General features: G+C 69.3%; 98 protein-coding genes (1 of these 98 cut by a window edge). 42 read left to right on the forward strand and 56 right to left on the reverse strand.

Features of this window, described 5'->3' with window-relative positions; genetic code table 11:
* The 9 genes from ACI2L1_RS01765 to ACI2L1_RS01805 all read right to left on the reverse strand — a co-directional run.
* Positions 1 to 189 carry the 5' portion of a hypothetical protein gene (locus ACI2L1_RS01765; RefSeq protein WP_404737315.1) on the reverse strand. The gene continues 240 nt to the left of window position 1, outside the view, so 189 of the gene's 429 nt are visible here — the first part of the coding sequence; it begins with the start codon at positions 187 to 189; the stop codon falls past the left edge of the window.
* 4 nt (positions 190 to 193) lie between these two features.
* Positions 194 to 580, reverse strand: a complete 387-nt coding sequence (locus tag ACI2L1_RS01770; protein ID WP_404737316.1) for a roadblock/LC7 domain-containing protein — start codon at positions 578 to 580, stop codon at positions 194 to 196.
* A gap of 42 nt (positions 581 to 622) precedes the next feature.
* A complete protein-coding gene (locus ACI2L1_RS01775; protein ID WP_404737317.1) occupies positions 623 to 1453 on the reverse strand; it encodes a MarR family transcriptional regulator in 831 nt (276 codons plus the stop codon).
* A gap of 155 nt (positions 1454 to 1608) precedes the next feature.
* Positions 1609 to 2952 (reverse strand): AI-2E family transporter, encoded by a 1344-nt coding sequence (locus tag ACI2L1_RS01780; RefSeq protein ID WP_404737318.1) that lies wholly within the window; start codon positions 2950 to 2952, stop codon positions 1609 to 1611.
* A 125-nt stretch (positions 2953 to 3077) separates the two neighbouring features.
* On the reverse strand, positions 3078 to 3761 hold the full coding sequence (locus tag ACI2L1_RS01785; protein WP_404737319.1) for a transglycosylase SLT domain-containing protein: 684 nt from the start codon (positions 3759 to 3761) through the stop codon (positions 3078 to 3080).
* Positions 3762 to 4190: 429 nt separating this feature from the next.
* Positions 4191 to 5516, reverse strand: coding sequence for a PhoH family protein (locus tag ACI2L1_RS01790; protein WP_404737320.1), 1326 nt, complete (start codon positions 5514 to 5516; stop codon positions 4191 to 4193).
* Between the two features lie 327 nt (positions 5517 to 5843).
* Complete coding sequence (locus tag ACI2L1_RS01795; protein WP_404737321.1) at positions 5844 to 6617, reverse strand: isoprenyl transferase; 774 nt, start codon at positions 6615 to 6617, stop codon at positions 5844 to 5846.
* A gap of 649 nt (positions 6618 to 7266) precedes the next feature.
* A complete protein-coding gene (locus ACI2L1_RS01800; protein ID WP_404737322.1) occupies positions 7267 to 8052 on the reverse strand; it encodes a class I SAM-dependent methyltransferase in 786 nt (261 codons plus the stop codon).
* Positions 8053 to 8175: 123 nt separating this feature from the next.
* Positions 8176 to 8739 carry a dihydrofolate reductase family protein gene (locus ACI2L1_RS01805; protein WP_404737323.1) on the reverse strand — a complete coding sequence of 188 codons (564 nt, stop codon included), beginning with the start codon at positions 8737 to 8739 and terminating at the stop codon, positions 8176 to 8178.
* Positions 8740 to 8838: 99 nt separating this feature from the next.
* Here ACI2L1_RS01805 and ACI2L1_RS01810 point away from each other — a divergent pair, with 99 nt between their 5' ends.
* Complete coding sequence (locus ACI2L1_RS01810) at positions 8839 to 9189, forward strand: DUF192 domain-containing protein (RefSeq protein ID WP_404737324.1); 351 nt, start codon at positions 8839 to 8841, stop codon at positions 9187 to 9189.
* 10 nt (positions 9190 to 9199) lie between these two features.
* Here ACI2L1_RS01810 and ACI2L1_RS01815 read toward each other — a convergent pair whose 3' ends face one another.
* Genes ACI2L1_RS01815 through ACI2L1_RS01830 form a run of 4 tightly spaced genes read right to left on the reverse strand, consistent with a single transcriptional unit; the run spans position 9200 to position 13321 of the window.
* The gene (locus ACI2L1_RS01815; protein ID WP_404737325.1) at positions 9200 to 10240 is read right to left on the reverse strand and encodes a type VII secretion system-associated protein; all 1041 of its coding nucleotides are present in this window, start codon (positions 10238 to 10240) and stop codon (positions 9200 to 9202) included.
* Positions 10240 to 12258: a putative T7SS-secreted protein gene (locus tag ACI2L1_RS01820; RefSeq protein WP_404737326.1), complete on the reverse strand. Its 2019-nt coding sequence runs from the start codon at positions 12256 to 12258 to the stop codon at positions 10240 to 10242. The genes ACI2L1_RS01815 and ACI2L1_RS01820 overlap by 1 nt, the downstream gene beginning before the upstream one ends.
* Entirely contained in the window at positions 12258 to 12842 is a 585-nt protein-coding gene (locus tag ACI2L1_RS01825; protein ID WP_404737327.1) for a hypothetical protein, read from the reverse strand. Before ACI2L1_RS01825 ends, ACI2L1_RS01820 begins: the two co-directional genes overlap by 1 nt.
* Positions 12839 to 13321, reverse strand: a complete 483-nt coding sequence (locus ACI2L1_RS01830) for a hypothetical protein (RefSeq protein WP_404737328.1) — start codon at positions 13319 to 13321, stop codon at positions 12839 to 12841. Before ACI2L1_RS01830 ends, ACI2L1_RS01825 begins: the two co-directional genes overlap by 4 nt.
* Before the next feature lie 625 nt (positions 13322 to 13946).
* Here ACI2L1_RS01830 and ACI2L1_RS01835 point away from each other — a divergent pair.
* From ACI2L1_RS01835 to ACI2L1_RS01870, 8 genes are all read left to right on the forward strand, one after another.
* Positions 13947 to 14267, forward strand: coding sequence for a hypothetical protein (locus tag ACI2L1_RS01835; RefSeq protein ID WP_404737329.1), 321 nt, complete (start codon positions 13947 to 13949; stop codon positions 14265 to 14267).
* Positions 14268 to 14322: 55 nt separating this feature from the next.
* Positions 14323 to 15711: a hypothetical protein gene (locus tag ACI2L1_RS01840; RefSeq protein ID WP_404737330.1), complete on the forward strand. Its 1389-nt coding sequence runs from the start codon at positions 14323 to 14325 to the stop codon at positions 15709 to 15711.
* A 97-nt stretch (positions 15712 to 15808) separates the two neighbouring features.
* Positions 15809 to 17119 (forward strand): S8 family serine peptidase, encoded by a 1311-nt coding sequence (locus ACI2L1_RS01845; RefSeq protein ID WP_404737331.1) that lies wholly within the window; start codon positions 15809 to 15811, stop codon positions 17117 to 17119.
* A gap of 142 nt (positions 17120 to 17261) precedes the next feature.
* Positions 17262 to 17555, forward strand: coding sequence for a DUF4333 domain-containing protein (locus tag ACI2L1_RS01850; RefSeq protein ID WP_404737332.1), 294 nt, complete (start codon positions 17262 to 17264; stop codon positions 17553 to 17555).
* Positions 17556 to 17947: 392 nt separating this feature from the next.
* Positions 17948 to 18583 carry a transposase gene (locus ACI2L1_RS01855; protein ID WP_404737333.1) on the forward strand — a complete coding sequence of 212 codons (636 nt, stop codon included), beginning with the start codon at positions 17948 to 17950 and terminating at the stop codon, positions 18581 to 18583.
* Positions 18584 to 18755: 172 nt separating this feature from the next.
* A complete protein-coding gene (locus ACI2L1_RS01860; RefSeq protein WP_404737334.1) occupies positions 18756 to 19085 on the forward strand; it encodes a hypothetical protein in 330 nt (109 codons plus the stop codon).
* Positions 19086 to 19141: 56 nt separating this feature from the next.
* Complete coding sequence (locus ACI2L1_RS01865; RefSeq protein ID WP_404737335.1) at positions 19142 to 21427, forward strand: hypothetical protein; 2286 nt, start codon at positions 19142 to 19144, stop codon at positions 21425 to 21427.
* Positions 21402 to 22094, forward strand: a complete 693-nt coding sequence (locus ACI2L1_RS01870) for a hypothetical protein (RefSeq protein WP_404737336.1) — start codon at positions 21402 to 21404, stop codon at positions 22092 to 22094. The genes ACI2L1_RS01865 and ACI2L1_RS01870 overlap by 26 nt, the downstream gene beginning before the upstream one ends.
* A gap of 827 nt (positions 22095 to 22921) precedes the next feature.
* Here ACI2L1_RS01870 and ACI2L1_RS01875 read toward each other — a convergent pair.
* The 13 genes from ACI2L1_RS01875 to cpaB all read right to left on the reverse strand — a co-directional run bounded on the left by ACI2L1_RS01875 (position 22922) and on the right by cpaB (position 33252).
* On the reverse strand, positions 22922 to 23554 hold the full coding sequence (locus tag ACI2L1_RS01875; RefSeq protein ID WP_404737337.1) for an OmpA family protein: 633 nt from the start codon (positions 23552 to 23554) through the stop codon (positions 22922 to 22924).
* A gap of 8 nt (positions 23555 to 23562) precedes the next feature.
* A complete protein-coding gene (locus ACI2L1_RS01880) occupies positions 23563 to 24144 on the reverse strand; it encodes a hypothetical protein (RefSeq protein WP_404737338.1) in 582 nt (193 codons plus the stop codon).
* A 36-nt stretch (positions 24145 to 24180) separates the two neighbouring features.
* On the reverse strand, positions 24181 to 24786 hold the full coding sequence (locus ACI2L1_RS01885; RefSeq protein WP_404737415.1) for a pilus assembly protein TadG-related protein: 606 nt from the start codon (positions 24784 to 24786) through the stop codon (positions 24181 to 24183).
* Positions 24783 to 24944 (reverse strand): Flp family type IVb pilin, encoded by a 162-nt coding sequence (locus tag ACI2L1_RS01890; protein ID WP_280897346.1) that lies wholly within the window; start codon positions 24942 to 24944, stop codon positions 24783 to 24785. Before ACI2L1_RS01890 ends, ACI2L1_RS01885 begins: the two co-directional genes overlap by 4 nt.
* Positions 24945 to 25056: 112 nt before the next feature.
* A complete protein-coding gene (locus tag ACI2L1_RS01895) occupies positions 25057 to 25863 on the reverse strand; it encodes a response regulator (RefSeq protein WP_404737339.1) in 807 nt (268 codons plus the stop codon).
* 20 nt (positions 25864 to 25883) lie between these two features.
* A complete protein-coding gene (locus ACI2L1_RS01900; RefSeq protein WP_404737416.1) occupies positions 25884 to 27308 on the reverse strand; it encodes a sensor histidine kinase in 1425 nt (474 codons plus the stop codon).
* 17 nt (positions 27309 to 27325) lie between these two features.
* Positions 27326 to 28216 (reverse strand): DUF5936 domain-containing protein, encoded by an 891-nt coding sequence (locus ACI2L1_RS01905; protein WP_404737340.1) that lies wholly within the window; start codon positions 28214 to 28216, stop codon positions 27326 to 27328.
* 13 nt (positions 28217 to 28229) lie between these two features.
* Positions 28230 to 29174: a type II secretion system F family protein gene (locus tag ACI2L1_RS01910; RefSeq protein WP_404737341.1), complete on the reverse strand. Its 945-nt coding sequence runs from the start codon at positions 29172 to 29174 to the stop codon at positions 28230 to 28232.
* 12 nt (positions 29175 to 29186) lie between these two features.
* Positions 29187 to 30524, reverse strand: a complete 1338-nt coding sequence (locus ACI2L1_RS01915; RefSeq protein ID WP_404737342.1) for a CpaF family protein — start codon at positions 30522 to 30524, stop codon at positions 29187 to 29189.
* A gap of 13 nt (positions 30525 to 30537) precedes the next feature.
* On the reverse strand, positions 30538 to 30897 hold the full coding sequence (locus tag ACI2L1_RS01920; RefSeq protein WP_404737343.1) for a TadE/TadG family type IV pilus assembly protein: 360 nt from the start codon (positions 30895 to 30897) through the stop codon (positions 30538 to 30540).
* A gap of 1 nt (position 30898) precedes the next feature.
* Positions 30899 to 31288 carry a TadE/TadG family type IV pilus assembly protein gene (locus ACI2L1_RS01925; protein ID WP_404737344.1) on the reverse strand — a complete coding sequence of 130 codons (390 nt, stop codon included), beginning with the start codon at positions 31286 to 31288 and terminating at the stop codon, positions 30899 to 30901.
* On the reverse strand, positions 31285 to 32535 hold the full coding sequence (locus tag ACI2L1_RS01930) for a CpaE family protein (RefSeq protein WP_404737345.1): 1251 nt from the start codon (positions 32533 to 32535) through the stop codon (positions 31285 to 31287). Before ACI2L1_RS01930 ends, ACI2L1_RS01925 begins: the two co-directional genes overlap by 4 nt.
* 9 nt (positions 32536 to 32544) lie before the next feature.
* Positions 32545 to 33252, reverse strand: a complete 708-nt coding sequence (gene cpaB, locus ACI2L1_RS01935; protein WP_404737346.1) for a Flp pilus assembly protein CpaB — start codon at positions 33250 to 33252, stop codon at positions 32545 to 32547.
* Between the two features lie 146 nt (positions 33253 to 33398).
* Here cpaB and ACI2L1_RS01940 point away from each other — a divergent pair, with 146 nt between their 5' ends.
* Positions 33399 to 34601: an RNA-guided endonuclease InsQ/TnpB family protein gene (locus ACI2L1_RS01940; RefSeq protein WP_404737347.1), complete on the forward strand. Its 1203-nt coding sequence runs from the start codon at positions 33399 to 33401 to the stop codon at positions 34599 to 34601.
* Between the two features lie 103 nt (positions 34602 to 34704).
* Here ACI2L1_RS01940 and ACI2L1_RS01945 read toward each other — a convergent pair whose 3' ends face one another.
* Positions 34705 to 35550, reverse strand: coding sequence for a hypothetical protein (locus ACI2L1_RS01945; protein ID WP_404737417.1), 846 nt, complete (start codon positions 35548 to 35550; stop codon positions 34705 to 34707).
* A 297-nt stretch (positions 35551 to 35847) separates the two neighbouring features.
* Between ACI2L1_RS01945 and ACI2L1_RS01950 the strand changes: the two genes are divergently transcribed.
* Positions 35848 to 37530, forward strand: a complete 1683-nt coding sequence (locus tag ACI2L1_RS01950; RefSeq protein WP_404737348.1) for a chitinase — start codon at positions 35848 to 35850, stop codon at positions 37528 to 37530.
* Between the two features lie 60 nt (positions 37531 to 37590).
* Here ACI2L1_RS01950 and ACI2L1_RS01955 read toward each other — a convergent pair whose 3' ends face one another.
* Positions 37591 to 37857, reverse strand: coding sequence for a hypothetical protein (locus tag ACI2L1_RS01955; protein WP_404737349.1), 267 nt, complete (start codon positions 37855 to 37857; stop codon positions 37591 to 37593).
* A gap of 1100 nt (positions 37858 to 38957) precedes the next feature.
* Positions 38958 to 40268, reverse strand: a complete 1311-nt coding sequence (locus tag ACI2L1_RS01960) for an Nramp family divalent metal transporter (protein ID WP_404737350.1) — start codon at positions 40266 to 40268, stop codon at positions 38958 to 38960.
* A gap of 397 nt (positions 40269 to 40665) precedes the next feature.
* Here ACI2L1_RS01960 and ACI2L1_RS01965 point away from each other — a divergent pair, with 397 nt between their 5' ends.
* On the forward strand, positions 40666 to 42000 hold the full coding sequence (locus tag ACI2L1_RS01965; protein ID WP_404737351.1) for a M14 family metallopeptidase: 1335 nt from the start codon (positions 40666 to 40668) through the stop codon (positions 41998 to 42000).
* An 87-nt stretch (positions 42001 to 42087) separates the two neighbouring features.
* Here ACI2L1_RS01965 and ACI2L1_RS01970 read toward each other — a convergent pair whose 3' ends face one another.
* The 5 genes from ACI2L1_RS01970 to ACI2L1_RS01990 form a co-directional block, all read right to left on the reverse strand.
* Positions 42088 to 42570 (reverse strand): hypothetical protein, encoded by a 483-nt coding sequence (locus tag ACI2L1_RS01970; RefSeq protein ID WP_404737352.1) that lies wholly within the window; start codon positions 42568 to 42570, stop codon positions 42088 to 42090.
* An 83-nt stretch (positions 42571 to 42653) separates the two neighbouring features.
* The gene (locus tag ACI2L1_RS01975) at positions 42654 to 44126 is read right to left on the reverse strand and encodes a GntP family permease (RefSeq protein ID WP_404737353.1); all 1473 of its coding nucleotides are present in this window, start codon (positions 44124 to 44126) and stop codon (positions 42654 to 42656) included.
* Between the two features lie 105 nt (positions 44127 to 44231).
* Positions 44232 to 44642: a RidA family protein gene (locus tag ACI2L1_RS01980; protein ID WP_404737354.1), complete on the reverse strand. Its 411-nt coding sequence runs from the start codon at positions 44640 to 44642 to the stop codon at positions 44232 to 44234.
* On the reverse strand, positions 44639 to 45412 hold the full coding sequence (locus tag ACI2L1_RS01985) for an IclR family transcriptional regulator (RefSeq protein ID WP_404737355.1): 774 nt from the start codon (positions 45410 to 45412) through the stop codon (positions 44639 to 44641). The genes ACI2L1_RS01980 and ACI2L1_RS01985 overlap by 4 nt, the downstream gene beginning before the upstream one ends.
* Positions 45409 to 46554: a sugar kinase gene (locus ACI2L1_RS01990; protein WP_404737418.1), complete on the reverse strand. Its 1146-nt coding sequence runs from the start codon at positions 46552 to 46554 to the stop codon at positions 45409 to 45411. Before ACI2L1_RS01990 ends, ACI2L1_RS01985 begins: the two co-directional genes overlap by 4 nt.
* Before the next feature lie 156 nt (positions 46555 to 46710).
* On the opposite strand from ACI2L1_RS01990, the gene ACI2L1_RS01995 reads away from it, so the two are divergent.
* Together ACI2L1_RS01995 and ACI2L1_RS02000 are read left to right on the forward strand one after the other, a co-directional pair.
* Positions 46711 to 47985: an amino acid deaminase gene (locus ACI2L1_RS01995; protein WP_404737356.1), complete on the forward strand. Its 1275-nt coding sequence runs from the start codon at positions 46711 to 46713 to the stop codon at positions 47983 to 47985.
* Positions 47986 to 48002: 17 nt separating this feature from the next.
* Positions 48003 to 49586, forward strand: a complete 1584-nt coding sequence (locus tag ACI2L1_RS02000; protein WP_404737357.1) for an amidohydrolase family protein — start codon at positions 48003 to 48005, stop codon at positions 49584 to 49586.
* Between the two features lie 30 nt (positions 49587 to 49616).
* Here the strand turns inward: ACI2L1_RS02000 and ACI2L1_RS02005 are convergent, their stop codons facing one another.
* Positions 49617 to 50549, reverse strand: coding sequence for a serine protease (locus ACI2L1_RS02005; protein WP_404737358.1), 933 nt, complete (start codon positions 50547 to 50549; stop codon positions 49617 to 49619).
* Positions 50550 to 50761: 212 nt separating this feature from the next.
* Positions 50762 to 51451 carry a hypothetical protein gene (locus tag ACI2L1_RS02010; RefSeq protein ID WP_404737359.1) on the reverse strand — a complete coding sequence of 230 codons (690 nt, stop codon included), beginning with the start codon at positions 51449 to 51451 and terminating at the stop codon, positions 50762 to 50764.
* A gap of 126 nt (positions 51452 to 51577) precedes the next feature.
* Between ACI2L1_RS02010 and ACI2L1_RS02015 the strand changes: the two genes are divergently transcribed.
* The 6 genes from ACI2L1_RS02015 to ACI2L1_RS02040 all read left to right on the forward strand — a co-directional run bounded on the left by ACI2L1_RS02015 (position 51578) and on the right by ACI2L1_RS02040 (position 57938).
* Complete coding sequence (locus tag ACI2L1_RS02015) at positions 51578 to 52789, forward strand: pyridoxal phosphate-dependent aminotransferase (protein WP_404737360.1); 1212 nt, start codon at positions 51578 to 51580, stop codon at positions 52787 to 52789.
* Between the two features lie 84 nt (positions 52790 to 52873).
* Positions 52874 to 53296, forward strand: a complete 423-nt coding sequence (locus ACI2L1_RS02020; RefSeq protein ID WP_404737361.1) for a hypothetical protein — start codon at positions 52874 to 52876, stop codon at positions 53294 to 53296.
* A 232-nt stretch (positions 53297 to 53528) separates the two neighbouring features.
* Positions 53529 to 54593 (forward strand): hypothetical protein, encoded by a 1065-nt coding sequence (locus ACI2L1_RS02025; RefSeq protein ID WP_404737362.1) that lies wholly within the window; start codon positions 53529 to 53531, stop codon positions 54591 to 54593.
* A gap of 15 nt (positions 54594 to 54608) precedes the next feature.
* The gene (locus tag ACI2L1_RS02030) at positions 54609 to 55784 is read left to right on the forward strand and encodes a toxic anion resistance protein (protein ID WP_404737363.1); all 1176 of its coding nucleotides are present in this window, start codon (positions 54609 to 54611) and stop codon (positions 55782 to 55784) included.
* Complete coding sequence (locus ACI2L1_RS02035; protein ID WP_404737364.1) at positions 55781 to 57337, forward strand: substrate-binding domain-containing protein; 1557 nt, start codon at positions 55781 to 55783, stop codon at positions 57335 to 57337. Before ACI2L1_RS02030 ends, ACI2L1_RS02035 begins: the two co-directional genes overlap by 4 nt.
* Positions 57324 to 57938: a hypothetical protein gene (locus ACI2L1_RS02040; RefSeq protein ID WP_404737365.1), complete on the forward strand. Its 615-nt coding sequence runs from the start codon at positions 57324 to 57326 to the stop codon at positions 57936 to 57938. Before ACI2L1_RS02035 ends, ACI2L1_RS02040 begins: the two co-directional genes overlap by 14 nt.
* A gap of 567 nt (positions 57939 to 58505) precedes the next feature.
* Here the strand turns inward: ACI2L1_RS02040 and ACI2L1_RS02045 are convergent.
* Positions 58506 to 60329, reverse strand: a complete 1824-nt coding sequence (locus ACI2L1_RS02045) for a phosphoenolpyruvate carboxykinase (GTP) (protein WP_404737366.1) — start codon at positions 60327 to 60329, stop codon at positions 58506 to 58508.
* 339 nt (positions 60330 to 60668) lie between these two features.
* Between ACI2L1_RS02045 and ACI2L1_RS02050 the strand changes: the two genes are divergently transcribed.
* From ACI2L1_RS02050 to ACI2L1_RS02065, 4 genes are all read left to right on the forward strand, one after another.
* A complete protein-coding gene (locus tag ACI2L1_RS02050; protein ID WP_404737367.1) occupies positions 60669 to 61382 on the forward strand; it encodes a hemolysin III family protein in 714 nt (237 codons plus the stop codon).
* A 141-nt stretch (positions 61383 to 61523) separates the two neighbouring features.
* Positions 61524 to 63062 carry an MFS transporter gene (locus tag ACI2L1_RS02055; protein ID WP_404737368.1) on the forward strand — a complete coding sequence of 513 codons (1539 nt, stop codon included), beginning with the start codon at positions 61524 to 61526 and terminating at the stop codon, positions 63060 to 63062.
* 11 nt (positions 63063 to 63073) lie between these two features.
* Complete coding sequence (locus tag ACI2L1_RS02060; RefSeq protein ID WP_404737369.1) at positions 63074 to 63700, forward strand: TetR/AcrR family transcriptional regulator; 627 nt, start codon at positions 63074 to 63076, stop codon at positions 63698 to 63700.
* 33 nt (positions 63701 to 63733) lie between these two features.
* On the forward strand, positions 63734 to 64465 hold the full coding sequence (locus tag ACI2L1_RS02065) for a Mut7-C RNAse domain-containing protein (RefSeq protein ID WP_404737370.1): 732 nt from the start codon (positions 63734 to 63736) through the stop codon (positions 64463 to 64465).
* 45 nt (positions 64466 to 64510) lie between these two features.
* Here ACI2L1_RS02065 and ACI2L1_RS02070 read toward each other — a convergent pair whose 3' ends face one another.
* Together ACI2L1_RS02070 and ACI2L1_RS02075 are read right to left on the reverse strand one after the other, a co-directional pair.
* The gene (locus ACI2L1_RS02070) at positions 64511 to 66541 is read right to left on the reverse strand and encodes a thioredoxin domain-containing protein (protein ID WP_404737371.1); all 2031 of its coding nucleotides are present in this window, start codon (positions 66539 to 66541) and stop codon (positions 64511 to 64513) included.
* 30 nt (positions 66542 to 66571) lie between these two features.
* Positions 66572 to 67207, reverse strand: coding sequence for a hypothetical protein (locus ACI2L1_RS02075; protein ID WP_404737372.1), 636 nt, complete (start codon positions 67205 to 67207; stop codon positions 66572 to 66574).
* A gap of 171 nt (positions 67208 to 67378) precedes the next feature.
* On the opposite strand from ACI2L1_RS02075, the gene ACI2L1_RS02080 reads away from it, so the two are divergent.
* Entirely contained in the window at positions 67379 to 70579 is a 3201-nt protein-coding gene (locus ACI2L1_RS02080; RefSeq protein WP_404737373.1) for a tetratricopeptide repeat protein, read from the forward strand.
* Positions 70580 to 70718: 139 nt separating this feature from the next.
* Here ACI2L1_RS02080 and ACI2L1_RS02085 read toward each other — a convergent pair whose 3' ends face one another.
* Together ACI2L1_RS02085 and mca are read right to left on the reverse strand one after the other, a co-directional pair.
* Positions 70719 to 70979, reverse strand: a complete 261-nt coding sequence (locus ACI2L1_RS02085; protein WP_404737374.1) for a hypothetical protein — start codon at positions 70977 to 70979, stop codon at positions 70719 to 70721.
* On the reverse strand, positions 70972 to 71832 hold the full coding sequence (gene mca / locus ACI2L1_RS02090; protein ID WP_404737419.1) for a mycothiol conjugate amidase Mca: 861 nt from the start codon (positions 71830 to 71832) through the stop codon (positions 70972 to 70974). Before mca ends, ACI2L1_RS02085 begins: the two co-directional genes overlap by 8 nt.
* 137 nt (positions 71833 to 71969) lie before the next feature.
* Here mca and ACI2L1_RS02095 point away from each other — a divergent pair, with 137 nt between their 5' ends.
* Positions 71970 to 72368: a DUF4307 domain-containing protein gene (locus ACI2L1_RS02095; protein ID WP_404737375.1), complete on the forward strand. Its 399-nt coding sequence runs from the start codon at positions 71970 to 71972 to the stop codon at positions 72366 to 72368.
* Between the two features lie 168 nt (positions 72369 to 72536).
* Positions 72537 to 73037 carry a transcription elongation factor GreA gene (greA, locus tag ACI2L1_RS02100; RefSeq protein ID WP_404737376.1) on the forward strand — a complete coding sequence of 167 codons (501 nt, stop codon included), beginning with the start codon at positions 72537 to 72539 and terminating at the stop codon, positions 73035 to 73037.
* 65 nt (positions 73038 to 73102) lie between these two features.
* On the opposite strand, the gene ACI2L1_RS02105 is transcribed toward greA, so the two are convergent.
* From ACI2L1_RS02105 to ilvA, 3 genes are all read right to left on the reverse strand, one after another.
* On the reverse strand, positions 73103 to 73900 hold the full coding sequence (locus ACI2L1_RS02105) for an ABC transporter permease (RefSeq protein ID WP_404737420.1): 798 nt from the start codon (positions 73898 to 73900) through the stop codon (positions 73103 to 73105).
* A 5-nt stretch (positions 73901 to 73905) separates the two neighbouring features.
* Positions 73906 to 74883 (reverse strand): ATP-binding cassette domain-containing protein, encoded by a 978-nt coding sequence (locus ACI2L1_RS02110; RefSeq protein ID WP_404737377.1) that lies wholly within the window; start codon positions 74881 to 74883, stop codon positions 73906 to 73908.
* Positions 74884 to 75045: 162 nt separating this feature from the next.
* On the reverse strand, positions 75046 to 76275 hold the full coding sequence (gene ilvA, locus ACI2L1_RS02115; RefSeq protein ID WP_404737378.1) for a threonine ammonia-lyase: 1230 nt from the start codon (positions 76273 to 76275) through the stop codon (positions 75046 to 75048).
* A 163-nt stretch (positions 76276 to 76438) separates the two neighbouring features.
* Here ilvA and ACI2L1_RS02120 point away from each other — a divergent pair, with 163 nt between their 5' ends.
* From ACI2L1_RS02120 to ACI2L1_RS02130, 3 genes are all read left to right on the forward strand, one after another.
* The gene (locus tag ACI2L1_RS02120; RefSeq protein WP_209440215.1) at positions 76439 to 76942 is read left to right on the forward strand and encodes a MarR family winged helix-turn-helix transcriptional regulator; all 504 of its coding nucleotides are present in this window, start codon (positions 76439 to 76441) and stop codon (positions 76940 to 76942) included.
* Between the two features lie 121 nt (positions 76943 to 77063).
* Complete coding sequence (locus ACI2L1_RS02125; protein WP_404737379.1) at positions 77064 to 77567, forward strand: sigma factor-like helix-turn-helix DNA-binding protein; 504 nt, start codon at positions 77064 to 77066, stop codon at positions 77565 to 77567.
* A gap of 58 nt (positions 77568 to 77625) precedes the next feature.
* The gene (locus tag ACI2L1_RS02130; protein WP_404737380.1) at positions 77626 to 77874 is read left to right on the forward strand and encodes a hypothetical protein; all 249 of its coding nucleotides are present in this window, start codon (positions 77626 to 77628) and stop codon (positions 77872 to 77874) included.
* Positions 77875 to 77886: 12 nt separating this feature from the next.
* Here ACI2L1_RS02130 and ACI2L1_RS02135 read toward each other — a convergent pair whose 3' ends face one another.
* The gene (locus ACI2L1_RS02135) at positions 77887 to 79044 is read right to left on the reverse strand and encodes a cystathionine gamma-synthase (RefSeq protein ID WP_404737381.1); all 1158 of its coding nucleotides are present in this window, start codon (positions 79042 to 79044) and stop codon (positions 77887 to 77889) included.
* A 225-nt stretch (positions 79045 to 79269) separates the two neighbouring features.
* Here ACI2L1_RS02135 and ACI2L1_RS02140 point away from each other — a divergent pair, with 225 nt between their 5' ends.
* The 5 genes from ACI2L1_RS02140 to ACI2L1_RS02160 all read left to right on the forward strand — a co-directional run bounded on the left by ACI2L1_RS02140 (position 79270) and on the right by ACI2L1_RS02160 (position 85084).
* Positions 79270 to 80388, forward strand: coding sequence for a hypothetical protein (locus ACI2L1_RS02140; protein ID WP_404737382.1), 1119 nt, complete (start codon positions 79270 to 79272; stop codon positions 80386 to 80388).
* Between the two features lie 169 nt (positions 80389 to 80557).
* The gene (locus tag ACI2L1_RS02145; RefSeq protein ID WP_404737383.1) at positions 80558 to 82183 is read left to right on the forward strand and encodes a M48 family metalloprotease; all 1626 of its coding nucleotides are present in this window, start codon (positions 80558 to 80560) and stop codon (positions 82181 to 82183) included.
* Positions 82180 to 83313: a hypothetical protein gene (locus ACI2L1_RS02150; RefSeq protein ID WP_404737384.1), complete on the forward strand. Its 1134-nt coding sequence runs from the start codon at positions 82180 to 82182 to the stop codon at positions 83311 to 83313. Before ACI2L1_RS02145 ends, ACI2L1_RS02150 begins: the two co-directional genes overlap by 4 nt.
* Before the next feature lie 55 nt (positions 83314 to 83368).
* Positions 83369 to 84076 (forward strand): HEAT repeat domain-containing protein, encoded by a 708-nt coding sequence (locus tag ACI2L1_RS02155; RefSeq protein ID WP_404737421.1) that lies wholly within the window; start codon positions 83369 to 83371, stop codon positions 84074 to 84076.
* A 3-nt stretch (positions 84077 to 84079) separates the two neighbouring features.
* Positions 84080 to 85084 carry a MerR family transcriptional regulator gene (locus tag ACI2L1_RS02160; protein ID WP_404737385.1) on the forward strand — a complete coding sequence of 335 codons (1005 nt, stop codon included), beginning with the start codon at positions 84080 to 84082 and terminating at the stop codon, positions 85082 to 85084.
* 28 nt (positions 85085 to 85112) lie between these two features.
* Here the strand turns inward: ACI2L1_RS02160 and msrA are convergent, their stop codons facing one another.
* Positions 85113 to 85625 carry a peptide-methionine (S)-S-oxide reductase MsrA gene (msrA, locus tag ACI2L1_RS02165; protein ID WP_404737386.1) on the reverse strand — a complete coding sequence of 171 codons (513 nt, stop codon included), beginning with the start codon at positions 85623 to 85625 and terminating at the stop codon, positions 85113 to 85115.
* Positions 85626 to 85860: 235 nt separating this feature from the next.
* Between msrA and ACI2L1_RS02170 the strand changes: the two genes are divergently transcribed.
* On the forward strand, positions 85861 to 86337 hold the full coding sequence (locus tag ACI2L1_RS02170) for a hypothetical protein (protein ID WP_404737387.1): 477 nt from the start codon (positions 85861 to 85863) through the stop codon (positions 86335 to 86337).
* A gap of 125 nt (positions 86338 to 86462) precedes the next feature.
* On the opposite strand, the gene ACI2L1_RS02175 is transcribed toward ACI2L1_RS02170, so the two are convergent.
* Positions 86463 to 86846 carry a VOC family protein gene (locus ACI2L1_RS02175; RefSeq protein ID WP_404737388.1) on the reverse strand — a complete coding sequence of 128 codons (384 nt, stop codon included), beginning with the start codon at positions 86844 to 86846 and terminating at the stop codon, positions 86463 to 86465.
* 85 nt (positions 86847 to 86931) lie between these two features.
* Here ACI2L1_RS02175 and ACI2L1_RS02180 point away from each other — a divergent pair, with 85 nt between their 5' ends.
* The 3 genes from ACI2L1_RS02180 (at position 86932) to ACI2L1_RS02190 (ending at position 90171) form a co-directional block, all read left to right on the forward strand.
* Positions 86932 to 87972, forward strand: a complete 1041-nt coding sequence (locus ACI2L1_RS02180; protein ID WP_404737389.1) for an iron-siderophore ABC transporter substrate-binding protein — start codon at positions 86932 to 86934, stop codon at positions 87970 to 87972.
* 4 nt (positions 87973 to 87976) lie between these two features.
* Entirely contained in the window at positions 87977 to 88963 is a 987-nt protein-coding gene (locus tag ACI2L1_RS02185; protein ID WP_404737390.1) for a FecCD family ABC transporter permease, read from the forward strand.
* A 101-nt stretch (positions 88964 to 89064) separates the two neighbouring features.
* Complete coding sequence (locus tag ACI2L1_RS02190; protein WP_404737391.1) at positions 89065 to 90171, forward strand: FecCD family ABC transporter permease; 1107 nt, start codon at positions 89065 to 89067, stop codon at positions 90169 to 90171.
* Between the two features lie 41 nt (positions 90172 to 90212).
* On the opposite strand, the gene ACI2L1_RS02195 is transcribed toward ACI2L1_RS02190, so the two are convergent.
* Positions 90213 to 91253, reverse strand: a complete 1041-nt coding sequence (locus ACI2L1_RS02195; RefSeq protein WP_404737392.1) for an NAD(P)-dependent alcohol dehydrogenase — start codon at positions 91251 to 91253, stop codon at positions 90213 to 90215.
* Positions 91254 to 91435: 182 nt separating this feature from the next.
* Here ACI2L1_RS02195 and ACI2L1_RS02200 point away from each other — a divergent pair, with 182 nt between their 5' ends.
* The gene (locus ACI2L1_RS02200) at positions 91436 to 92332 is read left to right on the forward strand and encodes a helix-turn-helix domain-containing protein (protein WP_404737393.1); all 897 of its coding nucleotides are present in this window, start codon (positions 91436 to 91438) and stop codon (positions 92330 to 92332) included.
* On the opposite strand, the gene ACI2L1_RS02205 is transcribed toward ACI2L1_RS02200, so the two are convergent.
* The 6 genes from ACI2L1_RS02205 to ACI2L1_RS02230 form a co-directional block, all read right to left on the reverse strand.
* Positions 92323 to 93093: a group II truncated hemoglobin gene (locus tag ACI2L1_RS02205; protein ID WP_404737394.1), complete on the reverse strand. Its 771-nt coding sequence runs from the start codon at positions 93091 to 93093 to the stop codon at positions 92323 to 92325. The genes ACI2L1_RS02200 and ACI2L1_RS02205 overlap by 10 nt on opposite strands.
* Before the next feature lie 499 nt (positions 93094 to 93592).
* Complete coding sequence (locus ACI2L1_RS02210; RefSeq protein WP_404737422.1) at positions 93593 to 96910, reverse strand: S8 family serine peptidase; 3318 nt, start codon at positions 96908 to 96910, stop codon at positions 93593 to 93595.
* A 213-nt stretch (positions 96911 to 97123) separates the two neighbouring features.
* Positions 97124 to 97807, reverse strand: coding sequence for an ABC transporter ATP-binding protein (locus ACI2L1_RS02215; RefSeq protein WP_404737395.1), 684 nt, complete (start codon positions 97805 to 97807; stop codon positions 97124 to 97126).
* A gap of 236 nt (positions 97808 to 98043) precedes the next feature.
* Positions 98044 to 99519 (reverse strand): ABC transporter permease, encoded by a 1476-nt coding sequence (locus ACI2L1_RS02220; RefSeq protein ID WP_404737396.1) that lies wholly within the window; start codon positions 99517 to 99519, stop codon positions 98044 to 98046.
* Between the two features lie 192 nt (positions 99520 to 99711).
* Positions 99712 to 100971 carry an Ig-like domain-containing protein gene (locus ACI2L1_RS02225; protein WP_404737397.1) on the reverse strand — a complete coding sequence of 420 codons (1260 nt, stop codon included), beginning with the start codon at positions 100969 to 100971 and terminating at the stop codon, positions 99712 to 99714.
* A gap of 207 nt (positions 100972 to 101178) precedes the next feature.
* Entirely contained in the window at positions 101179 to 101523 is a 345-nt protein-coding gene (locus tag ACI2L1_RS02230) for a hypothetical protein (RefSeq protein WP_404737398.1), read from the reverse strand.
* 130 nt (positions 101524 to 101653) lie between these two features.
* On the opposite strand from ACI2L1_RS02230, the gene ACI2L1_RS02235 reads away from it, so the two are divergent.
* Together ACI2L1_RS02235 and ACI2L1_RS02240 are read left to right on the forward strand one after the other, a co-directional pair.
* Positions 101654 to 101935 (forward strand): LPXTG cell wall anchor domain-containing protein, encoded by a 282-nt coding sequence (locus ACI2L1_RS02235; protein WP_404737423.1) that lies wholly within the window; start codon positions 101654 to 101656, stop codon positions 101933 to 101935.
* A 52-nt stretch (positions 101936 to 101987) separates the two neighbouring features.
* Positions 101988 to 102761: a hypothetical protein gene (locus ACI2L1_RS02240; RefSeq protein ID WP_404737399.1), complete on the forward strand. Its 774-nt coding sequence runs from the start codon at positions 101988 to 101990 to the stop codon at positions 102759 to 102761.
* A gap of 48 nt (positions 102762 to 102809) precedes the next feature.
* Here ACI2L1_RS02240 and hutH read toward each other — a convergent pair whose 3' ends face one another.
* Both hutH and ACI2L1_RS02250 read right to left on the reverse strand, forming a co-directional pair.
* Positions 102810 to 104378, reverse strand: a complete 1569-nt coding sequence (gene hutH, locus ACI2L1_RS02245) for a histidine ammonia-lyase (protein ID WP_404737424.1) — start codon at positions 104376 to 104378, stop codon at positions 102810 to 102812.
* Positions 104379 to 104459: 81 nt separating this feature from the next.
* Entirely contained in the window at positions 104460 to 105608 is a 1149-nt protein-coding gene (locus ACI2L1_RS02250) for a diguanylate cyclase domain-containing protein (RefSeq protein ID WP_404737400.1), read from the reverse strand.
* Positions 105609 to 105893 lie beyond the last annotated feature (285 nt).

Genomic DNA, 105893 nt, shown 5'->3' on the forward strand with positions numbered 1-105893 from the left:
GAGGGTCGCGCCCGCCAGGAGGTCCAGGACCTCCGGCGGGTGGTTCTCGACGGTCTCGTACGACAGCAGCATGCCGGTGGTCATGTCGACCACGCCGGAGGCGACACAGTCGGGGGCGTCGGTACGAAGGGACTTGACCAGGCCCATCACCTGGTCGGAGAAACCTGTGGCCATGCGCTTCGTCGCCATCCCTTCAGACTCCTTCTGATGCTTTCTCGGTGAGGATCGAGCCGATCCGGTTCAGCGTCGGCTGGGTCGCTCGGTGCAGGTGGTCCACGTCCATGCCCTCGTCACCGAGCACGACCATGAGGGCTGTGTCGCCGACGGCGTAGAACGCGGCGCAGCCGTGACTGCCGTAGGTCACCGTGCGGCGCAGCGTGCCGCGGGCGGTCGCCTCGGCGGTGCGCCGGGCGAGGCCCAGTCCGGCCGCGGCGAGCGCGGCCAGGCCCTCCGGGTCGATCGCGTCGGCGGTGTCGGCCGCGATGAGCAGTCCGTCGGCGGCGGCTACCGCCGTGTCCGTGATGCCGGTGACCTGTTCGCGCAGACCGCGCATTTCGAGCGCCAGGGCTTTGTGATCCATATACTCAACTCCCCTATTTCTGTTCACATCTGATCGGCTTCTTCATTTGGGTGTGCCATTCCGGAGGCCGAAGAAGTTTCCTGGTTTACGGCGGGGCAGATCGGTGCGTTCCGGGAGCGGGGCGGGCTCGGCGGGCACCGGCTGCCGTTGCCGTAGTCCCTGGCCGTCCAGGAGCACCCGGACCGGGATCGGGTCGGAGGGCTCCACACATGCCAGGAGCCCCTCGTCGAGCATTCGGGCGACCTCGACGGTGACGGTGTAGACGCCCCGGCCGACCCGGAAGGCGAGATCCCGGGCGGTGCGACGACCGTCGGCGTGGGCGAGCAGATCGCGCCTGAGGACGGTGAGTTCGGCGTCCGCGCCGCCCGGCGCGGGGGCGGGCACGGGCCGTTCGCGGTCGGGGTGGACGGGGTGCGGCAGCGCGGCGAGGGCGGTGAGCCTGCGGGTGGCGTCCTGCAGCAGTCTCAGCGGTGGCTCACCCAGCGGGACCTGCGCGAACGGCTCGGCGGTGGGGACGCGTTCGCACTCCTCCACCCGACCCGCGGCCATCGCGAAGGCGGCGTCATGCAGGGCCAGCGCGCACACCACCCGCAGCTGCGCGGCCCCCGCGTAACCGTGCGCGATGAGTGCGGTGGCCGGCCAGCGCGAGCCGCCCGACTCCCGCACCAGCTGGGCCCACTGCTCGCCGCTGACCCGCCCGGAGCGCAGCAGCAGCGCCTCGGGGCCCGGGGCGCCCGGCGACTCCACGGCGACCACCCGGCCGTCCCCGAAGTGGAAGACGCCACCGGGTGTTCCGGTGATCCGCAGCTCGCCGGTGAAGCCGTCACGCCCACACACGGCCAGGGCCTGTGCCAGGTGTTCGTGGCCCGACATCACACCCCCCGCCGCCTCGCACACACGCCTGACGCGTAGCGCTGAGGAGGGAATGTGTATCAGTCCGGGCGCATATTCCGGGCGGGGGTTTCCCAGCTGCCGCTAGTTGACGGAAGTTGAGTTCGCGGGATGCTCAAAAACAATGCGTTCGGCGCTCATTTGACCGAATCCGAGGCAGGTTTTTCAGAGTCCGAGGGCGGTTCCGCCGGCCCCTCTTCGTCTGCTACGACCTCGTCCTCGATCTCGGGCGGCACGGACTGTTCCTCGGCGTACGCCTTGAGGTAGCTCACCACCGTGTTCGTCACCGCCACCAGCGGTACGGCCACCACCGCGCCGCCGATGCCGGCCACCATGCCGCCCGTGGCGACCGTGAGGACGACCGCGAGCGGGTGCACGCGCACCGCCCGGCCGAGGATGAACGGCTGGAGGATGTGGCCCTCGATCTGCTGGACGGCGAGGACCACCGCGAGCGTCATCACCGCGGCGAACACGCCCTGTGTGACGAGCGCGACGACCACCGCGAGAGCGCCGGAGGCGACCGCGCCCACGAGCGGGATGAAGGAGAACAGGAAGATGAAGACGGCCAGCGGCACGGCCATGGGCACATCGAGGAAGTAGATGCCGATGCCGATGAAGACGGCGTCGATGAGGGCCACCAGGACCGTGCCGCGGACGTAGGCGGTCAGGGTGCGCCAGGCGCGCGGACCGGCGCCGGCCACGGCGGGACGGGCGGCCGCGGGGACCAGCTTCAGCGACCACGCCCAGATCCGCCGGCCGTCGTACAGCAGGAAGAGGGTGGAGAAGAAGGTCAGCAGGATGCCGGTGAGCGCTTCCACGACGACCTGGACGCCCTCCAGGCCCGCGGAGGTGATCTGGTCGGTGTTGGCGCCGACCGCCTCGCGGAGGTTCTTGGCGATCTGGTTGATCTGCTTGTCGGTGACGTGGAAGGGGCTCTTCAGCAGCCAGTTGCGCAGATCGTCGATGCCGTTCTGGATCTGGTCGGAGAGCGTGTCGATGTTCTCCATGACCTGCCAGGTCACGAACCAGCCCATCAGGCCGATGACGACGAAGCCGAGGATCGCGGTGAGGGCGGTGGCGGGACCGCGCGGGACGCCGTGCCTCATGAGGCGGGCCACCGTCGGCTGGAGCAGCGCGGTGATGAGCAGCGCGACGACGAAGGCGAACACGACGAGTTGTACGGCGCTGATGACCCGCATCAGCACCCAGACGGTGCCGGCGAGGACCAGGAGCCGCCAGCCGGCCTCGGCGGCGACCCGTACGCCCCACGGCACGGCCTGCGCCGGATCGGGACGGGGGACCAGCACGACGGGCGGGCGGGAGGCGGCGCGCGACGGCTTCTTCGGCTTGCGCTCAGGCGCTTCGGCCTGGTCGGCCTCGGCCTCCTCGCGGGCCACCTCCGCGCGGCGCTCGTCCAACCGCTCACCCATATCGGTCAGTCGGGTTCCGAGCCGACCGAGCCACCCTGGCACTCGCGACATGATCCGTCCTCTTCCCCCGTCTCTCCCCACCACTCCCCCTGGAGTCCTCGCGTCCGACCGTACATGGCAGAAGCCCCTCCCCCTAGGACGGGGAGGGGCCTCGCGAGGTTGAGAGCCGGGGGCGCTCAGTACCAGTGGTTGGCCTGCCAGAACGACCACGCCTCACAGGGGCTGCCGTAGCGGCTGTCCATGTAGTTGAGGCCCCACTTGATCTGGGTGGCCGGGTTGGTCTGCCAGTCGGATCCGACCGACGACATCTTGGAGCCCGGCAGGGCCTGGAAGAGACCGTAGGCACCGGAGGAGGCGTTGACGGCCTGGTAGTTCCAGCTGGACTCGTGGTCCACGATGTTGCTGAAGCACTGGAACTGCCCGCTCGGCACCATCGAGGCGGCCATCGACTGGATCTGCGCGACGGTGTACGAGCTCTGGACCGGGAAGCTGGAGGAGCTCCTGCTGGCCTTTTCCTTGGCCTCGGCGCGCTCCTTGGCTTCCTTGGCCGCCTTCTCGGCGAGTTCCTTCTTCTCGATCGCGGACTTGGCGGCGGCCTTGCGGGCCGACTCCTCCGCGACCTTCTTGGCGCTCGCGTCCGCGGCGATGGCCTGGGTGTCGGCCTGCTGCGTCAGGGACACGGTCTGCACCTGAGCCTGCTGGCCCGCGGGTATGTCCGCGAGCAGCGTCGTGTCGGCTGCCGTCGCCTCGGCGTCGTTCGGCTGCGCAACGCTGCCCGAGGCAACGCCGACGACGCTTCCGACTGCGGTGACTGCCGTGGCCGACGCCACTGCGAATCCCCGGACCGAAATCGGGCTCACACGGTTTCCTTCCAGCATCGCCCGCTTCGGTGACCCTGGCGGACGCAATCGTGCCCCTGGACACTGGCCTCCGAACTGCGGGGTCACGGGAGGCGCGGGCCCGGTGGGCAACTCCCCTGCGGGGAGCGCCGCGTGATGCTCGGGCGGCATACGACGTCGACTATGGAGTTGGCTGTGATGCTGCTGTGGTGCCGTACCGCTGGGGGTACAGGTGTGTCGTATGCGGGGCCTGACAGGAATGAGACTCTGCCGTAACCGGACGCCGGGTGGCAATTCTGAGTTGCGTGTGAAAGCTCACATCCCGTTTGGCCCCAGTGAATTTGAGAAACGGCAACACGCGAAGGCGCCGCCCGGCTAGGCTCTTGGCCTTTCCGGACGGCGCCAACCGGCCCTGGATACCCCAGTTTCCCTTAGATCTGGCAGATTGCCTTAGATCTGCCCGTCTTCCAGCATTTCGGTCACAAGGGCCGCGATCTGGGACCTCTCGGACCTCGTCAGCGTGACATGGGCGAAGAGGGGATGCCCCTTCAGCTTCTCCACGACGGCGACCACACCGTCGTAGCGCCCGACCCGCAGATTGTCCCGCTGGGCCACGTCATGGGTCAGAACGACCCGTGAGTTCGCGCCGATCCTGGACAGAACGGTCAGCAGGACGTTCCGCTCCAGGGACTGCGCCTCGTCCACGATCACGAACGCGTCATGGAGCGAGCGGCCGCGGATATGGGTCAGCGGCAGTACCTCCAGCATGCCGCGCGCGGTGACCTCTTCGATGACCTCACGGCTGGCGACCGCGGACAGCGTGTCGAAGACCGCCTGTGCCCAGGGGCTCATCTTCTCGGACTCGGAGCCCGGCAGATAGCCGAGTTCCTGTCCGCCGACCGCGTACAGCGGACGGAAGACCATGACCTTCTGGTGCTGGCGGCGCTCCAGGACCGCCTCCAGACCCGCGCACAGCGCGAGCGCCGACTTTCCGGTGCCGGCCCGGCCGCCCATGGACACGATCCCGATGTCCGGATCCAGGAGGATGTCCAGCGCGATGCGCTGCTCCGCGCTGCGGCCCTTGATGCCGAACGCCTCCCGGTCGCCGCGCACCAGGCGGACATTGCCCTCGGGCGAGATCCGGCCGAGCGCCTTGCCGCGCTCGGAGTGGATGGTCAGTCCGGTGTGCACCGGCAGGTCGGCGGCCTCGGGGACGTGGACGTGCCCTTCCTCGAAGAGGATGTCCACCTGCTCTCCGGGCAGGGCCAGTTCGGACATTCCGGTCCAGCCGGAGGAGCCCGTGATGGCGAGCTCGGCGCGGTACTCCTCGGCGAGGAGACCGACCGAGGACGCCTTGATCCTGAGCGGGAGGTCCTTCGACACGACGGTGACATCGAACCCCTCGGCCTGCAGATTGCGGGCGACCGCAAGGATGCGGGAGTCGTTGTCCCCCAGGCGGTAGCCGCTGGGCAGCACACTGGGGTCCGAGTGATTGAGCTCGACACGGACGGTCCCGCCCAGCTCCCCGATCGGGATGGGGGCGTCGAGGCGGCCGTACCTCACCCGGAACTCGTCGAGCAGACGCAGCGCCTGCCGGGCGAAGTAGCCGAGTTCGGGATGGTGCCTCTTGGCCTCCAGCTCCGTGACCACGACGATCGGGAGCACGACCTCGTGCTCGTCGAAGCGGTTCAGGGCGTTCGGGTCGGCCAGCAGGACGCTGGTGTCGAGAACATAGGTGCGCCGGTCAGGCAAACGACGCTTTGTGCTGGTCACCACGGAAGGACGTACCCCCTCGGAAGAGGTCGGGGAGCGACGGAGTGGAGCTGGACCGGTCGACGGCCCGTTTGCACGGGCCGGGGACCGGCCCTCCACTGCTTCTCCCGTGCCGAGACCGCACGGTCGAGCTGGTGCAAGGGGCCTCCCGGGCGGACGGCCCCGTGCCGTCCGCTGAGATCCGACACCCGTGGTTCGGGCGTCGACCTGCTTGGCTTATGCCCTCGAACACGCGGAGCCATGCCATCGCATATGACGGCGCGCTGGTGAACTCCTTGTTACCCGCGTCCCAAAACGGGGTAGTCGCCCGCTCCCTGTGGAGCGCCTGTGTCAGCCGCCGTAGCGCCGGTGTCGCGCCGCGTAGTCGCGCAGGGCGCGCAGGAAGTCGACCTTCCGGAAGGCCGGCCAGAAAACGTCGCAGAAGTGGTACTCCGAGTGGGCCGACTGCCACAGCATGAATCCGGACAGCCGCTGCTCGCCGCTCGTGCGGATCACCAGATCGGGGTCAGGCTGGTCGCTGGTGTACAGGTGCCGGCTGATCGCGTCGATGGTGACGGACTCGGCGAGCTCCTCCAGAGAGGTGCCCTTCTCGGAGGCGTCGAGCATCATCGAGCGCACGGCGTCGGCGATCTCCTGGCGGCCGCCGTAGCCGATGGCGACGTTGACGAGTATCCCCTCGACCCGGGCGGTGGACTCCTCCGCCTCCTTCAGCGCGGTCTGCATCGGGGACGGCAAGAGGTCGGGAGCGCCGACGTGGTGGACGCGCCAGCGGCCGTCGGCGGCGAGGGTGCGGACGACGTCCTCGATGATGCCGAGGAGGGGGCCGAGCTCCTCCGGCGGTCGGTTGAAGTTGTCCGTCGACAGCAGCCAGAGGGTGACGACCTCGACGTCCGTCTCGGTGCACCAGCCGAGGAACTCCTCGATCTTCTCGGCGCCGGCGCGGTGGCCGTCGACGGGGGTGGAACCGGCGGCCTTCGCCCAGCGTCGGCTGCCGTCCACGATGACACCGATGTGCTTGGGCACCTGGGCGTGGTCCAGGTGGCCTTCCACCCGGTGTGCGTAGAGCCTGACGAGCAGGCCGCGCAGCTTGTCGCGCAGGTTCACGTGAAAGTCAGCCCCTTTGAGATGGCGGTCCCCGCGGCTAGAGCGTACCGGGATGCCGGACGCCAACTGTGAGGGGACTGCGAGTTCGTGGGCGGCTGCGGGTGGTGGGGAGCCCTGTATGGGTCGGCACCCTGACCGTCCCTGCCGGTGTACCCCTCGTGCGCAACTCAAGTACTCCTCGTGCGCACAAAAAACGGGCCGGTCCGTGGGGGGGATACGGACCGGCCCGAGGGGGGGTTTCCACCATAACCCTTCGTAAGTGATGCTGCGTGCATCGGCGTGCCACAACTACTCTCCGGAGTCGGGCGGCAACGGCCGGGTGGCCGCTTGAAGGCCTGTTCATGGGGGTTTCGTGGCCGAATCACGGCGGAATCATGGGGGCGTAGGGCATCGCCCGCGTGGGTGACTCCGGGTCGGAACGTTTCTTTGACGCCGGGAAGTGGGCGCGGCACCGCGCAGCCCCCTCCTCTGCGCGGTGCCACCGCGCAGCTTTGCTGACGCGAATTGCCTCGTCTTGAATTTACGTCAGAAGCAGCGCGGGGGCGAGCCGCCTGGGATAACGATGTGGACACCCCGTGAAGACCATGGATATGTGGGGTAGATCGCCACATGATGCGCTCGTTGCCCGATTTGCAACTATTCGACGAGGTCAGCGGACGGGCTTGCGGGCCTCGAAGAGGTGGCGGCTGCTGTGCGCGACGAAAGGCCCCTCGGACTCGATTCGCCCATGCAGGGACCGGAGCCGGGGTTCGTGCTCCGCCACCGTGAAGCCGGGGACCATCCACACCACCTTGCGCAGGAAGTGGACCACGGCGGCGATGTCGTGGAACTCGACCCGCAGCCGTTCGGCGCGCAGGTCGACGATCTCCAGCCCGGCCGCCTCGGCGGCGGCGCGTTCGTTGTCGGGGTGGCGGTCGGAGCACTGTTCCTGCGGCAGGGGGCCGAGGAAGTACTCGACGAGTTCGAAGACGCTGCGCGGACCCACGTGTTGGGCGAAGTAGGTGCCGCCGGGCTGAAGCACACGGGCGATCTCCGCCCACTGCGGGTCGACCGGGTGCCGGCTGCTGACCAGGTCGAAGGTGTTGTCGGCGAAGGGCAGCGGGGCGTCCTCCGCAGCGGCGACGACCACGATGCCGCGCGGGCGCAGCCGGGCGGTGGCCCTGGCGACGTTCGGCGGCCAGCCCTCGGTGGCCGCGGCGAGCACGGGGGCCCGCGCGGTGCCGAGGGCGAAGTCCATGACCTCGCCGCCGCCGGTCTGGATGTCGAGCGAGGCGGTGGCACCGGTGAGCCTGCGGCCCAGCGAACGGGCGAACCCCCACGAGGGCCGCGCCTCGGTGGCCCGCCCCTCGAACCACGAGAAGTCCCACCCGTCGGTGGGGACGGCGGCACCTTCGGCAATCAGGTCGTCGAACGTGTGGGTGAAGTGGGCGGTCATGGGGTGATCGTCGCAGGGTGCGGTGGGCGGGCGCCCCTTAATTTTCTGCCACCCCTCGGGGTAGGGACGGGGCGCGGGAGTGGGGCAGGCGCGGGACAGCTTCTTTACTGCTCCGGTCGCTCTTTACGGCTCCGGTTGGTACCGCAGCAGCACAACCCCGTTGCCGAAGGTCCGCGACTCGACGAGCCGGAGCGAGGTCAGCGTGTCGGCCTGCGGGAACAGGGGTTTGCCCCGGCCGACGACGACGGGGTGGACGTAGATCCGGAACTCGTCGACGAGGCCGTACCGCAGAAAGGTCTCCGCCAACTCGGCCCCGGACAGCGAGAGATCACCGCCCGGCTGTTCCTTCAGCGCCCGGACCTCTTCCGGTACGACCTCCCGGACCACGGTGGTGTTCCAGTCGGCGTGCGGCAGGGTCCGGGAGTAGACGATCTTGGGGATCTCCCGCCAGATCCGGGCGAACTCGGCGATCGAGGCGGGGGCGTCGGGGTCGGCGTCGGCGGTGGGCCAGTAGTCGGCCATGAGCTCGTAGACGACCCGGCCGTGGAGCAGCCCGCCCATGGACTTGGCCGTGTCGTTCATGTGCACATGGAGTTCCTCGTCGACCCGGTGCCAGCTGATGTCGCGGTCGGGGCCCTCGATGTAGCCGTCGAGGGAAATGGCCATCCAGAGGACGATTTTCCGCATCGGGCACCTGGCCTAGGCAGGAGGGAGAGGATCGACTCCCACGGTACTGGGACCGACGGGGACGGCGCGGGAACGCCATGACGGGAAGGTGACTTCGGAATGGGGCGCTGGCAGGACGGGCGGGGGCGGTTGGTCGTAGACGGCGTCTCGGTGCCCCTGGAGATCGCCACGTCGTATCGCGCGCGTACCAGGGGACTGCTCGGACGTGACTCCGTCGACGGCGCCCTGCTGCTCTCCCCCGCGAGCGGCATCCACACCTTCCGGATGCGCATGCCGATCGACGTCGCCTATCTCGACCGGAGGCTGCGGGTCGTCGCCGTACGCACGATGAAGCCCGGCCGCCTCGGACTGCCCAGGATCCGGGCCCGGCATGTGCTGGAGGCGCAGGCCGGGGTGATGGAGGGGTGGGGGGTTCGGGTGGGGGTGCGGGTGGATGTGGTCAGGGAGTAGGGAGCTGTCGTCAGCCGAACGCGCTGACGGCGAGGTCGGAGGACGGGATCCGCATGTTGGGGCGGCTGCCGTTGTTGATCGCGACGTAGCAGCCGAACAGGCCCTTCACCAACTCGCCCCCGTTCATCGCCCGCAGCTGCCGGTCATCGTCCGGGGCGTAGTGAGTGCTGGTGTAGACGTCCAGGACACGCTCTCCGTCGTGGTCCTGGCGGAAGCGGAGCTGTTTGCCGTCCGGCTCGACGGAGACGAGCAGGGTGGCTTCGCGGAAGGCGTCCAGGAGTGCCTCGGGGGTGCCGCGGCGTGAGCGGAGGGCCTGGAGCGTGCGCTCCACCTCGTTCTCCGGGGGGCGGTATCGCAGTGCGGTGAGGGTGGGTTCGTACCCGGGATTGAAGTGGAAGTCGCCGATCTCACCGTTCTCGTCGATGGGCCAGCCGCCAGGCTTCCCGTGCTCCGGAACCTCGCCGTGCGGGTTGGTGTAGGCCGGGTCGATGGCGAAGATCGCCCTGCCTGGCTGACGCCGGGCGGACACTCGCATGGCCTCGGTCACTTCAGGAGGGAGCATCTTGGGACCGCGGAGGGGGATGTCGGGGTACACGTGCAGCTTCAGGTCGCGCGGTCTCAGGTCCCACTTCCCGTCGCCGACGATCTCTTCCTTGAGGGCGGCCCGACTGGGGGCCTCCTGCCAAGGCCCGGGCAACGCCCGCCCCGGAAACGGGTAACCGCCCTGCGGCACCATCTCGGCCAACGCCTCGGTGGGAGCGAGGCCCCGTGCCCTCGCGGATCGCATCAACCTGATCCAGAAGCTGCTGCAGTTGCTGGCCTCGTGGCCAAGTTCCGGGCGCACGACATAGCCGACGGCCCCCTCCGCGTCCGATGCGTACAGCGCCCCCAGGATCCCCTCCATGTTGGCCACCACGACATACCGCACAGGACCGTTCGCCCGCTCGGGATAGTCGTCCACCCCACCGGTCAGCCGTACTTGCAGGTCATCCGCCAGCCGGGAGAAGGGCCTCTCCTCGGAGTGCCCCTCCGGTCCGTGCTGCTCGCTCATCACTGGATCTTTCCGTAGATCTGCCACTGTCCCTTGGCATCCTGGAACGCCTTGGTGATCGTGTATTGGTTGCCGTGGCCGAGCAGCAGTTCACGCTCTTCGGCGCCGTAACGGCTCACCTTCTCCAGCCACAGGCCCGGGGTTTCCGCGGGGACTCGCAGATGGAGGACTGCCTCCTTGTTGCTGTACACGGCGTCTCCCAACGAGGTGGACATGTAGGAATCATCCGTGAAGTTCCTACCGACCATCTTCGACGGGTCGTCGATCTCCATCTTCGCCAGATAGTGGCCCAGGCCCGTGCCGCGCCGGACGATGACGTCCTCGGGGAGCGGGTTCCCGGCGAGTGCCTTGTCGAGATGCTCGATCTGCTGATGTACGACCGGGTTGTCGTAGTAGCTGCCCGCCCCATCCCGCAGGAACCCGTTGACTCGCTGGTATTCGGTCCCCGTGTAGCCATGCACCGCCGCCCGCTGGTCGGCCGGCAGGCTCTCCGCGTAGTCGTTCCAGTGCTTGGCGCCGTACTCGATCGCGTCCGCATTGCTCTTGAACGTGACCGCGTTGTCCGAGATCTCGGCCATAGCCGATGTGTGCTTGGCCGAGTCGGAGAGTGCCTCCCACTCCGAGGCACCGCCTCCGCCGCCTGTCTCCGCGGCCGGTGAGCCGCCCCCGGAGTCGCCGACATCGTCCCACTTGCCACGGGCGGTCTCCTTGGCCGCGTCCGCCGTGACGTCGGCAACATCCTCGCTGTGCTTGAAGGAGGTCCAGCTGTCCGGCAGCGGGGTGTGTCCAGCTGTGGCCTTGCCAACCGATTCGCCCGCACCCTCGGCCGCCGTCCCGACCACCCCGCGGGCGCTCCGCTCCGCCGCCGTCTCCACGGCGCCCTCCGCGACCGCGGTCACGGTACGGCGGGCCGCGCCCACCCCGGTCGCCGCGCCGCCGGTGACCGCGTCGCTGACGAGGTCGAAGACGAGGGTGCCGAGCGCCTCGGCCGGGTCGCTGGACCAGCCCGAACCGACGAGTGACTTGGCGGTGCGCACCGGATGGTTGGCGGCGGTGAGCAGCCCCATGCCGGTGACAGAGAGGTTCTGCAGGTACTGCGCGGGGTGGGTGAGGTTGTACGGGTCCATCGGGCTGACCATCCGCACCATGCGGATCAGCCCGGTCCCGCCCTTGACGAAGCCGCCGGCGAAGTGTTCGAGCTCCATGTTGGCGGCCCTGGTGCCGTCCAAGAGGCCGGCCTTGAGCTTGGCCAGGGTGCCTGGCTCGGCCGGCGCCGCCGCGAAGGCGTCGGTCACCTTGGCCGTGGCGGTTCCGGCGGCGGAGTCCCGTGTGCGGCGGGCACCCTTGAGGATCTCCTGGGCCGCCTCGCGCCCGGCTTCTCCCGGGTCCGCGAAGTCCCCGGGATCGGTGGGGGATCCGGCATTCGGGTCCGCCAGGGAGCCGACGGCCAGGGCAGACTCGTACTCCCAGACCTGCTGGTCGTACTTGTTCCGGGCCGTGGCGCTCTTCGCCTCCGCCGCCCGCCACTTCTCGATCGCCTCGGCCGCCTGTCCGCGCGCCCAGGAGACCGTGTGCGCGTACTCCGCCAGGGCTTGCGCGGCGGCCGTACAGGCGTCGGCCGCGGTCAGCCACCGCTTGGGGTGAGTGGTGAAGGACTCCCGGAAGGAGTCGGCGGCGGTACCGGTCCAGTGGCCCGGGTCGAGCTTCTTCAGCGCCTGCCCGGTGCTCTCGAAGGCGGAGGCGAAGGCCTTCAGATGCCGGACCGTGTCGTCGAGGTCCCCGGTCGAGCCATGGATCAGCTCACCCGGCTGGTCCGTCTGCCCCAGCTCCCGTTCGGGCACCACGGCGCCGACCGCCCCGGTGACGTACTCGGCGCCGTCACGGACCTTTTCCCCGACCGACTTCAGCCCGACCACGTCCAGGCTGTCGCCCACCACGTCCGCGGTGGCGTTGACCCCGTCGGCAAGTCCTTGCTTGATGCCGTTGCCCAGGTCCCCCAACTCCCCCAGGACGCCCATCAGTCACCGTCCTCGGGTGTGACGGACTCCACCGACTCCCGCACGAACTCGGTGCCGACCCGCACCTGTGTGCCGTACTGGCCACTGGTGGTCAGGTCCTCCTCGGTCTCCTGCCAGCTCTTCCCCATCTGCTGTACGGCAGCGGACGCCGACTCCTGCGAAAGATCCGGTGTCCAGGCATCCTTGGCCCCGGACCCGACCTGGCTCCACGACATCCGGGCGGCGTCCTGGCTGGAGACGGTCGGGGCACCGTAGTTGGCCACGACGACGTCCTTGAGCACGCCGATGCCGTACTCCTCGGCCTCGTGGTAGTAACCGGCCGACAGGTCGAGCTTCTCGGCGATCTCGTTGCCCTCGTCGACGAGCGCCTTCACGCCCCATTCCCAGCGTTCCGCGAAGGTGCCGAACGCCTTGGCGAGCCCGGCGTGCCCCATCTGCAGCGGGCTCAGCTCCAGGCTGCCGAACCCGAACCCGACGGCGCCGCCGCCCACTTGACCAACGGCCTGCAACTCCTCGATCGCCTGGCCGATGCCCTTGGCGGCCTGCTTGAGTACCTCGGGGTCCGCCCCGTAGCCATTACTCATGCGCGGCGGTCCGGTTCCAGAAGATCGACCGCCACCGGGTCCGGCACGATCCCGGAGAGTGGAGGCATGAGGAGCGGCCGGATGCCGCCCACGTCGACCGCGACCCCGGTGGGGGTACGCGTCTCGGTGACGGCGGCGGGTACGGCGATGTCGAGCAGCCGGGAGCCGAGCACCGTCCAGTGGCGGATACGGCCGCTCGCCCACCCGGGGTCGGTGCCGGCTTCGGCACGGGCGCGCGCGAATCGCTCCACCTCGGTGGTGGACGTGAAAGCGTACAGCCACTGGACGCCGTCCGTCTCGGCTGAGCAGATCGGTTCGTTCTCGGCGAGCGGCACGTACAGGGCGGCCGCCCGGAAGGCCGCCAGCAGCCGATCGCCGTCGCCCTGACCGTCGTAGAGGTCGTGGATCTCGGCGGTGAGCGTGGCCCGTTCGAGGGTACCGACGCCACATGCCGGTCCGTGGGCCCGTTCCGCTTTCATGTTGTGTGGTCGCTCCGTGACTGAACGTGTGATGCGCGAAAGCACATCATGATGATCGTGTATCAGTCCAGCCGGGTCGGATCTGCGTCCGTCCGGGACGCGACTTGCCCCGCGCGGGCTGCTTGGCGCCTGCTTGGGGGAGGAGTAACTGCAGTGCAGATTCTGTGAGTTACGACGCACGGATGACGGCGACTTGGAAGAAGCAGAACGTCACGTCACTCGAAAGAGCGTTTCGTTTCTGCGGTTGGCGGTGGCAGTACGGCTGCGGGCCGGGGAGGTCTGCTGATCGGGCGCGGGTCGCGAGTAGGGCCCCCCGGGGGGGGAAGGTTTTCGCGGACGTCGTCCCGAACGCAGGAGGCTTTGTGAAGACGGTGAGTTGGACTCATCGCGATCCAGCCACGGGGGGCGACTGGTGATCGCCGATGTCAGCGGCCACAACTAGACTGGATGTACTCAGAACCCATACGTCCCACGAGGCGAGATCACCTCTGTCGGCGGACCCGGTGAAGCAAGCCGTAGGACGCACGAGTGCTGGAGAGGGACGGCTCTGGAGAGGGACGGCTTCTGAGTGACCGGCGACGCGTGCGGGTCGCGGGTTTCACGGGGAGTCAACGGGGAGTTGGGCATGGCTGAAGAAGTAAGCGTCGACCTCGACGAGTTGGAGCAGACGGTCACCGCGCTGAACCAGGTGCTGAGCGGCCTCGGCAAGGCAGACACGGACACGGCGACCAACACCTACCTCCCGCCGGGTGCACTGGGCACCGGATTCGACGAGGCGGACAAGCTCGCCAACGCGCACAACGAGATCAAGACGTACATCGAGGACGCCGTCAGGTACCTCAACACCATCATGGACGAGTTCGGACGGAAGACGAAGTACACGCACGGGGCGTACCAGGACACCGACTACGAGGCCAAGGCAAGCTTCCCGAACGCGGGACAGTAAGGGTCCATGAGCCAGGTGAACGCTGAGACGCGCGGTAACAAGGGGGCACGGGGGCATGGCTGACAGCGACGGCCAGATCGACTACGACTACACCGAGATGAACATGTGCTTCAACGAGAAGCACACGACGAACTTCGCCGGCGGCAAGAACATGGACGAGATGAAGGCCATGCTCGGCAATGCCAGACCGGACCTCGTGACAGGCGTCGCGGCAGGCTGGAAGGGACTGGCAGCCCAGCTGACCAGCATCCAGGCCGAGTTCGAGAAGGAGGTCACCCGCATCCAGGCACACTGGACGGGCGCCGCCGCCGACGGATTCGCCGCGAAGGCCAAGCAGGTCAGCACGAGCATCGCCAACACGGCCAAGTACGCCAGCCACACATCGATCGCGATGACGAACGTCGGCGCCGCACTGGGGCCCATCAAGGACGAGGTCCTGGCGATGGAGAAGCCTGGACGATTGTCCAGCATCTCCAACGCCGCGGGGGATGGGTTCACGCGCAGCAACGAGGGGACGGACAAGGACATCGCCGCGGGAATGGGCGCGGACGAGGTGCTCGACCGCAACCACGACGACCTCTCGGCCGGGCGGGAGGCTCAGCTGAAGATGGCCGCGAAGATGGAGACGTTGGGGGCGGCTTACAACTCGCAGGCGATGGCTATGGGGTCGTGGGACAAGAGGCAGGCTCCCCACGACGGGAGCGATGGCTATCCCGGGGATCCCGGCGGCATCGCGCCGACAGTGGTGGCCATGCCGACAGCGCGCTCATCCCGGAGCCCGCAGAGTGTGTCGTCGAGTGCAGTCCGGACTGCACGGACAGGCGCCATCAGTTCCTCGAACCCTGTCACTTCGCCGTCAGGTATCACCGGCGGAGCACATAAGTCGGCCGCACCGACGCAGAGGATCGGCACGGCGATCGACGGTGTCTCCGCTGGCGGTACCGGAGCACCCTCGGTAGGCGGCTCCGGAATTGTCGGTGGCGGAACAGCTGGTGGCGGTGGCATCGGTGGCAGTGCTGGTGCCGGCTTCGTCGGTGGCGCGGCCGGGGCCAGTGCATCTCGGGGCCTGGCTGGTCGTGCCAGTGCCGGCAGCATGGCAGGGCGTGCCGTCGGCGGCATGGGTGGCGGCGCCGCCAAGGGGGGTGCCGCACGTGCCGGAGGCTTGGCCCGCGAGAGCGGTGGCGTAGTCGGCGGATCGCCCAAGGCCGGTGCGGGCGCGGGCGGCAGGGGCACTGCTGGCGGTTCGGGCCTGCACAACAGCCGTGGTGCAGCAGGAAAGGGAGCCAGCGCGATCCGCAAGGGCGGCGTCGCAGGCGCCCCCGGTGGGCGCACCGGTCGCCGAAAGGAAGAAGAGCAGCGCGAGGGCGAGCGCCCCGACTACCTCGTCGAGGACGAGGAGACCTGGGCCCCGCAGACCAACGCAGCACCTCGCGTCATCGAGTAGTCAGCTCCGCTCGGTGCTCACTGGCACGTGACAGGATGCGTGAGCGTGGCTTCCGAGTCGCGCCCGCGTTCGGGATTGGGAGAGGACCAACGGAAGAATGGCCATCACACGAACGATGCGTGCGCTGAGCGCTACGGCGCTGACCGGCGCACTCATCCTGACGGCGACTCCTACCGCCTCTGCCGACCAGACCAGACAGGATCAATGGGCACTCGATGCCCTCAGCGCCCAATCCGCATGGCAATTCTCCAAGGGCCATGGCGTAACGGTCGCCGTCATCGACAGCGGCGTCGACGCAGAGCACGTGGACCTGAAGAACAACGTGCTCGAGGGCAGGGACTTCACCGACGGCGATGACGACCCGAGCCCCGACGCCGGAGACAGCGAGCCTGAACATGGCACGGCGATGGCATCGGTCATCGCCGGCCATGGACACGGCCAGAACGCGTCAGACGGCGTGATAGGGCTCGCCCCCGAGGCCAAGATCCTTCCCATTCGGGACAGGAACGGCGGGTTCGCCGAAGATATCCGTTATGCCGTGGACCATGGCGCTTCGATCATCAACATGTCCATCTCGACAGACCAGGCTCTGCCTGAAGACCGTGAGGCCGTGGCCTACGCTCTCGAGCATGACGTATTGATCGTGACGGCATCAGGAAACGACGGCAAGGGCAACACCGTCGAATACCCCAAAAACTACCCCGGCGTGCTGACCGTGGGCGGCGTGGACAATGGCGGAGCTATCTGGAAGGGCTCCAACTACGGCCCTGAAGTTCTCCTGACCGCCCCTGCAACCCATATCGTCAGTGCAGGCTGGCCCGGCGACACTGCGGTCCGCTCCGGAACCGGCACCTCCGACGCAGCGGCACTTGTGTCCGCGGCCGCGGCATTGCTCAGGTCAAAGTTTCCCGACCTGACGGCAGGGCAGATCGCCAACCGACTTGTGAAAACCGCCGCATTGCCTGATTCCGAGAAGACGCTCTCCCTTCCGGATGAGAAGTACGGCTATGGCATCATCCAGCCACTCGCCGCACTGAAGGACAACATCCCGGCAGGCTCGCAGTACGGCCCCCTCACCGTCCCGGAGTCCCTGAAGGCGAAGTCCGTCACTCCCGAAGCCTCAACGTCCGACGCCGACCAGGCGAGGGCCAACCAGAAGGCCACGATCATCTGGACCGCCATCGGTGTTGCGGGGCTCGCCGTAGCCACCCTGACGGTCTTCCTGATCGTCAGGCGCTCCAGACGCGACAAGAACAACAACGGCGGTCCTGGCGGCCCCGCGGCCTACCCGCACCACGGCCAACAGACCGGTCCGCAGCAGTACTCATATCAACAGCCCGTCTCGCCGCAGCAAAACCCATACCAGCAGCCTTCCCCTCCGCAAAGCCAGTGGCCGCCCCAGCAGTAACTGCCAGACCGGACTCGGGAATCCCTGTGCTGGCAAGCATGTTTCACACCAGAGCTCTCGCCATGGTCATCAGATCGGAGTCCACCGCACCATGACTCGCTTGTCTGCAGCAGCTTCCCCAATTACGGCCGTGCTTGTGGGCATGCTGCTCGTCGGCTGCTCAGCATCGGTTCATGTCGGAGGGTCCGAGCCGAAAATGTCTGCGGACAAACTGGGCGGCCTGGTTGCCGAGAAGCTTGCCGCGACGACAGGGCAGCCGACGCCGGACATCAGCTGCCCCGAGGACCTCGTCGGCAAGGTAGGGACCAGCACCCGGTGCAAGTTGACCGCGAACGATGGAAGCACATTGGGCGTGACGGTCACCGTGTCGTCTGTCGATGGGGATCAGATCCACTTTGACTTCGAGGCCGACAAGACTGCATCCCCTGCGAGTTGATTACCGCGTACTCACGGAACGCTTCCGTCGCTTCGAGTCGGCTATCGTCTCCGGGTTTCCGATGAAATCTCAAGCCTCGGCGGATTCCCTACACCAGCGACCTCCCGCCCTCCTCGATGGCTCGCACCTCATGATCATCTTCGTCAAGTCGCATACGAATCCTGACGGCGTTCGGCGCCTTCTACGGCCCCGTCGCGGATGGCCTAAGGGGCATCAGGCCGGTGGAGGCGAGGCGGGTTGTCCGCGCCTGCGCAGCCGAGGCCGGTGCAACACGTGCATCCGCTAGCGGTGCAAGCTCCCTGAACAAGGGCATGCCATCGCGCAAGTATCCCTGGTGAACAGCCGGTTCAGCCGGAGAAGGACGCCATGGCCTCGTCCCAGTCTCTGAGCTGATGCGGCTGCCAGAGTCACTACGTACGGCCGACGATGTCGAGACGATCAGGTCGCTGTGCGAGCACATCCCGCAGAAACTTATCGAAACTGAGGCTATCGGGGCCGCTCCGCGTGAGCACTCGGGCGAGCGCACCACTTGGCGCAACGGACACCGAGAGAGCCTGCTGACCACGCAGGCCGCCGACCTGGACCTGGAGATCACCAAGGTTCGGACCGGACCGTTCTTCCCCTCACCGCTCGAGCGGCACCGGCACATCGGCTGGGCCCTGTTCGCCGTGGTCATGGGGGCATACGTGCACGGCGTCTTGACGAGCTCAGTCGATGACTTGGTCAAAGCACTGGGTATGGGCAGCGACATCTCCAAGTCGGAGGTCTCCCGGACCTGCGGCGAACTCGACGCAGAACTCACCGCATTCAAGGAACGGCCGCTGGACTGCCACATCCCTCCTCCTGCGCAGTTCACTGCCCAGGCGCTTCTGTCGGGTCGTCAGTTCGCGCCTCGTCGTCAGCGGGCCTGTGCTCATGGGACGCCGACACCGAACCTCCCGATCCCCATGAGATTTGGCAGTGCTCGGAGAGGCAGAAGCGGGATGACGCCTGGACGCGAGCGACGGTCCCTCAATGGCTTGCTGTAGCTAGCAGACACATCCGGGGATTACCCATCCTCTGTCCACAGCCTCGGCCGGACGACGGCCGAAAACCTTCTACCTCGGCAAACTGCAACGAGGTTGGCTTGATCCTCTTACGGTAATCTCACCTTCACGGGCAGTCCTGAGAGGTTGCCTCACAGGCATATGGGGGCAATCCATGTCAACTGGCACAGATGTCGACAACCCGCAGTCGTTGAGGAAGGCCGGAAACGGGGCGGCTGAGATCGCAGGGGAGACGCGGACCGCCGGCAATCATCCGCTCAACGAGACCCGCTCGGCGGCCACGGACTTCAGCGCCGACTGGAGTGGCGGGATGGGAGCCGCTCTCAACCGCCTCGCGTCCGTCTGGTCCCTCCAGGTGGACGGGTTGGTCGGTCGGTGCCGCGACCTCAGCACACAGTTCGGGACCACTGGCGGCAACTACGTCGAGGTCGAGTCGGTGAACACTCAGACCGTGAAGTCCGTCCAGTCGTCGCCCTTCGGCTGACGGGCCACGCTCCAGCCAGTCGTCACACGATCGTCTTACGGGGAGAAGTCCGGCCGATGCCGACGTACGAACAGCTCTACCACCTCAAGCTTGGCAACCTCAAGACCGCCGTCGACCGGTGGGTTGAGACCTCCACCAAGTTCAAGGGCCTGCACACCTCTTTCGGCGACAGGGTGGAGCGGCCGTACAAGGAGGCGGGCTGGCGGCAGCCGGTCATGACTGCCGCCCTCGCGGGTACCAGGGCGAACGAAGCCAAGCAGGAGTTCGAAGACGCCGGAATCGAGGCCGACGGTATCGCCAAGGTACTCGGGGATCTACACACCAAGCTCAAGGCCTATCAGGCGGAGCTGCGTGAGTGCGCCGACGTGAAGGCCAAGAACAAGGGGCTGCACGTCAGTGCCAAGGGTGAGGTCACCGCACGCGACGACCTGTCGGACGACCCGATGCGCCACCACGACCCCGACTATCAGGACCTCATCCGTCAGCAGCACGCCGACATCGACGCCATCGTCGCCGAGCTGGAAGGCATCCTGCAGAAAGCCACTGAGGCGGACGAAGAGGCCTGCTACGCGTTGAACAAGAACCTCGGCAGCAACAACGGGGACTTCAACGACACCGTCTACACCTCGCTGAACGAAGCCGACGCGACCCGGGACTCCGCCCGCGCCCTGGAGCTGGCCGGCAGGGGCAAGGACATGACGGATCAGGAGCTGGCCGAGCTCAACGCGCTCCTCAAGGAGCACAGCAAGGACACAACAATCACCGCCGATGGCAAGGAAATCAAGGACAACCGCTTCGCCGAGAAGTTCGCAACCGGCCTCGGCCCGAAGGGCACGCTGGCCTTCTGGTCCGAGATGGCCGACCCGTACGGCGGAGCCTACGGTCGCAGCGAGGAACGCGAGAAGCTCCTCAAGGACCTCCAGAACCAGCTCGGCACCACCCTCGGCAATGCGACCCACTCCGACAGCAAGGCCATGACGGAGTGGAAGCAGGAAATGATCAAGCTCGGGCCGCAGCGGCTGGAGATCGACGACGCGGGCAACCCGTACGGCTTCCAGGTGATGAGCAACCTGATGCGGCACGGGGAGTACGACAACGCGTTCCTTCAAAGCTACGGCGACACCCTCATCAAGACCGAGAAGCCCTGGAATGACGGAGACGCCAGCCACGGTTTGGGCCTGGATCGGCTCTGGACCGGCAACTTCAACAGCGGCGATCTCAACTTCGGTGCCAAGAACGACCGCGGCAACGACCCGATGACCGGCTTCCTCGAAGCCCTCGGCCACAACCCCCAGGCATCGGCCAAGTTCCTCTCCGACGACGAGCACTTCGACTACTTGGTCGGCGGCGATGAGGACACCAAGGCCCGCGTCTGGCCCCATGACACGGCGTTCGGCGGTGACCGGGACAAGATCGGCGGCTACGACTCCCTGGGGCACGCGTTGGAATCGGCGACGCTGGGTGAGGCTTACGGCACTGACCCCTCCCACCCGCACCGTGACATGGAAGGTGCGACCAAGGTCATGGAGAAGGTGGTCGAGCGCTACGGCGCCGACCCCGGCCTGGTGAACGAGCGCGACGGCCTACAGGACAGCGTCGCCAGGATGGGCGCCGCGTACATGGACGACCTCAACTACCAGGTGGCGGACATCGGAGATGCCGGTGACCTGATCGACAAGGACAAAAGGTTCCCCGCGGACGATCACGGCCGACTGGACGTCACCTCACGGGAGGCGAGCAACTTCCTCTACGGCTTGGCCCAGGACAAGGAAAGTCACGCGGCACTCTCGATGGCCCAGCAGGCCTACACGTCAGGTCAGCTCGCCGACCCGAACACGACGAGCACGGACGCTAGGGCCGTGGCGAGTGTCGGGGCGACGGTGCACGGCATCCTGGACCAGGGACGTATGGACGCGATCGACGAAAAGTACGGCGACGACCTGGACGCCAAGAACAAGGAAATCGCGGAATCCACAGCGTGGAAGACGGCCGCCACCAGCATGGCCGTGGGCGCCGGGGTAGGACTCGTCGCGGTGCCCACCATGGGAGTCGGCGCTATCGCGGTCCCCATTGCCATGGGGGTGGCAGAGGGGAGCGCCAACACCTACTTCGGGAACTCTTTCAACGAGGCCGCGGAGGAAGAAGCGAAGCGATACGAAGACAAGAAGGACGACGAGCGCCGCATGGACAAGCAAGAATACATGGACGCGGGCTTGACGACATCGGTCGTGCCGGTGAAGTCCTATGTCGCCCAGCACGCCACCACGGAGAGCGAGAGGGTCCAAATGTGGAGCGACGTGAAGGGAGCATACTTTGATGGCGCTCAGTATGCGAAGAGTTGAGATGCGCAAACAAGGCAGATCAACTCCGTCGCTCCTCTCCCCGTACCGGACGACGTTGAGCCTTCCGATCGTTGCCGTGATAGTCCTGATCGCTACCGGCTGCTCAGATGAAGGAAGTTCCCCGAAAGGGGAGAAGCTTTGCAGCGGTTCCGTCAGCGCAGCAGCGGAAACCGCGCTGGAGAAGCTGACGGGTACTTCATCCCCCACTTCCAGGATGGGATCCTCTTCCTCCACCCCTAAGGAGTTGAAGAAGAGGGCTCTGGAGACCGAGGGAGATCCCTGGAAGAGCAACACCATGCGCTGGTTTTGTTCTGTTGGTGACAAGGCCGAAGAAAAGACACTGGGTGTCGGAGCATCCTGGTCCCTAGTGGATTTTTCATATGCCTCGAATGAAATCAATAAGGGGTCAAAAAAGTATCTCAGAATTTCTCCCGGCGCGATCATCGAGAAGGGTGAGAACGGTCGCACTGACGTGTACTTTCCGTGCCAGATCGCCAAGGATGGCAAGAAGACCGCAGCATACACCATGGATATCAATATCTCGACAGACCTTTCCAATGGGCAGGATTTTCAATCCAATCTCAACAAGGTCCTCCTCTCCGTTGCCCGCTGGATGTCCAAACAGGTTGAATGTGTAAACAACCCGGAAATTCCGGCCTCCACGTAACGCGGCTTCCACCTGAGCCGCTTCTTGGCCGAGGGATATGAATGGGAATCCCAACGGATGCGCAATCCGCTGTTCGTGGGGGTGCCCCTCGTGCTGATCGGCGGCGGGGCGTTCGCCGTTTTCCTGGGTGCGGGTGACTAGCCCGTCAACGGTCGCCATGGGGCCGCCAACAGGGGCAGTTCAAGCGTGCCTGTGGTGGGTTACTGCCGTACGAGGACTGAAGGGGCTCGTGCCTGACGAGGTCGCGGGTGAAGTGAATCAGTACGGCACCAAGCTGGAGCCCGGTCAGGAGAGCCGTTCCCAGGTGAGCTGCACTGTGAAGTGGCCGGGGCACGGCTCGGTGCAGGTGCGTGCCGAGGAGATCACGGCTGGCGGGGGTTATCAGGAATACGAGGTGCCCGGCCTTACCGGCGGGGTCGGGAAGGACGTGGCGCCCTGGATCGTCGCCGAGTGCCTAGGCGCACTCGACCGCCAGGTGCGCCTGGTACCCGGTAGGTATGTCGTCGCCGATGTCGATCTGCCGGTTCCCGGCAAAGGCGAGCAGGCCCGGTACCTCGCGGACTTCCGGACCGCGGTTCAGGTCGCCAACGGGATCACCGCGAAGCTACGAGGAGCACACGCAGCACTCCCGGCTGCTCAGCGTATGCACCGCCGCGGTGTCCGCGGCCAGTTGGGCCGGACCCCTCAGCCAGGCGGCAGTGGACCAGTGCAACATCACGGAAGACACCTTCGACTCCGCAGAGCAGCACGATCACGGGCTTCGGCGGGCACGCGGGTCATGACATCAGAGGCGCCGTGCGTAAATCACGCACACCCCTTTCGGCTGCTCAGCTCTCCCCCCGCGGGAACGACACCTCCACCCTGCGGTTCTTCTTGCGGCCCGTCTCCGTCGTGTTGGAGGCGATCGGGTAGTCCTCCGAGTAGCCGCGGACCTCGTACGTGATGCCGGAGTCCTTCAGTTCCTGGTCCAGGACGTCCTGGACGGCGTTGGCGCGCTCGCGGGAGAGGGTGAGGCCGTGGGCGTAGCTGCCGAGGTTGTCGGTGAAGCCGAAGACGCGGATCTGGGTGGCGTTCTGGTTCTTGATCTCGGCCGCGATGGCGGAGATACGGGCCTTTGCCTCACCGTTCAGCTTCGAGCTGTCCTTGCTGAACAGGACCTCCGCCTGGAGGGCGAACTTCACGTCCGCGTTGGTGTCCTCGCGGCGTTCGTCTCCGCTCTGGTCCTCGACGACCTGCTTGATGTCCAGGACCTTCGCTTCGGCGAGGGTGGCGCCTTCGGGGAGCTTGAGGTCCGGGTCGTTGGGGTCGACTTCGACGGGGGCGGTGGCGGAGGGCTCGGTGCCGGGGGGATAGCTGGGGTCGCCGCCGTCCGCGTGTGCGGGGGTGAGGGTCAGGGCGACCAGCACCGAGGCGACGGTCACGGCCAGGGCGAGGCGGGGTGGGGTGTGGGTGGCGGTCATCGTCGGGGTCATCCGGAGATCTGGATGGTGGCGGAGGCGAAGGTGGGGAGTTGGAAAGCCACCTCTGTCGTGCCTTCGGGCGGTGCGGGGAACTGCATGAACACGGCGAGGCTCTCACCGGCCTTGAGGGTCGAGAAGCCTGTCGTGGTCAGCGGGCGGCCGTCCGTGTCCCGCAGCACGTAGTAGCGCTTCTTGCCCTTCGAGTCGACGAGCGTGGCGCCACCCAGCGACCGGCCGTTCCTCACGATCTCGGTCTCGTCACCCCGCACCGCCGCCGGAACGACGACGCTCTTGTCGCTGTCGTTCTTCAGGGTGCCGTTCACGGTGACGAAGCCGCCGGCGTCCCGTTCGGCGGAGGCGATCTGGAGCAGCAGCCCGTCCTGGCCCTTCAGTTCGGCCATGGGCACGTCCGACTGCCCTTCCTGCGTGCTGGGCTGGGAGCCGCTTTCCTTGGAGGCGGAAGCCGAGGACTCCGGCTTCTTGTCATCGCCGCCGCCTCCGCCGCAGCCGGCCACACCGACGGCCAGTCCGGCCGCGACCGTCAGCGCGACGATCCCCCTGCGGGCCTTCGCCGTGAACCGAATGCTCATCACTCTGCTTCCTTCGTCACTGGTGTCGTCAGCTTGTCAGTCCGCCAGGTGGACGTCGAAGAGATCCTCGGGTTTCGGGAGATCCGTGAGGTCCTTCGGGTCCAGGTTCCAGTCAACGCCGTCCTCGCACGTGAGCTTCGGCAGCACGGCCGGGTCGGCACCCACGCCGGGGAGCTCGAACTCGCAGCGCGGCTCGATCACGGCCGTGGCCTTCTCGGTCGAGTGCTCATCCTCGGTGCCGGGGACGATGGAATCTCCGACGGGCTGGTTGGTCGTCGACACGACGTTGTAGCCCGGGGGCGACAACTCCGGCTGCGGTGTGCACTGCACGGTCGCGTCGTTCTGCGCGGCCAACTCGGTCGCCCGCGCACACCCCCCGTACGCCACTCCGCCGCCGTGGAAGATGTCCTTCCACTTGGTCGGATCGAGTACGTTCTCCACCCACTCGTCGGTGAGCTTGTCCCTGGTGTCCAGGGCCGCCGCCAGGGCAGCCGCGTCGGCCGCGGTCTGGGCTCTGTTCCGATTGGCCGCTGCCTGGCCGACCGCGAGATAGACGAACGCAAGCAAGAGCAGGCCCCCCACTACCGTGATGTAGATGGGGAAGGCCTGCCCTGCGTCGCTGTGCGGAAAGAGACGCGTCAGCCGCCGGTCACGTTGGCGATCTGCTCGGTGATCGCGTCGTAGATCGTGCTGCCGATGTCCGTCCCCGTGATCGCCAGCACGATCGCCACCACCACCGCGATGATCCCCAGGTACTCGACCGCGGTCTGACCCTTGTCGTCGTTGAACCGGTTGCTCATGGTGGGCCCCTTCGGCGTCATCGCTGTCGACCTCCGGAACGTAGGCCGGAGTCGTCGGTTCTGCGGAGGGTCCCTGGGCCCAAATCCGGGCCCAAGTCGGTGTCTTCACGGGTCACCCCACTCCCCGGTTCGAACCCGGGGCCGTGCCCAGCCACTTGGCGGCGGCCTCGGAGCGGCTGGTGCTGTGGAGCTTGGCGAAGATGCGGTTGATGTGGTTCTTGACCGTCTTCTCGCTGATGAAGCAGGCGGCGGCGATCTGCTGGTTGTTGATGCCGGATGCGATGAGGTCCATGATCTCCGCCTCCCTCGCGCTGAGTTGGAAACGCGACCGGTCCGACAAGGACTGTCCCACAGATGGTTGCAATTGCGAAAGCCCCTGCGGGGAAATTGTGGAGACGGCAGTTGGGAGTTGCGGGGTGACGTGTGCAGTCGCACTTGGATCGCGGAGTTGGGTGAGCAGGGCCGCCGTTGCCGTGGGGGTGGTGTGGGCGCGGCCCTCCTTGGTGTCCCTCACGGCCACGACCAGCTGGTCCGCCGTGAACTCGCCGTGCACCAGGTAGCCGTCGGCTCCCCTGCGCAGCGCCTCCCGCACGATCTCCGGCTCTCCGCTGTACGTCAGCATCAGCACCGGCGCGATCGGCACCAGGTACGGGAGCGCCGAGATCCCGTCCACGCCCGGCATCCTGACGTCCAGGAGGATCACGTCCGGGCGGTGGCGGCTCGCGGCCTCGTACGCCTCACGGCCGTCCGCCGCCTGCGCTACGACCGTGATGTCCTCGTGGCCCGAGAGGAGGGCGGTGAGGCCCGCTCGGACCACGGGGTTGTCGTCGGCGACGACGATCCGGACGGGGGTGGGCTGCGGTGCCGTCGGGAAGAGCGCGAACGGGCGTGGAGTGGGGGGTGTCGGTTCGTGCGGCATGTCGCTGCCTCCTCTCGTGGTCATTGATCAGCTGGTGGGGGTGTCAGAGGGAGTTCCAGGCGGACTTCCGTGCCCTTCTCGTCCGCGCCTTCGCCTATGTGAATGCGGGCGCCCACCGACTCCGCGCGTTCCACCATGCCGACCAGGCCGAAGTGGCCTGCCCTGCGGAGCTCTTCGAGGGTGGTGTCCGGGCGGAGGCCGCGGCCGTCGTCCTGGACGCTGATGCGGAGCCGGCCGTTCTCCACGGCCGCGGTGACGTCGATGTGGGTGGCCTGCGCGTGGCGATGGGCGTTCTCCATCGCCTCCTCGGTTATGGAGAGGAGTTGGCGGGCCACCGAGTGGGGGACGGACAGGACGGGCAATCGGCCGACAGGGCCCTGGTAAGTCGTCGGGAGGGTGGTCCTCGCCCTGAAGTTCCTTGTGCGGATCGCCAGTTCCGTCAGTATGTCCGTGGTGGGGGAAGGGTCTGGGTCCCGCCGTAGGTCCGTGAGCAGTTCCCGGGACTCCGTCGCCGCTCTGCGGGCTGCCCTGGCCACCAGTTCCGCCTGTTGCTTGAGGAGGGCCGGGTCCGGGGTGTCGGCGGCCGCCGAGGTCGCCAGGCCCTCCGCCGCCAGCGCCACGCCGTGCAGGGTCTTCGCCACCGAGTCGTGCATCTCCCTTGCCAGACGGGCCCGTTCCTCGCTGATCGCCTCCGTCACCGCCAGGCGTGCCTTCATCGCGGTGAGGGCCTGGGTCGCCGTGCCGAAGCGGAGCAGGAGGTTGCGGAGGGTGGAGCCGACCGCGCCGGTGATCACGCAGAAGCCGGGGAGGAGGAGGGTGTCGGCGGGGGTGGTGTTCGGGTGCGGAAGGGCGGTCTGGGCCAGGAGGAGGATCAGGGCCTGAAGGGAGGCGAAGACCGCGGCGCCTCGCCAGCTGTAGGCGATGCCGGCGAGGAGGGGGGTGCACACGCTGACGTAGGCGAGCGTGGTGTCGGGCCCGGCGGAGATCAGGAGGAGGCTGCCTAAGAGGGTGTCCGCGGCGAGGAGGGTGGGGTGGCGGAGGAGGAGGGGGCCGAAACGTTCCCAGTCCCTGAAGAGGGCGTAGGAAGTGATGAAGGTGATGACGACCGCGGCGCCTACGAGGCGGGCGCCCAGGCCGGGACTGGCGTTGAGGAGAGCGGCGGGGGCGGCCAGGGCGATCATCGCGAGGCGGAAGCCGAAGACCTGGCGGCACATGGCCTGGAGGGCGTTGACCTGGATGTCGAGTGCGGGTGCGTGGCGGTGCGCGTGGTTCGTGTTCCCACCCGCACCACCTGTGCGGCCCGCGTCGTCGGGTGCGGGTGGCCCCTGTGGGGGATGATCGCCGTCGGCGACCGCGTGTCCCACCGCATGCACCGGCCTTCGCGAATCCGCGGCCCTGCCCCACACCTCCGCCTTCACATGCAGGCGTCTGCGCGCACCCGTCATCGACACAGCCCGACCCCCTACTTCCCCGTGATCGTGCCGAAGTCGGTGCCCGAGCCCAGCAGCAGACCCGCGGCCAGCAGCAGCATCGTGGCCGGGACCATGAAGGTGGTGATCATCATGGTGGCCTTGGGGACCGCGCGGGCGGCCTTGCGGCGGGCGTTCTGGGCGTCCGTGCGGCGCATGTCCTTGGCCAGGGAGACCAGGGTGTCCACGATGGGCGCGCCCAGTTCCTCGCCCTGCTGCAGTGCCGTCACGAACATCGCGACCTGTTCCGAGTCGTTGCGACGCCTCAGCTCCGCGAAGGCCTGGCGGCGGCTCATGCCCAGGTCCATCTGGCGGAGCGTGATGCGGAGTTCGTCGGCCCAGGGGCCCTCGTACTTGGAGGCCACTCGGTCGAGGGCCTGGCGGAAGCCGAGGCCCGCGCTCACCACCACCGCGAGCACGTCCAGGAAGTCGGGGAGGGTGCGCTCGATGACGTCCTTGCGCACCCGGATCGCCGACCAGATGCCGACCTCCGTCCAGAACGCCCCGAAGGCCAGCAACAACAACGCCACCAAGACCTGTCCCCGCAGCAGGAAGACCAGGAAACCCAGGCCGCCGAGGAAGCCGTACACCGCCCTGCGGGCCGCGTAGCGGTTGATGGTCAGGCCGCCGGGGTTGCCCGCCAGGTCGATCTTGCGGCGGTACTTCGCCACCTGTTTGGGGCCCATCAGGCGAAGGACCGCGGGGGCGTACCGCATGCCCATACGGTCGATCAACGAGTCCACCGCGCCGGTGCGGGTCGAACCCACCTCCAGCGCCAGCACCAGGTCGCTCGGGAGTTTCACCTCCGCGCGGTACATGCGGATGCCCGCGAAGACGCCCCACACGCTCACGGCCATCAACAGGGCCAGTCCGACAGCGATCATGTCCGCACCCCCCTCAGACGTCGATCCGGGACAGGCGGCGGATGAGGATGAATCCGACCGCGTACAGGGCGAACGCGATGATCACCGCCCCCTGGCCGAGCGGTGAGCCGGTCATGCGTTCCAGGGCGCCGTCCTTGACGCCGTTCATCAGGAACAGCGAGCCGATGCCCAGCACCGGGACGGCGTACGACGTCATGCTCACCTGGGAGAGCTGTGTGCGGACCTCGCGCCGGGTCTCCTTGCGTTCCTCCAGCGTCTCGGTGAGGTTGCGCAGCGCGCTGACCACTTGACCGCCCGCCCGGCTCGACAGGACCAGCGTCGTCACCAGGACGACCAGCTCCCGGGACGGTAGCCGTTTCGCCATCTCGTCCAGGGCGTCCTCCATCGAGACGCCGACTGCCAACTGGTTGGCCACCTTCTCCAGTTCCTCCCCCGCCGGTGCCTCCAGTTCCTCCGCCGCCATGCCGATCGCGGTGCGCAGGGCGAGGCCCGCGTGGGTGGCGTTGGCCAGGATGCGGGCCAGTTCGGGGAGTTGGTTGATGAACTTCTCGATGCGTTTCTGGCGTTGCCAGTTGAGGAACTGGACCGCCGCCCAGATGCCGAGGAGCCCGGCGATGGGGCCGAAGAAGGGCGCCAGCGTCTGCGAGCCGACCAGCCACAGACCCGCCACCACGGCGAGCATCGCGGCGAAGAACTCACCCGGCGTCACGTCCAACCCCGTCGCCGCCAGGCGGAGTTCGATCTGCCTGCCCAGCCGGGTGCGCCGCAGCCGGCGGTCCAGGTCCCGGAAGTACCGGCGGCGGCCCACGTACGCGACCTGCCCCGCCGACGACAGACGGTCCACCAGGGCCGCCCGTTGTGCCCGGCCCTTGGCGAAGACGTGCAGGCCCACGACGGCGAGGACCAGGGCCAGCAGGGTCGCGCCGGTGGTGAGCATGATCAGGGAGTCGAGGTCCATGAGCGTGGGGTCCTACCTGGCTTCTCGGATGGCCAACTGGCTTGTGGACTGGGCCACGCCGAAGGCCTGGGGGGTGGGCTGGCTCGCCATGTAGAGGCGGTCGACGGTACGGCGCGGGAGCGGGAAGTACTCGAACTGGCCGTAGATCCGGCCGTCCGCGGCCATCGGCTGGGGGTTGAAGCGGGCCACCGTCACCAGGCGGTACGGCTCGCTGCCGTGACTGTCGAGCAGGGCGATCTCGGTGATGCGGCGGGCGCCGTCGGCGAACCGGGTGAGCTGGATGATCACGTCGACCGCGCTGTTGATCTGGTCGTGCAGGGCCTCGAAGGGGACCTCGACCTCCGACATCGATGCCAGGGTCTTGAGCCGCATCAGCGCGTCCTCCGCGCTGTTGGCGTGGACCGTGGCGAGGGAGCCGTCGTGGCCCGTCGACATCGCCTGGAGCATGTCCAGGGACTCGCCGCCGCGGACCTCACCGACCACGATCCGGTCGGGGCGCATGCGCAGCGAGTTGCGGACCAGGTCGCGGATGGTGACCCGGCCCTGGCCCTCCACGTTCGGCGGACGCGACTCCAGCCGGACCACATGCCGCTGCTGGAGCTGGAGTTCGGCCGAGTCCTCGATGGTGATGATCCGGTCGTCCTCGGGGATCAGGCCCGAGAGCGCGTTCAGGAGGGTCGTCTTCCCGGTGCCCGTCGCGCCCGACACGATGATGTTGAAGCGGGCCTGCACCAGGCCCGCCAGCAGATACAGCATCTGCTCGTCGAGCGAGCCGAAGCCGGACAGTTCCTGGAGCGTGTAGGAGCGGGGGAAGCGGCGGATCGTGAGGATCGCGCCGGTCAGGGACAGCGGGGGGATGATGACGTTCACGCGCTCGCCGGACGGGAGGCGCGCGTCGACCATCGGGTTCGTCTCGTCCACCCGCCGGTTGACCGTCGAGACTATTCGCTCGATGGTCTGCATCAGCTGGTCGTGGGACGGGAAGCGCAGCGGCAACTGCTCGACCCGGCCCCCGCGTTCGACGAAGATCGAGTCGGGGCCGTTGACCATGATCTCGGTGATGGAGGCGTCTTCGAGCAGCGGCTCCAGGATGCCGAGGCCGAGGGCCTCGTCGACCACCCGCCGGATCAGCTGCGAGCGTTCGACGGTCGACAGGACCGGTCCCTCGCGGCTGATGATGTGCCCGAGCACCCGCTCAAGGCGGGCCCTGCGCTCGGCCGCCGCCAGCGCGCTCATCTCCGCGAGGTCGATCTCCTCCAGGAGCTTGGCCCGGTAGGAGGAGACGAGATGTCCGTCCTCGCCCCGACTGCCGTTCTCCTCGGGGGTGTTGATGCGGGACCGCAGGCTCATGGGGGTACCTCGTTCAGTGGTCGAGCGGCATGGTGGCGGTCTTGACGGCGGGGTCGAAGCTCCAGCCGGGGACCATCGACGGGATCTGGACGGTGGCGGTGACGGTGACCGAGTCGCCGCCCCCGCCCTCGGCGCAGTCGACGGACAGCCAGTCGCTGATGGCGTTCACGCAGCCGTCCTGCGCGCTGAGGTCGAGCGAGGCCGCCCGCGCTCCTGCCCTGGCCGCGGTGCCGGCCTGCTGGGCGGTGTAGGCGATGAGCCCGATCTGGACGCCGGCCATGGCGACGAGGATCAGGATCGGTATGAAGCCGAGGTATTCGAGGGCCACTTGGCCACCGTCACGGTGTTCTCGGGTCTTCCGGGAGTACGACATCTCAGTCCTTGTCCTCCTCCACCGCGCCCGCGTGTCCGTCGACCTGGAAGGGGAAGGCGATCGAGCCCGGGAAGAGGACGGGGACGTCCAGCTGGACATCGGCCGTGACATAGCCGCCGCCGGTGGCGCAGTTCACGTCGCCGGTCCAGGCGCCGGGCAGCTTGTCCAGTCCCGCTTCCTCGCATGCGGCCTCCCGCTCCCCCGGCGCCGCCGCCGTCGCGGCCCGTACCGCCTCGTCCGCAGCATTCCCCGCGAGCGTGAAGGTGTACCCCAGCAGGACGAACTGCCACAGCAGCACCAGGGTGATCAGGATCAGCGGGGTCATCCCGAGGAACTCGATGGTCACCTGCCCCTCGTCGCGCCGGGGCCCGCGGAAGGCGCGCGCGTTCATCTCCCCAGCTCCCTGCGTCGCCGAAGGGTCAACGCCCCCCGCTCCCGGCCCCCGTTGCGATGGGAGTTCACCTCAGTGCCCTTGACCAGGCCCAGTTCACCGGCGAGGGCCCACAGGGCCTGCTTGACCGTGCCTCTGGCGTCGAGTTCGTGGACCCGGCCCGCGTCGACCGCGCCCTGGAGCTCCTTGAAGTTCGCGGGGATCACGGTCGCCGCGACTCCGGTTCCGGTGATCTTCTGGATGAGCGCGGGCTGGATCTCCGTACCGCGGCTGTGGCGGTTGACGACGACCGTGGTCTCCTCGGCCTTGCGGACCTGGAGGCGGTCCCACATCCGTACGGCGCGTTTGGCGCCGCGTACGGCGACCACGTCCGGCGTGGTGACCAGCAGGGCCGTGTCGGCCATCTCCACGACCGCCGCGCCCGCTCCGCTGAGCTGGGACCCGCAGTCGACGACCACGACCTCGTAGCGGGAGCGCAGGGCGCTGACGATCTGGCGGGCGGCGCGCTCGGTGACCTCCTCGCCGCGTTCGCCCTCGCCGGGGGCGAGCAGCAGCGCGAGGCCCGTGTCGTGCGGGAAGACGGCGTCGGCGAGGACGCGCGGGGAGATGTCGGTGATGGTGGCGAGGTCGACGACCGAGCGGCGGAACTGGACGTCCAGGTAGGAGGCGACGTCGCCGGTCTGGAGGTCCATGTCGAGCAGAGCGGTGGTGCGGCCTGAGGCCTGGGCGGCGAGGGCCAGTTGGATGGCTGTGGTGGTGGCGCCGACGCCGCCCTTGGCACCGCTGACCGTGACGACGGTGCCGCCGACGCCGGTGAAGACGTCGGTGGCGGCGCCCAGGTGCCGTCGTACGCCCACCGACCACTGGGCGACCGCGTGCACCCGGGTGGCGAGTTCCTCGTAGCCGAGCGGGAGGGCGATGAGGCCGCGGGCGCCGTAGTCCATGGCGGCCTGGAAGAGGCCGGGGCTGAGGTCGGAGGTGACGAGGATGACGCCGACGGCCGGGAAGCGCAGGGCCACCTCGCGGATCAGTTCCAGGGCCGGGACGGGGCCGATCCGCTCGTGGACGACGACCACTTCCGGCAGCTCGTCGATGGACTCGGCGGCCAGGCGGGCGAGGGTGTCGATGAGCTGGGTGGAGTCGGTGACCGGGGCGACGGGTTCGGCGTCCGGGAGCTGGCTGAGCAGCGTGGTGAGGGAGCGGACCGCGTCCGTGTCGCCGACTGCCGGGAGGATCCTCGTGGGCATGGCGGCCTCTCACTTGTCCTTCGCGAGTTCGTACGTGCGGTCCTGCTCGGGGACGGTGCCGGTCTCGCCCGGGGCGACCAGGGCGAGCCGGACGCGCTTGGCGAACGACTCGGCGTACGTGATGCGCTGGGCGTCGAGGGCGGAGAGCGCGAAGGTGATGGGGCGGGCCTCGGTGGCCGCGCGGGTGCGGTCGTCGGCGTCGGGCTGGAGCGGGGTGAGGTCGCCGACGTCCAGGACCCGGGCGTTGGTCACGATGATCTTGGACTGGTCGGGATCACCCTCCCGCTGTCCCTCGAAGGTGGCGTACACGTTGACCGCCGATCCCGGTGTGATCTTGCCGGCGACGCCGGTCGCCGCATCGATCATGATGGCGACCTCCTGCTGCCCGGGCTGCAGCGCCGGCTGGTCGACGATCATGTCGCTCTGGAGCAGGGAGCCCTTCTTGAGGGTCGTCACGGCGATCTTGTCCTTGATCGCGGCGAGATCGGTGATCGCGTTCGTGGAGAGCCAGCGCTCGGGCATCTCGGTCTTCTCGAACTGCGCCGCGGCGAGCCGGGTGTAGGGCTCGATGTCCTTCTTGACCTCGTACGCCGTGACCTCGGGGCCGACCTTGGACTTCACGTCGTTGATGACGGACAGCACGCCGGCGAAGGCCGCGAGGGCGCCCAGGACCGACAGGAGCAGGAGTATCACGCCGCGGCGCTGACGGGAGTTCATCGGGTGCCTCCGAGGAAACCCCGGCCTTCAGGCCGGGGAGGAAACGGACTCCTGCGGAGCAGGGTGATCAGCCGGGATTCGACACCTGGGCGAAGCCCAGTACCGTGGCCCAAGGATTTGATCTTAACTAGTAGTAGCGTTAGTTTGTGAGCGTGGCCGCAAACTACGCGAAGCGGGCGTTCAAGTACCGCTTCTATCCGACGGATGCGCAGGCAGCCGAGCTGTTGCGCACCTTCGGATGCGTGCGGAAGGTCTACAACATGGCGCTCGCCGCCCGTACGGCGGCCTGGGCGCGGCAGGAGCGGGTCAACTACAACCAGACCTCGGCGCTGCTGACGACATGGAAGAAGACAGAGGAGCTGGCCTACCTCAACGAGGTGTCGTCGGTTCCGCTCCAGCAGACCTTGCGGCACCTGCAAGTGGCGTTTACCAACTTCTTCGGCAAGCGGGCGAAGTACCCACGGTTCAAGTCGCGGAAGAAGTCCCGCAAAAGCGCGGAGTACACCACCAGCGGGTTCCGCTTCCGTGAGGGGAAGCTGACTCTCGCCAAGATGAGCGAGCCGCTGGCCATCGTGTGGTCCCGTCCGCTGCCCCGGGGCGCGCAGCCGTCCACGGTGACCGTGTCGCAGGACGCGGCAGGGCGTTGGTTCGTGTCGATGCTGTGTGAGGACCCCTGCGTTACGTCGCTGGCGGCCATCGACACGGCGGTCGGCGTCGATGTCGGCCTGGATCACCTGCTGACCCTCTCCACCGGAGAGAAGATCGCCAACCCCCGGCACGAGCGCCGCGACCGTGGCCGTCTGCGCCTGGCCCAGCGGCGTCTGGCGAAGAAGGCCAAGGGTGAGGGAGCCAACCGCGCCAAGGCCCGGCGCAAGGTCGCCAAGATCCATGCGAAGATCACCGATCGAAGGCGTGACGGCCTGCACAAACTCTCGACGCGACTCGTCCACGAAAACCAAGTGGTCGTCATCGAGGACCTGACCGTCCGCAGCATGGTCAAGAATCACACCCTCGCCCGCGCGATCAGCGACGCGGCATGGACGCAGTTTCGGGCGATGCTGGAGTACAAGACAGCCTGGTACGGGCGCGAACTCGTGGTCGTCGACCGCTGGTTCCCCTCGTCCAAGCTGTGCTCCGCCTGCGGCACCTTGCAGGACAAGATGCCGCTCAACGTCCGCACCTGGACGTGCGACTGCGGCACGACTCACGACCGGGACGTGAACGCGGCGAAGAACCTTCTGGCGGCCGGGCTGGCCGTGTCTGTCTGTGGAGCTGGCGTAAGACCTCAACGGAGTACTCCGGGCGGGCGGTCGGCTGTGAAGCAGAAAACCCCACGGCGCGAGCCGTAGGAACCCCTCTCGTTCGCGAAGGGGAGGAAGTCAAGAACCGTGCAACCTCGTTTTCGGGGGGCTAGGTCGAGCGGAATCGGGGACGGGGGCGATCCGGTACGGCTCACCCGGCGGGCAGTTGGTGCCGGCGCTGCTGATGCAGCTGTTGTTGCTGGGGTACGGGCGTCACCGGTGCGGTGGCCGAACAGAAGACGCACCGGTCACCGATGACGTCGATACCGCACCAGTGACAGATGTTCTGCCGTACCGAGGTGACCAGTTGGTAAAGGACGGACAGGTCGGGCAGGAAGGTGCAGAACTCGATCAGCTTGCCGGTGCCCCACCACTCGGCGGACTCGGCCGGCAACGGGGTCTCGCGCAGGCCCTGGATCCGCCAGGACTTGGCCAGGCTCCCGGAGACCCAGTCGGACTGGAGCTGGCCGCGGGCGACGAGCATCGAGGTGGCGAACTCCGGGCCGGCCAGCGTGGCGTCCGGGGCGATCCTGACGAGCTGCGGCTGGGGGTGGGCGAGCACGGCGAACTGGCTGCCCGACACCCAGGACTTGGCGTGCGACTTGAGGCCCACGGGGACCCGGTCGAGCTTGGCCACCGAGCCGAGCAGGGCCCCGGCGTGCAGGTAGTGGGTGAGCAGCCGGCCCGCCGAGGCGAGGACGCCCGGGCTGAGGTCGCAGGAGGCGAGCTGTCTCAACTGGCGTGCCAGGACGGCGATCCCGAGAGGCGGCAGTTCAGGACGGAAGAGAGCGATCCGGTCGCTCTCGAGGAGGGACCGCACGGTGCGCAGCCGTTGGTCCACCGCGGGCGGCACGGCATGGGAGTACACGACGACCACATGGCCGTGCTGGTCGATCAACGACTGCAGCGCGGCGAGCGAGTGGTCCAGCGGCTGCCGGTCGAGGCCGTCGAGCACGACGGCGGGCAGGGTCCGCTCGTCCTGCGCCGGCAGCGCCATGTCGGCACCGGTCACTGCGATGGCAGTTGGCACGCGCAGCTCCCCGTATCCATGCCCGAGGGTCCGACGGATCACTCCGGCGCACCCGGTCGACTTCACTGCGTGACTACCTGAGCACTGTAACCACGCCTCTGTGACCGGAGAACAGCGATTCTGTGACTTCCTGTCCTGTGGGGTGGATCAAAAGCGGGCGATTCCTGCCCAGATGGGGCGCACTTGCCACGTGCGCGAGCCAGAGAAAGGCCAGTTGCGTACTCCTCCTTGACAGCAGTATTGGTCTGGACCAACTCTCTTGTCATGCCCATACTCAGCAGTAGACGGCTCTGGACGACAACCCTCACCGCGGCCCTCGCCCTGGGTCTCGCGGGACCTGCCTCCGCCGCCGACGTCAACAACGCCAAGAACGCCGGCTTCGAGTCCGGCCTGAGCAACTGGACCTGTTCCGCGAGCAGCGGTACGACGGTCTCCTCCCCCGTGCACGGCGGCTCGGCCGCGTTGAAGGCGACGCCGGCCGGGCAGGACAACGCACGCTGCACCCAGACGGTGGCCGTGAAGCCGAGCTCGACGTACACGCTCAGCGCGTGGGTGCAGGGCGGCTACGCCTACCTGGGCGCGACCGGCACCGGCACGACGGACGTGTCGACGTGGACCCCGGACACCGCGACCTGGAAGCAGCTGTCGACGACCTTCACGACGGGCGCCTCGACGACCTCGGTGACGGTGTACACGCACGGCTGGTACGGACAGGCCGCGTACCTCGCCGACGACGTGTCGGTGTACGGCCCGGACGGGGGCGGCGGGAGTGATCCCACTCCCACGGTCCCGGGCGCGCCGTCCGGTCTGGCGGTCGCCGGCACGTCCTCCTCGTCCGTCTCCCTGTCCTGGAACACGGTGTCGGGCGCGACGGGCTACAACGTCTACCGCGACGGTGCGAAGATCACGGCGGTGGCGGGGACGTCGGCGACCGTGTCGGGGCTGGCCGCGTCGACGTCGTACAGCTTCCAGGTCACGGCGGTGAACTCGGCGGGTGAGTCGGTGAAGTCGGGCACGGTGACGGGGACGACGACCGCCTCTCCGGGCGGCGGGGGCGGCGCACTGCCGAAGCACGCGGTCACCGGGTACTGGCAGAACTTCAACAACGGGGCGACGGTCCAGAAGCTGTCCGCCGTCCAGTCGCAGTACGACATCATCGCGGTGGCGTTCGCAGACGCGACGACGACTCCCGGGGCCGTGACCTTCAACCTGGACTCGGCCGGTCTGGGCGGCTACACGGTCGACCAGTTCAAGGCGGACATCAAGGCGAAGCAGGCCGCCGGGAAGAAGGTCGTCGTCTCCGTGGGCGGGCAGAACGGCACGGTGTCGGTGAGCGACTCGGCTTCGGCGGCGAACTTCGCGAACTCGGTGTACGCGCTGATGCAGACGTACGGCTTCGACGGTGTGGACATCGATCTGGAGAACGGGCTCAACCCGACGTACATGTCACAGGCGTTGAGGTCCCTGGCGGGGAAGGCGGGCTCGTCCCTGGTGCTGACCATGGCACCGCAGACGATCGACATGCAGTCCACGTCGAACTCCTACTTCCAGACCGCGCTGAACGTGAAGGACATCCTCACGGTCGTCAACATGCAGTACTACAACAGCGGTTCGATGCTGGGCTGCGACGGCAAGGTGTACTCCCAGGGCTCGGTGGACTTCCTGACCGCGCTGGCCTGCATCCAGCTTGAGGGCGGACTGGCGCCGTCCCAGGTCGGGTTGGGGCTTCCGGCGTCTCCCAGTGGGGCGGGCAGCGGTTATGTCTCGCCGTCCGTGGTGAACAACGCGCTGGACTGCCTGACGAAGGGGACGGGGTGCGGGTCCTTCAAACCGTCGAAGACCTACCCGGACCTCCGTGGGGCGATGACCTGGTCGACGAACTGGGACGCGGCGGCAGGGAACGCGTGGTCGGGGACGGTGGGACCGCATGTGCACGGGCTGCCGTAGCCGGGGGCCGGGGGGCGGTCGGGGTTTCACCTCCGCCGCCCCGGCGCTCCGCGTCAACGCTCACGCGAGGGGCTTGTAGTACCCCAGGATCGCGGCCAGTTGGGCGAACCACTGGCCCAGCAGGTCGCGGTTCTTCGCGTCGACGACACACTCGTAGAACCGGCCGTCCACGTGGATGACGGCCATCATGAGCGTCTTCCCGTTGGGACCGGCCTTGTAGTGGACACTGCGGATCTCGTGCCAGGGGAACTCGGCGGAGTACCCGTGGTCCTCGAAGGCGACGCCCGCGGAGTCGACGACGATGGAGTTGTGCCGGTCGACGGCCATGAACTCGGGGCCTTCGGCGGGCGGTTGGGGCTGGGGCGGGGGTGAGGGGTAGCCGTATTGGGGTGGGGCGGGCTGATGCCCGTACGGGGGTGGGCCGGCGGGTTGCCCGTACTGCGGCTGGGCCGGAGGTCCGAAGCCCTGCGGCGCGGGGGCCGAGGGGCCGAAACCGGGTGGGCCGGGGGAAGGGGGCGGCGGAGCAGCCGCGGCGGCGGGGGGCGGTCCGGGAGGCGTCTGCGGGGCAGGGGGCTGCGGGGCAGTCAGCGGCTCGGGGGCGAGCGGCGGGGCGAAGCCCTGTTGAGGCGGGGACGGCCAGGCAGCGGCAGGAGGAGCTGGGGGCTGCCCACCACGAGCCTGCGGCGCGGGGAACGGCTCGACGCCGGACGCCGGAACGGAGCCCTCCTCAGTCGCAGGCGGCCAAGCGGCGGCAGGCGGAGCCGGGGGCGTCTCGGCGGTGACTGGTGGTGCGGCGGCAGGCGGAGCCGGGGTCGTCTCGGCGGTGACCGGTGGTGCGGTGGCCGGTGGCGCAGAGGCCTGCTCGGCAGCAGGCGGTGGTGCGGTGGTCGGCTCGGTTGTGATCGGTGGCGCGAGAACCCAGTCCGCGGGAGCCGGCTCCCCGGGGGCCGGGGCTTCGGCGGGTGGCCGTGCCGGGGCCGGTGGGGACTGGGGCGGCTCTGAGGGAGTCGGTGGCGTGGTCATCTGCGTCGGCCCTCGTCGGTGGTGTGGTTCCCGGTGGCCGAGGATATCTCCCCTGCCGGTAGCCGGCGGTGTGCCGAGGCGTCCGGCAGCGGCCCTCGAAGGTCAGGAACGACCAGGCGTTCCCGGCCCAGGTGCACACCGCGGCGCCCGCGACCGCAACTGGTCGGCGACCGCACCGTCCGGCATGGAGTCGTACCACCCCAACGGTGAGGGAGCGCGGTTGTACGCGGCGGCCCTCGAACACGTATTGACGAACGTCACATGAAGGTCCCGCGGGCCCTCGGCAGAACCGTCGTCGCGCTGCTCGGCCTCTGACGGACGCCTACCGGGCCGACGGTGAACTGCCACCGTTGCCCGGAACATCCTGCGTCGCGCCGACGGTGCCGTCCCCCTGTCGGAGGAACTCAGAAGAACTCCGACCACGGCTGGTCCCAGATCTGCTTCACGCACAGGACCAGGAACAGCAGACCCGCGATCACCAGCATCCCGTTGCTCAGCGGGCCGTTGCGCCATTCCCTGGGAGTGCGCGCGGAGTTGAGGAGCCAGATCAGGGTGCCGGCGAGGAACGGGAGGAAGGCCGCGCCCAGGACGCCGTAGATGATGATCAGGCGGAAGGGTTCGCCCTGGAAGAGCAGGACGATGGGCGGGAAGGTCAGCCACAGCAGGTACGCGCGGAACGGCCAGGAGCGTTCGCGTGCGCCGGAGGCGACCTCCTCGCCCTTCTGCTCGCCCTGGCCGCGGAAGCGCGCCACGAAGTCGGCGAACATCAGGCTCACGCCGTGCCAGACACCGATGAGAGAGGTGAACGACGTGGCGAAGAAGCCGATGAGGAAGAACTTCGCGGTCGCCGAACCGTACTCGTCCTCCAGGATGTCGCTCAGCTGGATGAGCCCCTTGTCGCCGCTCGCGATCGCCACGTTGGCCGAGTGCAGCAGCTCCGCGCCGACGAAGAGCATGGCGACGACGAAGATGCCGGTGGTGATGTAGGCGACCCGGTTGTCGAGGCGCATCACCTTCATCCAGCCGATGTCGGTCCACCCCTTGGCGTTGACCCAGTAGCCGTACGCGGCGAGCGTGATGGTGCCGCCGACGCCGCCGATCAGGCCGAGGGTGTTGAGGATGGAGTCCTTCTCGTCGGGGAGGACGGGGAGGAGGCCGGCGAACGCGTCCGGGAGGTTCGGGGTGACCCTGATCGCCAGGTACACCGTCACCACGAACATGACGCCCACCAGGACCGTCATGACCTTCTCGAAGACCTCGTACTTGTTGAACCAGACGAACACGAGCCCGACCAGCCCGCAGGCGATGGCCCACCATTCGAGGTCCATCACGTCCGGGAACAGCGCCTGCAGTGGCAGCGCGCTCGACGACATCGCGGCCGCGCCGTACACGAAGCCCCAGATCACCACGTAGACGGCGAAGAACCAGGTGGTCCAGCGGCCCAGGCTCGCCCAGCCGTCGAACAGGGTGCGGCCGGTGGACAGATGCCAGCGGCCCGCCGCCTCCGCGAGGGAGATCTTGACCAGACAGCCGATCACCGCGGCCCACAGCAGGGTGTAGCCGAAGTTGCTGCCCGCGATGAGGGTGGCGACGAGGTCACCGGCGCCGACGCCGGTCGCGGCGACGACGATCCCCGGCCCGATGTACCGCCAACTGGACTTGCGGGGTCCGGAACGTGCCTCACCGGTCGCTGTGTTGTCCGTGGTGTCCGCCATGAAGGTCAAGAAACCCTAAAGACCGCGGACCGGCAAGAGGGCATACCAGCGCCAGCGCAGCTCCAGCGCCTCCACCAGGAACATCTCTCGACCTGGTTGGCCAGCCCTTCCGCGACGAGTTCGGCGACCTGGACCTCCCGGGGAGCGAGGCGTACCTGAGGGCTCTCCGGTGAGCGCGGAGGGGGCAGCCCCGGTTTTTGCAGGGCCACCAACAACGCACAGGCAACGCACAGTTCACGCCATCGCGTCTTTATTCGCTCTTGACCGGACCATGTCATCCGCAGACGATGAGCGGCACACCCGCACCGGCAGTACGTCGCAGAACTCGCTGAACCACCCCCCGCTCCACTCCCCACTTCCGGAGATCCCGGAAGCCCTGGAGACCACAGGAGACTTCATGCGACTTCGCATACGCGGTTCCGGCGCCCGCGGCGGCACCCGCTACGCCGCCCTCGCCGCCGTTCTGGCCCTCGCCCTCGCGGCCCCCCTCTCCGCGAACGCCGACAGCGCCCCGAAGGCGGCGCCGAGCGCCGAGGACGTCCGCCAGTACGAGATCCACCAGCACACGACTCCCGTGACCCGCACGGCGATCCAGCAGACCGGAGTGACCGTCGACGAGGCCGACGAGGAGACGGTGGTCGTCTCCGGAAGAGCCGACCAGATCAAGAAGCTGCGCCAACTCGGGTATGAGGTCGCCGCGTTGGGGGCCGCTCCGGACCGGGCCGCCGAGGACGAGGTCAGGCTCTACGACTTCCCCTCGGCCGACTCGCGCTACCACAACTACGCCGAGATGAACGCCGAGATCGACCAGCGCCTCGCCGCCTACCCGAACATCATGAGCAAGCGGGTCATCGGCACGTCCTACCAGGGCCGGGACATCGTCGCCATCAAGATCAGCGACAATGTGGCGACCGACGAGGCCGAGCCCGAGGTGCTGTTCACCCACCACCAGCACGCCCGAGAGCACCTCACGGTGGAGATGGCGCTGTACCTGCTGCGCGAGCTCGGCGCGGGCTACGGCTCCGACTCCCGGGTCACCAGCATGGTGAACAACCGCGAGATCTGGATCGTCCCCGACCTCAACCCGGACGGCGGCGAGTACGACATCGCCACCGGCTCGTACCGCTCATGGCGCAAGAACCGGCAGCCCAACTCCGGTTCCTCGTACGTCGGTACGGACCTCAACCGCAACTGGGCCTACCGCTGGGGCTGCTGCGGCGGCTCGTCCGGGTCGACGTCCTCCGAGACCTACCGCGGTGCGGCGGCCGAGTCGGCGCCCGAGGTCAAGGTGGTCGCGAACTTCGTGCGCAGCCGGGTCGTCGGCGGGGTCCAGCAGATCAAGACGAACATCGACTTCCACACGTACAGCGAACTGGTGCTGTGGCCCTACGGGTACACGTACTCCGACACGGCGACCGGGATGACGGCGGACGACAACGCCGTGTTCAAGACGGTCGGGCAGAAGCTGGCCGCGAGCAACGGGTACACGGCGGAGCAGGCGAGCGACCTGTACATCACCGACGGGTCGATCGACGACTACCTCTGGGGCACGCACAAGATCTTCTCGTACACCTTCGAGATGTACCCGTCGTCCAGCTCCGGGGGCGGGTTCTATCCGCCCGACGAGGTGATCGAGCGGGAGACGTCCCGGAACCGGGACGCGGTGCTGCAGCTGCTGGAGAACTCGGACTGCATGTATCGGTCCATCGGGAAGGAGTCTCAGTACTGCTAGGGGCTGCAGGTTGTGGGGAGCTGCGGGCCGGTGGGGGCTGGTCGCGCCCACGCGGCGGAGCCGCATATTGATACGGCCCCGCGCCCCTCAGTCGGTGTCCTCGGCCTCTTCCTCGAAGTACTTGTCCATGACCGCGTCGAGTTGTTCGTCCCACTCCGCGAAGCGGGACCTTGACGTCGCTTCGATCTCGATGGGGTACCAACGGCGGTCCGGCGTGTGCACCGTGATGGTGAACCGCTTGCCGAAGCGCGGGGACTCCGTCTCCACGGCGCCGATCTCGTCCCAGCGGAACTCGCAGGACTGGTCGTCGAGGAAGAGCCGTACGCCCTTGTGGTCGGCGACGATCTTCGCGCGCCGGTCGGACGCCTCGAAGACGGGGCCGTCGGGGACCTCCTCCTCGGCGGCCTCCTCGGCAGGCGCCTCGAAGGCCTCCTCCGGAGTCGCCTCCGCCTCCTCCGGCTTGGCGTCATCCGCCTCGCCGGACACGGGTGAGGGGAGCCCGGGGATGAAAGCCGGGTCGAATCCGGCGCCTTCCAGGGGCTGGCTGCTCGAACCTATGCGCTGCTCCACAGCGGGCAGTATGGTCGACGATCCTGTGCCGGACACAGCCAGCCCCTACATCGTTATCGGACGCCTACATGGGGCTACAACACCTACACGAACACACTCAGCACCGCCGCCACCACGAACCCCGCCACCGACAGCACCGTCTCCAGCACGGTCCACGTCTTCAGGGTGTCGCGCTCGCTGATGCCGAAGTACTTGGCGACCATCCAGAAGCCCCCGTCGTTGACGTGCGAGGCGAAGATGGAACCGGCCGAGATGGCCATGATGACGAGGGCGACGAAGGCCTGGGAGTGGTGGCCCTCGGACAGCAGCGGCGCCACGATGCCGGCCGTCGTCACGATCGCGACCGTCGCCGAGCCCTGTGCCACGCGCAGCACCACCGAGATCAGGTACGACAGCACGATCACCGGCAGACCGACGTCGTTGAAGGTGTCCGAGAGCGCCTGGGCGACCCCGCTGGCCTTGAGGATCGCGCCGAAGACCCCGCCCGCGCCGACGACGAGGAGGATGTTGCCGACCGGCTTCAGCGATGCCGTCGACACCGTCTCCAGCGACTTGCGGGACCAGCCGCGGCGGATGCCGAGGAGGTAGTACGCCAGGACCAGGGCGATCGTCAGCGCCACGAAGGGGCTGCCGAAGAACTCGATCACCGAGCGGCCCGTGGAGGGGTCGAGCGCGATCGAGGAGAACGTGGCGGCGAGGATCAGGACCAGGGGCGTACCGATGATGCCGATGACCGTGCCCAGCGGAACGGGGTCCTCGCGCGGCTCGACGCCCTGTGCCCGCTGTTCCTCGATCACCGCGAGCCTGGCCTCGGCCGCGGCCTCCACCATGTCCTGCGGTACGGCGACGAAGATGCGGCGGCCGACCCAGGCGGAGTAGGCCCAGGCGGCGAGGACGGCCGGGAGTCCGCAGACGATGCCCATGAGGATCACCCAGCCGAGGTCCACGTGGAGCAGACCGGCGGCGGCGACCGGGCCCGGGTGCGGGGGCAGGAAGGCGTGGGTCATGGAGAGGCCGGCCAGCAGCGGCAGACAGTAGAGCAGGATCGACTTGCCGCTGCGCTTCGCCGCCGCGTACACGATCGGGGCGAGCACGAAGATGCCGACGTCGAAGAAGACCGGGATGCCGAAGATCAGGCCGGTGAGGCCCATGGCGAGGGGCGCCCGCTTCTCCCCGAAGAGATTGAGCAGCCGGGACGCCAACACCTCCGCCCCGCCGCTGACTTCGAGGATCGCGCCGAGCATCGTGCCCAGGCCGATGATGATCGCGACATGGCCGAGGATGCCGCCCATACCGGACTCGATGGTGGACACGGCGTCCGACCGCTGGACCGTGCCGAAGAGTTCGGTGACCGAGAGGCCCGCGAGCAGACCGACGGCTATGGAGACGCCGAGCAGGGCGACGAAGGGCTGCAGTCTCGCCTTGATGATCAGGAAGAGGAGCAGGGCGATACCGATGGCGGCGACCGTGAGGAGGCCCGCGGTGCCGTCGATGAGGAGGAGCAGGCCACCGGTGTGCGGAGGTGTCTCGGTGGTTGCGGCGAGCGGTAGGGACATGGGGGTCCTCTGCGTAAGTACATGGAGCTTTCGGGCAGGGGGGATCGCGGCACGGCACCCCGGGAGGTGCCATGCCGTGTACGACGTGCGGGAGTTGAGGGAGCGTCAGCCGAGGACGGCGAGTGCGTCGATCTCGATGAGCAGGCCCGCGGGCAGACCGACGTAGACGGTCGTGCGCGCGGCGGGAGGCTGGGTGAGGCCCTGCTCCTCGAAGTAGGTGTTGTAGATGCCGTTCATCTCGGCGAAGTGGGCCACGTCCGTCAGATAGACGCGGATCATCATCACGTCGTCCCAGGAGGCGCCGCCCTCCTCCAGGATCGCCTTGACGTTGGCGAGGGTCTGGAGGGTCTGCTCGCGCAGGGTGGGCCCGGCGGGCGTGGGGGGCTTGCCCTCCTCGGCCGGGAGGAAGCCGACCTGTCCCGCGACCTGGAGGATGTTGCCCTTCTTCACGCCGTGGGAGAACTTCGCGGGCGGGGTGGTGTGGGTCCTGGGGGTGAGCGCGGTCTTGTCCGTCATACGGGGTCCTTTGCGGGGTCCTTTGGTGGTGTTCTGCCGGAGTACTCGCCGCTGATGGCATCGGCCGTACGGCGGACCTGCGGGAGCAGGGTGAGGAGTTCCTCGGCGGTGACGACGACGTTCGGCGCGGAGACCGACATCGCGGCGACGACCCTGCCGTCGGCGCCGCGGACGGGGGCCGCGACGCAGTTGATGGACTCCTCGTGGCCACCGAGGTCGGTGGCCCAGCCCTGTTCGCGCACCCGCTCCAACTCCTTGAGGAAAGCAGGGGCGTTGGGTGTCGAACGGGCCGTGTACAGGGGGTAGTCGAGCTTGTCGGCGAGGGCGTGCCGCTCGGCCTCCGGGAGATCGGCGAGCAACAGTTTCGCCACGGCGGCGACGGTGATGGCGACCGGCTTCCCGATCCGTGAGTACATCCGCACCGGGTAGCGGCTCTCGACCTTGTCGATGTACAGCACCTCGTCCTCCTCGTGGACGGCGAGGTGGACGGTGTGTCCGCACTGCTCGTTGAGGGCCACGAGGTGGGGGTGGGCGATCTCCCGGATGTCGAGGTTCTCCATCGCCTCCTGGGCGAGCGCGATGAGCCGGGCGCCGAGGCGGTAGCGCTGGTCGGACTGGCGGTAGACCATGCCGTGCTCGTGCAGGGTGCGCAGGAGCCGCAGCGCGGTGGACTTGTGGACGCCGAGGCGGTCGGCGACCTGACCGAGGTCGGCGGGGCCCTCGGCGAGCAGCGGCAGGATGCTGAGTGCTCGGTCGACGGTCTGGCTCATGGGGTGCGTACCTCCTCCGGGGCCCTGTCGGCTTGCGTCCAGCCGGGGCCGAGTCGAAGTGTGCCCCACGTGTCGTCTCCGACGGCGGTGAGGCGGTCGGCGTGGTCTCGGGCTGGGGGTGGCGCGAGGTCGCCGGGGGCGGTGAGGGTGGCGGCGGCCCAGAGGTGGCCGTGCCTTATGCGATCCCTCATGGGGAGGTTGCGGAGGGTCGCGGAGAGGAACCCTGCGGCGAAGGCGTCGCCTGCTCCGGTGGTCGCTACGACGTCGACGGCGAGGGCAGGGACGAAGGTGTGCGTCGATTGTGGCTGAGCGGGGGGTGTTGTCGGTTGCCCGCGCTGGCGGGGTGCCGCTCTCCGTGGGTCGGGAGCCGCCCCAGCGGCACGACTGCCCGCAGCTGGGTAGGCGTGAGTGGACCCACCCAGGGGCGCGGGGAACTGCGCGCCCAGCCCCCGCTCAGCCGCACCCGAAACGAATGCCGTAGCCCCCAAAGCCCCCTGCTTCACCACCAGCACCCCCGGCTCGGGCAGCACCGCACGAACAGCCGCCGGACCCCCCACGACCCCCCACGCCTCCTCCGCCTCGTCCTCCCCCACGAACACGATGTCGGCCCGCCGAGCCAGCTCCAGCAGCACCCGAGGCCCCTCGGCATCCCGCCACAATCCGGCCCGGTGATTGACGTCGAACGACACCACCGGCCGCCCGGCCCCCGGAGCCGTCAACTCACGCAGCAACCCCAGACAGTCGTCCGACAGGGCCGCGGTGATCCCCGACAGATGCAGCAAACGAGCCGCCCGCACCGACGCCAGGTCCACGTTCTCCACCGACATCGCCGACGCGGCCGACCCCGCCCGGTAGTACGCGACCTCATGCGCATCCGTGGCCCGGTCCCCCGCCGTACGGAAGTACACCCCTGTGGGCCGCGCGGAATCCCGCCCCACGGCGGAGACATCCACCCCGTACCCCCCGACCGCCTCGACCAGGTGATCCCCGAACCCGTCGGCCCCGACCCGGCTGACCCATCGCACGGAATGCCCCGCCGCCGCCAGAACACACGCGACGTTGGACTCCGCGCCCCCGATCGCCCGGTCGAAAGACGGCACATCGGCGAGGCGCCCCGGCCGGCTGGGCAGGAACGTGACCATGGACTCGCCGAGCGCGACGACGTCCACGGCGTCGGAGGCATTCACGATGGTGGTAGCTCCTTGATTGACCCGGCGTTGGCGTGGATGTTAGACAGCGGTCAGCGATATACGCAATGAGCGTTGCACACACTGCAACAAACCCACCAGGGAGGCCTCGTGTCCGGTACCGAAGCGCTCGCCCGCCTCACGCAGGACCGCGTCGACCACCGCTTCAAGGGCCTCCCCCCGGACGCGGACGGCCTGACCGTCGCCGAGCTGACCGCCCAGCGCCGCAACCTCTTCACCGACGGCTTCACGACCCCCGTGCTGGCCCTGTCCGCCGAGCGCCTGGAGCACAACCTCGCGCTCATGGAGACGTACGCGACCCGCCACGGCCTTGCCTTCGCCCCGCACGGCAAGACAACGATGGCCCCCCAGCTCTTCCAGCGGCAGATCGGGCACGGCGCCTGGGGCATCACCCTCGCCGTACCGCACCAGGTGCGGGTCGCGCGGGCATACGGCATCCAGCGGATCTTCCTCGCCAACGAACTCGTGGACCCGGCGGCGCTTACCTGGCTCGCCGGTGAGCTGGCGCGCGACGCGGACTTCCGCTTCGTCTGCTACGTCGACTCCGTACGCGGAGTGGAACTGATGGACGCCGCCCTGACCGGCACCTCCCGCCCCATGGACGTCGTCATCGAACTCGCCGCCGGCGAGGGCGCCCGCACCGGCGTCCGTACGGAGGCGGAGTGCGCGGCGGTCGCCGACGCGGTCGCGGCCACCGGGACGCTGCGGCTCGTCGGTGTCGCCGGTTACGAGGGCGAGGTCCCGCAGGCGAACCCGGAGCGGGTCCACGCGTGGCTGCGCCGACTCGTCGCCCTGGCCGCCGACTTCGACAAGGCGGGACGGTTCGCCGGGGCGGGGCCGGACGGGATCGTGATCAGCGCGGGCGGCAGCGCCTGGTTCGACGCGGTCGCCGACGTCTTCGCCGAGATCCCCGAACTCTCCGCCCCGGTCCTGAAGTTGCTGCGCTCGGGCGCGTACGTCTCGCACGACGACGGCCACTACCGCAAGGTGACCCCCTTCAACCGGGTCCCCGAGGAGGGTGCCCTGGAGCCCGCGTTCCGGCTCTGGACCCAGATCGTCTCCCGCCCCTCCCCCGAGCAGGCCTTCGCCAACGCGGGCAAGCGGGACGCGGCCTACGACCTCGATCTCCCGTTCCCCCAGGCGGTCCGCCGCGACGGCACCGAGCGCCCCGCGACCGGTATCGAGGTGACCGCCCTCTCCGACCAGCACGCCTGGCTGCACACCGCCCCCGAGGCGGATCTGGAGGTCGGCGACTGGCTGGGCCTCGGTCTCTCCCACCCGTGCACGTCCTTCGACAAGTGGCAGCTGATCCCGGTGGCCGAGGCAGACGGCACGGTCGTCGAGTACATCCGCACGTTCTTCTAGAGGCAGGAGGTACGGCGATGGAAGAGCTCGTCATCCGGGACGCGGACGTCGTCGACGGCAGCGGTGGCCCCTCGTACCGCGCCGACGTGGTCGTGGACGGCGGCCGGATCGTCTCGATCGTCAAGGAGGCGGCCGACGCGGGCTGCCAACGCCCCAAGGCCCGGAGGGAGTTGGACGCCGAAGGTCTGGTCCTCTCCCCCGGCTTCATCGACATGCACGCCCACAGCGACCTCGCCCTGCTGCGCGACCCCGACCACAGCGCCAAGGCCGCGCAGGGGGTCACGCTCGAAGTCCTGGGCCAGGACGGGCTGTCGTACGCCCCGGTCGACGACCGCACCCTGGAGGAGGTCCGCCGCGCCATCACCGGCTGGAACGGCTACGGCGACGACATCGACTTCGACTGGCGGTCGGTGGGCGAGTACCTGGACCGCCTCGACCGCGGAATCGCCGTCAACGCGGCCTATCTGATCCCACAGGGCACGGTCCGCGCGCTCGCCGTCGGCTGGGAGGACCGCGAGGCGACACCGCAAGAGCTTGACCGTATGCGCCAGTTGGTGGCCGAAGGCATGGAACAGGGCGCGCTCGGCATGTCGTCCGGCCTGACCTACACCCCCGGCATGTACGCCAAGAACGCCGAACTCACCGAACTGTGCCGGGTGGTGGCGCGGTACGGCGGCTACTACTGCCCGCACCACCGCTCGTACGGTGCGGGCGCCCTTGAGGCGTACGAGGAGATGATCGCCCTGAGCCGGGAGGCCGGGTGCTCCCTCCATCTCGCCCACGCCACCATGAACTTCGGCGTGAACAAGGGCCGGGCGCCGGAACTGCTGACCCTCCTGGACGAGGCGCTGGCGTCGGGCGCCGACATCAGCCTGGACACCTACCCCTACACCCCCGGCTCCACCACCCTCGCGGCCTTGCTGCCGAGTTGGGCGAGCGAGGGCGGCCCGGAGGAGATCCTCAGGAGGCTCGCGGACGACGAGACCGCGGAGCGCATCCGCCACGACCTCGAAGTCATCGGTTCGGACGGCTGCCACGGGGTGCCGATGGAGTGGGACACGATCGAGATCTCGGGGGTCACGGATCCCTCGCTGACGGAGTACGTGGGCCGCCGCCTGGACAGCTGGACGACCGCCCGTCACCTGCTCCTCGCCGACCGCCTCGCCCCGTCGATCCTCCAGCACGTCGGCCACGAGGAGAACGTCCGCCAGATCATGCGGCACCGGGTCCACACCGGCGGCTCGGACGGCATCCTGCAGGGCGCGAAGCCGCATCCCCGGGCCTACGGCACGTTCCCGCGGTATCTCGGCACATATGTGAGGGAGTTGGGCATCCTCTCCCTGGAGGAGTGCGTCGCCCACCTCACCTCACGCCCGGCGTCCAGGCTGCGCCTGCCGGACCGAGGGCTGGTCAAGGAGGGCTACCGCGCGGACCTGGTCCTCTTCGATCCGCAGAGGGTGGCACCGGGTTCGACCTTCGCGAACCCGCGCAGACTGCCGACCGGCATTCCACACGTCCTGGTCGACGGCAAGTTCGTGATCGAGAACGGGAGTCGTACGGACGTACTGGCCGGCAGAGCGGTCCGTCACAGTCCCATGTGACGGAACGGCTCGTGCCTTACTGTGCGGTCCTTACGGCTTGGGCAGGGTGCAGGTGCCGGCGTTCAGGTTGAGCTGGTTGCCCGTCGTGAAGCAGGCCGGGATGTTGTAGATCTCCTGGGCGTAGTTGATGCCCTCGCGCACGGTGACGTTGCCGCTCTCGTCGACCTCGCACGGGTTGTTCTCCGTGCAGCGCTCGCCGTCCTCGTTGCCGGTGTTGTTGACGGCGACGACCTTGCCGGTGGCCTGGTCGATGACGGGCGAGCCCGAGGTGCCGCCGATGGTCTGGCAGGCGGAGGTGTAACGGACCGAGTCCTTCCAGGTCCAGTCCCCCTCCTTCAGCCGGTACGCGAACCCGTCGATGTTGCAGTTGTAGAGCGTCTTCCAGTAGCCGGAGGCCACGGTGATCGCGGTCCCGGCGGTCGGGTGCGTGTCCTGCACGGTGAGCGGGGAGATGCCGTACGAGCTCTTGATCGACGCGTACGTGGAGGTGAGCTGGTAGATCGACACGTCCGTGTCGGTCATCGTGCCGTAGGCGAGCTTGCTGGCCCGCAGCGTGGCGACCCGGGTGCCGGAGGAGTTGAGCAGCCCGAAGGTCCGGCTGGAGGCCTGGTTGGTGAGCACCTCGCCCGGCTCGGGGAAGCCGGTGGTGAGGCAGTGCCCGTTGCTGAGGACCAGCGCCGGGTCGGTGTCCAGGGAGTTCGGGAAGCGGATGACCGATCCGGAGCAGTTGCTGAGCGAGACGGTGCCGGCGAGGGTCACGGCCTTGAGCTTCGGCGAGGGTGACGTGAGCTGGGACAGGCTCGCCGTGGTGGACGTGACCGCGTCGTGGACCACGGAGGTGACCGTGTCCGTGTCGACGCCCTTGCCCACGCTGGTGGCCGTGGGTTCGGCCGCGAGGGCGGGTGCCGTACTCATCCCGGCGAATGCCAGGACGGAGAGTGCGGCGACGAGAGGCTTTCTCATGTGGGGGTCCCCTCTTACGACTTGGGCGACCGGAAATCTTCCGGCCGCCCGCGATTTTGTCATGCACATTGTGAAGAGGGGTGGGTGATTGGGCAAGAAGCTGTGTCGAGCCCGCGCCTACCCGGCGCGCATCGCCGTCACATCGGGGACCTCGGCCGCGCCGACGACCCCCGCCGTTCCGTTCGGCGAGGTCAACCTACCCGGAACCAGGGCTACTTGGGGCCCTTCGTGGCGCCCTGTCCACGCCCCTTGCCGGAGTTGCCGGGGCCGTCGGCGGAGGTGGGGCTCGCGGAGGACGACGGGGCGGCCTGGGCCGCGGAGGAGCTGCCGGCCGACGGGCTCGCGCTCGCCTCCGGGGCCGCGGAGGAGGCCGTCGAGGCGCTCGCACCGGGCGAGGAAGCGCTGGTCGCCGACCCGCCGGGGACCGCCGGGCGGGCGGAGGACGCCGGGGCCGTGACACCGTCCGTGCCGGTGACGGCGGAGGGAGCGCCCTCATGCCCGTCCCGCGAGGGATTCGAGGAGGAGTCCGACAGGGACAGGCCCACGACCAGGGCCGCCGCCGACACCACCCCGATGGCTCCGGCGGCCACGACCACCCGCCGCGAGTGCCGGGCACCCGTGCCGTGTGCGGCCCGTCGGCGGTCCGCGCGACCCAGGTGTTCAGGACCGGCGTACTCCGGCCGGTCGGGCCGCGCGTCGACGGACCGCGGACCCGTGGACGCCTCGTCGGCGGACTGCGGGCCGGGGGGCTCAAGGCGGGGAAGCTCGGCCGTCGCGTCGTACGCGTTCTGCCAGCCGTGCGCCGCCGCGGGGTCCGTGTACTCCTCGTACGCCGGAGCCGGACCGGGCTGCGGCTGGTAGACGTTCGGCACCCCGGACTCGTATTCGACTGGCCTCGACATGGCGTCGCATTCTAGGGACGTGCGGGACGGCTGGGACAGCTACCGGCGATAACAGCACAAACCTCCGCGTCTCACGTGGCGGAAAACACGACCCGTCACGCGTTACCGGGCCGTAAGCTCCCGTACATGCAGGTGATCCAGTCGACCAAGCTCGCCAATGTCTGTTACGAGATCCGGGGCCCGGTTCTCGAGGAGGCGATGCGCCTGGAAGCGGCAGGGCACCGCATCCTCAAACTGAACACCGGCAACCCCGCCGCCTTCGGGTTCGAGGCGCCGCCGGAGATCCTGGAGGACGTCCTCCGCAACGTGTCGACGGCCCATGGATACGGCGACGCGAAGGGACTGCTCGCCGCGCGCCGGGCGGTCGTCATGCACAACCAGACCATCGGCATCGAGACCGACGTCGAGCACGTCTTCATCGGCAACGGCGTCTCCGAGCTGATCGTGATGGCCATGCAGGGCCTGCTCGACGACGGCGACGAGGTCCTCGTACCGGCGCCCGACTACCCGCTGTGGACGGCCGCCGTGTCGCTGTCCGGCGGTACGGCCGTCCACTACCGCTGCGACGAGCAGGCGGACTGGATGCCCGACCTCGCGGACGTGGAGCGGAAGGTCACCGACCGCACCAAGGCGATCGTCATCATCAACCCCAACAACCCCACGGGCGCGGTCTACGACGAGTCCCTGCTCAAGGGGCTGACCGACATCGCCCGCCGCCACAACCTGCTGGTCTGCTCGGACGAGATCTACGACAAGATCCTCTACGACGACGCCACGCACACCCCGACCGCCGCCGTCGCCCCCGACCTGCTGACCCTCACCTTCAACGGCATGTCGAAGGCGTACCGGGTGGCCGGGTACCGGGTCGGCTGGATGTCGATCTCCGGGCCGCGCGCGCACGCCGACTCCTACATCGAGGGCCTGACGATCCTCGCGAACATGCGCCTGTGCGCGAACATGCCGGGGCAGCACGGAGTGGTCGCCGCGCTCAGCGGACGCCAGTCGATCAAGGACCTCGTCCTGCCGGGCGGCCGGCTCGTCGAGCAGCGGGACGTGGCGTACGAGCTGCTGACCCAGATCCCCGGCGTGAGCTGTGTGAAGCCGAGGGGGGCGCTGTATCTCTTCCCGCGGCTCGACCCCAAGGTTTTCAAGATCAAGGACGACCGGCGGATGGTCCTGGACCTGCTGCGGCAGGAGAAGATCATGGTGGTCCAGGGTTCCGGCTTCAACTGGCCCGAGCCCGATCACTTCCGGGTGGTGACCCTGCCGACGGCCGGGGATCTGCGGGACGCGGTGGGGCGGATCGCGAACTTCCTGGACGGGTACGGGCAGCCGTAGCCGCTCAGGGTCCTCCTTTCCGCTGCTCAACTTTAGACGAAATCTAAGCTAGGATGGTTTCCTGACAGCTCAGGAGGCCATCCCATGTACGAGCCGATCCGTACCAAGTCGGTCCACAGCACGATGGCCGGCGCCACCTCCGACTTCCCCCACCGGTCCCGTGAGGAAGAGCTGGACATCCAGCTCGCGGGCCATCTCGCCGCGCTGCTCGCCGTCACGGACGAGCTGCGGGCGCTGACGCCGTCCACCGACCTGGACACCGCGGCCGAGCGGCTCGCCGAGCAGGTGGCCCGACTGCGGGGCGGAGGCGCACCGGCCCGCGCGACCCTGACCGCGGTCACCGCGGAGCCCCGGGTGGCCGACCTCCACCAGCGCGCCCACGCGGTCGCAGGCCGCGCCCTCCTCGTGGCGGCGTCCCGCGCGGACACGGCGGCGGCGATTCTGGCGGCGGAGCGGATGGATGCGCATGCGGCGGCTCTGGAGCCCCGGGAACTCGCCGCGCACTGAGCCCTACGGCCTGCTTGAGCCGGGGCGCCTGTTCGCCGTGGGGGGCCGTGTCGTCTGGCGGGTGCGGGTTCGTCGTGGCTTGTCGCGCCCACGCGGCGGAGCCGCAAGTCGACACAGCCCCGCACCCCTTTAGGGGCGCCTCCGCTCGGCCGTGTTGATCCGGGACCGGTACTACACCTCCCGTTCACCCTGTTCGCCGGGGAATGTTGGGTTCCGCGAGCACGCTCCCGGCGTGAGACGAATCGCAGGGATCGTCCTCGCGGTTCTGCTGATCGGTGGCGTGGTGGCTGCCGTCGTAGCGGGCCGGGAAGCGGACGACAAGGGCACGGCAACGAAGACCGTGCGTGGAGTGATCGGGTCGGAGAAGGCCGAGTTCTTCGAAGATCCCGACGTGGTGAAGGCCCTCGCCGCCAAGGGCTACACCGTGAAGGCCGAGACCTCCGGGTCCTGGGCCATGGAGGGCCTCGACCTCAAGGGGTACGACTTCGCCTTCCCGTCCAGCCAGGCCCCGGCCGCGGAACTCGCCGCGAAGTACAAGGTACGGGGGACCCTCCCCCGCCCCTTCTACTCGCCCCTCGTCGTCGTGGCGCACAAGAGCGCCGCCGAGGTCCTCGCGAGCAACGGCCTGGCCGCACTGGACGCCGAACACCGCGGCACACTGAAGATGGCCGCCTATCTCGACGCGGCCCGCGACGACCGCACCTGGCAGCAGCTCAAGGGCGCGAGCAAGTACGGGGAGCTCACCGGCACCCTCTACCTCTCCAGCACCGACCCGGAGACCTCCAACTCCGGCGCCCTCTACCTCGCCGCCGCCTCCTACGTGGCCAACGGCGGCAAGGTCGTCGCAAGCGACACCGAGGTCAAGAAGACAAGTCCCCTGCTGCACAAGCTGGTCAGCGTGCAGGGCGCCCAGCAGTCCAGCACGGACGCGGCCTTCCGGGACTTCGTCAGCGGCGCAGGCAACCCGCTGGTCCTCGTCTACGAGTCCCAGGTCGCCTCACTCCTCGCGGACGGTCAACAGCCCGACGACCTGGTCGTCCTCTACCCGGACACCACGGTCAACAGCGACCACACCGTCGTACCGCTGACCGACAACGGCACTGCCCTCGCCGGACTCCTCTCCACCGACCCGCAGTTGCGGAAGCTGGAGGTCCGGCACGGGTTCCGTCCGCAGGGCGAGGCCACCGAGTTCGCCAAGGCCACCACCTATCTCAAGCAGGAACTGACCGGCGTCCGCCAGGCACCCGTGCCCACCTCCGAGGTGCTGCACGAACTGGCGCGACGGGCGCGCGGATAACGGGGGACCAGATCCATGACATCCATGAACAACGACGACACCTTCCTGCTCACCCCGCCCGAGCCCGTGGCCGCCGTGCCGCGCGAGAAGGCCGGCGGACTCGTCCCCGTCGACGACTCGGTCCGCACCGACATGGCCCGCAAGGCCTCCGCGTACGTCGAGGGACTCGCTGTCCTGGACGCCCGCTCCCCCGAGTTCGCCGGCAAGGTCGGTGAGATCACCGGACTGGGTGCGGGCGAGATGCGCAGCGCCGCCGCACAGTCCAACCGCATGCTGGAGCGGACGGTACGCAGCCTGCCGGACAAGGGCGGGGACGCCCAGTCGCAGGTGGCGGGCTCGCTGGTCGAACTCCGGCGTGTGGTCGAGGATCTGGACCCGCGTGACCTGCCGGCCTCCAAGGGCCGCAAGTTCCTGTCCCGGCTCCCCGGCGGCAGCAAGCTGCGCGACCACGTCGCCAAGTACGCCTCCGCACAGGGGACGTTGAACAGGATCGTCGGCTCCCTGCGCGGTGGTCAGGACGAACTCCGGCGCGACAACGCCGCGTTGCAGACCGAGCGGGTCCGCCTGTGGGAGACCATGGGCAAGCTCCAGGAGTACGTCGTCCTGACCGAGGCCCTGGACACGGCGGTCGAGCAGCACATCACCGCCGTAGGAGATCCCGAGGCGGCCGACTCGCTCCGCGCCGACGTGCTCTTCCCGGTCCGGCAGAAGCACCAGGACCTGCTCACCCAGCTCGCGGTCTGCGCCCAGGGCTACCTCGCCATGGACGTCGTACGCCGCAACAACGAGGAGCTGATCAAGGGCGTCGACCGCGCGGCCACGACCACCGTCTCGGCGCTGCGCATCTCCGTGATGCTGGCCTCCGCGCTCGACAACCAGAAGAAGGTCGTCGAGCAGGTCAACGCGCTGCGCGGGACGACCGAGGATCTCATCCGGGGCAATGCCGAGATGCTGGCGACGCAGAGCGGGGAGATCCAGCGCATAGCCGCCGACCCGGCCGTCGGCGCCGAGACCCTGCGGGGCGCCTTCCAGCAGATCTACCGCACTCTCGACGCGATCGACACCTACAAGGTCCAGGCGACCGAGGCGATGGCGGCGACCGTGGAGTCGCTGACCGTCGAACTCCAGCACGCCAGCGGGTACTTGGAGCGCAGCCGGTCCCAGGGCGCCCTGGAAGGCGGCCTGGGATGAGACGACGCGCACTCGCCGTCTGCCTCACGGCTCTCGGCCTGCTCACCGCCTGTACGGCACAGGACCGCCCGGCCGTCGACATCTCCACGCCCGGTGTCCCCGGCCCCGCCGAGCCGGGCACCCTCCGCGTCCTCGCCTCCAGCGAGCTCAGCGACATGACCCCGGTCCTCGACCAGGTCGAGAAGGACACCGGCGTCAAGGTCAGGCTGAACCCCATCGGCACCCTGGACGCCGTGGACATGCTGGCGAAGGGGAAGACGGACGGCCAGTACGACGCTCTGTGGCTGTCCTCGAACGACTACCTCCGTCTGCGCCCCGACGCGGCGAGGAAGGTGGTCTCCGAGACGCCCGTCATGTCGAGCCCGGTGGCGATCGGCGTGAAGTCCGCGAAGGTGAAGGCGCTCGGCTGGAAGAGCGAGGACGTCACCTGGTCCCAGGTCGAGCAGGCCGTCCAGGACGGCAAGCTGACGTACGGCATGACCGACCCGGCCCGCTCCAACTCCGGTTTCTCCACGCTGGTTTCGGTGGCCTCCGCACTCTCCGGCGCCCAGTCGGCGCTCACCGACGCGGACGTCACCAAGGCCACGCCCCGGCTGAAGGAGTTCTTCAAGGGCCAGAAGCTGACCTCGGGTTCCTCGGGCTGGCTGGCCGCGGCCTACGACCGGCGCGGCGACGTCGACGCCCTGCTCAACTACGAGTCAGTCCTCAAGGGCATCCCGGACCTGACCGTGATCCGCCCCCGCGACGGTGTGATCACCGCCGACTACCCGCTCACCTCGCTCAAGTCGACCAGCGCACAGACCCGCGAGGGCGTCCGCCGGGTGACGGAGGACCTGCGCACCGAGAAGATCCAGCGGCTGATCACCGAGCGCACCCACCGCCGCCCGGTCGTGGCCTCGGTCGCGCCGGCGAGCGGCCTGGACACCACCCGGCGCCGTGAACTCCCCTTCCCCGGCACCCGGTCCGTCGCCGACGGCCTGCTCGACTCCTACGAGAACGAACTCCGCCGCCCTTCCCGGACCGTGTACGTCCTGGACACCTCCGGCTCGATGGACGGCGACCGCCTCAGTCGCCTCAAGACGGCCCTCACCGACCTCACCGGCGACTTCCGCGAGCGCGAGGAGGTCACGCTGATGCCGTTCGGTTCGGAGGTGAAGGACGTACGGACCCATGTGGTCGACCCGGCGGACCCGCGGACCGGTCTGGACGCGATCCGCGAGGACACCTCGGGGCTCTCCGCCGACGGCGACACCGCGATCTACACCTCGCTGGAGAAGGCGTACGACCATCTGGGCGCCGACCGCGACACGTTCACGTCGATCGTGCTGATGACGGACGGCGAGAACACGGCCGGGGCGAAGGCCGAGGACTTCGACGCCTTCTACTCCCGGCTCGGCCAGGAAGCCAAGGACATCCCCGTCTTCCCCATCCTCTTCGGCGACTCCGACCGCTCCGAACTGGCCCACATCGCCGACCTGACCGGCGGCCGTCTCTTCGACGCCCAACAGGGCTCGCTGGACGGCGCCTTCGAGGAGATCCGTGGCTATCAGTAAGTACCTGGAGTCCCGCAAGAACATCGCGGGAAGCGCGTGCGGCCTGGTCGGCCTGGTGCTGACCTTCACAGGGATGGCGGGCGCGTACTGGCCGGTGGTCGTGGCCGGTCTCTACGGCGCGGGCGCCCTGGTCGCCCCGCCGGAACGGCCGCCGCTGCCGGACTTCCCCGACCCGTCGGCCCAACTCGACGAACTGCGGGGCGACTTCGAGAAGCTGCGGGTGTATCTGACGGACATCGAGCTGTCGGTCACGGCGGCGGCCCGGCTCCGCGAACTCACCGAGCTGCTGACCGCGTTGCTCGACCAGGGCTGGAGCAAGGAACTGCTGGCCCACGACCCGGAGGGTGTGCACTCCCTGTCCCGGATCGTGCGGCGCGACCTGCCCGAGGCCGTCGACAGCTTCGTACGCACACGGTGGTGGACGCGGATGACACCGGGCACGGAGTCCCCCGAACTCCACCTGGAGCAACAGCTGGGCCTGATGAAACAGGACGCACAGCAGCTGGCGGCGGCCCTCCGGGACGCGGAGGCCCGCCGCCAGGAGACCCACACCCGGTACCTGGAGGACCGGGGCGGGCAGCACGGGGTCAGGGGCAGCTGATGCGGGCTGCTGTTGTTGGTGACGGTCACCGTGCAGGTCGCCCGGTCGCCGATGCTGACCGTGCCGGGGCCGGACTTCGTCACCGACAGGTCCAGGCCGGCCGGGGCCCGGCCGTCACCAACAGGTCCGCGCGCCGGCCGGGGCGGTGGCGGTGCGCTGCCGCCGCCCAGGAGGCGGGCCAGGGCGAAGCCGCTGTCCGGTCGGCCCTGGCCCGCGGCGACGATCTTTCCGGCGGACCGGAGGGCGAGCGCCTCCACCGACTCGTAGTCGCCGAAGTCGGTGCGGACGATGCCGTTGGCGGGCGTCCTGTCGCCGCCGTGCCGGTCGCGCGTGAGCTGTGAGCATGCGCGCCGGCGTGTCGCCGTACGCGTACATCGGCGGCCGTCACAAGCGGCGTCGCCCTCACCGGACGCAGGAATTCCATCCCAGCGGTTGAGAGCGGGCAGCACGCCCCGCACGCCATTGTGCGGGGCCGGTTCGTGACTAGTGCCGCCACCCTTGGCCGGCCCGTGACGATCACGGGTCAGGGCTCCCATCGGGGCCGGCCGCGGGGGTTTTCGGGGGGCGTCAGCCCAGGCGCTGCACCAGCGCGTGGTACTCGTCCCACAGTTCCTTCGGCGTGTGGTCGCCGAAGGTGTTGAGGTGCTCGGGAACGAGGGAGGCCTCCTCCCGCCACACCTCCTTGTCGACGGTGAGCAGGAACTCCAGGTCGGTGTCGGCCAGTTCGAGGCCCTCGGTGTCGAGCGCGGCGGTCGTCGGCAGCACACCGATCGGCGTCTCCACGCCCTCCGCCTTGCCCTCAAGCCGCTCCACGATCCACTTCAGGACGCGGCTGTTCTCACCGAACCCGGGCCAGACGAACTTGCCCTCGTCGTTCTTGCGGAACCAGTTGACGTAGTAGATCTTCGGGAGTTTCGCCTGGTCCCTGCCCTTGGCGACGTCGACCCAGTGGCCCATGTAGTCGCCCATGTTGTAGCCGCAGAACGGCAGCATGGCGAAGGGGTCGCGGCGCAGCTCACCGACCTTGCCCTCGGCGGCGGCGGTCTTCTCGGAGGCCACGTTGGCGCCGAGGAAGACGCCGTGGTTCCAGTCGAAGGACTCCGTCACCAGCGGTACGGCGCTGGCGCGGCGCCCGCCGAAGAGGATCGCCGAGATCGGCACGCCCTTGGGGTCCTCCCACTCGGGCGCGATGATCGGGCACTGCGCGGCGGGGGTGGTGAAGCGGGCGTTGGGGTGGGCGGCCGGCGTCTCGGACTCCGGAGTCCAGTCGTTGCCCTTCCAGTCGGTGAGGTGCGCCGGGGTCTCCTCCGTCATCCCCTCCCACCAGATGTCGTTGTCGTCGGTGAGGGCGACGTTGGTGAAGACGGAGTTGCCCCACAGCGTCTTCATCGCGTTGGCGTTGGTGTGCTCACCGGTGCCGGGCGCGACGCCGAAGAAGCCGGCCTCGGGGTTGATGGCGTGGAGACGGCCGTCCTCGCCGAACCGCATCCAGGCGATGTCGTCGCCGATGGTCTCGACGGTCCAGCCGGATATCGTCGGCTCCAGCATGGCGAGGTTGGTCTTGCCGCAGGCGGACGGGAACGCGGCGGCGACGTACTTGGACTCACCCTGCGGCGGGGTGAGCTTGAGGATGAGCATGTGCTCGGCGAGCCAGCCCTCGTCGCGGGCCATCACCGACGCGATGCGCAGCGCGTAGCACTTCTTGCCCAGCAGGGCGTTGCCGCCGTACCCGGAGCCGTAGGACCAGATCTCGCGGGACTCCGGGAAGTGCGAGATGTACTTGGTGGAGTTGCACGGCCACGGGACGTCCGCCTCGCCCTCCGCGAGGGGCGCGCCGAGAGTGTGCACGGCCTTCACGAAGAAGCCGTCGGAGCCGAGCTCGTCGAGGACCGGCTGTCCCATGCGGGTCATCGTGCGCATGGAGACCGCGACATAGGCGGAGTCGGTGATCTCGACGCCGATCGCGGAGAGGTCCGAGCCGAGGGGGCCCATGCAGAACGGGACGACGTACATCGTCCGGCCCTTCATCGAGCCACGGAAGACGCCCTTCTCCCCGGCGAAGATGTCCCGCATCTCCCCCGGTGCCTTCCAGTGGTTCGTCGGCCCCGCGTCCTCCTCCTTCTCCGAGCAGATGAAGGTGCGGTCCTCGACGCGCGCGACGTCGGTCGGGTCGGAGGCCGCGTAGTAGGAGTTGGGGCGCTTGATCGGATCGAGCTTCTTGAAAGTGCCCTTCGCCACGAGCTCCTCGCACAGGCGCTCGTACTCCGCTTCGGATCCGTCACACCAGACCACGCTGTCCGGCTGGGTCAGTTCGGCGATCTCGTTCACCCACGAGATCAGTTCCTTGTGCTGGGTGGGGATGACGGGGGGAGCCGCGATGTCGCGCGCCACGATTGCTCCTAGATGAGGGGTTTTTTGTTTGGAGGCCCCGTGGGGGCTGCGACCCGGATGCTTCTCGTGCCTTTTCGGTGGTGACCTTGGCGCTCATCCGGTGCCGACCGCACTCATTTGATCATCCGTCCATAGCGCCCATCTGTCCAGAGGGCGTCACAGGTGAGCGGAGTGAGGATCGCCACGCCCTCTTTGCCCACAGCGCGTTTATTTGCGTGCACGTAGCGTTCAGCTGACCGTCTCTTTACTGGTCAACTCCCGTGAGATGATGGCCACTCTTCGCCGTTCCCCATCCCGCACTCATGCGTAACTTACGGTTCCGTAGGTACGATGCCGGGCATGACGCCGCCCGCCCACGACGCCGAAGCACCCTCCCTGCCGCACCAGATCAAGCAGCACGCCCAGCAGCTCGCCGAGCCGATCAAGCCGAAGCTGCGCGGCTGGCTGCATCTGGGCATGTTTCCGGCCGTTCTCATCGCAGGTCTGGTCCTCACCGCCCTCGCCGACTCCGCCAGAGGCCGCATCGCCTGCGGGATCTTCGCCCTCACGGCCTGCCTGCTCTTCGGCGTCAGCGCGCTGTACCACCGGGGCAACTGGAACCCCCGCATGGACGGCATCCTGCGACGGCTGGATCACGCCAACATCTTCCTGATCATCGCCGGCACCTACACCCCGCTGACGATGCTGCTCCTGCCGGGAGGCAAGGGACAGTGGCTGCTGTGGGGCATCTGGGGCGCCGCGCTCGCCGGCATCGTCTTCCGGGTCTTCTGGGTCGGCGCCCCGCGCTGGCTCTACACCCCCTGCTACATCGCGATGGGCTGGGCGGCCGTCTTCTTCCTGCCGGACTTCATGCGCACGGGCGGCATCGCGGTCCTGGTCCTGGTCGTCGTCGGGGGCCTCCTCTACAGCGCGGGCGGCGTGATCTACGGCATCAAGCGGCCGAACCCGTCACCGCGCTGGTTCGGCTTCCACGAGGTGTTCCACTCGCTCACGCTCGCCGCGTTCGTCGTTCACTACGTCGGCATCTCGCTGGTGGCGTACCAGCACGGATAGCCCCTTTCCGCACCCTTCGAGGGCCACGGCTTCGAGCCGTGGCCCTTTTTGCATGCAGATGTTGCATGCCGATGGTGCATGCAGATGTTGCATGGCGAAACCGATTGACAGCAACCATCTTTTGAGAGCTACTCTCATTTCATGGAAACCATCACTCCGGACCCCCGACGCTGGTGGGCCCTGTCCGCCCTCGTCGCGAGCATGCTGACGCTCGGCTTCGACCTGACGATCCTCAACGTGGCGCTGCCGACCATGGCCGCCGACCTCGACGCCGGCACCGGCGCCCAGCAGTGGATGGCGGACGCCTACGTCATCGTCTTCGCGGCGCTGATGCTCCCGGCGGGCCTGCTCGGCGACCGGTTCGGACGCCGCCGGATGCTGATCGCCGGGCTCGGCATCTTCCTCGCCGGATCACTGGTGGGCGCCCTGGCCGGCGACGTGAACGCGGTGATCGCCGCCCGCGCGGTCATGGGCGTCGGCGGCGCCCTGGTCACCCCGCTCGCGCTCTCCGTACTGCCCACGCTGTTCGCCCCCGACGAGCGCACCAAGGCCGTCGGCATCGTCTCCGCCGCCTCCGCGCTCGGCCTGCCGCTCGGCCCGATCATCGGCGGCTGGCTGCTGAACCACTTCTGGTGGGGCTCGGTCTTCCTGGTCAACGTCCCGATGGCCGCGATCGGCATCGCCGCCTGCGTCTTCCTCCTCCCCGAGACCCGCGATCCCTCCTCCCCCAGGGTCGACACCTTCTCCACCGCGTTCACGGTCACCGGCCTCGGCGCCCTGGTGTACGCGATCATCGAGGCGCCCACCCGAGGCTGGGGCGACCCGCTGGTGCTGGGCATGCTGGCGGCGTCCGTCGTCCTGATCGCCGGTCTGGTGCTGCGCGAACGCCGGGTCGAACGGCCCATGCTCGACATGACCCTGCTCACCCACCGCGGCTTCCTCTTCAACACGATCGCCGCGACCCTGGTCAACTTCATCCTGTCCGGCCTGCTGTTCGTGCTGCCGCCCTTCCTCCAGGCCGTCCTCGGCCACGACGCCCTCGGCACCGGCGTCCGGCTGCTGCCGATGATGGGCGGACTGCTGGTCGCCTCCCGCCTCGCCCCGAAGGCCGTCGCCCGCTTCGGCGCCCGCGCCGCGGTGAGCGCGGGCCTGGTGGTGCTGGCCTTCGCCGGGCTCCTGGGCAGCCGTACTACAGTGGACTCCGGCTACGGATTCGTCGCGCTGTGGCTCTCCCTCACCGGCTTCGGCTTCGGCCTCTCCCTCATCCCCGCCATGAACGGCGGCCTCAGTGCCCTGCCCCGCGACCGTGCCGGCAGCGGCTCCGGACTCCTGATGACCATGCGCCAGGTCGGCGGCGCGATCGGCATCGCCCTGCTCGGCAGCCTGCTCTCCAGCACCTTCCGTGACCGCCTCGACGTCTCCGGGCTGCCCGCACCGGCCGCCGACACCGCCGGGGAGTCCGTGGTCGCCGCCCACCTCGTCGCCCAGCGCACCGACTCGGCCGACCTGCTGACCTCCGCGAACAGCGCATACGTCCACGGCATGGGCGTCGTCCTGCTGGTCTGCGGGATCGCGGCCCTCGTAGCGGCACTGCTCGCGGCCGCGTTCCTGCCGGGCACACCCCGCCCGACCGAGACCTCCACGGACCCGGACATGGCTGCCGAGGAGGCCCATGCCTGAGAATGGCACCCATGACGCCCGTACACTCCTCTCCCCCCGCTGACGTCTCCCAGCTGGGACTTCGCGAACGGAAGAAGATCAAGACCCGGACGGCGATCCGCGACGCGACGTACGCGCTGATCGAGGAACAGGGCTACGACGCCACCACGGTCGAGCAGATCGCCGAGCGCGCCGAGGTCTCGCCGTCCACGGTCTTCCGCTACTTCCCGACCAAGGAGGACATCGTCCTCACGGACGAGTACGACCCCGTCATGCTGGAGGAGCTGCGCGCCCGGCCGGCGGACGAGCCGTGGATGGAGTCCGTGCGGCACATCCTGCACCGGGCCCTCGACCTCTCCGACGTGGACGTCGAGATCACCCGGCTGCGCGCCCATCTGATGATCCAGGTACCGGCGGTGCGCGCCCGCATGATGGAGAGCATGTCCGTCACCGGCCGGCTGCTCGCCGGGGCGATCGCCGAACGCACCGGCCGGGACGCGGACGACCTGGAGGTACGGGTCCACACGATGTCCCTGATCGGCGGTCTCACCGAGATCTACCAGTACTGGGCGGAGAACGGCATGCAGGACGACCTGCACGGCCTCCTCGACCGCGCCCTGCGCGTCCTGGAACACGGGCTCCCCCCGAAAAAGCCCTGAGACCACCGCATGTCCGCATGCCATCCTGACCCGGTGAGCGCACCCGAGATCCACGTCGAATTCGCCCCCGAGCTGGCCCTGTTCGTCCCGCACGGACGCCGCCGCGGCGCCACCCCGGTCACCACCGACGGCGCCTCCTCCCTCGGCCATGTCGTGGAGTCACTCGGCGTCCCGCTCACCGAGGTCGGGGCACTGCTGGTCGGCGGCCGCGAGGTGCCGAGGTCGTACGTCCCCTCCGCGGGCGACGCCGTGGACGTCCACCCCGTCGCACGCCCCCAACAGGTCCCCGGCGCCCCGCTCCGCTTCCTCCTCGACGTCCACCTCGGCACCCTCGCCCGCCGCCTGCGCCTCCTCGGCGTCGACACGGCCTACGAGTCCACGGACATCGGCGACCCGGCCCTCGCCGCCCGCTCGGCGGCCGAGAAACGGGTCATGCTCAGCCGCGACCGAGGCCTCCTGCACCGCCGAGAGCTCTGGGCGGGCGCCTTCGTCTACAGCACCCGCCCCGAGGACCAACTCCACGACATCCTGGACCGCTTCCGCCCCGACCTACGCCCCTGGACCCGCTGCACCGCCTGCAACGGCCTGCTGCACGAGGCCACCAAGGAGCAGGTGGCGGACCGGCTGGAGGGCGGCACGGAACGGTCGTACGACGTCTTCGCCCAGTGCGAGGAGTGCGGCCGCGCCTACTGGAAGGGCGCGCACCACGAACAGCTGGCGACCATCGTGGAGAGCGTCCTGGCCGAGTTCGCGCCTCCGACCTAGGGGCGCCGGGAACTGCGCGCCCAGCCCCCACCCGGCCGCACCCGCTCAACCCCCCAATGCCACCCGCAACGCATCGGCGTCAGTGGTCGGCGCATCACACGTGAAGTGCCGACAGACATAGGCGGTAGGCGCACCCCCGACCAGCACCCGATCGGCAAGCAACGGAAGTTCATCACTGTCCGGCGTCCCTACGGCGACAACAGCCCCCGGCGCGTTCCCCAGAAGCGCCGTACGGTGCAGAACCCTCGTGCCGGCGTCGGTCAGCGACGGCCCCACGACCGCAACCTCCCTCGGCCCGTCCAGGAACGCCTCCGCCACCGCAAGCCCCCACCCGATGAACCGCGGCACCCGAGGCCCGAGCGCCTTCACGACTCCCAGTGCCTTCTCCGCGGCGGTGCGATACGGCTCGGCACCGGTCTGCGCGGCGTAACTCAGCAGCGCGCCCGCCGCGGCCGTCCACCCGGAGGGCACCGCGTTGTCGGTCGGATCCTGCGGCCGCCGGATCAGCCGCTCGGCATCCGCGGCGGTGTCGTACAGCGCCCCCTCCTCCCCGGTGAACCGGGTCAGCACATGGTCGAGCAGGAACCCGGCGAAGTCGAGCCAGACCCCCTCCCCGGTCACGGACGCGAGCGCGAGGAAGCCCTCCGCGACATCGGCGTAGTCCTCCAGCACCCCGGCGTTGGCACCGACTTGACCGTCCTTGCTGGTACGGGACAGACGCGCCTGCTCGTCCAGATGCAGCCGTACGAGAAGATCGGCGGCCCCGAGCGCGGCCTCCACCAGGTCAGGACGGTCGAAGTACGCGCCGGTCTCGGCGAGCGCGGCGATCGCGAGCCCGTTCCAGGCGGCGACGACCTTGTCGTCCCGACCGGGGGCAGGGCGCTCCGCGCGCGCGTCGAGCAGCCGCCGCCTGATCGACTCGACCTTCTCGGCGTCGAACACCGTGTCCTGCTGCGGAAGTTGGAGAACGGACTGGCCGTGCTCGAAGGTGCCCTCCTCCGTGACACCGAAGTACTGGGCGGCGAGGTCCCCGTCCTGCTCCCCGAGCACCTCGCGCAACTGCTCCGGCGTCCACACGTAGTACGCGCCCTCGACATGCTTGCCGGTGCCGTCGTCACTGTCGGCATCCAGGGCGGAGGCGAACCCGCCTTCGTTGGTGCGCAGTTCACGGACCATGAAGTCGGCGGTGTCGAGCGCCACCCGGCGGGCGAGTTCGGAGCCGGTGGTCCGCCAGAGGTGCGCGTAGACGCGGCACAGCAGGGCGTTGTCATAGAGCATCTTCTCGAAGTGCGGCACGATCCAGTCGCGGTCCACGGAGTAGCGGGCGAAGCCGCCGCCGAGCTGGTCGTGGATGCCGCCGCGGGCCATCCGCTCGCAGGTGTCCTGGGCCATCTGGAGGGCGCCGTCGGAACCGGTGCGGGCGTGATGCCTGAGCAGGAACTCGACGACCATGGACGGCGGGAACTTCGGCGCGCCGCCGAATCCACCGCGCTGCGGGTCGTACTCCCTCGTCAGCCCGAGGAGGGCCGCGGCGAGCTGTTCCTCGCCGGGCGCCTGCGCGTCGCCGTAGGAGATCTCCCGTCCGGCGAGATCCCGCACGATCTTCCCGGCGACCTCGGCGACCTCGTCCCGCCGGTCGGTCCAGGCGGTGCGGACGCCCTCAAGGACCTGCCGGAACGAGGGCATGCCCTGGCGTGGCGCGGGCGGGAAATACGTCCCGAAGTAGAAGGGCTCGGCCTCCGGCGTGAGGAACACCGTCATGGGCCAGCCGCCCTGCCCGGTGGCGGCCTGCACGGCCTCCATGTAGACGGCGTCAACATCGGGGCGTTCCTCACGGTCGACCTTGACGCTGACGAAGTGGGCATTGAGGAAATCCGCGGTCGCCTGGTCCTCAAATGACTCGGAAGCCATGACATGGCACCAGTGACAGCTGGAATATCCGACGCTCAGCAGAACGGGCTTGTTCGCCTTCCGCGCCTCCTCGAAGGCCTCGGCCGACCAGGGCCACCAGTCGACCGGGTTGTCGGCGTGCTGGAGGAGGTAGGGGGACGTCTCGTGGGCCAGTCGGTTCGGCATGGGGTCCATCCTGCCGCAGTACCCTGCGGGTCAGACGTCAGGCGTCTCCCATACGGTGACCTTGAATTTCGCCGTACCGCGGCCATTGGCGGCGGAGACGACGCTCAGATAGGCCGTGCGGCCCTCGGGTGTCGTGAGGCAGAAGCGGGCGCCCCTGGTCGCCGTGCTGGTGTAGGTGCCGCTCTTCTCGACCGCGTCGAAGCACTGGGCCTCGGTGGGCGTGATGCCTTCGGCCAGCGAGGCCAGGGTGTTCGCGGAGTCCGGGGTGTACAGCGTCGGGGCGCCGCTGGTCGTGCTGACCGTGAGGTCGTTGCTCTGGGGCTCGCTGTCCGTGACGACCGGCGCGGTCGAGTCCAGGTCGACGTACCGCATGCCGCCCTCGGTCAGATCGACGTCGAAGGTGACCGGCCCATAGCGGACCTTGGCCGCCGTCGCGGTCGGTGAAGGCGACACTTCCTGATCCGAATGGGTGGAGGCGGTCGACCGCGTGGGCGCCGGCTGCACGTTCTTGTCGCTCTCGTCGTCCGACGAACCCGACTGGCTCAACAGGATGGTGATGAGCACTCCCACCAGCGGGACCACGATCCCGACCACCCACCAGGCCCAGCGCGGCTGCTGGTGAGGCACCTGCGGCGGACCCGTCGGCGCGGTGTTCTCCCCGGTCATGCGCTCCCCGTCTCCCCGTGCTTGTCTGCGATCACGATAGCCACACAGCCACCCCACAACCCCGATTCACCAACCCTTCACGAGGACACGGCGCCCCCGCCCTCTCGCCCCGATGACCCGTACGCAGCACACTTGACCAAGAAAGCCGTTGCAGCCGGAGGGGGAAGTGACATGCGGGACAGCCATCGGGCGGAAGCCGAAGGGCTGTTGGCCCGGGCCGTGGAGGAGGAGGTACGGCGTTCGGGCGGGCGGACCGACGGCGCCGTGCTGCTGTCCCGGGCCCGGGGATCGCTGGACGCGATGGCGCAGACGGCCGCGGAGGAGTACGAGGCCTACACACACGCGCTCGACGAGGCACAGGCCGGTCAACTCACCTTCAGGCAGCGGTACTCCAAGGAGGCGTCCGGAACTCCCCTGCTGGTGGCCGGAGTCGCCGCGCTCGCTGCCGCCGTGGCCGACCTCGCTCTCGGCACCGACACGGGCACGGCCCTCGGCGCGGGCGTGGCCGTAGGGGTCGTGGGTGCGGCTGCGACGGTGGTGAAGGTGGCCGGTTCGCATCTGCCGGCCGCGCACCACCGGGCGGGCGCGTTCGGCCAGCCCGGCGGCCCGGAACAGCTGAGGCTCCAGTGGCTGACGGCCTTGGAGGTACGGGGCATCCGTCCCTTCCTCGACCAGCAGCGGGTGCTGAGCGCGTCCACCGGCCCGAAGAAACCGGGGCCACGGCTGCGCGGCACGGACAAGAGCGCGGCGGCCCGCGGAAGAAGCGTGCTGGAGCAGTCGTTCGGCCAGCTTCCCGAGCCTGTCGGTGAGTTCGCGGACCGGCGGACCGAGATGGGCCGGATCCGGCAGTGGGTGCAGGCCTCGCGCGCGACCACCGAGACCCGTCCCACGGTGGTCGTGCTGCACGGACCGCCCGGCAGCGGCCGTACGGCACTCGCGGTCCGGGCGGCCCACGACCTGAAGGACCACTTCCGCGGCGCGTGTGTGGTGGACCTGCGCGGCGACAGCCCGGAGGAGTCCCCGCTCTCCACCCGGGACGCGCTGCTGCACCTGCTGAACCGGCTCGGCGCCCCGCGCGAGCAGCTGCTGTTCCGTGAGCGTTCCTCCCCGGACCAGCAGGTCAAACGCCTGACCGAGCTGTACCACCAGCATCTGACCGGCCTGCCGGTGACGATCGTGCTGGACGACGCCTCGGACGCCGGACAGGTCCGCACCCTGGTCCCCGAGCGTTCCGACAGCCTGGTCCTGGTCACCGCGCGCGGGCCGCTCGACCTGCCGACGGACCTCGCAGCCCGGGTGCACGAACTCCCGGTCGTCCCTCTGGACGCGGCGGGCGCGGAGGAGCTCCTTGACGCTGCGGCCCAGTCGGCCACAGGTCCGTACGACGCCCAATCCTCCGATCTCATCAGGGAGTTGTGCGGCGGGCTGCCCCTCGCCCTGCGGATAGCGGGCTCGTCCCTCGGCCCCCGCTCCCCGCGCCAACTGGCCACGGATCTCGGCGCGTACGGTCCGGTCGAACCCGTCGAGCGGGTCCTCTGGCTCCGTTACACCGACCAGTCGGACCCGGCCCGCAGGCTCCTGCGCCGGCTCGCACTGGCCGGCCGGGCCTCCCTCGGCGCCGCGGCGGCCGCCGCGCTGCTGGCCACCGACGAGACGGAGGCGACCCGGCACCTGGTCGCCCTGACCCGCGCGGGCCTGATCGACCACGTCCGCGGCAGCCGTTACCGGGTCCACGACGTGGTCCGTGCCTTCGCCCAGGCCAGGCTGCTCGACGAGGAGGAACCGGCCGAGCGCACGGCCGCGCAGGAACGGCTCATCGTCAACTACGCCGACCTCGCCGACTCCGTGCTGCGCCTGGTGGACGGCAACATGTCGACCCGCTCGGACCGCTTCAGCCCGCACGGCTTCACCTCCCTCGACGAGGCGCTGCGCTGGCTGGACGACGAGTCGAGCTTCATCACGGCGGCGCTGAGGCACGCGGAGGGCGTCAACCAGGGGGCGGTCCTCAACCTCCTGGGCGCGCTCTGCGACTACTGCCTGCTGCGCGGCGACCTCTACCGCCTGGGCGAGATCAGCGAGTTGGCGCAGGCCGTGGACCAGGGGCTGCTGGTTCGCTCGGTGCAGTGGCGTACCGGCATCGCCGCCCGCCAACTCGGCGAACTGGACAAGGCACGCACCACGTTGGCCTCGGTGGTCGACCTGTACAGGGAGGCCCATCACGACGCGGGTGCGGCACGGGCGTTGTGCTCCCTGGGCATCACGCTCCACCATCAGGGCCATCTGACGGAGGCGGCGGCGAAGCTGGAGGAGGCCCTGCGGCTCCAGTCGGTCCCCGAACTCGCCACGGACCGCGGCTGGACGATGCACGCCCTGGCGGCGGTCGAACGCGACCGCGGCCGCGTGGCCGAGTCCCTGGACCTCCTCACCCGCTCCCTGGCCCTGCACCGCGCCGGCGAATCCGTCCACGGCGAGGCCTGGGCCCACTTCCAGCTCGGCCAACTGGCCCTGCGGATGGGCGACATACCGCAAGCGGAGACGGAACTGCGCACAGCCCTCGACCTGTACGGCCGTACCCGCGACGCCCGGGGCGAGGCGTGGGCCCTCACCCAGCTGGCCCGGGCCCGTCTGGTGGCCGGCGATCCGTCGGCGGCGGTGGACGGCCTGCGCCAGGCGGCCTCGCGCCACCGCGACAGCGAGGACGCCCGGGGTGAGGCGTGGACGGTGTACTACCTGGGCCAGGCGCTGGAGGAGACCGGCAACCTGGACCTCGCGGTCCGCGAGCTGGAACGCTCGCGCACGATGTTCTCCCGTATGCGGGACGTCTACGGCCTGGCCTGCGCCCGCCACCACTCGGCCCGCGTCACCCGCGACCAACGCGCCGCCCAGACGGGCTCGTTGCGCAACTCGGGCTTCGCCAGGCAGTTGCTGGTGGATGCCCGCGCCGACTTCCAGCGCATCGGTGTGGCGCACGGCGAAGCCTGGACCTGCCTCGAACTGGCAGTGGTGGACGCGGGCAACGGCCGCACTCCCCAGGCCCTGGCCCTGTGCGACGAGGCGATCACTCTCTTCGCCTCCTACGGCGACCAACGGGGCGAGGACTGGGCCCGCTTCCTGCGCTGCACGTTGCTGCCGTATGCGGCGGCGGGTGGGGTGGAGGTGGGGTCGGCGGTGGCGCAGGAGGAGCTCGCGGAGCTCGGCCGACGCGGCCATGCCACCCGGGACACGAAGCTGGACGACTACGTGGAGGCGTACGCCCTGCTGCTGGAACGGGGCGTGAACCTGGAGGCGGGCTGGCAGGCCTGGCGCCTGGGGATGGTGCCCAACCGGCACGCCCGTGAGGTCATGGGGGTGGCGGCCACTGCGGCACGCTGAAGCCCGGGCCTGCGGGCCGGTCCGGGGCCGGGCATGGCGTACCGCCACCGCCACCATCGGGCCGGTCGTCTCGACGTACGCGTGGCACGACGACCGGGCCGGCAGCCACTGTTCCGAGCCGAGCGGAACGACCCCGGGTTCAGCCCTTGGCGGGCGAGCCCTTGCCGGACGGGCTCTCGGCGGTCTCCTTGCCGGAGGCACCCTCGCCCTCGGACTCCTCGAACTTGACCTTGCCCATGTGCTTGCTCATGGACTTCATCAGGGCCCACACCGCCAGGGCCATCGCCGCGAAGACGATGAAGCCGAGGACGCCGGGGGTGACCTTGTCCTCGTCGACCTCCTTGGCGAGGGTCGCGAGGTGGGTCATTGCCAGGCTTGCGCTTGCGCTCATGTCAGACATTGTCTCGGATGCCCGCAAAGAGGTCGTCCTCGGGGAGGGAGGTATCGACGAGGGACTTCGCGAGCTCGTACTCCTCCGTGGGCCAGACGTCCTTCTGGAGGTCCAGCGGGACCTTGAACCAGCCGCCGTCGGGGTCGATCTGGGTGGCGTGCGCGATCAGGGCCTTGTCGCGGATCTCGTAGAACTCGGCGCACGGAATGTGCGTGGTCAGGGTGCGGTCGCGGATCGGGGACTCGTCCCAGCGCTTGAGCCAGTCCCCGTACGGCGACTCCAGGCCCCGCTCGATCAGCGCGTGGTGCAGCGCCTCGGTGCGCGGGCGGTTGAAGCCCTGGTTGTAGTACAGCTTCCGCGGCTGGTACGCCGGGCCGTACTCGGACTCGGGGAACTTCTCGGTGTCCGCCGCGCCCTCGAACGCCACCATCGAGATCTTGTGGGTCATGATGTGGTCGGGGTGCGGGTACCCGCCGTTCTCGTCGTAGGTGGTAATCACCTGGGGACGGAAGGAGCGGATCTGCTTCACCAGCTCACCGGCCGCCTTGTCGACGTCCTCCAGGGCGAAGCAGCCCTCGGGGAGCGGCGGCAGCGGGTCGCCCTCGGGCAGGCCGGAATCGACGAAGCCGAGCCACTCCTGCTTGACGCCCAGGATCTCGCGGGCCTCGTCCATCTCCTTCTTGCGTACCTCGTGGACGTGCTCCTCGATGTACTTGTCATGCTGAAGCTTGGGATTGAGGATGGAGCCGCGCTCCCCGCCCGTGCAGGTCACGACCAGCACGTCCACCCCCTCGGACACGTACTTGGCCATGGTGGCCGCGCCCTTGCTCGACTCGTCGTCGGGGTGGGCGTGCACGGCCATCAGTCGCAGCTGGTCAGTCAAGACTCGATCCTCATATGTCGGCGCCCCCGGTGTCTTCGGGTGCGAACGGCGGCTTCTATAGTGACCGAATCGGGGGGCGATTAATTCCACGGCCTTGGTTTCCCAGGGAGACGATCATGAGTACGGCGAGCACACGGCTGCCCGAGGGCCGCTACGGCCGCTCCTCGGACGAGCGCGCCGACCACAAACTCAAGATCGCCGGTGCCGTGCTCGGTGCCCTGCTGCTCGCACTGATCGGTTACTTCGCCTACCACTACGTCGGCCAGAACAAGATCAGCGGCGAGGTGATCGCCTTTGACGCGAAGGCCTCCGCGGTGGAGGTGCACCTGGAGGTCCGCAAGGACTCCGGCGCCTCGGGCTACTGCACGATCCGCTCCCAGGCCGCGGACGGTGCCGAGGTGGGCCGGGCCGACTTCCGCTTCGGGGGCGACGCCACCCGCATCGACAAGGTCGTCACACTCCGTACGACGGCCCTGGGCACCACCGCCGAGCTGCTGGGCTGTCACGCCGACTGACGTCACCTTCGATACGTATCCGCTGACCTGCGTCGACGTATTTCTGATGGCTTATGTCCTCCCCCTTCGGCCACTGAATTGTTAGGCTCGTGGTTTCGCCCATCCGTGAAGGAACATTCTTCTGGGTAGGGCGATGCTTTGTATTCCCAGTACCTACGAGGAGCACCTGTGACCCAGACCAGCGAAGACGTCACCTGGCTGACCCAGGAGGCGTACACCAAGCTCAAGGAAGAGCTGGCGTACCTGTCTGGTCCCGCGCGCGAGGAAGTCACCGCGAAGATCGCGGCCGCGCGCGAGGAGGGCGACCTGCGCGAGAACGGCGGGTACCACGCGGCCAAGGAAGAGCAGGGCAAGCAGGAGCTCCGCATCCGCCAGCTGACCCAGCTCCTGGAGAAGGCCAAGGTCGGCGAGGCCCCGGCGTCCGCCGACGGTGCGGTGGCGCCCGGCATGGTCGTGACGATCGCCTTCGACGGTGACGAGGACGACACCATGACCTTCCTGCTCGCCTCGCGCGAGTACGCGAGCGCGGACATCGAGACCTACTCGCCGCAGTCCCCGCTCGGCTCCGGCGTCATCGGCCACAAGGTCGGCGAGGACGCGGAGTACGAACTGCCGAACGGCAAGAGGGCCTCCGTGACCATCCTCAAGGCCGAGCCCTACAACGGCTGACCCGGGTCGACCGTTCGTCCTTGACGGGCCCCCGGCGTCCTCGTGGCGCCGGGGGTCTCGTCATGTCATGCGGTGGCCGAGCGGTACTTGCGGACCGCGAGGGTCCTGAATATAACGATGATCAGGACCGAGTAGATCAGCGAGGCCCAGACCGGGTGTTGCATCGGCCACGCCCCGGACTGGGACAGCCCCGGGTCGCCGAAGAGCTGACGGGAGGCCTGCACGGTCGCGCTGAACGGGTTCCACTCGGCGACATGCCGCAGCCAGGGCGTCATCTGGCCGGTGTCCACGAAGGCGTTCGAGATGAACGTCACCGGGAACAGCCAGATCAGTCCTCCCGAGGTGGCCGCCTCCGGGGTGCGCACGGACAGGCCGATCAGCGCGCCGATCCAGGTGAAGGCGTAGCCCAGCAGGAGCAGCAGGCCGAAACCGCCCAGGATCTTCCCGAGGTTGGTCGGCTCCACGGAGCCGGGGCGCCAGCCCACGAGCAGCGCGACCAGGGCCAGGACCAGCAGGGTCAGGGCCGTCTGCACGAGGTCGGCGACGGTGCGGCCGGTGAGCACCGCGCCGCGTGCCATGGGCAGCGAGCGGAACCGGTCTATGAGCCCCTTGTGCATGTCGTCGGCGATGCCTGCACCGGCCCCCGCGGTCGCGAAGGTGACGGTCTGCGCGAAGATGCCCGCCATCAGGAAGTTCTTGTAGACGTCCGGGTCGGTGCTGTCGCCGATCTTCATCGAGCCGCCGAAGACGTACGTGAACAGGACCACGAACATGATGGGCTGGATCAGCCCGAACAAAATCATCTCGGGAATCCGGGTCATGCGGATCAGATTCCGTCGGGCGATGACCAGGGAATCGGTCATGGTGCTCACTTGGCGGCCTCCTGGTCGCTCTCCTCGTCCTTGACCTCGGCCGCGTGTCCTGTCAGGGACAGGAAGACGTCGTCGAGGGTGGGTCGGCGCAGGCCGATGTCGTCGATCTCGATGCCGCGGGTGTCGAGCTCGCGGATGACCTCGGCGAGCAGCTTCGCGCCGCCGGTCACGGGGACGGTGAGTTTGCGCATGTGGTCCTCGACCGTGGTCTCGCCCTTGCCGAAGCCGCGCAGTACCTCCGAGGCGGTCGGGATGTGCTCGCGCTCGTGCACCACGACCTCGACGCGCTCGCCACCGGTGCGGGCCTTGAGCTGGTCGGAGGTGCCCTTGGCGATCACATGGCCGTGGTCGACCACGGCGATCTCGTGGGCGAGGTGGTCGGCCTCTTCCAGGTACTGGGTGGTGAGCAACAGGGTGGTACCGCCGGAGACCAGTTGTTTGATCACCTCCCACAGCAGTTGGCGGTTGCGCGGGTCGAGGCCGGTCGTCGGCTCGTCCATGAACATCACGGGTGGTGAGACCACCAGGGCGGCCGCGAGGTCGAGTCGTCGGCGCATACCGCCGGAGTAGGTCTTGGCGGGGCGGTCGGCGGCGTCGGCGAGGTCGAACTTCTCGAGCAGCTCGGCGGCTCGGGCCTTCGCGGGCTGGGCCTTCATCTGGTACAGCCGGCCGACCATCTGCAGGTTCTCGCGGCCGGTGAGGTATTCGTCGACCGCCGCGAACTGGCCGGAGAGACCGATGGAGCGGCGCACCTTGTCGGGGTGCTTGAGTACGTCGATGCCCGCGACGACCGCGCGGCCGCTGTCAGGTTGCAGCAGGGTCGTCAGGCAGCGGACGGTCGTCGTCTTGCCCGCGCCGTTCGGTCCGAGGAGGCCCAGGACGGTGCCCTCCGGGACATCGAGGTCGACGCCGTCCAGAGCCTTTACGTCGCCGAAGGTCTTGACCAGGCCTTCGGCATAGATGGCGCCTGGCATATGAGTCTCCACGTCGTCGGGGATTCTTGGGAAAGCCTAGGTTTGTACGTTTTCTTCCGCCGTACGGACGGCGGGGCGATGAGCGGCACGAGACACACCATAACGCGATGTATCGCGTCTCTCAATGGACTTGCCCGAACGAGTGAACCCAAGCCTTTGACCTCAGTCGATGACCGTGTAGCCCGACTCACGCAGGGCTCGGCCGACCTCGGCACAGTGCTCCGGCCCCTTCGTCTCCAGGTGCAGCTCGACCTCCGCCTCCGCGAGCCCGAGCCGTGGATCGGTCCGTACGTGGCTCACGTCGAGGACATTAGCGTCGACCACTGACAACACCCCGAGAAGCGTCGCGAGGGCCCCCGGCCGGTCCGTGAGCCGGAGCCGTACGGCCAGGTAGCGGCCCTGCGCGGACATGCCGTGGCGCAGGACGCGCTGCAGCAGCACCGGGTCGACGTTGCCGCCGGACAGCACGGCGACGACCGGTCCCTCGAAGGCGCCCGGGTCGCTCAGCAGGGCCGCGACCGGGCTCGCCCCGGCCGGCTCGACGACCAGCTTGGCCCGCTCCAGACACAGCAGGAGCGCGGCGGACAGCTCGTCCTCCGACACGGTGCGGACCTCGTCCACGAGCTCGTCCACGATCCCGAACGGCACATCCCCGGGCCGCCCGACCTTCATGCCGTCGGCCATCGTCGCCGGGTTCTCGATCGACACCGGGCGACCGGCGGCCAGCGAGGGCGGATACGCGGCCGCGCCCGCCGCCTGCACGCCCACGATCCGCACGTCCGGCCGCAGCGCCTTCACGGCGATCGCGACACCGGCCGCGAGTCCGCCGCCGCCGATGCCGAGGACGATCGTGCGCACCTCCGGGCACTGCTCCAGGATCTCCAGGCCGACCGTGCCCTGGCCCGCGATGACGTCGGGATGGTCGAAGGGGTGGATGAACACCGCGCCCGTCTCGGCCGCGTACTCCTGCGCGGCGGCGAGCGTCTCGTCGACCACCTGGCCGTGCAGGCGCACCTCGGCGCCGTAGTCCCTGGTGGCGCTGATCTTCGGCAGCGGGGCACCCTTCGGCATGAACACCGTGGAGCGCACGCCGAGCAGCGTGGACGCCAGCGCGACGCCCTGCGCGTGGTTTCCGGCGCTCGCGGCCACGACGCCCGCGGCCCGCTCCTCGGGCAGCAGTCCGGCGATCCGGACGTAGGCGCCGCGGAGTTTGAACGACCCCGTCCGCTGGAGGTTCTCGCACTTGAAGTGCACCGGCGAGCCCACCAGCTGGGTCAGATGGCGGCTGCCCTCCATCGCGGTGGTCCGCGCCACGCCCGTCAGCATCTTCTGCGCGCCGCGCACGTCGTCGAGCGTCACCGGCGGCACGGGGTGGGCCTTGCGGTAGTTCATGACTCAAGTCTCGCAGTTCACACGTGCGGGCTCGCGCTGTGACCAACGTCCGAGACGGGTTTGCGCAGCGCTGGTACGGCCCGCCTCCCGGCCGCGTACTCTGTCCCCCAATCCAGCTCCCCCTTCATGAAGTGAGCCTCCGGCCATGCCCACAACACCAGAAATGTCGATGGACATGACGACCGTCGGTGACACCGGTCTTCTCGACACCCTGCAGCACGAGGTGGCGGTCTTCGCCCGTCGTGCGGAACAGACCCGGCTCGGTGGGGTGGGGCAGGTGCGCAACTCCATGGACCGCGCCGCGTACCTGCTGCTCAACCGGCTCGACAAGGAAGGTCCGATGGGCGTCAAGGCGCTCGCGGCCAGTATGGGGATCGACTCGTCGACGGTCACCCGGCAGGTGGCGCCGCTCGTCGACACCGGGCTGGTCAAGCGCACCTCGCACCCCGAGGACGGCCGCGCGGTGGTGCTCCAGCTGTCCCCGCGCGGTCAGTCCCGGCTGGAGGAAGTGCGCTCCTCCCGGCGTCAGTTGATGGCCGAGCTGACACACGACTGGGCGCCGGAGGAGCGCGAGGCGTTCTGCACGCTCCTCACACGCTTCAACACCGCGCTCTCCTCCCGGATGGCAGCCCAGGGCGTGCCGGGGCCGGAGGCGCAGTCCTCGTAGGCACGCGCACGCGCGTACCGCCCCGCCTCTTGACCGGACGGCCGCGCCGGGCCTCATATGAGATCGGGTCCTCGTGGTCGTACGAAGCCGTCGTACGGCCATCCGCAGGCGGGGAGGTGCGGTGCGGCAACGGCAGGTGTCCCAGGGCGCGCGCCGGGCTCGCGAGTTCGAGGCGTTCGTCGCGGGCGCGGCCGGGCGGCTGCTGCACGCCGCGACACTCCTGACGGCGGAGGCACCGGACGACAACCCGCGCGCGCGGCGCCTGCTCACGCTGGCGCTCGCCCACACGTACGCGTGCTGGGACCGGCTGCGCGGCGAGGATCCCTACGACCGCGCCCGTCAGTACCTCGCCCTGCGCTTCGCCCACGGGGCATGGCGCCGCCACGGTGTCCTGTCCCTCGGCGGCCCCCGCCCCGTCGGCCCGCTGTCCCGGCTCACCCCTCAGGAACGTCTGATCGTGGTGCTGCGCCTCTATGAGGGGGTCGCCGAGGAACAGGCCGCGGCCCTGCTCGGCCTCCCCGCGGAACGTGTCCGCACGATCTGCGACCGCGCGACGGCCACCCTCCTGCATCCGCCGCGCGGGCCCGCACCGGCGGTGGTGGGGGCGGAGGTGGCGACGTCATGAGGGGGCCGGACACGAGTGCTAGCCCCGCCACGCGGCGGCCGGATCGCGGGAGGTGCGTGTGAACCGCAACCAACGGGAGTCCGCCGTGCGCCGGCTCATGGAGCGGGCGTCGCCGCCGGTGCCGGCGGATCTGTACGGGGACGTCGTGCGGCGCGGGTCGCGCATGCTGCGGCGCAGGACGGTCGCGCGCCGCATGATGTGGCTGCTGCTGTTCGCGGCGAGTGTGGCGTTCGTGGTGTGGGCGCTCACCGCCCGCCCGTGGGTGGAGCCGCCGTCCACGACGACCCCACCGATGACGGGCTGGTGAGCCTGGACCTGGCTACTCGGCCAGCGCCTGCTGCAGGTCCTGCAGCAGGTCGTCGACGTTCTCGATGCCCACGGACAGCCGCACCAGGTCGGCGGGGACCTCCAGCGCCGAGCCCGCCACGGACGCGTGCGTCATACGGCCGGGGTGCTCGATCAGCGACTCGACGCCGCCCAGGGACTCCCCGAGCGTGAACACCTTGGCGCGGTTGCAGACCTCGACGGCCGCCTCCTCGCCGCCCCGCACCCGGAAGGAGACCATGCCGCCGAAGGACCGCATCTGCTTGGCCGCGACCTCGTGGCCGGGGTGGTCCTGCAGGCCCGGGTACAGCACGTGCGTCACGCGCGCGTGCCGGGTCAGCATGTCGGCGACCTTCGTGGCGTTCTCGCTGTGCCGGTCCATGCGCACCGACAGCGTCTTGGCGCCGCGCAGCACCAGCCACGAGTCGAAGGGCCCGGCGACCGCGCCCATCGCGTTCTGGTGGTACGCCAACTCCTCGCCGAGGGTCTCGTCGGCGGTGACGAGCGCGCCGCCCACGACGTCGGAGTGGCCGCCCATGTACTTGGTCAGGGAGTGCACCACGACGTCGGCGCCGAGCGACAGCGGCTGCTGAAGGTACGGCGTGGCGAAGGTGTTGTCTACGACGAGCTTCGCGCCCGCGTCCCGGGAGACCTGGGCGACGGCGGCGATGTCGGTGATGCCGAGCAGCGGGTTGGAGGGGGTCTCCACCCACACGGCCTTGGTCTTCGGGGTGATCGCGGCCCGTACGGCGGCCGGGTCGCTGGTGTCGGCGACCGACCACTCGACGCCCCACCGGGCGACGACCTTCGCGAAGAGGCGGAACGTGCCGCCGTACGCGTCGTTGGGGATGACCACGTGGTCGCCGGGGCTGAGCAGCGTACGCAACAGGCAGTCCTCGGCCGCCAGTCCGGACGCGAACGCGAGGCCTCGACGGCCGCCTTCGAGGGTGGCGAGGTTCTCCTCCAGGGCGGTGCGGGTCGGGTTGGCGCTACGGCTGTACTCGTAGCCGCCGCGCAGACCGCCGACGCCGTCCTGCTTGTAGGTCGAGACCTGGTAGATCGGCGGGACCACCGCACCGGTGAGGGGGTCCGCGGTGTTGCCCGCGTGGATGGCGAGGGTCTCGAAGTGCTGACTGATGTGCCTGTCGCTCATGGGCTACGAGGGTAGTCCGCTCGGGAGGCCGATGACGGACGACGGGCTCCCGACGGCCGGACGGCAGGGTTTTCCCCAGGCGGGGACGTCGGCCCGTCGGGTTTTCCACAGAGGTGGGTGCCGGATTCGGTTTTTCCATGGGCCTGGATGCCGGTTCCGGGCAGGTTTTCCACAGGCCGCTGACCGGGTTGGGCAATTGTCGGTGGCGTCTGGAACCCTTGAGGCATGGAAATTCTCTGGGTCCTGATGGCGGCGGTCCTGCTGGGCTTCGTCCTGCTCCCGTTCCTGCGGCGCAGGCGGGGCGGGATCGAGCTGGTCCCGGCCGGCCACCCGGACGCCGCGGACCCGGCGGACTACGGCTTCGCACGGCAGGAGGAGCTGGACGTCCGCATGCCCGGTCCCGACCAGGACCTGCTGGACGTCCTGGACCTGGTGCAGCGCACACAGGACTACAAGGCGGCCTCCCAGTTGCTGGCCGGCACCGAGCGGGAGGGCGAGCCGCGCTGGCAGCGGGTGCAGGCCTTCGCCGGGGCCGCCTCGCTGGAGCTGCGGCAGCGGCCGGGCGGGGTGAGCGAGGCGCCGGGCGGGCAGTGGTTGCGGGTGTGGCGGGCCGAGCAGCCCAAGGACGCGGGCGGCACGGCCGTGCACGCGGAGTTCCTGGTGCAGCAGGCGTGGCGCACGTCGACGCCGGGCACCGACGAGTTCCGGATCATCATGGAGGAGGCGAAGGCGGCCTGCGGCGAGGCGGCACTGCTGGCCCCCGGCGATCCGGTCCCGTACATCGTGGAGCTCTCCGTGGCACGCGGACTTGGCTATTCCCAGGCGGAGTTCGAGCAGCTGTGGCTGAAGATCCTGGACCGCGCCCCGGCCCACATGGGAGCGCACCTGGCCGCGCTGCACTACTGGTGCGAGAAGTGGCACGGCTCGCGGGAGCTGGCGTACGGCTTCGCGGAGGCGGCGGCCGCCCGGGCGCCGCACGGCTCGCTGCTGGCCGCGATGCCGCTGTTCGCGGTCTTCGAGCATCTGCCGGAGGTGAACCTGGTCAGCGGGTTCTACCGGAGCGAGGTCGTGACGAAGGCGATCCACGGCGCGCTGCACGCGGTCCACTCCGCCCGCGCCGACGACCCGATGCTGGCCCATGTGCGGCATCTGCTGGTGTTCTTCCTGGTGCGCGGTGAGCGCTGGGCGGAAGCGATGAACCAGCTCGTGTACATCGACGGGCATGTCGGCGCCCTGCCGTGGACGTTGTCCGCCGATCCGGCCGCGGAGTTCGCGATATACCGGGCACTGGCCGTGGCGGGGTACGAGGCCAACGGGGGGAGCCCGGCGACGCTGGCCCAGTGACGCCGCAGGCCCTTCCCGGGCGCGATCTTGCCTCAGGGGGGACCGTTCGGTCATACTCCGCGCTCACCCGTGTGTGGTCATGAGCACGATCTGAAGCGCTCATCGGCCGGCCGGACCGCGTTCCTTGATCGCTGATCTTTTGATCCGTCCTGTGGGGGGACTCTGCCCAATGGGCACGACTCTGCGTGCGCTGCGCGCTCTTCTGCTGCTCGCCGGCTTCTATCTGCTCGGCGTCCTGTTGCTGGCCGCTCTGGCCGGCGCCGACTATCTGCTGCTCCTGCACGCCCCGACCAGTCTCGCGGGGAAGCTGGTCATCGTCTCCGTGCTGCTGGCGATCCCGCTGGTGCGTGGCCTGTTCATGCTGCGCACCCCGCAGGACGAGGAGATGGCGGGCCTGCCCGTCACCGAGGCCGACGAACCGGAACTCTGGCGGACGGTGAGGGAGTTGGCCGACGAGGTCGGCACCGCCGGCCCGTCCCGGATCGTCCTGACCGCCGACGTCAACGCCGCCGTCGCCGAGGACGCCCGGCTGCTCGGCCTGCTGCCCGGACCGCGCCGCCTCTACCTCGGTGTACCCCTGTTGCAGGGGCTGTCGCAGGCCCAGTTGCGGGCGGTCCTCGCGCATGAGCTGGGCCACTACTCGAACTCCGACACCCGGCTCTCCGCCCTCACCGTGCGCGGCCGCGCCCAAGTGCTGCGCACCATCAGGCACTTCGAGCAGCGCGCCGACCGGACCGCGGCACGCGAGCAGGCCAAGCAGGAGAAGAAGAACACCAAGGCCGAGGCGAAGGGCAAGCAGGCCAAGGAGGTCGACACCGGCAACGCGGGCATCACGTACCGCGCGATGGCGAAGATCTACGTCGGCTACGCCAAGCTGTACTTCCGCGCCACGCTCTCCGTCTCCCGCCGCCAGGAGTATGCCGCCGACGCCGCGGCCGCCCGGATCACCGGCCGGGACGCGACCGCGTCGGCGCTGCGCGAGATCCCGGTGCTGGACGGGGCGTTCGACTTCTACATGGACTGCTATGCCACCCTCGGCACCGGCCAGGAGCTGCTGCCGCCGCGCGGTGAGATGTTCGGCGGCTTCGGCCGGATGCTGAGCGCCCGGCAACTGGAGCTGGTCGACCGGCGGGACAATCCGCCGACGGGGCCCTCGTCGCCGTACGACTCGCATCCGCCGATCGCCGAACGGGTCCGCCGGATCGAGGGACTGCCCGACGACGGACGCGCGGACGAGGCCCGCGGCGCCGCCCTCGACCTCCTGGCCGACCCGCGGCGGACGCTGGCGGAGCTGGAGGACGCGGTCCTGACCGAGGAGGTGCGGCGGTTCCGCCGTACCGCCGACTGGCAGGAGCTGCTCGATCTGGTGATGGCGCAGTCGTTCCGCGCCGGGACCTCGCCGCTGCACCGGGCGTACGTGGCGTACACCAACGAGCAGCCGACGCTGACCGCGTTGCTCGACCTGATCGAGGACGGACGGCTGTGGCAGCTGGCGAAGCGGCTGCCGTTGTCCGACGAGGCGGCCGCCGCTCAGGGGCGGGTGTTCCGTGAGTTCGTACGGCCGACCCTGCACAGGTCGCTGACGGGCATGGCGCTGGCCGAGCTGAACACGCGGGGGCTGCTGCGCTGGGAGTTCTCCTGGGAGCGGTCGGCGATTCCGCATCTGCCGCCCGCCGTCGACGGCACCGAGACCGATCTCGACGAGGTGGTCGCCCCGGCGGTCGCCGACACCCCCGACACCGCGCCGCTGCGGGCGCTGCTCACCCACGAATCCCCTCAGCGAGGTGCCCTGTGATCATCCTCTGGGTCGTTCTGGCCCTCGTCGGACTGCCCTTGCTCACTCTGGGCCTGTACTTCCTCAAGGCCATCGTCCAGGGCGCGGTCGAGGGCTGGCGCGGAGCGGACGAGTCCGACGACGACGCCGACAAGCCGTACGAGCTGCCCGCGGCGGCCGCCGCCCTCGGGCTGCTGCCGCCCGAGCAGCAGAACAAGGACTCCGCGGCGCCGGTCCCGGCCGTACTCACCGCTGCGCTCGACGCGGCCAGGGCCGGGGACTGGCAGCCCGCCGCGGACCTGCTGAGCGCGACGGCCGCCGAGCGGGACTGGGAGCACCGCTCCGCCCACAGCGGGTGGCTCGCGGGCGCCGCCGCCGAGGACGACACCTGGCTGCTGGCCTGGGAGTCCGCCCGCCCCGACGACCCGGGCGCCGCGCTGGTGCGGGCGCGCAGCACGGTGGCGCTGGCGGGGAAGGTCCGTGGCGCGAAGCGGGCGAAGCACACCACCTCCGAGCAGTTCCAGGGCTTTCACCGGCTCATGGAAGAGTCCCGCGCACAGCACGAGCGGGCGGCCGCGCTCGGCGTCGAGGGCGACCCGGTGCCGTACATCGGACGGATCTCGACCGCCCTGGGGCTCGGTGATCCGCACATCGAGATGGAACGCGTCTGGAAGGAGATAACCGACCGCGACCCGCACCACTACGAGGCCCACTACATGGCACTGCAGTACTGGTGCGCCAAGTGGCGGGGCTCGGAGAAGCTGGCCCGGGACTTCGCGGCTCAGGCTGCGGCGAAGGCGCCCCTGGGCAGCCTGATGACGGCGTTCCCGCTGATCGCGCACTTCGAGCACGACGAGTCGGACACGACGGACGCCGACCGCACGCCGGAGATGCGGGCCCTGGTGGACGCGGCGCTCGCGGACGCGGCGGCGGCCGATCCGACGCACCCGCGGCTGCCGGAGGTCCGGCACCTGCTGGCGTACTACCTGTGTCTGCAGGACCGGGACGAGGCGGCGGTGGAACAGTTCCGGCTGGTCGACGGATACGTGGACGCGCTGCCGTGGCGGTACCGGGGCGACCCGGCGGGCGAGTACTGCCGGATGCGGGATCTGAGCCTGGCGAACACGGGCGGCGGCACGGAAGCCCCTTGACCTTGACACCGTGGCAAGGCCTTCACTGCTTGCCGAGGAGGTGGTCTCGGTGACCATGACGGGGCAGGGACAGGAACAGGAACAGGGCGCAGACGCGATGCGGGCGCTCCAGGGCCTGGAGGACGGCCGTTCGTCCGTACGACTGCGGGCGGCTCTGGTGCTCGGTACGGCGCCGGAGCCGCGGTACGTCGACACGCTCGTCGAGCGGTGCGCGGTCGAGCCCGAGTTCTTCGTCCGGGACATGCTCACCTGGGCCCTCACCCGCCACCCGGTGTCCGTGACACTCCCCGCGCTGCTCAGCGAGCTCCGCTCGGAGCGGCCGCAGGCGCGGAGCCAGGCGCTGCACACGCTGTCCAAGATCGGCGATCGGCGGGCGTGGCCCGCGATCACACGGGCGCTGCTGTCCGACGCCGACGACGAGGTGGCGCGGAGCGCCTGGCGGACCGCGGTCGTGCTGGTGCCGGAGGGCGAGGAGTCCGGGTTGGCCACGGTACTGGCGACACAGCTCGGGCGCGGTGCGCGGGAGACCCAGCTGAGTCTCAGCCGGGCGCTGGTCGCACTGGCCTCACGGGGCGACAGCGCGCTCGAAGAGGCCGTACTGCCGGCTCTGCGGGCCGCGACGAAAGCCCCCGACGCACGGGTGCGTACACACGCGCTCGCCACGGAACAACTGCTGCGCGACCCTGATGTCGGATTCGAGTTCGCGGTCGGGGAGGCGAAGCGCATCGTGGCCCTCGGCGGGTCCGGCCAGGAGGGACGCTAGGACGTGTTGATCGGTGAGGTGGCTCGACGGTCCGGGGTCAGTGCCCGCATGCTCAGGCACTACGAGTCCCTCGACCTGCTGCGCCCTTCGGGGCGTACGGTTTCCGGCTACCGGGAGTACTCCGGCGACGACATCCGGCGGATCTTCCACATCGAGAGCCTGAGGTCGCTGGGGCTGTCGCTGCGTGAGATCGGACGCGCGCTCGACGACCCCGGCTTCACGCCCTCGGCGCTCGTCAGCGACCTCATCCGTCAGACGCGCGAACGCATCGCGGCCGAGACCGAGCTGCTCACACGGCTGAGCCGGATCGATGCCGCGGAACCCGCCGACTGGGAGGACGTGCTCCAGGTGGTCGGGATTCTCCAGGCACTGGGGTCGACGAGCGCCGCCGCCCGCCAGCGCGCCGCCCTGTCCTCGGTCGAGGAGATCCCGGTACCGATGGAGGCCCTGGTCGAGGCGGTCCTCAGGGAGACGGACCCGAACGTCGCCGGAGCCCTTCGATGGGCGCTGGCACGATCGGGCGACGGCAGCGCGGCACTCCTGGCGGAAGGTCTCCGCTCCCCGGTGGCCGCGGTACGGGAACGTGCCGTTCGGTCCCTTGCCGAGATGCCCGGTGACGAGTCCACCGCCCGGCTGCGTGACGCCCTCGCGGATCCCGACGCCGTGGTCCGCGGTCATGCGGCTCTGGCCCTCGGGACGCGTGGAGCGGCGGATGCCGTCCCGGTGCTCATCGACATGATCGTGGCCGGGCCGAACGACACCGACGCGGCCGATGCGCTGGGCATGCTGGCGAGCGACACCGCGACGGCGGATCGGATCGCCGCCGGGCTCGTCGACCGTCTGGGCCACGACACCGCCGAGGCGCCCGCCCGCGCCCGGCTGACCCAGGCGCTGGCGGACATCCCGGGGACCACGGCCTCACGCGCCCTCGTGGCACTGTCGTACGACGGGGACCGTGCCGTCGCACTGACCGCGACGTACCTGCTTCGGTTGCGCGGGGCAGGGTGACGGATCTCTGGGCTGTGGAGCTCTGAGCTCAGCCCTCGGCGCGGGCGGGCAGCCGCCATCCCGGCCGCGGGAAGTGGCAGGTGTAGCCGTCCGGGTAGCGCTGGAGGTAGTCCTGGTGCTCGGGCTCGGCCTCCCAGAAGGGGCCCACCGGCTCCACCTCGGTGACCACCTTTCCGGGCCACAGGCCGGAGGCGTCCACGTCCGCGATGGTGTCCTCGGCGATCCGCTTCTGCGCGTCGTCCACGTAGTAGATCGCCGAGCGGTAGCTGAGGCCGATGTCGTTGCCCTGGCGGTTCTTGGTGCTCGGGTCGTGGATCTGGAAGAAGAACTCCAGGAGTGTGCGGAACTCGGTCTGCTCGGGGTCGTAGAGGATCTCGATGGCCTCCGCGTGCGTGCCGTGGTTGCGGTACGTCGCGTTCGGCACGTCACCCCCGGTGTATCCCACCCGGGTGGCCGTCACGCCCGGAAGCCGGCGGATCAGCTCCTCCATGCCCCAGAAACATCCGCCCGCCAACACGGCCCTCTGCGTCTGCGCGGCCATTGCGGCCCTCCCATATCTGTCGGCTCGGTCACTCGGGCCACTCTGCTCGCACACCACCGGCGTCCTGTGCCCACCCTCCTCAACGCACGAGGGTTCCGGACGATTCCGGGCCCGTCCGATCGGCGGCGCACGTCCTTCCGAGGTCCCGACCCCGACCGTCCCTGCCCCCAGGGCCGTCGCCTCCTGGCGCCGAAGTCCCGTACGCCTGACCCTCGCGGCAGCCGCCCTGGTCGTCATGGGCCTCGCCGGAGTCCTCACCGCTCATCTCGTCACCGGCGACGGCTCGTCCGCGTCGGCGGCCCCGTCAACACCGACGCCAAGGCCCACCCCGTCCGCCTCCGCGACCCCCTCCGCTGCACCGGACACGGAACCGGCCACCGGCACCCGCAAGGTCCTGACCTCCCCCTACGACCTCGCCCCCGGCGCCTCCGTGGCGAACGGCAAGGTGCGACTGACCATGCAGACCGACGGCAACCTGGTGATCAGTGACGCGAACGGCCGTCCGCTGTGGGCCGCGATGACCCAGGGCAGGGGCGACCACGCCGGCTTCCAGAGGGACGGCAACCTGGTCGTCTCCAATGCGGACGACAAGGCGGTGTGGGGAGCCGGCTCCTTCGGACACCCGGACGCGGTCCTGGTGCTGCGGGCCGACGGGAACGTGGTGATCGAGGACGGCGGCACGGTGCTCTGGCAGACGAACACGGCCCGCTGACCCCGGTGACGCCCCGTGTGCATCCCGCTGAACAACCCCGATGACACCCGGTGTGCATCCCGCTGACACCCTCGATAACACCCCGCCCGCACCCCGCCGACACCCCGTGGGCAACGCGGGAAACCTCAGCCCCCACTCCCGTACGGCCGCGTGAGTATCTCCAGCCGATGCCCGTCCGGATCGTCGAAGTACGCGCCCCGGCCGCCGTCGTTGCGGTTGATCTCGCCGGGGCGGTGGTGGAAGGGGTCCGCCCAGTACGTCAGCCCCGCTTCCTCGACACGGGCGAAGATCGTGTCGAAGTCGTCCTCGGAGACGAGGAACGCGTAGTGCTGGGGCGTGATCTCGCCGGTCGTGTCCATGTAGTCGAGCGTCACGCCGTTGGGGATCTCGACGGGGATGAAGGGGCCGTACTGCGGGCTCACCGCCAGGCCCAGGATGTCGGCCAGGAAGCGGGCCGAGGCGTGCTTGTCGTGCGCGGCGACGATGGTGTGGTTCAGCTGAACGGTCATCGTGGAGGCCTCCTCCTCCCGACCATACTCCGCGAGCGGTTAAGGTAAGCCTTGCCTTAGCGAACCAGCGTCATCCGGAGTAGTCGTGCGTACAGCAGCAGTGCGGGTCGTCCTGGCCTCGATCGTCGTCGGAGGGCTGCTCGCCGGCTGCTCGTCGTCGGACACCGGCGGAACGACCGAGAAGGCGGAACGGAACCCGGTGCTGGGCGCCTCCGAGGGCCCCTCCGCCGCGCCGAGCTCCCTCGCCGCCGGCATGGGCTCCGACCAGGACACCGACGGGACCTTCCCGCGGACGGTCACGCACTTCAAGGGCGAGACCACGATCAGCGCCGAGCCGAAGAAGATCGCCGTGCTCAGCACCGGTCAGCTCGACGACCTGCTGTCATTGGGCGTCGTACCCACGGCCACCACCCGCGCCGACAACGCCGGGCTCGTGCCCGACTACCTCGCGGACGCCTTCCCCACGTACAAGAAGCAGCTCTCCGCCATGACCGACGCGGGCACCCGGCAGGCACCCAACCTGGAGACCCTCGCGGCGGCCAGGCCCGACCTCATCCTCGCCAACGACTCCCTCGGCGACCTCTATCCCAAGCTGTCGAAGATCGCGCCCACCGTGATCACCGCGGGCAACGGCATCAACTGGAAGCGCGACCTGCTGCTCGTCGGCGACGCGCTCGGCAGGGGACAGGCGGCGCGGACCATGCTGAACGGCATCGTCGCCGACGCCAGGGAGAAGGGCGCGGCGATCGAGGGCGACCCGACCGTCTCCATGGTCCGCTTCACGCCCGACCGCACCCGCATGTTCGGGGTCTCGTCCTTCACCGGTTCCATCGCCGTCGACATGGGGCTCGCACGGCCCGAGTCCCAGCGGTTCAACGCCATCTCGGAGGACATCGGCGCGGAGAGCATCGACACCGCCGACGGGGACTGGATCTTCTACTCCGTGCAGGGGGACGCGTCGAAGACGGACGCGGCGAGCGTCGTCGCCGGGCCACTGTGGAAGTCGATGAAGGCGGTGAAGGCCGGCCAGGCCGTGAAGGTCGACGACGACCCCTGGTACCTCAACGCCGGACCGTCCGCCGCACGCCTGGTGATCTCGGAACTCTCCGAGAACATCGGCAAGTAGTCGCGTGATACGTCGTCTCGCCTGGCCCGCGGCGGTCCTCACGGTGGCCGCCGCCGGGGCGCTCAGCCTCGCGGTCGGAACGCGGTCGGTGCCCCTGTCCGCCGTGGTGGACGCCCTGCTGCAGGGTGGCGGGTCCCCCGACGCGCTCGTCGTACGGTCCCTGCGCCTGCCGCGGACCGAGATCGGGCTCACCGCCGGGGCCGCCCTGGGGATCGCGGGCGCCGCGCTCCAGGCCGTGACACGCAATCCGCTCGCCGACCCGGGGATCCTCGGGCTGAGCCAGGGCGCGGCGGCGGGGGTGGTGCTCGCCATCGGCTTCGGGCTCGCGAACGGGTTCTCCGGATACGTCTGGTACGCCTTCGCCGGGGCCGTCCTCGCGGCCTGCCTGGTGTACGCGGTCGCCGCGCGGGGGCGGGGCGGGGCGTCGCCGGTGAAGTTGGCGCTGGCGGGGACGGCGCTGTCGGCGATGACGGCGGGGGCCACGACCGTGGTGCTCACGTCGAGTTCGGCGACCCTCGACCAGTTCCGGTTCTGGCAGGTGGGGTCCTTGAGCGGACGGGACGCCGGGACCGTCGTACGGATGCTGCCGTTTCTTGTCGGCGGGGCGTTGATCGTGCTGGCCTGCGCCCGGGGACTGGACGCAGTGGCCCTCGGGGACGAGACGGCTCGGGCGCTGGGGCACCGGGTTTCGCTGGTGCGGGGGGCGGCGGCGCTGGGAGCAGCGCTGCTGACCGCGGCGGCGGTCGCCGCGGCGGGGCCGATCGCGTTCGTGGGGCTCGCGGTACCGCATCTGGCGCGACGACTCGTCGCCGGCGGGCATCGGGCGATGCTGCCGCTGTCCGCGCTGCTGGGGGCCGCGCTGCTGGTGGCGGCGGATGTGGTGGGACGGGTGGTGCGAGCTCCCGCGGAGGTGCCGGCGGGGGTCATGACGGCGCTGGTGGGAGTGCCTGTGCTGGTGGTGCTTGTACGGCGACGAGGGGCTGTTTCGTGAGTGGTGCTCGGCGTGAGGCCGCGCCTACGGATGTGCCTCGCCATGTGGTCTCGCGACTGCGGGAGCGTCGTGGTTGCTCGCGCAGTTCCCCGCGCCCCTGGGTGGGTACAGCCAGGCCGACTCCCGCCGCACCCACTCAGGGGCGCGGGGAACTGCGCGAACAGCCCCCACCGGCCCGCGGCCGAACGACCGTCCTGCGGCCCCACCCCGACCTCTCCCTCCTCGTCCACCGGAGATCCGTCGCCGTCGCAGTCGCCCTCCTCGCCGTCCTCCTCGCCGCCATGACCGCCTCCGCCTCCCTGGGCCAGACCTACATCTCCCTTGCCGAGGTCTGGCACACCCTCCGTACCGGAAACGGCCCCTACGACCTGGTCGTCAATGAACTCCGCGTCCCCCGGATCATGCTCGGCGCCCTCGTGGGCGCAGCCCTGGGTCTGGCCGGAGCCCTGATTCAGACCGTCACCCGGAATCCCCTGGCCAGCCCGGACGTGATCGGCGTCGGGCATGGTGCCGCCGCTGCCACCGTGCTCGCGCTCGCGACCGGAGTCGTCTCCTCGCCCGGCGCGATGCCGGTCGTCTCCGTCGTGGGTGGACTCGTCGCCGCCGCCCTCGTGTATGTGCTGGCCTGGCGGCGCGGGATGCAGGCGAGCCGTTTCGTGCTCACCGGGGTCGGGATCGGGGTCGCCCTGTCCGCCGTCGTCCAGCTGTATCTCACCGACTCCGAGCTCGAAGCCGCCGAGCAGGTCAAGCTGTGGCTCACCGGGAGTCTCAACGGGCGGGGCCGGGAGCAGGCGGGGCCCCTCGGTGTCGTACTCCTGCTGTGTCTGCCCGCGCTGGTGTGGGCGAGCAGGGCCGCGCGGCCGCTCGGTCTCGACGTGGACACCGCCGCCGCGCTGGGCGTGCGGGTGAACCGGGTGCGGCTCGGCCTCACCGTGCTCGGGGTGGTGCTCGCCGCCACCGCCACCGGGGCCGCCGGGCCGATCGGGTTCGTCGCGCTGACCTCGCCGCAGCTGGCCCGGCGACTGACCCGGACACCTCAGCTGCCGCTGCTGTGCTCGGCGCTGACGGGGGCGTTCGTGCTGGTCGCCGCCGATCTCGCGGCCCGGACGCTGCTGCCCCCGCTGGAGATCCCGGTCGGCGCGCTGACCTCGCTGGTCGGAGGGCCGTATCTGCTGTGGCTGCTGGGGCGGCGGACGGCCGTACGTTGAAAGGCCCCGCACCATGGCGGGGGCCTTTCAGACGGTGGGACTCAGATCGTCGCCGTGTCGATCACGAACCGGTACCGCACATCGCTGTTGATCACGCGCTCGTACGCGTCGTTGATCTCCGACGCGGTGATCAGCTCGATCTCGGCGCCGATGCCGTGCCCCGCGCAGAAGTCCAGCATCTCCTGGGTCTCGGCGATGCCGCCGATCATCGAACCGGCGAGGGTCTTGTTGCCGGCTATGAGGGAGAAGAGGCTGAGCGCGACGGGCTCCTCGGGGGCGCCGACGTTGACCAGCGCGCCGCCCGTCTTGAGCAGGCCGAGGTACGCGCCGAAGTCGAGCGGCGCCGAGACCGTGGAGAGGATGAGGTCGAAGGAGCCGGCGAGTTCCTTGAAGGTGCTCTCGTCGCTGGTCGCGTAGTAGTGGTCGGCGCCCAGCTTCAGGCCGTCGTCCTTCTTGCGCAGGGACTGGGAGAGGACGGTGACCTCGGCGCCCAGCGCGTGCGCGATCTTGACGCCCATGTGGCCGAGGCCGCCCAGTCCGATCACGGCGACCTTCTTGCCGGGGGCGGCGCCCCAGCGCTTGAGCGGGGAGTACGTGGTGATGCCGGCGCACAGCAGCGGCGCGGCCTCGTCGAGGGCCAGGCCCTCGGGGATACGGACGACGAAGTTCTCGTCGACGACGACCTTCTCGGAGTAGCCGCCGTAGGTGGGCTCGCCGTCCTTGCCGATGGCGTTGTACGTGCCGACGTTCCCGCCGGTGCAGTGCTGCTCCAGGCCGGCCTTGCAGTTGTCGCACTCCTGGCAGGAGTCGACGAGACAGCCGACGCCCACGCGGTCGCCGGCCTTGTACTTGGTGACACCAGGGCCGACCTCGGAGACGATGCCCGCGATCTCGTGGCCCGGGACCATCGGGAAGATGGCCTCGCCCCAGCCCTCACGGGCCTGGTGGATGTCGGAGTGACAGATGCCCGCGAACTTGATGTCGATCAGCACGTCGTGCTCGCGGACCGCGCGGCGCTCGATGGTGGTGCGCTCCAGGGGTGCCTTGGCGGCGGGTACGGCGTATGCGGCGACAGTGGTCATACCGGGGGTTCTCCTAGCGGGGGTCCGTGCCCGGCTGCCTTCTGTCTGTCCGTCCGTCCGGGCACGGTGACCAGCCTGCCCGCGGAATCGGCATCCTCCCAGGCCACGGTTCTGCGTACGTCCGCCGGTCCTACCACTGGCGGGGACAGGATGCCGTGCGTCCGACGATGAATACTTGACGTATGGACGACATGGCCGAGGAACAGCCCGGACGCGGCTCACTGGACCGGCGTGCCGAGCTCAGCGAGTTCCTGCGCACCCGGCGGGCCCGGCTGAAGCCTCAGGACGTGGGGCTGCCGGACTTCGGGCGGCACCGCCGGGTGCCCGGCCTGCGGCGCGAGGAGCTGGCGCAGCTGGCGGGCGTCTCGGTGGCGTACTACACCCGCCTTGAGCAGGGCAACGGGCGGAACGTCTCGGCGGAGGTCCTCGACGCGATCGCCCGTGCGCTGCGGCTGTCCGACGCCGAGCACGCGCATCTCATGCACCTCGCGAGGCCGAAGCAGCACAAGAAGAAGGCCACCGCGCGGACCGAGCAGGTGCGGGGCGCGGTGCGCCAGTTGGTGGACTCGATCGAGGTCCCGGCCTACGTCGGCGGCCGCAACGCGAACATCCTCGCCTGGAACCGGATGGCGGCGGCGGTGTTCGGGGACTGGTCGGAGCTGCCGGCGCAGGAGCGGAACTGGGCCCGGCTGGTGTTCCTGAGGCCGGCGTACCGTGACCTGTTCGTGGAGTGGGACCAGAAGGCGCACGACGTCGTCAGGTATCTGCGCATGGCCGCGGGCTGCCATCCGGACGACCCGGGCCTGTCCGCCCTCGTGGGTGAACTCTCCGTCAAGAGCGAGGAGTTCAGGCGCCTGTGGGCCACGCACGACGTCAAGGAGAAGAACTACGGCGTCAAGCGCCTGCGTCACCCCCTGGTCGGCGAACTGAGCCTGAACTTCGAGTCGTTCCAGCTGTCCGACGGCAGCGAACAGGTCCTGACCACCTACTACGCGGAACCGGGCTCCCCCTCCGCGGAGGCACTACGGCTGCTGTCCAGCTGGGGAACGGACGCGTTCCACGCGAGCCCTCAGCCCTGATACGGCGGTGCCGCTCCCCAGTTCCAGCGCGGCATCGGCTGATCGGCGGGCGGCTTCGCGTCCGGGCCGGAGAAGTACACCGCGAGCCGGGTCCCCCACTCCACGTAGGCGAGGAACGCCGAGCGGAATTCCGCGTCGGTGGGCAGGCCCGCCTCGTCGGCCGCGTCCTGGATGAGGTTCACCCAGCGGCGGCGCTGCGGCTCGGTGATGCCGCGGCCCATGTGCTTGGCGACCATGTGGCCGTGGCCGCCCTGGGTCTCGGAGTAGGCGGACGGGCCGCCGAAGACCTCCGCGAGCCACAGGGCGACATGCTCGGCGTGCTCGGGGGCCAGGCCCGCGAACACCGGGGCCAGGAGGTCGTCGGCCAGGACCTTCTCGTAGAACACCGTGGTCAGCCGGGCGAAGGCCTCCGCACCGCCCGCCCACGCGTACAGGGTGGGCACCGAGGCGCCCCTCCCCCGTACCGTCGTCGGTTTGTAGTGGCGCATCTCCTCGATGTTCTCGACGTACGGCCGGATCTCGGCCAGGAAGTCCGGGAACAGCTCCGACTCGCGGAAGCCCTCCATGTGGTCCTCGGTGGAGGTCCAGGTGATGCGCAGGACGTAGTGCTCGAAGTCCTCCTCGCAGCGCGCCAGCTCGTAGTCGACGCACTGCGGGGCCGCTGCCAGCAGGGCCGAGGCGTGGGTGTAGGCGGACAGGAACTCCGCCGAGCGGTCTGCCGGGATGCGGTAGCGGATGTACTCGACGGTCTCTGTGGTCATACGGCCACTCAAACACGGGCGGCCGTCGGAAGCTGCTCTTCCGGGGGCCGGATCAGGATTGCCGGATCACGGCCACGCCGAGTTCCAGGCGCACCTTGCGGGCCACCATGCCCCTGCCCCAGGTGATGCCCAGCCCCGGCGGTCGAGGGTGCCCCTGGCCGTGAAGTCGAGCCGCGGCCCTGGAGGCCGGTCTCGGTGCCGGTCTGTTCCAGGTCGACGACGACCGTCCTGGTCACGCCCGCACGGTCAGGTCGCCCGCCGTACGCCCGCGGCCTGATCGCCGGCTGGCCACGTGTGCCCGCCGCCGGGTGCGCGAGGCGGAGTTTGGACGGCACCGTCGAGGCCGTGCTCGCCTTCGAGATCGCGCAGGACCGGGTCCGGTGCATCTGGACGGTTCGCAACCCCGAGAAGCCGAGGCCCTGGACGGCCGCCTGAGACACCGAGAGGCCCGCCGGAAGCAGCGCTTCCGACGGGCCTCTCAACTACCGTGCCCTACACCTCACTTGGCGTAGTACGCGTTGTAGATCGAGATCGTCGACTTGTTGCCCTTCTTGTCGGCGATCTTGGCGTGGAAGGAGATGGCCTTCCCCTTCGCCGGGTTCTTCACGGTGATCTGGCCGTCCTTGACCGTGACCTTCTTCCAGGTCTGGCCGTAGTCGTAGGACACGTACACCGCGAGGGACTTCAGGTTGGAGCCCTTGGCGGAGCCCTCGACGGTCAGCGGGATCTTGACCGTCTTGCCGGCCTCGACCCTGTTGTCCAGGCCCGTCTTCGCGTTGAAGCGGACCATGGAGGCGGGCAGCTTGGTGAGGTCGGCCGACTTCTTGGACGAGAACGTCCAGCTGGCGTCGATTCGGGTGGAGGCCGCCGCGACCTTGACACTGCGCTTGACCGAGGTCGTCAGCTTGTACGAGGCCTGTCCGGCCGGGACCTTGAACGTCTTCTCGCCGAACAGCGGGTCGTCGTTCGAGCCGACCTTGACACCGTTCTTGTACAGCGTGGTGTTGACCGAGGTGAACACCGAGGAACCGGCGTGGCCCTGGCCGTCCGCGAACAGCGGGAGGGAGCCGAAGATCTCGTTGCCGTTGCGGTACAGACCGAAGTCGGCGTTGAGATGCGGACCGAAGACCGCGGTGTTGAAGGTCTTCGCGTACGACTTGCCGCCCTGGAAGGACTGCGAGGCACCGAGCGTGTAGTACGCCTCGGAGATCGGGAAGCCGTCCGCGTCGACGCCGCCGGACTGCTCGAAGTCCATCTGCCACTTCACACCGCTGAGGGTGGACAGGTGCAGGGTGCGGGTGCCGGGCAGGGTCTGCGGGATACCCATCGAGGAGGCGGAGAAGGAGCCGGGCAGCCAGCCCACGGCGTTGATCGAGCCCTTCTTGCCGCTCGCGCCCGCGCCCATGCCGACCTTCACCTTGGCCAGCTCGCTCGCCTTGTAGTGCTTGGTGTAACCGGTGGCGAACTGCTTGACCGGACCGCCGGCCACGGTGTCGTACTGCTCGGTGGCGCCCTTGCTCCAGTGGCCGTCGAACTGCTCGGTGAGCGAGCCGTCGGTCACCTGCGGACCGAAGTGCGCGGTACGGAAGCCCGCGTACGAGTCCAGGAACCAGCCGTAGCCGTAACCGCCGTTGGCGGTCTGGACCTGGAAGCCCGGGGAGGCGAACTCGGACTTGGCGGCCGTGTCCGGCACGGTGATGTCGACCGGCTTGGCCTTGCGCGCGTCCAGCGTGATCGTCGTGTTCTTCGTGACGTTCAGCTTCGGCTGGACCAGCCAGTCGGCGCCCTTGGCCATGTCCTCCGGGTCCACGAAGTACGCGGAGTTGAGGATGTAACCGCCCTTGGGCACACGGACGGTGACCGAGCCGTCCTCCTCGTACGGCGTGTACCACTTGCCGTTGGCGAGGCCCGAGATGCCGGACAGGTCCAGGTTGTAGTTCTTGGCCGGCTTGCCGTCACGGTCGAGGACGTTCAGCGTGACGTCGTACGACTCGACCTCGCGCTGCACCGCGGCCGCCGTACGGACGGTCTGGCCGCCGCCCGTCGCGGTCACGTACGCCGAGTAGGCGCCGTCGAGCGTGCCGCCCAGCTTGGTGTCGACGGTGACGTCGACGGAGGCCTTGCCGCCGGCCGGGACGGTCACCGTGGTGGCGCCCAGCTTGAAGAAGCCGGCCGGAGCGGCCTGCCCCTTCGGGTCGGTCGCCGTCGACGCCAGCTTCAGCGTGACGTCCTTCGTACCGAGGTTGCGGTACGTCAGCTGCTTGGTGACCGGCTTGTCGTCGGTGTGCGGCCACAGCTGGGTGCCGAAGCTCACCGACACCGGGTCGGCGATCACGGTCTGCTTGATGGCCTTGTCGACCTGGATACGGCCCGAACCCTGCTGGAACGGGGTGTACTTGCCGCCCTTCGTGGAGCCCGTCAGGGCACCCTTCAGCTCGGCGTACGTCCAGTCCGGGTGCTCCTGCTTGAGGATGGCCGCGGCGCCCGCGACATGCGGGGTCGCCATCGACGTACCGGAGATGGTGAGGTAGCCGGCCGGGTTCTCGCCGACCTCCTGGTCGATGAGGCTGCCCGGGGCCGCGGCGGCGGTGATGTCGACACCGGGCGCGGTCACGTCGGGCTTGATCTGCCCGTCGAGGCCGGGGCCGCGGCTGGAGAAGGACGCCAGCGCGTCCTTGTCGTCGACCGCGCCGACGGTCAGGGCGGAGGCCGCGCTGCCCGGGGAGCCGATGGTCTGGTCTCCGAAGTCGCCCTCGTTGCCGGCGGCGATGGCGAACAGGATGCCCTTGGTCTCCGAGAGCTTGTTGACCTCGGCTTCCAACGGGTCGATCGCCGGGGTGTCGCCGCCGCCCAGGCTGAGGTTGACGACGTCGGCGCCCTGCTCGGCCGCCCACTCCATACCGGCGAGGATGCCGGAGTCGTCGCCGTAGCCGTCGTCGCTGAGGACCTTGCCGTTGAGCAGCTTGGCGCCCGGCGCCACACCCTTGTACTTGCCGTTCGACTTCGCGCCGGTGCCGGCCGCGATCGAGGCGACATGGGTGCCGTGACCGAACTTGTCGGTCGCGTCGGCGGAGGTGGAGAAGTTCTTCGCCGCGATCACCTGGTCCTTGAGGTCCGGGTGGGTGGCGTCGACGCCGGTGTCCAGGACGGCGATCTTGACGCCCTTGCCGTCGTAGCCGGCGGCCCAGGCGGTCGGGGCGCCGATCTGCGGCACGGACTTGTCGAGGCTCGCCTTGCGGACGCCGTCGAGCCAGACATGGGCGATGCCGGAGGCCGTCCTGTCGCCGTTGGTGACGGCGTCCCACAGCTCGGGGGCGTCGTCCTGGGGCGTCTGCACGGCGTCGGCGTTCAGGGAGGTCAGGGCGCGGCGGAGGGTACCGGCGTCCCGGACGTCCTCCTTGGCGGCGCTCGCCGAGCCCTGGTAGCCGACGATCACCTTCAGTCCCTTGCTCTGGGACTTGCGGGTGGCGGCCTTGTTGAGCTCGGTGACGTCGAACAGGCGCTGGTCGAGCTTGCCGCCCGACACCAGGCGGACCACGTCGGACGGCAGCACGAAGGTGTGGCCGTCGGCCTTGCGGAGCTGGACGGGTATGTGTTCGCGGCCCTTCGCGGGCTCCAGGCCCACGACCCGGCCCTTGGCGTCCACGACGACACGGTCGCCGGTGATCAGGGTGATGCGGTGCTTGGGCGTGAGCTGCGCCTTGTTCGTCTGCGCGCTCGCCGTCGACGCCGTGTCCGCCGACGCCGGGCTGGTCATGCCCGCCGCCAGCGCCACCGCGGCCGCCGTGGCGATCGTGGCCGCGCATGCCTTTTTCACTTGTCTGCGCAAGATTCCCCCTTGCAGAAGAACCGGGCGAATTCCCCGTTCACCCGGCCGGGGGGCAGATCGCACGCCTATGCGTGCACCCCCCGGTGCTCGCAGTATGCCGAGGGGTGATCACGGCCTTCAATAGACAAGTCCCTGACAGCAAAGTCTGTTACAAGACCGCAGGGTTCAGAGGGAGTTGGGGCCACCGTTCAGGAGGCGGGCTCAGGACGCGGCGTTCTCCTTCACCGTGATCTTCCCCTTGCGGATGATGGCGAGGCGCGGGGCCTTCTTCGCGATGGCGGAGTCGTGGGTGACCATGATGAAGGTCAACCCGAGCTCCTTCCACATGCGTTCGAGTACGTCCATGATCTCGTCGCGCATCGACTCGTCGAGGTTGCCGGTGGGTTCGTCGGCGAGGAGCACCTTCGGCTGCTTGACGAGGGCGCGGGCGATGGCGACTCGCTGCTGCTGTCCGCCGGACATCTCGGAGGGCAGGTGCGAGAGGCGCTCGCCGAGCCCGACGGACCTCAGCGCCTCGGCGGCCCGCTCCCGGCGCTCCTTCCCCTTCACGCCGAGGGGTACGAGGGCGGTCTCGACGTTCTCCTGGGCGGTGAGGGTGGGGATCAGGTTGAAGGACTGGAAGACGAAGCCGATGTTCTCACTGCGGACCTTGGTGAGCTTGGCCTCGGAGAGCTTGGCCAGGTCCGTCCCGTCCAGCACGACTTCGCCCTCCGTGGGCTTGTCCAGGCCGCCGAGCATCTGGAGCAGGGTGGACTTGCCGCCGCCGGTGGGGCCCTGGATGACGAGACGGTCCCCGTCGGCGATGGTGAGGTCGACTCCGGCGAGCGCGTCGACGGTGTCCTTGCCTCGGGAGTAGCGCTTGGTGACGCTTCTGAGTTCGTACATGGTGACTCCTGGGTGGGTGGGGTTCGGGGTGGTGCGGATCGTTGTCGGCTGCGGGTCGGTTGAGGGCTTGTCGCGCAGTTCCCCGCGCCCCTTCGGGGGGGGCACGGTGGGAGCCGGCGTGACTGAGCCCACCCAGGGGCACGGGGAACTGCGCGACAAGCCACGACGATCCCGCAGCCGCAACACCGGATCGCGCGGCACATCCGTAGGCGTGCCGGTGCCGCAGCCGACGTCCGCTACTCGACTCGGCGCAACGCGTCCGCCGGCCGCAACCGCGACGCACGCCAGCCGCCGAACGCCCCGGCGATGAGACCACCGGCCACCGCCAGCCCGACCGCGATCGCCACGGTCGTCAGACTGACCGGAGCCGTGAGCGCCACGTCCAGCGTCTTGGCGGCCGCCTGCCGGCCAGGACCGCCACCGAAGCCACCGCCCCCACCGGGCCCGGCGTTGCCGCCACCACCGCCGCTGCCCAACTGCGCCTGCAGCGTGGGACTGATGGCCGTCACGACGTACGCCCCCGCGAGCCCGAGCCCGATGCCCAGCGCCCCACCGAGGAGCCCGTTCACCATCGCCTCGCCGACGACCTGCCGGGTCACCCGCCCCGACTTCCACCCCAGCGCCTTCAGCGTGCCGAACTCCCGCACCCGACGCGACACCGCGGACGAGGTCAGCAGACCGGCGACGAGGAACGCGGCGACGAGCACGGCGATCGACAGCCACTTGCCGACGTTGGTGGCAAGGGAGGACGCCGTGGAGAGCGAACCGGAGACGGTGTCGGCCAGGTCGGCCGAGGTCGTGACGGTCGTACCCGAGATGTTCTTCTGGATCGTCGACTTGACGGCGTCGATCTTCTGCGAGTCGGTCGCCTTGACGTAGATCGTGGTGACCTTGTTCTTCGAGTCACTGAGGGTCTGCGCCTGCGTGAGCGGGATGTACACGTTGGCGGCCGCGTCCCCGCTGTCCGCGGTGGCGACGCCGATCACCTTGAACTTGACGCTCTTGATGGTGACGGTGGAGCCGACCTTGAGCTTCTTCTCCTTGGCGTACGCGGAGTCGAGCACGGCGACCTTGGCGTTGGCCTCGGTCGACTTGAACGTACGGCCGCTGGTGATCTTGGAGGAGGTCAGCGGGCCGAGCGCGGGCTTGGTGACGTCCGTGCCGTAGACGGAGTAGTTGTTGACGTCGAAGTTGGCGCCGCCGCCCTGCACTTCACCCTGGGGCTGCCCGGTGCCACCGCCGTTCCCGCCGGGGCCGCCCTGCTGGTTGCCGCCGCTGTTCTGGTTCTGCTGGAACTGACCGCGGGTGAACTGCCCGCTCACCTTGATGACCTGAAGGCTCAGCCCGCCGGCGGCGTCCGAGACCCCGGTCTGGCCGTCGACCTTGGTGACCGTGGAGGTGGCCAGGGTCTGGAAGCCCTGCACCATCACCCGGTCGGTGCTCTGCTCCGTGTCGGAGCCGTTGTCCTGCGCGTCGAACTGGAAGCGCGGCCGCTCGGACGAACTGGCCTGCGGCTGGGCGGCCTTGGTGACCGTCATGTCGGTGCCCAGCCCGTACAGCGACTGGAGGACCTTGTCCTGGGCCTTCCCCATGCCGGACGACACGGAGCTGACCACGATGACCAGCGCGATCCCGAGCGCGAGCCCGGAGGCGACGACGAGGGCCGCCTTTCTGCGGCGGCGCAGTTCGCGCCTCAGGTAGGTGAAGAACATGGCCGCAAGCTAGGTACGGCGCGTGATGACTGGATAAGGCCCAAATAAGAGCTGCATGAGAACCCTGTCCGAGGGCCAGGGACGAGCCGTCACACGGCTGTCAAAACGGGGGACTCACGGCGCTCGAGACACCGAGAGGCGGCCACCCTTCGGGGCAGCCGCCTCTCGATGTGTCCGGTCGAGCCGTGGCCGTCAGACCGCCGACCCCGCCTTCCAGTCCGCCCAGCTCAGGTTCCACCCGTTGAGCCCGTTGTCCGGGGCCACCGTCTTGTCGCCGGTGTTGGAGACGACCACCACGTCGCCGATGATCGAGTTGGTGTAGAACCAGTAGCCCGCCGTGCCGGTGTCGTTGGCGCCCTTGGTGTCGGAGAGGCCCACGCAGCCGTGGCTGGTGTTGACGTTGCCGAAGACGGACTTGGCGCCCCAGTAGTTGCCGTGCACGAAGGTGCCGGAGTTGGTGAGGCGGATGGCGTGCGGCACGTCCTTGATGTCGTACTCGCCCTTGCCGTCATCGTCGGTGAAGCCCACGGTCGCGCCGTTCATGCGCGTCTCCTTGAACTTCTCGGACATCACCATGACGCCTTCGTACGTCTTGTTCTCCGGCGAACCGGCCGATATCGGGATGGTCTTGATCGTCGCGCCGTTGTGCGTGATCTTCATCTGCTTGGTCTTCGCGTCGACGTACGAGACCTGGTTGCGGCCGATCTTGAAAGTGACCGTCTTCTGCTGGACGCCGTACACACCGGAGGCACCCTCGATCCCGTCGAGCGCGAGCTTCAGCGTGACGGTGGAGTTCTCCTTCCAGTAGTCCTCGGGGCGGAAGTCGATGCGGTTGGCGTTGAACCAGTGACCGACGACCTCCTGACCGCTGCTGGAGGAGACGGTGATGCCCTTCTGGACGGCCGCCTTGTTGGTGATCGCCTTGTCGAAGTTGATCGACACCGGCATGCCCACGCCGACGGTCGAGCCGTCCTCCGGCGTGAAGTTGCCTATGAAGCTGTTGGACGGGGAGACCGTCGTGAACGAGGCGTTCTCGTGGGCGACCAGGCCGTCGGAGTCCTTGGCCTCCGCGGCGACCTTGTAGGTCGTGGAGCGCTCCAGCTGGGCCTCGGGCTTCCAGCTGGTCTTGTCGGCGGACAGTTCGCCGGCCACCTTGGTGCCGTCGGTGGCCGTCATCGTCACATCGGTGAGCGTGCCCTTGCTCACGGTGACGGCGGCGGAGTTGTTGATGGAGGCGTTGTCCGAGCCGTCCTTGGGCGTGATCTTGATCTCGGCCGCGGAGCTCTTCTTCGCCGCCGCCTCGTCGGCCTTGGCCTGCGAGGTGTCGCCGCCGCTCGACGACGAGTCGCCGCTACTGGAACAGGCCGAGAGCACCAGCACTCCGCCGAGCAGTGCGGACGCGACCGTGAGGCCCCTGCGCCGCTTGCTGACCATTATCACACGCTTCTCCATCGTTGCCGAATCCCCAGAAACCCCGAGAGTCCCCGTCAATAAAAACTAAACGCTACGACCGGTTCGTCCCGTTCCACCTTCTGAGAAGGTGTGGGGCACACCACGTCCGCTGTGGCGGAGAGTGTGTCTGTCGGCCCGTGCGACCTCTGAGACGACGAAACCCCGGACGGCGGTTGCCGCCCGGGGTCACGATTTCCCCAAGCATGCTCAGCCGGCGGCCTCTTCTTCCTCGCCCTCCTCGACATCATCCTCGTCGAGGTCCCAGTCCGGCGAATCCGGGTCGTACTCGATGTGCTCGCTGCTCCAGGAGGCCTGGGCGAGTTCGACCCCCGGCACCTCCCCGACCAGGTCGAACGGGTCCACGAGGTAGGCGAGGGCCTCCGCAGTGTCTTCCGTCACAGCACTCTCGGCGTGTGTCCGCTCGTCGCCCGGCATGTCCGGATCGTTCGCGATCCGAGCCAGGGCCGCCCTGGTCACGGCCTCCCGGTCGTCGACCTCGACGACGAGTTCCACGCGAAGCCGTACAAAACGTGATGTCTCTTCAGTGCTCATGCCGGGAGCGTAAAGCCCATCGCTCCCGTGACTTTCCCGTGACCCGCGCCTTTCACTAACATCGCTCCACACGGCCAATTCGCCAGCGTCACAAGGGGATCGATATTCCGTGTCATCCGTTCGCCGTCCGTTGCTGACCGCCACCGCCGCGGGGACCCTTCTGGGTGCCCTCTGGTTCGTCCCGTCCGCCAACGCGACCCAGGACAACCCGGCGAGATCAGAGCCGTCAGTGCAGGCCACGGCACAGGCGCGGGTCACCACGACGAGCGCGGAGTCCTCCGGGGACGGCACCCAACTCGCCGACACCGGCAGCTTCGACACCACCCCGTACGTCGTCGGCGGCACCCTGTTCCTCACGCTGGGTGCGGGCTTCGTCGTCTATTCGGTACGCCGGGAACGCCTGGGCTTTTGAAGCCGCTTGTACTCGCTTGACGTTTTCTTGGCAGAACGTTCATAGTCCGCACATGAAGAGATCATCGAGGGCGCGCATAGGCGCCACGGCGACCGTGAGCGTGCTGTCGCTCGCCCTCATCACGGGATGCGGCGGGGGTTCGGACGACGACTCCAAGGAATCCGGCGCCTCCTCCCCGAGCACGACCGCCTCCACGACCGCGAAGGCGCTGAGCGCGGCCGAGTTGAAGAAGCTGCTGCTCGCCAAGGGCGATCTCGCGGGGTACGAGATCGACGCCGCAGACGAAAGCCTGCCGAAGTCCAAGAGCGAAGTGAAGACCGACAAGGCCGAGTGCACTCCGCTGGCCCACGCCATGGCGGGCCTGGCGCCGGGTGACACGGACGCGAGCGTGAGCTACACCCTCACGAAGAGCCCCACCGCCACCGCGTCCCCGGACGAGGCCTCCCTGGAGAACGCCCTCAACATCGAGATCACCTTCGTGGGCTTGTCCTCCTATGATGGGGACGGCGCCGAGAAGGCCGTCAAGGCCGTGTCCGACGCCACCGCGGCCTGCACCGGCGGCTTCACGATCAAGGCCCAGGGCGAGACCCAGAAGGTCACCAAGGTCGCTTCGGTGAAGGCCTCCGGCAAGGGCGACGAGTCCGTCGGGTTCTCCGTCGCCGCCGACATGGACGGCGAGGGCACGGCCACCATCAACACCGAGGTGGTCCGCGTCGGCAACACCGTCTCCTCGTACTACACGATCAACCTCGCCTCGCTCGACAGCGGCAAGGCGACGCCGGTCCCGACGACCGTCATCGACGCCCAGCTGGCCAAGCTCAAGTAACACCGAAGGGTCCCGCCGCAGTCGTACGGCGGGACCCTTTTCCCATGTCTAGCGCAGCGGCCCGGTCACGGCCTCCACCGCCGCGACCAGCCGCCCCTCCCGCACGAACACGTCGGCCGCGGCCAGGTCGGGTGCCAGGAACCGGTCGGGCCCCGGACCCTCGACCCCCGCCTTCCGTACGGCGGTGATGGCGGCCTGGGTCGCCGGCGCCGGGCTCAGGCCCTCGCGCAACTCGACGGCGCGTGAGGCGGCGTAGAGCTCGACGGCGAGGACCCGGGTGAGGTTGTCGACGGCGGTGCGCAGCTTGCGCGCGGCCGACCACCCCATCGAGACGTGGTCCTCCTGCATCGCGGAGGAGGGAATCGAGTCCGCGGACGCCGGCACGGCCAGCCGCTTCAACTCACTGACCAGCGCGGCCTGCGTGTACTGCGCGATCATCAGTCCGGAGTCGACCCCGGCGTCGTCTGCGAGGAACGGCGGAAGTCCGTGGGACCGGTTCTTGTCGAGCAGCCGGTCGGTCCGCCGCTCGGCGATCGACGCGAGATCGGCGACGGCGATGGCGAGAAAGTCAAGAACATAGGCCACCGGAGCACCATGGAAGTTGCCATTGGACTCCACCCGCCCTCCCCCAGAGCCAAGAGCCTGGGAGGTGCCCCCAGGCAGCACAACGGGGTTGTCGACCGCGGCCGCCAACTCCCTCTCCGCCACCAGCCGCGCATGCGCCATGGTGTCCCGCCCGGCCCCGGCGACCTGCGGGGCGCAGCGCACGGAGTAGGCGTCCTGGACCCTGGGCGCGTCGTCCTGGTGATGCCCAGTGAGCTCCGAACCCTTCAGCACGGCCAGCATGTTGGCGGCGGAGGCGCCCTGCCCCGGATGCGGCCGGATGGCGTGCAGCTCGGGAGCGAGCACCTTGTCGGTACCGAGCAGGGCCTCCAGCGACAGGGCGGCCGTGATGTCGGCGGACTTGTACAGCATCTCCAGATCGGCGAGCGCCATGACCAGCATCCCGAGCATGCCGTCGGTGCCGTTGAGCAGGGCGAGCCCCTCCTTCTCCCGCAGTTCGACGGGCGCGATCCCGTGCTCGGCGAGCAACTCACCGGCAGGCCGCACGACACCGTCAGGGCCCTCGGCGTCCCCCTCCCCCATCAAGGTGAGGGCACAGTGCGACAGCGGCGCGAGATCACCGGAACACCCCAGGGAGCCGTACTCGTGGACGACCGGTGTGATCCCGGCGTTGAGCACATCGGCCATGGTCTGCGCGACCTGGGGCCGCACGCCGGTGTGTCCCGAACAGGCGGTCTTCATCCGCAGGAACATCAGCGCCCGTACGACCTCACGCTCCACCCGCGGCCCCATCCCCGCGGCATGCGACCGCACGATGTTCCGCTGCAGCTGAGCCCGGAGTTCCTGGCCGATGTGCCGGGTCGCGAGGGCACCGAAACCGGTGCTGACGCCGTAGACGGGCTCGGGCTTCGCTGCCAGCGCGTCCACGATCCCGCGGGCCGCGGCGAGAGCGGCGACCGCCTCCTCGGAGAGCTCGACCCGGGCACCACCCCGAGCCACGGCAAGGACGTCGGACGCGGTGACTCCGGACGTCCCCACCACCACAGTGTGCATATCCATATTCAGGAGCGTACGCATTGAATGCCAGGATGTCACTACTGGGTAGGGGGTATGCCCCTTACACGGGGGGCCGCCTCACGGCCTGCGCCCCCGGAACTGCCGTCGCTCGGCCGTCCGTCCGGAAGGAGTCTCATCAGCCAGCCGTACGACGGGATCCTCGGCCCCTCCCCGCCCCGCGACGACCGGTCTGGCGGCCCGCTCGGCCTTGGCCCGGTACTGCGCGGCATCGGCGAGCCGGAAGAGCCGCCGGGCGGACCGCACGGGCCCGATGGGATCCGCGGTCGACGCGACCCCACAGGCCACCCCCTCCCCCAACTCCAACTCGCCGGCCCGACGGCAGAGTTCACCGGCGGCCATCACCACCTCGTCGGCGGACGGCCCGACCGCAAGCAGACAGAACTCGTCTCCGCCGAGCCGCGCGGCGAGGGCTCCCGGCACCATGGCACCGCACAAGGACAGCACCGACCCGAACCGCTCCAGCAGCCGATCACCGACGGCGTGCCCACGGGTGTCGTTGACCCGCTTGAGCCCGTTCAGATCGCACACCACAAGACTGACGACGACACCGTCCCGCTTGTGCCGCTCGACGGCCTCGTCCAGCCGCACATCGACAGCACGCCGATTGGCGAGCCCGGTGAGCGCATCCGTGAACGCCAGCCGTCTCGCCTCCTCCAGCCGCTCCGCCTGGGCGATACCCGCGGCCACGACAGCGGCCAGCACGGTGGCGAAGTCGGCGTCCTCCCGCCCGAACACCGGGTCACCGGCGCGCCGGGCCACGTACAGCTCCCCCCAGGCCCGCCCGTTCAGCACGATCGGAGCGACGACACAGCACCCACGCCCCCTCCTGCGCAGCGCGGCGACCCGCTGATGCACATACCCGGGCCGCACCCCGGCCGCCGGCCCCTCCGCCGTCTCCACCCAGGCGTTGGGCTCCCCGCCCCGGGCCCACCGCTCGTGCAGAAACTCGGTGATCTCCGGGAACTGGTGCACGGGATAGGCCTCGCCGTCGGGGAACTCCTCCTCACCCGCGGTCCGCTCCCCCACGTTCACCAGCACCCTGAGCCGCCCCAGCTCCCGCTCCCACACGGACAGCGCGGCAAAGCTCCCACCGAGCGCACGGCACGCACCGGCGGCAGCGGCCCGCCACGTCTCCCGCGAGCCGTGGGCCGCCGCCATGCCCTGCGCCAACGCGACGACCGCGGCCAGCCGGATGTCCTCACCCATCACTCCAGGTTAGGGAGGATTCGGGCGGGGGCCCGGGTGTGGTTGGGCCGTTAGGGGATACGCGCCGATGGCTGTGCCACGTGAGGCCGTCGAACAGCTGCGGCCCGGTGGGGGCTGATCGCGCAGTTCCCCGCGCCCCTAGGTGGGGACGGTGTACGCACCTTTAGCCGCGTACGGCGCGCAGGGGCCGGGGTGGGGGGTGTCCGCCCGCAGCGGCCGGCGTCCGTTACCGAGCAACTGTTGAAGCAACAGCACCCGCCGGACCGAGGACGGACACCCCCCACC

Origin of the sequence: Streptomyces sp. NPDC019531, assembly GCF_044903305.1 — a bacterium.
In the GTDB taxonomy this organism is placed as follows: Bacteria; Actinomycetota; Actinomycetes; order Streptomycetales; family Streptomycetaceae; genus Streptomyces.

Excerpts from the sequence above, each read along its gene's own strand:
- ACI2L1_RS01770 (WP_404737316.1), bottom strand. The coding sequence starts at position 580 with ATGGATCACAAAGCCCTGGCGCTCGAAATGCGCGGTCTGCGCGAACAG.
- ACI2L1_RS01775 (WP_404737317.1), bottom strand. The coding sequence starts at position 1,453 with ATGTCGGGCCACGAACACCTGGCACAGGCCCTGGCCGTGTGTGGGCGT.
- ACI2L1_RS01780 (WP_404737318.1), bottom strand. The coding sequence starts at position 2,952 with ATGTCGCGAGTGCCAGGGTGGCTCGGTCGGCTCGGAACCCGACTGACC.
- ACI2L1_RS01800 (WP_404737322.1), bottom strand. The coding sequence starts at position 8,052 with ATGACCGCCCACTTCACCCACACGTTCGACGACCTGATTGCCGAAGGT.
- ACI2L1_RS01805 (WP_404737323.1), bottom strand. The coding sequence starts at position 8,739 with ATGCGGAAAATCGTCCTCTGGATGGCCATTTCCCTCGACGGCTACATC.
- ACI2L1_RS01810 (WP_404737324.1), top strand. The coding sequence starts at position 8,839 with ATGGGGCGCTGGCAGGACGGGCGGGGGCGGTTGGTCGTAGACGGCGTC.
- ACI2L1_RS01815 (WP_404737325.1), bottom strand. The coding sequence starts at position 10,240 with ATGAGCGAGCAGCACGGACCGGAGGGGCACTCCGAGGAGAGGCCCTTC.
- ACI2L1_RS01820 (WP_404737326.1), bottom strand. The coding sequence starts at position 12,258 with ATGGGCGTCCTGGGGGAGTTGGGGGACCTGGGCAACGGCATCAAGCAA.
- ACI2L1_RS01825 (WP_404737327.1), bottom strand. The coding sequence starts at position 12,842 with ATGAGTAATGGCTACGGGGCGGACCCCGAGGTACTCAAGCAGGCCGCC.
- ACI2L1_RS01830 (WP_404737328.1), bottom strand. The coding sequence starts at position 13,321 with ATGAAAGCGGAACGGGCCCACGGACCGGCATGTGGCGTCGGTACCCTC.
- ACI2L1_RS01835 (WP_404737329.1), top strand. The coding sequence starts at position 13,947 with ATGGCTGAAGAAGTAAGCGTCGACCTCGACGAGTTGGAGCAGACGGTC.
- ACI2L1_RS01840 (WP_404737330.1), top strand. The coding sequence starts at position 14,323 with ATGGCTGACAGCGACGGCCAGATCGACTACGACTACACCGAGATGAAC.
- ACI2L1_RS01845 (WP_404737331.1), top strand. The coding sequence starts at position 15,809 with ATGGCCATCACACGAACGATGCGTGCGCTGAGCGCTACGGCGCTGACC.
- ACI2L1_RS01850 (WP_404737332.1), top strand. The coding sequence starts at position 17,262 with ATGCTGCTCGTCGGCTGCTCAGCATCGGTTCATGTCGGAGGGTCCGAG.
- ACI2L1_RS01855 (WP_404737333.1), top strand. The coding sequence starts at position 17,948 with ATGCGGCTGCCAGAGTCACTACGTACGGCCGACGATGTCGAGACGATC.
- ACI2L1_RS01860 (WP_404737334.1), top strand. The coding sequence starts at position 18,756 with ATGTCAACTGGCACAGATGTCGACAACCCGCAGTCGTTGAGGAAGGCC.
- ACI2L1_RS01865 (WP_404737335.1), top strand. The coding sequence starts at position 19,142 with ATGCCGACGTACGAACAGCTCTACCACCTCAAGCTTGGCAACCTCAAG.
- ACI2L1_RS01870 (WP_404737336.1), top strand. The coding sequence starts at position 21,402 with ATGGCGCTCAGTATGCGAAGAGTTGAGATGCGCAAACAAGGCAGATCA.
- ACI2L1_RS01875 (WP_404737337.1), bottom strand. The coding sequence starts at position 23,554 with ATGACCGCCACCCACACCCCACCCCGCCTCGCCCTGGCCGTGACCGTC.
- ACI2L1_RS01880 (WP_404737338.1), bottom strand. The coding sequence starts at position 24,144 with ATGAGCATTCGGTTCACGGCGAAGGCCCGCAGGGGGATCGTCGCGCTG.
- ACI2L1_RS01890 (WP_280897346.1), bottom strand. The coding sequence starts at position 24,944 with ATGAGCAACCGGTTCAACGACGACAAGGGTCAGACCGCGGTCGAGTAC.
- ACI2L1_RS01895 (WP_404737339.1), bottom strand. The coding sequence starts at position 25,863 with ATGCCGCACGAACCGACACCCCCCACTCCACGCCCGTTCGCGCTCTTC.
- ACI2L1_RS01900 (WP_404737416.1), bottom strand. The coding sequence starts at position 27,308 with ATGACGGGTGCGCGCAGACGCCTGCATGTGAAGGCGGAGGTGTGGGGC.
- ACI2L1_RS01905 (WP_404737340.1), bottom strand. The coding sequence starts at position 28,216 with ATGATCGCTGTCGGACTGGCCCTGTTGATGGCCGTGAGCGTGTGGGGC.
- ACI2L1_RS01910 (WP_404737341.1), bottom strand. The coding sequence starts at position 29,174 with ATGGACCTCGACTCCCTGATCATGCTCACCACCGGCGCGACCCTGCTG.
- ACI2L1_RS01915 (WP_404737342.1), bottom strand. The coding sequence starts at position 30,524 with ATGAGCCTGCGGTCCCGCATCAACACCCCCGAGGAGAACGGCAGTCGG.
- ACI2L1_RS01920 (WP_404737343.1), bottom strand. The coding sequence starts at position 30,897 with ATGTCGTACTCCCGGAAGACCCGAGAACACCGTGACGGTGGCCAAGTG.
- ACI2L1_RS01925 (WP_404737344.1), bottom strand. The coding sequence starts at position 31,288 with ATGAACGCGCGCGCCTTCCGCGGGCCCCGGCGCGACGAGGGGCAGGTG.
- ACI2L1_RS01930 (WP_404737345.1), bottom strand. The coding sequence starts at position 32,535 with ATGCCCACGAGGATCCTCCCGGCAGTCGGCGACACGGACGCGGTCCGC.
- cpaB (WP_404737346.1), bottom strand. The coding sequence starts at position 33,252 with ATGAACTCCCGTCAGCGCCGCGGCGTGATACTCCTGCTCCTGTCGGTC.
- ACI2L1_RS01945 (WP_404737417.1), bottom strand. The coding sequence starts at position 35,550 with ATGGCGCTGCCGGCGCAGGACGAGCGGACCCTGCCCGCCGTCGTGCTC.
- ACI2L1_RS01950 (WP_404737348.1), top strand. The coding sequence starts at position 35,848 with ATGCCCATACTCAGCAGTAGACGGCTCTGGACGACAACCCTCACCGCG.
- ACI2L1_RS01955 (WP_404737349.1), bottom strand. The coding sequence starts at position 37,857 with ATGGCCGTCGACCGGCACAACTCCATCGTCGTCGACTCCGCGGGCGTC.
- ACI2L1_RS01960 (WP_404737350.1), bottom strand. The coding sequence starts at position 40,268 with ATGGCGGACACCACGGACAACACAGCGACCGGTGAGGCACGTTCCGGA.
- ACI2L1_RS01965 (WP_404737351.1), top strand. The coding sequence starts at position 40,666 with ATGCGACTTCGCATACGCGGTTCCGGCGCCCGCGGCGGCACCCGCTAC.
- ACI2L1_RS01975 (WP_404737353.1), bottom strand. The coding sequence starts at position 44,126 with ATGTCCCTACCGCTCGCCGCAACCACCGAGACACCTCCGCACACCGGT.
- ACI2L1_RS01980 (WP_404737354.1), bottom strand. The coding sequence starts at position 44,642 with ATGACGGACAAGACCGCGCTCACCCCCAGGACCCACACCACCCCGCCC.
- ACI2L1_RS01985 (WP_404737355.1), bottom strand. The coding sequence starts at position 45,412 with ATGAGCCAGACCGTCGACCGAGCACTCAGCATCCTGCCGCTGCTCGCC.
- ACI2L1_RS01990 (WP_404737418.1), bottom strand. The coding sequence starts at position 46,554 with ATGGTCACGTTCCTGCCCAGCCGGCCGGGGCGCCTCGCCGATGTGCCG.
- ACI2L1_RS02000 (WP_404737357.1), top strand. The coding sequence starts at position 48,003 with ATGGAAGAGCTCGTCATCCGGGACGCGGACGTCGTCGACGGCAGCGGT.
- ACI2L1_RS02005 (WP_404737358.1), bottom strand. The coding sequence starts at position 50,549 with ATGAGAAAGCCTCTCGTCGCCGCACTCTCCGTCCTGGCATTCGCCGGG.
- ACI2L1_RS02010 (WP_404737359.1), bottom strand. The coding sequence starts at position 51,451 with ATGTCGAGGCCAGTCGAATACGAGTCCGGGGTGCCGAACGTCTACCAG.
- ACI2L1_RS02015 (WP_404737360.1), top strand. The coding sequence starts at position 51,578 with ATGCAGGTGATCCAGTCGACCAAGCTCGCCAATGTCTGTTACGAGATC.
- ACI2L1_RS02020 (WP_404737361.1), top strand. The coding sequence starts at position 52,874 with ATGTACGAGCCGATCCGTACCAAGTCGGTCCACAGCACGATGGCCGGC.
- ACI2L1_RS02030 (WP_404737363.1), top strand. The coding sequence starts at position 54,609 with ATGACATCCATGAACAACGACGACACCTTCCTGCTCACCCCGCCCGAG.
- ACI2L1_RS02035 (WP_404737364.1), top strand. The coding sequence starts at position 55,781 with ATGAGACGACGCGCACTCGCCGTCTGCCTCACGGCTCTCGGCCTGCTC.
- ACI2L1_RS02050 (WP_404737367.1), top strand. The coding sequence starts at position 60,669 with ATGACGCCGCCCGCCCACGACGCCGAAGCACCCTCCCTGCCGCACCAG.
- ACI2L1_RS02055 (WP_404737368.1), top strand. The coding sequence starts at position 61,524 with ATGGAAACCATCACTCCGGACCCCCGACGCTGGTGGGCCCTGTCCGCC.
- ACI2L1_RS02060 (WP_404737369.1), top strand. The coding sequence starts at position 63,074 with ATGACGCCCGTACACTCCTCTCCCCCCGCTGACGTCTCCCAGCTGGGA.
- ACI2L1_RS02070 (WP_404737371.1), bottom strand. The coding sequence starts at position 66,541 with ATGCCGAACCGACTGGCCCACGAGACGTCCCCCTACCTCCTCCAGCAC.
- ACI2L1_RS02075 (WP_404737372.1), bottom strand. The coding sequence starts at position 67,207 with ATGACCGGGGAGAACACCGCGCCGACGGGTCCGCCGCAGGTGCCTCAC.
- ACI2L1_RS02080 (WP_404737373.1), top strand. The coding sequence starts at position 67,379 with ATGCGGGACAGCCATCGGGCGGAAGCCGAAGGGCTGTTGGCCCGGGCC.
- ACI2L1_RS02085 (WP_404737374.1), bottom strand. The coding sequence starts at position 70,979 with ATGTCTGACATGAGCGCAAGCGCAAGCCTGGCAATGACCCACCTCGCG.
- mca (WP_404737419.1), bottom strand. The coding sequence starts at position 71,832 with ATGGCCGTGCACGCCCACCCCGACGACGAGTCGAGCAAGGGCGCGGCC.
- ACI2L1_RS02095 (WP_404737375.1), top strand. The coding sequence starts at position 71,970 with ATGAGTACGGCGAGCACACGGCTGCCCGAGGGCCGCTACGGCCGCTCC.
- ACI2L1_RS02105 (WP_404737420.1), bottom strand. The coding sequence starts at position 73,900 with ATGACCGATTCCCTGGTCATCGCCCGACGGAATCTGATCCGCATGACC.
- ACI2L1_RS02110 (WP_404737377.1), bottom strand. The coding sequence starts at position 74,883 with ATGCCAGGCGCCATCTATGCCGAAGGCCTGGTCAAGACCTTCGGCGAC.
- ilvA (WP_404737378.1), bottom strand. The coding sequence starts at position 76,275 with ATGAACTACCGCAAGGCCCACCCCGTGCCGCCGGTGACGCTCGACGAC.
- ACI2L1_RS02120 (WP_209440215.1), top strand. The coding sequence starts at position 76,439 with ATGTCGATGGACATGACGACCGTCGGTGACACCGGTCTTCTCGACACC.
- ACI2L1_RS02135 (WP_404737381.1), bottom strand. The coding sequence starts at position 79,044 with ATGAGCGACAGGCACATCAGTCAGCACTTCGAGACCCTCGCCATCCAC.
- ACI2L1_RS02140 (WP_404737382.1), top strand. The coding sequence starts at position 79,270 with ATGGAAATTCTCTGGGTCCTGATGGCGGCGGTCCTGCTGGGCTTCGTC.
- ACI2L1_RS02145 (WP_404737383.1), top strand. The coding sequence starts at position 80,558 with ATGGGCACGACTCTGCGTGCGCTGCGCGCTCTTCTGCTGCTCGCCGGC.
- ACI2L1_RS02155 (WP_404737421.1), top strand. The coding sequence starts at position 83,369 with ATGACGGGGCAGGGACAGGAACAGGAACAGGGCGCAGACGCGATGCGG.
- msrA (WP_404737386.1), bottom strand. The coding sequence starts at position 85,625 with ATGGCCGCGCAGACGCAGAGGGCCGTGTTGGCGGGCGGATGTTTCTGG.
- ACI2L1_RS02170 (WP_404737387.1), top strand. The coding sequence starts at position 85,861 with ATGGGCCTCGCCGGAGTCCTCACCGCTCATCTCGTCACCGGCGACGGC.
- ACI2L1_RS02175 (WP_404737388.1), bottom strand. The coding sequence starts at position 86,846 with ATGACCGTTCAGCTGAACCACACCATCGTCGCCGCGCACGACAAGCAC.
- ACI2L1_RS02195 (WP_404737392.1), bottom strand. The coding sequence starts at position 91,253 with ATGACCACTGTCGCCGCATACGCCGTACCCGCCGCCAAGGCACCCCTG.
- ACI2L1_RS02200 (WP_404737393.1), top strand. The coding sequence starts at position 91,436 with ATGGACGACATGGCCGAGGAACAGCCCGGACGCGGCTCACTGGACCGG.
- ACI2L1_RS02205 (WP_404737394.1), bottom strand. The coding sequence starts at position 93,093 with ATGACCACAGAGACCGTCGAGTACATCCGCTACCGCATCCCGGCAGAC.
- ACI2L1_RS02215 (WP_404737395.1), bottom strand. The coding sequence starts at position 97,807 with ATGTACGAACTCAGAAGCGTCACCAAGCGCTACTCCCGAGGCAAGGAC.
- ACI2L1_RS02220 (WP_404737396.1), bottom strand. The coding sequence starts at position 99,519 with ATGTTCTTCACCTACCTGAGGCGCGAACTGCGCCGCCGCAGAAAGGCG.
- ACI2L1_RS02225 (WP_404737397.1), bottom strand. The coding sequence starts at position 100,971 with ATGGAGAAGCGTGTGATAATGGTCAGCAAGCGGCGCAGGGGCCTCACG.
- ACI2L1_RS02230 (WP_404737398.1), bottom strand. The coding sequence starts at position 101,523 with ATGAGCACTGAAGAGACATCACGTTTTGTACGGCTTCGCGTGGAACTC.
- ACI2L1_RS02240 (WP_404737399.1), top strand. The coding sequence starts at position 101,988 with ATGAAGAGATCATCGAGGGCGCGCATAGGCGCCACGGCGACCGTGAGC.
- hutH (WP_404737424.1), bottom strand. The coding sequence starts at position 104,378 with ATGCACACTGTGGTGGTGGGGACGTCCGGAGTCACCGCGTCCGACGTC.
- ACI2L1_RS02250 (WP_404737400.1), bottom strand. The coding sequence starts at position 105,608 with ATGGGTGAGGACATCCGGCTGGCCGCGGTCGTCGCGTTGGCGCAGGGC.